Genomic DNA, 113,180 nt, shown 5'->3' with positions numbered 1-113,180 from the left:
GTCGGTCGGCGAGGGCGTCACCGACGTCGCCCCCGGCGACTTCGTCATCCTCAACTGGCGGGCCGTCTGCGGCCAGTGCCGCGCCTGTCTGCGCGGACGCCCCTGGTACTGCTTCAACACCCACAACGCCAAGCAGAAGATGACGCTGCTCGACGGCACCGAGCTCTCCCCGGCGCTGGGCATCGGCGCGTTCGCCGAGAAGACCCTGGTGGCCTCCGGCCAGTGCACCAAGGTCGACCCCGAGGTGTCCCCGGCCGTCGCCGGCCTCCTCGGCTGCGGCGTCATGGCGGGCATCGGCGCCGCCATCAACACCGGTGAGGTCGGCCGGGGCGACTCCGTCGCGGTCATCGGCTGCGGCGGCGTCGGCGACGCGGCCGTCATGGGCGCACGGCTCGCGGGCGCGGCGAAGATCATCGCCGTGGACATCGACGACCGCAAGCTGGAGACCGCGAAGAAGATGGGTGCCACGCACACCGTCAACTCCCGCGACAACGACCCGGTCGAGGCGATCCGCGCCCTCACCGACGGCAACGGCGCCGACGTCGTCATCGAGGCCGTCGGCCGCCCCGAGACGTACCAGCAGGCGTTCTACGCCCGCGACCTGGCCGGAACCGTCGTCCTGGTCGGCGTCCCCACCCCCGAGATGCGCCTCGAACTCCCCCTCCTCGACGTGTTCGGCCGCGGCGGCTCGCTGAAGTCCTCCTGGTACGGCGACTGCCTGCCGTCCCGCGACTTCCCGATGCTCGTCGACCTGCACCAGCAGGGCCGGATCGACCTCTCCGCGTTCGTCACCGAGACCATCGGCATCGGCGACGTCGAGCGCGCCTTCGAGCGGATGCACGACGGCGACGTGCTGCGTTCGGTGGTGGTCTTCTGATGGCCGCCCGCATCGACCACCTGGTCACCTCCGGCACCTTCGCGCTCGACGGCGGCGAGTGGGACGTCGACAACAACGTCTGGATCGTCGGTGACGACCACGAGGCGATCGTCGTCGACGCCGCCCACGACGCCGACGCCATCCTGGCCGCCCTCGGCGGACGCACGCTGCGCGCCATCGTCTCCACCCACGCGCACAACGACCACATCGACGCCGCCCCGGCCCTCGCCGAGGCCACCGGCGCCCCGGTGCTGCTCCACCCGGACGACCTGCCGCTGTGGAAGCAGACCCACCCCGACCGCACGCCCGACGGCGAACTCGCGGACGGCCAGGAACTGGAGGTCGCCGGTACCCGGCTGACCGTCCTGCACACCCCGGGCCACGCCCCGGGAGCCGTCTGCCTGTACGCCCCCGAGCTGGCCACGGTCTTCACCGGGGACACCCTCTTCCAGGGCGGTCCCGGCGCCACCGGCCGGTCGTTCTCGCACTTCCCGACGATCGTCGACTCCATCCGGGACCGGCTGCTCTCCCTCCCGGCGGACACCACCGTCCGCACCGGACACGGCGACTCCACCACCATCGGCGCGGAGGCCCCGCACCTGGAGGAGTGGATCGCACGCGGTCACTGACCGCCGCGATCAGTCCCGCTCACCGGTCCGGCCACGCGGAGAGCCGAAGCCCGCTCCTGAAGCGGCGCGGCTCACCCGTGACCGGATCGGTGAACTCCAGCACCCGCGCGAGCAGTTGCAGCGGACGCGACCAGTCGTCCGGGGCGCCTTCCGGCTCCACCACCGGATAGAGCGGGTCATTGACCAGCGGCAGCCCCAACGTGGCCATGTGCAAACGCAGTTGATGGGTCCGCCCGGTGGCGGGCAGCAGCCGGTAACGGCCGAGCCCACCCCGGTGCTCCAGCAGCTCGACCCGGCTCTCGCTGTTCGGCTCGCCCGGCACCTCACGCGCGGCCACCACCCCGTGCTCCTTCACGATCCGGCTCCGTACGGTCCGGGGAAGCGCGAGCTCCGGGTCGTACCCGGCGACCGCCTCGTACTCCTTGCGCACCAGCCGGTCCCGGAACAGCGTCTGGTACGCGCCCCGGTCCTCGGGGCGCACGACGAAGAGCACCAGGCCCGCGGTCAGCCGGTCCAGCCGGTGCGCGGGCTGCAGGCCCGGCAGCCCCAGCTCGTGCCGGAGCCGCGCCACCGCCGTCTGCGTCACGTGCCGCCCGCGCGGGGTGGTGGCGAGGAAGTGCGGCTTGTCGGCGATCACCACGTGCTCGTCGCGGTGGACCACCCCCACCGGGAACGGCACCGGCTCCTCGGGCGCGAACTCCCGGTGGAACCAGATCCCGAGCCCGCTCTCGTACGGCCGCGTACCCAGGACCGGCCGCCCGTCCGCCCCGACGAACAGCCCCTCCGCCAGCATGGCCTCCACCCGTGCCGCCCCGACCGCGGCACCGAACCGCTCCCGCAGATGGTCGCCCACGGTCGCCCACGCCCCTTCGGGGTCCACGGGCAGCCGCACCCGCACGGGATCGACGCCCTCGCGCTGCGGGAGCGGCGAGGCGGTGGGCCTCCGGCGCCCCCTCACCGGGCCCCCTCCCGGAGCCGTACGGCACGGAGCCGGGCCCCGGGCAGGGACGACGGGCGGACGGACGCGGGGCGGGGCATGGGGACGGCCTCTGCGGTGACGGGTGACGGACGACGGGTGACAGTGGCAAGCGGTGACGAGCGACGGCCGACGGGTGACGGGTGACGGGGGAGCGGATACGACCGGAAAAGCAGAAGGACCCCAGATCGACTGGGGTCCTTCGTTGGTGTCCGAGGGGGGACTTGAACCCCCACGCCCGATAAAGGGCACTAGCACCTCAAGCTAGCGCGTCTGCCATTCCGCCACCCGGACAAGGTGTCTGTCGTTCTCGGGGCCGTTGTTCCTGTCCCGTTCCGACGTGGAAAACAATACCAAACATTCGGGGGTCCTCGATCACCCCCCGGATCCACCCCTCCGGCCCACCCCTCGGCCGCCGCCGCGCGGCCCCCGCTCCCGCCCGCGGGACGGGCCCGTGTGACGGGCGTATGTCGTCGGGGGGACGGCCTTGGGCCCGGCGGGGCGGGCGCGCGAGGATGAGGGGGAGCACCACCGTGACAGTGGAAGGAATCAGTGTGAGCGAGAGCAGCGCCTCCCAGGCAGGTCCGTCCGGGAAGACCGGCAACGCCGAGAACGAGGTCGTGGACCTCTGTCGTGAGCTGATCCGGATCGACACCAGCAACTACGGGGACCACTCCGGCCCCGGCGAGCGGCTCGCCGCCGAGTACGTCGCGGAGAAGCTCGCCGAGGTCGGGCTGGAACCGCAGATCTTCGAATCGCACAAGGGCCGCGCGTCGACCGTGGCCCGGATCGAGGGCGAGGACCCCTCCCGGCCCGCGCTTCTCATCCACGGGCACACGGACGTCGTCCCGGCCAACGCGGCCGACTGGACCCACGACCCGTTCTCCGGCGAGATCGCGGACGGCTGCGTCTGGGGACGCGGCGCGGTCGACATGAAGGACATGGACGCGATGACGCTCGCGGTCGTCCGTGAGCGGATGCGCAGTGGCCGCAAGCCCCCGCGCGACATCGTGCTGGCGTTCCTCGCGGACGAGGAGGCCGGCGGCACCTACGGCGCCCGCTACCTCGTCGACAACCACCCCGGGCTCTTCGAGGGCGTCACCGAGGCCATCAGCGAGGTCGGAGGTTTCTCGCTGACGGTCAACGAGCAGCTGCGCCTCTACCTGGTGGAGACGGCCCAGAAGGGCATGCACTGGATGAAGCTGACCGTGGACGGCACCGCCGGGCACGGTTCGATGATCCACAAGGACAACGCCATCACCGAGCTGTCCGAGGCGGTCGGCCGGCTCGGGCGCCACCAGTTCCCGGTCCGGGTCACCAAGACCCTGCGCCACTTCCTGGACGAGCTCTCGGACGCCCTGGGCACCGAACTGGACCCGGAGAACATGGAGGAGACCCTCGCCAAGCTGGGCAGCGTCGCCAAGCTCATCGGCGCCTCCCTGCGCAACACCGCCAACCCGACGCAGCTCGGCGCCGGCTACAAGGTCAACGTCATCCCCGGCCAGGCGACCGCCCACGTGGACGCCCGCTTCCTGCCGGGGTACGAGGAAGAATTCCTCGCCGACATCGACCGGATCCTCGGCCCGAACGTACGGCGCGAGGACGTGCACGCGGACAAGGCGCTGGAGACGACCTTCGACGGCGCCCTCGTGGACGCCATGCAGAAGGCCCTGGTGGCCGAGGACCCGATCGCGCGGGCCGTGCCGTACATGCTGTCGGCCGGTACGGACGCCAAGTCCTTCGACGACCTGGGGATCCGGGGATTCGGCTTCGCGCCGCTCAAGCTGCCGCCGGAGCTCGACTTCGCGGGCATGTTCCACGGCGTGGACGAGCGCGTACCGGTGGACGGCCTGCAGTTCGGCGTACGGGTGCTGGACCGCTTCATCGACCACAGCTGAACCGGCCTCCGCACTTCCGCCCCGCACCGGTGACGCAATTCGCCCGCCTGTCCGTACCTCACCGGAAAGAGTGAAAGGGGGGTTGGGCTCGTAGCCCCCCGATTCTCTCCTCGTTACAGGTGTTGCGGTCCGCGGCTGGGACCGCATTTCCAACGAGGAGGAACAATGATCAAGAAGATTGCCGCCGCTGCGGCTGTCACCGGTGGTCTCGTGCTCGCGGGCGCCGGCATGGCCGTTGCCGACGCGGGTGCCCAGGGTGCCGCCATCGGCAGCCCCGGCGTCATCTCGGGCAACACCATTCAGGTCCCCGTCCACGTTCCGGTGAACGTGTGCGGCAACACGATCTCCGTGATCGGGCTCCTGAACCCGGCCTTCGGCAACACCTGCGTCAACGCCTGACGTTGAGCGTCAACCCGTAAGGGTTTGAGCCCGGACGGCCCCGGAGCGCGCGCCATGCGCTCCGGGGCCGACCGGCATTCGGCCCTCGCACGGTCGTGTCCGGGGGTAATTCGGAAGTGCAGAAGGCAGGAAAACACCTATGCGACAGGTCACTCGTAAAGGCCTGATCACCATGGCGGCGGCGGGCGGAGTGCTCGCACTCGGTGGGGGCTACGCGCACGCCGACTCCGGAGCGGCTGCCGCCGCGACGAATTCCCCGGGAGTGGCATCCGGGAACAGCATCCAGATTCCGATCGAGGTCCCGGTCAACGTCTGCGGAAATTCCGTCGACGTCGTCGGTCTGCTCAACCCGGCGTTCGGAAACAGCTGCGCGAACACGTCGCAGGACGGCTCCGTGACCGGCGGCGGAAGCGGCCGGACGTCCGGCTCCCGGCACGCGGGCGCCGGAGACACCTCGGCGCACCAGGGCCAGGACGCCGCCCCGGGGACCGGCAGGCACCGCGCCGCCGACTCCACCAAGGCCGTCGGCGGCGGTGGCGCCACGGCGGAGGGGATCGCGCAGGGCTCGCCCGGCATCCTCTCCGGCAACAACGTCCAGGCACCGATCGACGTCCCCGTCAACGCCTGCGGCAACTCCGTGGACCTCGTGGGCCTGCTCAACCCGGTCTTCGGCAACGACTGCGCGAACGACGCCACGTACGTTCCGCCGCCCGTCGTGCCGGAGGTCCCGGTCACGCCCGAGGAGCCCGTCGCTCCGCCGGCCCACGAGCCGCCCGCCCCCGAGGTCCACACCCCTCCGCAGCTCGCGGAGACCGGTGCCGGTGGCCTCGACATGCTGATCCCGGCCGGAGCGGGCATGCTGCTCGCCGGCGCCGGAGCGGTGTTCTACCGCCGCTCGCGCAGCGCCGCCTGACAGGCGGGACTTTCAGGACACGGCCCAGGGCGTGTGTCGAAAGTAACGCCGTCCGACGGACGGCACTGTCGAAACCCATCCAGACAGGGACGTCCGGGACCAGGACCGGGAGAGGTCACCCGTCCGGGCCGGGCCGGGGCGCGCGAGCCCGCCGCGGTCCGGACGGGACCACCTCGTCCCGGCGCAGGGCATGAGGAAGAGGAGCGGGTCCCGCGAACGCGGGGCCCGCTCCTGGCATCACCAAGTGGCCCTGAGCTGGCGGATGATCCTCCGCCGCAGCCGCACCCTGCGGCTGCCGTCGTGGCGGAGCGTCAGGCGGTCCAACTCCCAGTGCCCGTACTCGGCGTGGTCGGTCAAAAGTCGGGCCGCATCCTTGCGGGAGACCCCGCGCGGCACGTACACGTCGACAAATTCGTATTCCGGCATCGCATCTATTGTGCGGGCAGAGCCCCGGTACGGATAGCGTCTGCCTCATGTCTGATGCTGCGCAGCCCACCGCTGCCGAGGTACGTGCCGCCGCCGAAGCGGTCAAAGCCGCGATCGACCGTCACCTCGACGCGGTCGAACGCCGTAGCGGGGACGAGGACCCCGCCGTCTACGAAGCGTTCAACGCTCTCGCCGCCGCCGCCGAGGTCTACGACGAACTCCTCTACGAACGGCACGACGAAGTCACTCCCTTCGAGATCCCGGGCGCGGACGACTCCCTGCCCCCGTACGCCGGACCGGCCGAGCCGAGCGCGCTCAGCGTGCTGATCCGGCGCGACTACGCGGTGGCGGACCCGCAGCGGCTGCTCGCCCAGGCACAACGCCTCGCGGACGCCGACCCGGACGACCTCGACACCGGCCACGCCGCGGTGGTCGGTACGAGCGTCCACGCCGCCCTCGGTGTGCTGTTCGGCGAGTACGAACCCGACGAGATCGCCTCCCGGCACAAGGAGTTCGGCCTCGCCGAGGGTGACTCCACGCTCTGGGTCGCCGCCGCCGAGGAGACGGCGGAACCGGGCGAGTGGCTCGGGTCGCCCTTCGAGGACGTGGACCCGGAGCTGGTGGTGTGCCGGTTCGACGTCAGCTCCGTCTTCGACGACGACCTGGACGACGACCCCGACGACGACCTGGACGACCTCCCGTCCGGCGCCTGAGCCCGACACGCGGCGGAGTCCGACCGACGGCTCACGGAAGACCGGTGGCCCGGTGCGCGACGCACCGGGCCACCGGCCTGTCCGGGCCGGCGCGGAGGCTTCGGGCTCTCCGGGGGCGGCCCAGGAAGCGCCCGGGACCCCAAGTCCCCCCCCGGGACCTCAAGTCCCTCCAGGACCGGACCCCGGGACCGGACCCCCAGGACCGGACCCCTAGGACGACGCGTCCGGCGTCGGCAGGGCCTCCAGGAGGGCGCGCAGCCGGGTGGTGCGCTCCTGCGCGGGGATCTCCGCCACGGCCCTGGGCAGCGCCCGGTCCACGCCGTGCACCACGGACAGATGGCGCTCGCCCCGGCCGAACGCGGTGTACACCCACGGCCTGCTGAGCCCGCGCGCCGCGTCCCCGGGGAGCACGACGACCGCGGCCGGCCACCGCATCCCCGCCGCCTGGTGGGCGCTGAGCGCCCAGCCGTGCCGGACCGCCGAGGCCACCCGGCCCTGCGGTACGACGACCTCGGTGCCCTCGCAGTCCAGCCGCAGCCCCTCGGCGCCCGCCGACACCACGACTCCGGGCTCGGTCCGGCCGGGCGCGGGCACGTGGACCACCCGGTCGCCCGGGTCGAAGCCGCCGAACCGGCCGGGCCCCGGGTTGAGGCGTTCCTTGAGCGCCGCGTTGAGCGCACGGGTGCCCGCCGAGCCGCCGTGGCCGACGGTGATCACGCGGGTGTCCGTGGCCTCGATGCCGAAGGCGCGCGGTACGGAGTCGGCGACCAGTTGCACGGTGCGGTGCACGGCCTCACCCGCGTCCCGGACCGGCACGATCATCACTTCCCTGCCCGGCGCCTCGACCTGGTTCAGCTCACCGACGCCGACGCCGGAGACCAGCTCGCCGATGGGCCCGGGATCGGGTGTGCGGGAGATCACCTGCGGGCAGGCGCGGGCGGCGAGCACGTCCGCGAAGACGCGGCCCGCACCGGCCGAACCCAGCACCCCGGGGTCGCCGCTCAGCACCAGCCGCGTACCGTCCGCCAGGGCCTCCACGAGCTCCGCGGCGGTCTCCACGTCCAGCTGCGGGGCGTCCAGAACCACCAGCAGGTCGAGCGCGAGCGCCCCCTCCTCGTCCCGGCCGGGACCCTCGGCGCCGGAGAGCAGCCCGGCGAGCGTGACGGCCGCACCGGGGTCCCCGGCCACGGCTGCCAGCCGGCGGCGGCCGTCGGCGCTGTGCGTGGTGCCCAGCGCGCGCAGGCCGAGCCCGCGGGCCGCCACCAGCAGGGCGGCGGGCTCCGCGCGGGCCGCCTCGCCCCCGGAGTGGACGACCAGACCGGCCCCGGCGACCGCACGGATCAGCTCGGCGGCCGAGGCCGAGGGCGCGGCCGAGGCCGCCTCCGTCCAGTCGGCGCCCTTCTCGCACGCGTTGGCCAGGCGGCCCAGTCCGTCCGCGAGGCTCTCCTCGGCGAGGGCGTACCGGTCGAGCCCCAGCAGGGCCGGGCCCGGTGCCGCGGCTTCGGCGGAGTCACCGGCGGCGTCGGCGGTCCCGTCGGACGCGTCCGCGGAGCCGGACTCCTCCCCGCCCGGAGACCCGGCGGACTCCTCGGCCCCGGCCGGGTCCACGCCCTCCTCGAAGAGCAGCGCGACCCCCTCGGCCACCGCGTCGTCCACGGCCGCCTCCGGGTCCGTCACCCCGTGTCCGGCCAGCGCGGCCCGTACCGCGACGACGTCCAGGGCCGTGTGGCCGCGCACGGCGGCCTGCTCCAGCAGCCACCCCACCAGCGCCGCGGTCCGGCGCTCGTCGTCGGGACCGCACTCCGCCCCCAGCAGGGCGCGGGCGAACCCGTCCGCCTGCTCGGGGCGCACCCCGGGGACGGCCAGCAGCTGCCAGGGGTCCTGCCGCAGCACCTCGGCCGCCTGCTCGCCCAGCGTCCGGGCGGCGGCCGGAGCCAGCGCCGCCGGGGCGCCCGCCCCTGCCAGCACGGTGCGTACCGCCTCCACGGCCTCCTCGGGTGCCTCCTGCGGCACCGGGGCGGCGGAGGCGGGCCGGGGGAGGGGTGCGCGGGGGCGGTCCGCGACCGGGGCGGCCGGGCGCGCGGCGGGGGCGGCGGGAGCCTCGTAGAACGCGGAGGCGGTCTTCTCGCCGCTCTCCACCGCCCGGACGGCGGCCAGCAGCTCGGCGGCCGTGCCGCTCAGTCGCGTCCCCGCCTCGATCGGACCGGCCTTCTCGGCCTTCCGCTGCTCGATGCGCTTGCGCAGCTCACGCTGGGCGGCGAGCTCCGCCTGCGCCTCGGACACCGCCGGGGCGTCGCCCGCCTCGCCGTCGGTGGCCCCGGGGGTCTCGCCGGTCGCGGAACCGTCGGGGGAGGAGGCCGACGGATCGTCGTCGGGATCGTCGTCCGGGCCGTCGGGGGACTCGTCCGCGGCGTCCGCGGACAGCCCGGGGGACTCCTTCTCCTCGGGGCCGCCCTCGGGCAGCCCCGAGCGGTCCTCCGTGTCCTCGGTGCCCTCGGCCGAGTGGCCCGAGTGGCCCGGGGTCTCCCCCCGGGGAAGCGCAGTCACAGCGTGCTCCAGTCCTGGTCCGGATAGCGGTGCACGGGCGCCGACACGTCGTCGAGCGCCTGGCAGATCTCGTCAGGAAGCGTAAGGGTCTCCACTGACAAAGCCTCGGTGAGCTGCTGCGCGTTGCGCGCGCCGATCACCGGGGCGGCCACGCCCGGCCGGTCGCGCACCCAGGCGAGCGCCACCTGCAACGGGGTGGTGGCCAGTCCGTCGGCCGCCGTCGCGACCGCCTCGACGATGCGGCTCGCCGCGTCGTCGAGGTAGGGCTCCACGAAGGGCGCCAGCTGCTCGGACGCCCCGCGCGAACCGGACGGGGTGCCCGTGCGGTACTTGCCGGTGAGCACGCCGCGCCCCAGCGGGGACGAGGGCAGCAGCCCCACGCCGAGGTCGAGGGCGGCGGGCAGCACCTCGCGCTCCACACCGCGTTGCAGCAGGGAGTACTCCATCTGCGTGCTCGCCAGCCGGGTCCGCGCGCCGGGCGCCGCGAGCTGCCAGGTCGCCGCCTTGGCCAGCTGCCAGCCGCAGAAGTTGGACACCCCCGCGTACCGCACCCGGCCGGAGGTGACCGCCAGGTCCAGCGCCTGGAGCGTCTCCTCCAGCGGGGTCACCGGATCGAAGGCGTGCACCTGCCAGAGATCGACGTAGTCGGTGCCGAGCCGCTCCAGGGAGGCGTCCAGGGCCGCCAGCAGATGCCCGCGCGAGCCGTTGAACCTGCGGTACGGATCGCGCACGCTGCCCGCCTTCGTGGCCACCACGAGGTCCTCCCGCGGCACCAGCCCGTCCAGGAGCCGTCCGAGGAGGTACTCCGCTTCCCCGCCCCCGTAGGCGTCCGCGGTGTCGACCAGAGTGCCGCCCGCGTCCCAGAAGGCCTTCAACTGGTCCGCGGCGTCGTGCTCGTCCGTGTCCCGGCCCCAGGTGAGCGTGCCGAGCCCGATCCGGGACACACGAAGGCCGGTACGGCCGAGATGCCTCTGCTCCATGGGCGCAGAGATTACTGTCCGGGCCCCCGGAGCGGGGAAGCCTGTGGACAACCATGGCGCGGCCCTGCCCCTGCCGGACGGCGCCCCGTCGCGCTAGAGTCCGGCCCACAGGGACGTTACTGATCAGTAAGGGGAGCGGATATGCGGCTCGGCATCAATCTCGGTTACTGGGGCGCGGGCATGGACGCCGACAACCTCGCCGTCGCGCAGGAGGCGGACCGTCTCGGCTACGACGTCTGCTGGGCGGCGGAGGCGTACGGCTCCGACGCGCCCACCGTGCTCACCTGGGTCGCGGCGCAGACCGAGTCCATCGACGTGGGTTCCGCGATCATGCAGATCCCGGCCCGGCAGCCCGCGATGACCGCCATGACGGCGGCCACCCTCGACTCCCTCTCCGGCGGACGCTTCCGCCTGGGCCTCGGCGTCTCGGGGCCGCAGGTCTCCGAGGGCTGGTACGGCGTGAAGTTCGACAAGCCGCTGGCCCGCACCCGCGAGTACGTCGACATCGTCCGCAAGGCGATGGCCCGCGAGCGCCTGACCTACGAGGGACAGCACTGGACGCTCCCGCTGCCCGGCGGCCCCGGCAAGCCGATCAAGCTGACCGTCCACCCGCAGCGCGAACACATCCCGCTCTACATCGCCGCCATCGGCCCGAAGAACCTGGAGCAGACCGGCGAGATCGCCGACGGCGCCCTGCTGATCTTCCCCTCCGCCGAACACCTGGAGGAGACCGCGCTGCGGCACCTGCGGGCGGGCCGCGAGAAGGCCGGGCTGCCCCTGGCGGGCTTCGACGTCTGCCCGACCGTCCCGCTCGCGGTCGGCGACGACGTGCAGGGCCTCGCGGACATGTTCCGGCCGTACACCGCGCTCTACGTCGGCGGCATGGGCAGCCGGAAGCAGAACTTCTACAACCAGCTCGCCCAGCGCATGGGGTACGAGAAGGAGGCCGCCGAGATCCAGGACAAGTACCTCGCCGGCGACAAGAACGGCGCCGCCGCCGCCGTCCCGCACCGGCTGATCGACCAGACCACCCTGCTCGGCCCGGTCGACCGGATCGCCGACGGGATGCGCGCCTACGCCGAGGCCGGCGTCACCACCCTCACCCTCGCCCCGGCCGGATTCACGCTGGAGGAGCGGATCGCCGCCCTGCGTGCCGGCACGGAGGCCCTGGAGCGCTCCGGCGCCGCCGAGTAACCGCCACCGGCCGGAGCGGGCCCAGGACGTCACCGGGCCCGCTCCGGTTGCCCGGAGCGCCGCGGAGCCTTTGACTTCTTAACTACGGGCCAGCCTTTTGTCTGCGGACACCGGTACGGAGGTGGCAGTCATGCTCTCGGCAAAAAGTCTCTTCCAGGAGATCCTCGACGACGACGAGTCGTTCCGGCTCTTCTGCTCCATTGCCGCCAGCGGTGAGTCGCAGGGGGGCTGGGAGAACGCCCGCATCGCCGCGCTCGTCCCCGGGAGCCAGCGTGCCCTGGCCCCGAAGATCGCCCGGCACGGCGCCGACGAGGACAAGCACGGCCGGATCTTCAACGCGCTGCTGAAGAAGCGCGGGCTGCCCGCCGCCGAGGTCCCCGCCGACACCGACTACACGATGCTCCTGGAGCGCCACGGGATCGGCCTCGCCCATGAGCAGCTCAAGGCCGAGGAACCGCTCACCGAGCGCGACATCGTCACCTACCTGGCCCACAGCCGGGTCACCGAGCAGCGGGCGTCCGAGCAGATGCGCCTGCTGCTCAAGTACTTCGCCGACGACCCCGTCATCGGCCGCGCCGTGCGGATGATCTCGCACGACGAGGACAACCACCTCGCCTACTGCCACGAGGAACTGCTCCGCCTCGCCCGTGCCGGTCACGGCCGTACGATCCAGCGCATCCTGCGCGAGTGCGCGCTCGCCGAGATCAGGGTCTACCGCGACGTCAGCCTCGCCGTCATGGCCCACATGGGCCGCATCCTCGGCTGGCCCCGGCCGAAGGCGGCGGCCCTGGCGGCGGGGATCCACGCGATGTACGCGTACGAGCGGCTGGCCGGCTGGCGCCGGATGGTGAGCCTGGCCGAGCCGGAGCGCCGCGACGCCCTCGGTTCCCCGGCCGCGGCGGGCGCCGAGTTCGCCTGAGGCTCCCGCGAGCGGATCGGAGCACCCCGGTCGGATCGGCCGCGGATCGGAAGGGATCAGTGGGGTGAGGCGGGGTGCGGTCAGAGCCAGCCGCGCCGCTTGAACTGCCGGTACAGACCGAAGACCACCCCGGCCATCAGGACGATCACCGCCGGATAGGACCACACCCAGTGGAGTTCCGGCATGTGGTCGAAGTTCATGCCGTAGATGCCCGCGACCATCGTCGGCACGGCGGCCATCGCCGCCCAGGCCGAGATCTTGCGCATGTCGTCGTTCTGCCGGACCCCCATCTGCGCCAGATGCGCCGAGAGGATGTCGGACAGCAGCCGGTCCAGCCCTTCCACCTGCTCGTTGGCGCGGGTGAGGTGGTCGCCGACGTCCCGGAAGAAGGGCTGCGACTCCGCGTGCACGAACGGCACCCCGGTCCCCGCGAGCCGGGTCATCGGCCCGGCCAGCGGCCCGGCGGCCCGGCGGAACTCCATCACCTGGCGCTTGAAGGTGTAGATGCGGCTCGCGGTGTGCTGGGACTCGGCGTTGCCGCTCGGCGCGAACACCTGGGTCTCCAGCTCCTCCAGGTCGATCTGCAGCTCGCCCGCGACGTCTATGTAGTGGTCCACGACCGAGTCGCTCACGGCGTACAGCACGGCGGTCGGCCCCTGCCGCAGCACCCCGGGCTGTGCCTCCAGCCGGCGCCGCACGTCCGCCAGCGGCGCGCTCTCGCCGTGGCGGACCGTCACCACGAACGAGTCGCCCACGAAGACCATCAGCTCGTCCGCGCTGACCGTGTCGCCGTCCGGTTCGTAGGCGATCGGTTTGAGCACCATGAGCAACGAGTCGTCGTAGATCTCCAGCTTGGGCCGCTGGTGCGCCTTGAGCGCGTCCTCCACGGCGAGGGGGTGCAGTCCGAACTCCTTGGTCACCAGGGAGAACTCCTGCTCGGTGGGCTCGTGCAGCCCGATCCAGAGAAAGGCGTCCCCCGCGGCCCGCGCCTCGTCCAGCGCGTCGGAGAAGTCGTCGGGGCCGTCCGTCCGGCGCCCGTCCCGGTAGATGGCACAGTCGACAATCACGGCGCGCATTCTTCCCTGCCCCGGCCGGAAGCACACCTTCGCCCCACCCGGGGACCCGCGCGCGGGGTCGTTAGGCTGGCCGGTATGCCCACCCTGATCCTCGTACGCCACGGACGCTCCACCGCCAACACCTCCGGGGTGCTCGCGGGCCGTACCCCCGGTGTCCAGCTGGACGAGCGCGGCGCCGCGCAGGCCGCCGGGCTGCCCGGCCGCCTCGCCGGACTGCCGCTCGTGGCCGCCGTCAGCAGCCCCCTCCAGCGCTGCAGGCAGACCCTCCAGCCGCTGCTGGACGCGCGTCCCGGCCTCCCCCTGCACACCGAGGACGGCCTCTCCGAGTGCGACTACGGGGACTGGTCCGGGCGCAAGCTCGCCGAGCTCTCCGACGAGCCGCTGATGTCGGTCGTGCAGCAGCACCCCTCCGCCGCCGCCTTCCCGGGCGGCGAGTCGATGCGCGCGATGCAGAACCGCGCGGTCGACGCCGTACGGGCCTGGAACGCGCGCATCGAGGCCGAGTACGGCGAGGACGCCGTCTACGTGCTGTGCTCGCACGGCGACATCATCAAGGCCGTCGTCGCCGACGCCCTCGGCATGCACCTGGACCTCTTCCAGCGCATCCACGTCGACCCCTGCTCGGTCACCGCCATCCGCTACACGCGGCTGCGCCCCTTCCTGCTGCGCCTCGGCGACACCGGCGACCTGGCGGGACTCGCCCCGCGCGAGCAGGGGCTCGGCGCCGACGCCACCCCCGCCGACGACGCGGACCACGGATCGCACGCCCAGGTGGGGGGCGGCGCTGGGGCGCCGTGATCGCTCCTGGCGATAGGGTGGACGGGCCGTAGGGAGCCCGTCGACGGGTTTCCCGGCACCCGTCCCCGGGCGGTGGGGGTCAGCCCCCGTCCGCCGCCGATTCCCCAAGGGAGAACTGGACGTGTCCCGTCAGGTGTTCCTCTACGACCCGCCGGAACGATTCGTGGCCGGGACGGTCGGGCTGCCTGGACGCCGTACGTTTTTCCTGCAGGCGTCCGCAGGCGGCCGGGTCACCAGCGTCGCCCTGGAGAAGACCCAGGTCGCCGCGCTCGCGGAGCGGATCGACGAACTGCTGGACGAGGTCGTCCGCCGCACCGGCGGCAACTCGCCGGTGCCCGCCGTCGCCCCGATGACCGTCGCCGACACCGCGCCGCTCGACACCCCCGTGGAGGAGGAGTTCCGGGTCGGCACGATGGCGCTGGCCTGGGACGGCGACGAGCAGTGCATGATCGTCGAGGCGCAGGCCCTCGTCGAGATCGACGTCGAGACCGAGGACGACCTCGCGGCGGCGGAGGAAAGGCTTCTCCAGGACGAGGAGAACGGCCCGCCGATGCTCCGGGTGCGCCTCAGCGGCGCCCAGGCCCGGGCCTTCGCCAAGCGCGCCCTGGACGTGGTCTCCGCCGGCCGCCCGCCGTGCCCCCTGTGCAGCCTGCCGCTCGACCCGGAAGGACACGTGTGCCCGCGTCAGAACGGATACCGGCGCGGGGCATGACGACCGCAGCCGAACTGGTCACCCTGCTCACCGAGGGGCGGCTCACCGTCCTCGGCCGCGTGCCCGGAGCCTCCAACGCGGTCCTGCGCTGCACCGTCGCCCACGACGGCGTGGAGCTGCCGTGCGTCTACAAGCCCGTCGCGGGGGAGCAGCCGCTGTGGGACTTCCCCGACGGCACCCTCGCCCAGCGCGAGGTGGCGGCCTGGGAGGTCTCCGAGGCCACCGGCTGGGGACTCGTCCCGCCCACCGTGCTGCGCGAGGGCCCGTACGGCGAGGGCATGTGCCAGCTGTGGATCGACGCCGAGCCGGACGCGGGCCCGATGCTCGCCCTCGTCGAGGGGGAGGAGCCGGAGGACGGCTGGAAGGCCGTGGGCCTCGCCGACGTGGGCGAGGGGAAGACCGCGCTGCTGGTGCACGCGGACGACGCCCGGCTGCGGCGGCTCGCGGTCCTCGACGCGGTGATCAACAACAGCGACCGCAAGGGCGGCCACCTCCTGCCCGCACCCGGCGGCCTGCTCTACGGCATCGACCACGGCGTCACCTTCCACTCCGACGACAAGCTGCGCACCCTGCTCTGGGGCTGGGCGGGCGAGCCGCTGACCGCCGAGGCGGTGGAGGTGCTGGACCGGCTCGCCGGCGAGCTGGCGCCCGAGGCACCGCTGGCCGCACGGCTGGGCGGGCTCATCACCCCGGCGGAGCTGGACGCCGTACGCGAACGGGTCGCCGCACTCCGCGAGACCGGGCTGCACCCGGTGCCGAGCGGGCAGTGGCCCGCCATCCCGTGGCCGCCGGTCTGACGGACCCGTGGACAGGACCGTGGGGCGGACCCGTGGACAGGACCCGCGGAAAGGACCCGAGGGGCACGCGGCATCTTCCGCACCACGCTTTAACCGGGCCGGACGGTTCCGTCAAGAATGCGTCTTCGGACACGATTCGCCATCCGGTTCGTATCCGGAACCTCCGTCCGGTTACGCTCATGACATGCATGCCTGGCCCGCTTCTGAGGTCCCCGCCCTGCCTGGCAAGGGCCGCGACCTTCGGATCCACGACACCGCGACCGGCGGACGGATCACCCTTGACCCCGGTCCCGTCGCCCGCATCTACGTCTGCGGCATCACGCCGTACGACGCGACCCACATGGGTCATGCGGCGACCTACAACGCGTTCGACCTCGTTCAGCGCGTGTGGCTCGACACCAAGCGGCAGGTTCACTACGTCCAGAACGTGACCGACGTGGACGACCCGCTGCTGGAGCGGGCCGTGCGCGACGGAGAGGACTGGACCGCACTCGCGGAGCGCGAGACCGCCCTGTTCCGCGAGGACATGACCGCGCTGCGGATGCTCCCGCCGAAGCACTACATCGGCGCGGTCGAAGCCATACCGGGCATCGTGCCCCTCGTCGAGCGCCTGCGGGACGCGGGTGCGGCGTACGAGCTGGAGGGCGACGTCTACTTCTCCGTCGAGGCCGACCCGCACTTCGGCGAGGTCTCCGGTCTCGACGCGGAGGCCATGCGGCTGCTCTCCGCCGAGCGCGGCGGCGACCCCGAGCGCCCCGGCAAGAAGAACCCCCTCGACCCGATGCTCTGGATGGCCGCCCGTGAGGGCGAGCCCAGCTGGGACGGCGGCAGCCTCGGAGCCGGACGGCCCGGCTGGCACATCGAGTGCGTCGCCATCGCCCTGGACCACCTCGGCATGGGCTTCGACGTGCAGGGCGGCGGCTCCGACCTCGCGTTCCCGCACCACGAGATGGGCGCCTCGCACGCGCAGGCCCTGACCGGCGAGCACCCGTTCGCGCGGGCGTACGTGCACGCCGGCATGGTCGGCCTGGACGGCGAGAAGATGTCCAAGTCGCGCGGCAACCTGGTCTTCGTCTCCACCCTGCGCCGCGAGGGCGTGGACCCGGCGGCGATCCGCCTCGCCCTGCTCTCGCACCACTACCGGAGCGACTGGGAGTGGACCGACCAGGTCCTCGCCGACGCCGTCGCCCGGCTCGGACGGTGGCGGGCCGCGGTCTCCCGCCCGGACGGCCCGTCCGCGGACGCCCTGGTCGAAGAGGTCCGCGAAGCCCTCGCCGACGACCTGGACGCCGCGACCGCGCTGGCCGCCGTGGACCGCTGGGCCGAGCGCCAGCACTCCGAGGGCGGTACGGACGAGGGCGCACCCGGCCTCGTCTCCCGTACCGTCGACGCGCTCCTGGGCGTCGCGCTGTAGAACGGCGTCGCGCCGCAGAACGGTTTCGGCCCCGGACCTCTCCGAGAAGAAGAGGTCCGGGGCCGTTGGCGTACGCGGGGGCGGGCGTCAGCTCTCCGGCTTGTCCCCGTCGGGAGAACCGGAGGCCGAGCCGGAGCCCGAGTCGGAGTCCGTACCCGAGTCGGAGTCCGTACCCGAGCCGGGGCCGTCGTCGTCCGACGGCTTCTTCTCCTCGGACCCCTCACCGGCCGTGCCTAGGTCGCCGCCCTGAACGCCGCCCGGTCCGCCCGCCGGACCGGACTCCGCAGGACGCTGCGGCTTGGGCGGACGGGTGCGACCGCTCGCCGGGTCCCGCAGATACGGCACGTCACCGCTCTCCGTGGCGTGCCCGCCGGGTGCCTGGCCCGGACCCGGGCCGGGGTCGCGGCGCCGCAGATAGCGCTCGAACTCGCGGGCGATGGCCTCCCCGGAAGCCTCGGGAAGCTCGGCGGTGTCCCGGGCCTCCTCCAGTGTCTGGACGTACTCGGCGACCTCGCTGTCCTCCGCGGCCAACTGGTCCACGCCGATCTGCCAGGCGCGCGCGTCCTCGGGCAGCTCGCCCAGTGGGATGCGCAGTCCGAGCAGGTCCTCCAGCCGGTTCAGCAGGGCCAGCGTCGCCTTCGGGTTCGGCGGCTGCGAGACGTAGTGCGGCACGGCGGCCCACAGGCTCACCGCCGGAACGCCCGCGTGGGTGCACGCCTCCTGGAGGATGCCGACGATGCCGGTCGGGCCCTCGTACCGCGTCTCCTCCAGGTCCATGGTCACGGCCAGGTCCGGGTCGGAGGTGACCCCGCTGACCGGCACCGGCCGGGTGTGCGGGGTGTCGCCGAGCAGCGCGCCCAGGATGACCACCATCTCGACGCCCAGCTCATGGGCGAAGCCCAGCAGTTCGTTGCAGAACGAGCGCCACCGCATGGACGGTTCGATGCCCCGGACCAGCACCAGGTCACGGGGCTTGTCGCCACCGACGCGGACCACCGAGAGTCGCGTCGTCGGCCAGGTGATCTTGCGGACACCGCCGTCCAGCCACACCGTGGGGCGGTTGACCTGGAAGTCGTAGTAGTCCTCGGCGTCCAGCGCCGCGAACACCTCGCCCTTCCATTCCCGGTCCAGATGCCCGACCGCGGTGGAGGCGGCGTCACCGGCGTCGTTCCAGCCCTCGAACGCGGCCACCATGACCGGGTCGATCAGCTCGGGTACACCCTCGAGCTCGATCACCCAGGCCTCCTTCCGAAGTTCCCTTGCGTATGCGTACGCACCAACCTTACGGGTTGGAGCATTCCCATCCGAAGCCCCTTTGCACGGGCGGGTGAACCTAGATCGCCGAAGTGCGGCAGCGGGCGAGTCGGGGCATCCGAGACCGGATTCATCCGAGCTGTGCACCCCCGAATTTCTCCCGGAGCTGGACGAAGAGGCTCGTATGGCGCTATACATCGGATGTTCGCTGTAGAGATCCGATGTTATTGCCCTGGGGGCGCGCATGAGTCAGACCGTCACGGACGTCGAGGTCCACGACATCCGCTTCCCGACGTCCCGAGAACTGGACGGCTCGGACGCGATGAACCCCGACCCCGACTACTCCGCCGCCTACGTCGTGCTCCGCACCGACGCCCCCGGCACCGGTGACGACGGCCCCCTCGAAGGCCACGGCTTCTGCTTCACCATCGGGCGCGGCAACGACGTCATGGCCGCCGCGATCGAGACCCTCAAGCCGTACCTGCTGGGCCGGCCCGTGCCGCGCACCGCGGCCGACCTCGGCGACCTGTACCGCGAGCTGACGCACGACTCGCAACTGCGCTGGCTCGGCCCGGAGAAGGGGGTCGCGCACATGGCGGCCGGGGCCGTCGTCAACGCCGCCTGGGACCTCGCGGCGAAGGCGGCCGGGCTGCCCGTGTGGCAGTTCCTCGCCACGATGACCCCCGAGGAGCTCGTCTCCCTGGTGGACTTCCGCTACCTCACCGACGCCCTCACCCCCGAGGACGCGCTGGAGATCCTGCGCGCCGCCGAACCGGGCCGCGCCGAGCGGACCGCGCAGCTGCTGGCCCAGGGCTACCCCGCGTACACCACCTCGCCCGGCTGGCTCGGCTACGACGACGAGAAACTGGTCCGCCTCGCCAAGGAGGCCGTCGCCGACGGCTTCACCCAGATCAAGCTGAAGGTCGGCGGGGACCGCGACGACGACGTACGGCGCCTGAAGCTCGCCCGCGAGGCGGTCGGCCCCGGCATCCGGATCGCCGTGGACGCCAACCAGCGCTGGGACGTGGCCGAGGCGGTGGAGTGGATGAGCGCCCTCGCCCCGTACGACCCGCACTGGATCGAGGAGCCCACCAGCCCCGACGACATCCTCGCGCACGCCGCCATCCGCGCCGGACAGCCCGTCAAGGTCGCCACCGGCGAACACGGCGCGAACCGGGTCGTGTTCAAGCAGCTGCTCCAGGCCGGGGCCGTGGACTTCGTCCAGATCGACTCGGCCCGGGTCGCCGGGGTCAACGAGAACCTCGCCATCCTCCTGCTCGCGGCGAAGTTCCAGGTGCCGGTCTGCCCGCACGCGGGCGGCGTCGGGCTCTGCGAACTGGTCCAGCACCTCTCCATGTTCGACTTCGTGGCCGTCTCCGGCACCTGGGAGGACCGGGTCATCGAGTACGTCGACCACCTGCACGAGCACTTCACCGAGCCCGCCGTCGTGACCGGCGGACGGTACGTCACCCCGCGCACCCCCGGCTTCTCGGCCCGGATGCTCCCCGCGTCGATCGCCGAACACCGCTACCCGGAGGGCCCCGTCTGGGCGGCCCTCCCCGACCACGAGGAGGCCGGCCGATGACCGGTACGAAGGACTTCGACGGACTGTCCGCCCTGGTGACCGGAGGCGCTTCCGGCATCGGCGCCGCCGTCGCCACGCTGCTGCTGGAACGCGGCGCCCGGGTCGCGGTGCTCGACCGGGACACCACCGGAGCGCCCGAGGGGACCTTCGCCGTCCAGGCCGACGTGACCGACGACGCCCAGGTCCGCGCGGCCGTCGACCGTGCCGCCGCCGAGTTCGGCGGACTGCACACCCTGGTCTCCAACGCCGGCATCGGCTCCATCGGCACCGTCGAGGACAACGCCGACGAGGAGTGGACCCGGGTCCTGGACATCAACGTCCTCGGCATGGTCCGCACCGCCCGGCACGCCCTGCCGCACCTGCGGGCCGCGGCCCAGGAGCGGCCCGGCGCGGTCTCGATCACCCAGACCTGCTCCATCGCGGCCACCGCCGGACTGCCGCAGCGGGCCCTCTACAGCGCGAGCAAGGGCGCGGTCCTCTCCCTCACCCTCGCCATGGCCGCCGACCACGTCCGCGAGGGCGTCCGCGTCAACTGCGTCAACCCCGGTACCGCGGACACCCCGTGGATCGGACGGCTGCTCGGCCAGGCCGGCGACCCCGAGGCCGAACGGGCCGCGCTCAACGCCCGCCAGCCGCTCGGCCGCCTGGTCTCGGCCGACGAGGTCGCCGCCGCGATCGTCTACCTGGCGAGCCCCGCCGCCGCCTCCGTCACCGGCACCGCCCTCGCCGTCGACGGCGGCATGCAGGGCCTGCGGCTGCGCCCCGCCGAGGACTGACCGGCCCCGGCTGCCGGTCACCGCACCGGCAGCCGGTCCGTGCGTTCAGAGCGTGGAGCGCAGCCACTGCTCCACGCTCGCCACGTGCACCGTCGCCCACGCCCGCGCCGCCTCCGGGTCCCGGTCGCGCAGCGCGGCCAGGATGGCGCGGTGCTCCTGGAGGGTGCGGCTGAGCGCGTCCTCCTGCGTCAGCCCGCGCCAGACCCGCGCCCGGGTGGTCGGCCCCGACAGGCCGTCCAGCAGCGAGCAGAGCACCGTGTTGCCGGAGGCCTGGACGATTCCCCGGTGGAAGCGGAGGTCGGCGGCGACGAGTTCCTCCACCGAGGGCCCGTCGCCCAGCGCGTCGAGCTCCGCCGCGAGCGCGTCGAGCTCCGCGTCCCCGATCCGCGAGGCGGCCATGGCCGTGGCCGCCGGTTCCAGGATGCGGCGGACCGCGAGGAACTCCAGCACCGTGTCGTCGCGGTGGAAGTCCACCACGAAGCTCAGTGCCTCCAGCAGGAGCTGGGGGTCCAGACTGGTGACGTAGGTACCGTCGCCCTGCCGTACGTCGAGGATGCGGATCAGCGACAGTGCCCGCACCGCCTCGCGCAGGGAGTTGCGGGACAACCCCAGGTCCGCGGCGAGTTCGCTCTCCTTCGGCAGCCGGTCGCCGGGGCGGAGCGCGCCCGAGACGATCATGCCCTTGATCTTTTCGATCGCCTCGTCGGTGACAGCCATGACGGACCTCCTGGGTGCGGACGGGTTCAGACATCCGATGTCTCACCCCATTATGGGGTCCGACCCGCCCGCCCCCCGTCGCCCAGAGCTGGGATCACTCCCACAGGCTCGTCGGGGCTTCCCGGCGGACCACCGGAGCGATCTCCTCCGCGAACCGCTGCAGGGTCTCCAGCTGCTCGGGACGGCTCAGACCGAGTCCGTCCACGGTGATCGACTGGAGATCGTGGTGGTACTCCTCGTAATAGCCGAGGATCTTGTCGATGATCTGCTGAGGGCTGCCGATCAGCTGCGGGCCGCCCGCGATGGCGTCCTCGATCGTCCGGAACGGTGTGTTGTACCCGGCCTTCCCCTCCAGATGCGGCCGGAAGGACTGCCGCACCCGCGCCTCGTACAGATCCTTGTACCGCTCCACCGCCTGCTGCGAGCTGTCCGCGATCAGCAGCCCGCCGGAACCGGCCGCCACCCGGGCGTCCGCCGGATCGTGCCCGTACGCCTCGAACCGCTCGCGGTAGTGCGCGATCAGCTTCGCGTAGGCGGCCTTCGGCTGGACGGCGTTGGCGGTGAAGAGCGGGTCGCCGTGCTTGGCGGCCAGCTCGGTGGAGTGCAGGCTGGTCGCCGAGCCGTGCCAGACGCGCGGAGCGCCGTCGTACGGACGCGGCACGGTGGTCGTGTTCTTCAGCGGCGGGCGGAACTCGCCCTCCCAGTCGACCCCCTCCTCGGTCCACAGCCGGCGCAGCAGCTCGTACTTCTCCTGCTGGAGGTCCCACTGCCGGTCCTCGTCGAGCCCGAAGAGCGCGAAGTGACCGGCCTCGGCGCCCTTCCCGACGACCAGTTCGAGCCGCCCGCGCGCTATCTGGTCGAGGGTGGCGTAGTCCTCGGCGACCCGGACCGGATCCAGGATCGCGACGACGGTGACGCCCGTCAGCAGCCGGATGGAGGTCGTCCGCGCGGCCACCGCCCCCAGCACCACGGTCGGGCTCGACGAGAGGAAGGGGCCGGCGTGCCGTTCACCGACGGCGTACGCGTCGAAGCCGAGCCGCTCGGCGTCCGACGCGGTCTCGACCACCTCGGCGAAACGGTCGGCGGGGGAGAGGAGTTCGCCGGTCAGCGGGTGCGGGGCATGCCCGATCAGGGAGAGTACGGAGAATCTCATGCCCTCCACTGTTCCCGCGTTCCGTTGCGGCGGTGTGGCGGCGACATGGCAGGGCCGCCGCCACACGCTCGGTCCGACAAGACCTCAGTCGCGCCCTGCCAGCACCGACTCGACCCCGGCCCGCACCTCGTCGGTTGCCAGCCCCCGGATCGTCAGCGTCGTCCGCCGCCGCAGCACGTCGTCGGCGGTCCGGGCCCACTCGTGGTCGCGCGCGTACGCCACCTGCGCCCATATCTCCGGAGCGTCCGGGTGGACACGGCGGGCGAGGGCCGGGTCCTCCTCCGCGAGCCGGGCGATGTCGAAGGCGAGCGAACCGTAGTGCGTGGCCAGATGGCGCGCGGTGTCCGCCGCCAGCCGGGGACCGGACCCGGCACCGTCCGCCAGCAGCCGGTGCGTCACCGCCTCGGGACTGGCGATCCCGGGCAGCGGCAGCCGCCTCGGCAGCCGGTCCACGGGCTCCATCGCGTCGCCCAGTGGACGCCCCGGCAGCGCGGCCAGCTTGGCCGTCACGGTGCGGCCGATGTGCCGGAACGTCGTCCACTTGCCGCCCGCCACCGACAGCATCCCGCCGCGCCCCTCCGTCACGACCGTCTCCCGCTTGGCCTTCGAGGTGTCGCCCGGACCGCCCGGAAGCACCCGCAGCCCGGCGAAGGAGTACGTGATCAGGTCGCGCGAGAGCTGCTGGTCCCGGACGGAGAACGCCGCCTCGTCCAGGATCTGCGCGGTGTCCTGCTCCGTCACCGCCAGGTCCTCGGGCTCGCCCTCGTACACCTCGTCCGTGGTGCCGAGCAGCAGCATGTCCTCCCACGGCAGGGCGAAGGTGATCCGGTACTTGTCGATCGGCGTCGCCAGCGCCGCCCGCCAGGGGGCGGTGCGCCGCAGCACCAGGTGCGCGCCCTTCGAGAGCCGCACGGAGGGGGCGGCGCCCGGGTCCTCCATCCTCCGCAGCCGGTCCACCCACGGGCCGGTGGCGTTCAGCACCAGGCGGGCGTCCACCCCGAACTCCGTACCGTCGGCCCGGTCGGCCAGCTCCGCGCCGGTGACCCGGCCCCGGGTGAACCGGAGCCCGGTCACCGCCGCGTGGTTGAGCACGTCCGCACCGGCCACGACCGCCGCGCGCACGGTCATCAGGGCCATCCGCGCGTCGTTCATCTGGTCGTCGCCGTAGACCGCGACCGCCTTCAGCCCGTCCGTACGCAGCTCGGGCACCTCCCGCCGGGCCCGCTGCGGGCTGATCACATGGCCGACGCCGTCGCCGAAGGCGGAGAGCGCCGAGTAGGCGAAGACGCCCGCGCCGAGCTTGGCCGCCGCGTGCGGGCCGCCCTTGTAGACCGGCAGGTAGAAGGTGAGCGGATTGGCGAGGTGCGGGGCGACCTGCCGGGAGACCGCCCGCCGCTCGAAGTGGTTCTCCGCGACCAGCCGCACCGCGCCGGTCTGGAGGTAGCGCAGCCCCCCGTGGAGCAGCTTCGACGAGGCGGAGGAGGTGGCGCCCGCGAAGTCGCCGGCGTCCACCAGGGCCACCCGCAGCCCGGACTGCGCGGCATGCCAGGCGGTGGAGATGCCCAGGATGCCGCCGCCGATCACCAGGAGGTCGTACGTCGTGCGGGAGAGCCGCTCCCTGGTCTCGGCGCGGCCCGGGAGGGAGCCGGCGGCCGGGCGCGTCCCGGGTGCGGGGACGCTCTGCGGGATGGTCATGTCTGCTACTCCTCGGTGTCGTCGAGCCAGCCCATGGAGCGCTGCACCGCTTTGAGCCAGCTCTTGTACTCGCGGTCACGGGTGGCCGCGTCCATACGGGGTGTCCACTCGGCGGCCCGGCGCCAGTTGGCGCGCAGCGCGTCGGTGTCCGGCCAGAAGCCGACGGCGAGCCCGGCGGCGTAGGCGGCGCCGAGACAGGTGGTCTCGGCGACCATCGGGCGCACCACGGGCGCGTCCAGGCAGTCGGAGAGCATCTGCATCAGCAGGTTGTTGGAGGTCATGCCGCCGTCGACCTTGAGCGCGGTCAGCTCGACGCCGGAGTCCTTCGTCATGGCGTCGCTGATCTCGCGGGTCTGCCACGCGGTCGCCTCCAGCACGGCCCGGGCGATGTGCGCCTTGGTGACGTACCGCGTGAGCCCGGCGATGACGCCCCGCGCGTCGGGGCGCCAGTAGGGGGCGAACAGGCCGGAGAAGGCGGGCACGAAGTACGCGCCGCCGTTGTCGTCCACCGAGGAGGCCAGGGTCTCGATCTCGGCGGCCGAGTTGATGAGCCCCATCTGGTCGCGCATCCACTGCACCAGCGAACCGGTGACGGCGATCGACCCCTCCAGCGCGTACACGGCCGGCTGGTCGCCGATCCGGTAGCCCACGGTGGTCAGCAGCCCGTTGTAGGAGTTGACCGGGGTGGAGCCGGTGTTGATGAGCATGAAGGTGCCGGTGCCGTACGTGGACTTGGCCTCGCCCTCCGAGAAGCAGGTCTGGCCGAAGAGCGCCGCCTGCTGGTCGCCGAGCGCGGAGGCCACCGGGACCCCGGCGAGCACCCCGTCGGAGGCGAGCCCGTACACCTCCGCGGAGGAGCGGATCTCCGGCAGTACGGCGGCCGGGATGTCCATGGACCGCAGGATGCGCTCGTCCCACGTCAGGTCGTGCAGGTTCATCAGCAGGGTGCGCGAGGCGTTGGTGACGTCCGTGACGTGGACGCCGCCGTCGGTGCCGCCGGTGAGGTTCCAGATGACCCAGGAGTCCATCGTGCCGAAGAGGATGTCCCCGCGTTCGGCCCGCTCGCGCAGCCCCTCGACGTTGTCGAGCAGCCAGCGGATCTTGGGGCCGGCGAAGTAGGAGGCGAGCGGCAGACCGGTCTCGCGGCGGAAGCGGTCCTGGCCGACGTTGCGGCCGAGTTCCTTGCAGAGCGCGTCGGTACGGGTGTCCTGCCAGACGAGGGCGTTGTGGACGGGCTCTCCGGTGTGCCGGTCCCACAGCAGGGTGGTCTCGCGCTGGTTGGTGATGCCGATGGCCTTCACGTCGTCGGCAGTGACACCCGCCTTGACGACCGCTCCGGCCACCACCTCCTGCACGTTCTCCCAGATCTCGGTGGCGTCGTGCTCGACCCAGCCGGGCTTCGGGAAGATCTGCTCGTGCTCCTTCTGCTCGACCGAGACGATCCGGCCGTCCTTGTCGAAGACGATGCAGCGGGTGGACGTGGTGCCCTGGTCGATGGCCGCGATGAACGGGCCGGCGGTGTGTGCGTCGTTCACGGTGTGCTCCCCGGGGTCTGTGGTGGTGTGGGTGGAGGCGTCTGCCGGGCTCTCGCGCATCAGGCGAAGGCGACGTTGTAGAGGAGGCCGGCCAGGGCGCCGCCGACGAGCGGTCCCACGACGGGTACCCACGCGTAGCCCCAGTCCGAGCCGCCCTTGTTCGGCAGCGGCAGCAGTGCGTGCACGATACGCGGGCCGAGGTCGCGGACCGGGTTGATCGCGTAGCCGGTCGGGCCGCCCAGGGAGAACCCGATGCCGACCACGACCAAAGCGGTGACGAGCGCCCCCAGCGAGCCGAGCCCGTTGCCGTCGTCGTTGAGGCCCTGGGTCAGGATGGCCAGCACCAGCACGAGGGTGGCGATGATCTCGGTGACCAGGTTCTGCGCGGCGTTGCGGATCTCGGGGCTGGTGCAGAAGACCCCGAGCACCGGTCCCGCGTACGGGTCGCTGGTCTGGTCGACCATGCCCTCGGCGGGGTTCTCGGCGCCGGTGATCTCCGGGTCGGTCAGGTGGGCCCGGAACTGCCCGTAGTACACGGCCCACACCAGTACCGCTCCGATGGCGGCACCGAGCAGCTGCGATCCGACGTAGAGGGGCACCTGGCTCCACGGCGTACCGCCCTGGATCGCGAGGCCGATGGTGACGGCCGGGTTGAGGTGGGCCCCGGACACACCGCCCGCCAGATAGGCGCCGGTGAGCACGGCGAAGCCCCAGCCGAAGGCGATGGCGACCCAGCCCGCGCCCTTCGCCTTGGAGCGCTTGAGGGTGACGGCGGCACAGACACCACCGCCCAGCAGGATGAGCACGGCGGTACCGATGGTCTCGCCGATGAAGATGTCGGAGCTGGACACCGCGACTCCTTTGTCCTTCGTCCAGAGGAATGCGCACCACCGGGTCCCTCCGGGGGTACACGCCCCAGACGACGCCCCCGTCGAGGGGGATGCGCCGCCTGCAGGGGCTTGACCGGCCCTCGGCATTGCCACACCTTAACGCCTATGGTCGTGAAGCGTTCGGCAATGCCGACCGGTGAACGGCAGTGTTTCGCTCGGCCGAGGCGGGCGTCAAGGGGGTGTGGCATACGACTCGGACCGGGTGGTGCGCTCCGGCGGAGAACGACCGGGCGGCCGGGGAGCGCCCGGCGGGGGCGACCGGTGGCGGTGTCGGACGAGGGTGACCGGCGGGGGTGCTCGGTCGCCGGGGAGTGACGGACGCGGGGCTCGCGCGTGCGAGAGCCCGCCCGGTCGGGGGAGACGGGCGGGCTCGGAGGCGCCGAATACGACCCGGGTACGGGATCGGGCGGGCCGGGCCCGTACCCCGCCCGGCTCAGAAGCGGCCGGCCCCCAGGTCGCGGGAGACCGCACGGGCGCAGTCGCGCACCGCCGCGATCAGCTCGGGGCGCAGCTCGCCCGCCGGGCGCAGCCGCTCCACCGCGCCGGTCACCGCGACCGCGCCGACCGGCATCCGGCGGCCGTCGTGGATGGGGGCCGCCACGGCCGCCACCCCCTCCCAGGTCTCCTCCGCGTCGTCCGCCCAGCCGCGCGCCCGGGTCAGCGCGAGCGTCTCCTCGAAGGCGTCCTGCGCGGTGACCGTACGGGCGGTGAAGGGGCGCCGCTCGCCGTCGAGCGCCTCGCTGTGGGCCACCGGGTCGAACGCGGCGAGCACCTTGCCGAGGGCCGTGGAGTGCAGCGGCTGCATCGCGCCGACCTCCAGCACCTGGCGGCTGTCGTCCGGCCGGAAGACGTGGTGCACGATCAGGACCCCGTGCTGGTGCAGCACCCCGAGGTGGACGCTCTCGCCGCTCGACCGGGCCAGGTCGTCGGTCCAGACGAGGGCCCGGGCGCGCAGTTCGTGGACGTCCAGATAGCTGTTGCCCAGGCGCAGCAGCTCCGCGCCCAGCTGGTAGCGGCCGGACGCGGGGTCCTGCTCGACGAAGCCCTCCAGCTGGAGGGTGCGCAGGATGCCGTGGGCCGTCCCCTTGGCGAGGCCCAGGGACGAGGCGATGTCGGAGAGGCCGAGCCGGCGCTCGCCGCCCGCCAGCAGGCGCAGCATCGCCGCCGCCCGCTCCAGCGACTGGATGTTCTTGGCCATCGCGCCGTACTCCTCCACTCATCCGCTCGGTTCGACAATGCTGAACACTATCGGTCCATGTCGACCTCCGCGCGGGGCAAGGGGCAGTGTTCCGTCGCTTCCCCGCCACACCATTTCCGCCACAGCATGCAGTCCGGTCGGTGGGACGCCCGCACAGGGGTCACCGGTAGCGGGCTACGCTGGCCGGGTGCGCCTTCTGCCGGAAGTGCGCAAAGCCGACAGCCGTCGCATCCCTGGGAGATCATCCATGGCCTCGTTGCCGACCCCTTCCGCCGCCAGCCCGAGCAGGGCCGACGCACTCCGCGAAGCACTCGCCACCCGTGTGGTCGTGGCCGACGGCGCCATGGGCACCATGCTCCAGGCCCAGGACCCCACGCTCGCGGACTTCCAGGACCTCGAAGGCTGCAACGAGATCCTCAACGTCACCCGCCCCGACATCGTGCGCTCCGTGCACGAGGAGTACTTCGGGGTCGGCGTCGACTGTGTCGAAACCAATACGTTCGGCGCGAACCTCGCAGCTCTCGGCGAGTACGACATTCCCGAACGGGTCTTCGAGCTCTCCGAGTCCGGCGCGCGGATCGCCCGCGAGGTCGCCGACGCGTTCACCACCTCCACCGGACAGCAGCGCTGGGTGCTCGGATCCATGGGCCCCGGCACCAAGCTGCCGACCCTGGGGCACGCCCCGTACGACAAGCTCCGCGACGCCTACCAGCAGAACGCCGAGGGCCTGATCGCCGGCGGCGCCGACGCCCTCCTCGTGGAGACCACCCAGGACCTGCTGCAGACCAAGGCGTCGGTCATCGGCGCCCGTCGCGCGCTGGAGGCCACCGGCGCGAACCTTCCGGTGATCTGCTCCGTCACCGTCGAGACGACCGGCACCATGCTGCTCGGCTCCGAGATCGGCGCGGCGCTCACCGCCCTGGAACCCCTCGGCATCGACCTGATCGGCCTGAACTGCGCCACGGGCCCCGCCGAGATGAGCGAGCACCTGCGCTATCTCGCACGCCACTCGCGCATCCCGCTCTCCTGCATGCCGAACGCCGGCCTCCCCGTCCTCGGCAAGGACGGCGCGCACTACCCCCTGTCCCCGGGCGAACTCGCCGACGCGCAGGAGACGTTCGTCCGCGAGTACGGCCTCTCCCTGGTCGGGGGCTGCTGCGGTACGACCCCGGAGCACCTGCGCCAGGTCGTCGAGCGCGTCCGCGGCACCGTGCCCACCGTCCGCGACCCGCACCCCGAGCCCGGCGCCGCCTCGCTCTACCAGACCGTGCCGTTCCGCCAGGACACCTCGTACCTCGCCATCGGTGAGCGTACGAACGCCAACGGGTCCAAGAAGTTCCGCGAGGCCATGCTGGAGGCCCGCTGGGACGACTGCGTGGAAATGGCCCGCGACCAGATCCGCGAGGGCGCGCACATGCTCGACCTCTGCGTCGACTACGTCGGCCGCGACGGGGTCGCCGACATGGCGGAGCTGGCCGGGCGCTTCGCCACCGCGTCCACCCTGCCGATCGTGCTGGACTCCACCGAGGTGCCCGTCCTCCGGGCCGGCCTGGAGAAGCTCGGCGGCCGTGCCGTCCTGAACTCCGTCAACTACGAGGACGGCGACGGACCCGAGTCGCGGTTCGCCAAGGTCACCCGGCTCGCGGCCGAACACGGCGCCGCGCTGATCGCCCTCACCATCGACGAGGAGGGCCAGGCCCGCACCGTCGAGCACAAGGTCGCCATCGCCGAACGGCTCATCGCGGACCTCACCGGCAACTGGGGCATCCGCGAGTCGGACATCCTCATCGACGCCCTGACCTTCACCATCTGCACCGGTCAGGAGGAGTCCCGCAAGGACGGCATCGCCACCATCGGCGCCATCCGCGAGCTGAAGAAGCGGCACCCCGACGTCCAGACCACGCTGGGCCTCTCCAACATCTCCTTCGGCCTCAACCCGGCCGCCCGGGTCGTGCTGAACTCCGTCTTCCTCGACGAGTGCGTCAAGGCCGGTCTCGACTCCGCCATCGTGCACGCCTCGAAGATCCTGCCGATCGCCCGCCTGGAGGAGGAGCAGGTCAAGGTCGCCCTCGACCTGATCCACGACCGGCGCGCCGAAGGCTACGACCCGCTGCAGCGGCTCATGGAGCTGTTCGAGGGCGTCAACATGAAGTCGATGAAGGCGGGCAAGGCCGAGGAACTCCTCGCGCTGCCGCTCGACGAGCGCCTCCAGCGCCGCATCATCGACGGCGAGAAGAACGGCCTGGAGGGCGACCTCGACGAGGCCCTGGAGACCCGCCCGGCCCTCGACATCGTCAACGACACCCTGCTCGAAGGCATGAAGGTGGTCGGCGAGCTCTTCGGCTCGGGCCAGATGCAGCTGCCGTTCGTGCTCCAGTCCGCCGAGGTCATGAAGACCGCGGTCGCCTACCTCGAACCGCACATGGAGAAGTCCGACGCGGAGGGCAAGGGCACCATCGTGCTGGCCACCGTCCGCGGCGACGTCCACGACATCGGCAAGAACCTCGTCGACATCATCCTCTCCAACAACGGCTACAACGTCGTCAACATCGGCATCAAGCAGCCGGTCTCGGCGATCCTGGAAGCCGCCGAGGAGCACAAGGCCGACGTCATCGGCATGTCCGGCCTCCTGGTGAAGTCCACCGTGATCATGAAGGAGAACCTGGAGGAGCTGAACCAGCGCAAGCTGGCCGCCCGTTTCCCGGTGATCCTCGGCGGCGCGGCCCTCACCCGCGCCTACGTCGAGCAGGACCTGCACGAGATCTACGAGGGCGAGGTCCGCTACGCCCGCGACGCGTTCGAGGGCCTGCGCCTGATGGACGCCCTCATCGCGGTCAAGCGCGGCGTCCCCGGAGCCGTGCTCCCCGAGCTCAAGCAGCGCCGGGTGCCCAAGCGCGACACCGCCGTCCTGGAGGTCACCGAACCGGAGACCGGCGTCCGCTCCGACGTCGCCACCGACAACCCGGTGCCCACCCCGCCGTTCTGGGGCACCCGCGTCGTCAAGGGCATCCAGCTCAAGGAGTACGCCTCCTGGCTCGACGAGGGCGCGCTCTTCAAGGGCCAGTGGGGCCTCAAGCAGGCCCGCGCCGGTGACGGACCGACGTACGAGGAGCTGGTGGAGACCGAGGGCCGCCCGCACCTGCGCGGCTGGCTCGACAAGCTCCAGAGCGAGAACCTGCTGGAAGCCGCCGTGGTGTACGGCTACTTCCCCTGCGTCTCCAAGGGCGACGACCTCATCCTGCTGAACGAGGACGGCTCGGAGCGCACCCGCTTCACCTTCCCCCGCCAGCGCCGGGGCCGCCGCCTCTGCCTCGCCGACTTCTTCCGCCCGGAGGAGTCCGGCGAGAAGGACGTCGTCGGCCTCCAGGTCGTCACCGTGGGCTCCAAGATCGGCGCCGAGACCGCCAAGCTCTTCGAGGCCAACGCCTACCGCGACTACCTGGAGCTGCACGGCCTCTCCGTCCAGCTCGCCGAGGCCCTCGCCGAGTACTGGCACGCCCGGGTCCGCTCCGAGCTCGGCTACTCCGGCGAGGACCCGGCCCACGTCGAGGACATGTTCGCGCTGAAGTACCGCGGCGCGCGCTTCTCCCTCGGCTACGGCGCCTGCCCCGACCTGGAGGACCGCGCGAAGATCGCCGAACTGCTCCGGCCCGAGCGCATCGGCGTCCACCTCTCCGAGGAGTTCCAGCTCCACCCGGAGCAGTCCACGGACGCGATCGTCATCCACCACCCCGAGGCGAAGTACTTCAACGCGCGCTGACGCGCCGCGCACGGCCGCCGGCCGCCACCCTCCCGACGTACTCCCGCCGGGAAAACACCGGAGACCGTTCACGCGCGGACGCCGGACGAGTCGTAGACTGGTCGGTCCAGTGAGGCCGGTCGCCCTTCCCCGGAAGGGTGGCCGGCCTTCTCGTCCCTCACGGAAGGTGTGCCGCATGACCAGTACGGTCCCCGCGTCCCTGACCCGCACGGCCGACGGTGCCACCCTGCAGGCCGTCCTTCTCGACATGGACGGCACCCTGGTGGACACGGAGGGCTTCTGGTGGGACACCGAGGCCGAGGTGTTCGCCGACCTCGGCCACCGGCTCGACGAGTCCTGGCGCGAGGTGGTCGTCGGCGGGCCGATGGCCCGCAGCGCCGGCTACCTCATCGACGTGACCGGTGCGGACATCGCGGTGGAGGAGCTCACCGTCCTGCTGAACGACCGCTTCGAGAAGCGCATCGGGCGGGGCGTCCCCCTCATGCCCGGCGCTGCCCGGCTGCTCGCCGAGCTCTCCGCCCACTCCGTGCCGACCGCACTCGTCTCCGCCTCGCACCGCCGGATCATCGACCGGGTCCTCGACTCGGTGGGACACCACCACTTCGCGCTGACCATCGCGGGGGACGAGGTCGCCCGCACCAAGCCGCACCCCGACCCCTACCTCGCGGCAGCCGCCGGATTCGGCGCCGACCCCGCCCGCTGCGCCGTCATCGAGGACACCGCCACCGGCGTCGCCTCGGCGGAAGCCGCCGGATGCCGGGTCGTGGCCGTGCCCTCCGTCGCGCCCATCGCACCGGCGGCCGGACGCGCGGTCGTCGGCTCGCTGGAAGAGGTCGACCTGGCCTTCCTCCAGAAGCTGGTCCTGGACCGGGGATGACCCCGGCCGGGTGACCCCCGGCACCGCACCCCGGCCGGCCACCGCGTCCGCGCGGGACCAGGGCGGCGTCCGCTACTGCGCCCCCGGCCGCACCAGACCGCTCTCGTACGCGTACACCGCCGCCTGCACCCGGTCGCGCAGCTGGAGCTTGGTCAGCACATGGCCGACATGTGTCTTCACCGTCGTCTCGCTGACGAAGAGGTCCGCCGCGATCTCCGCGTTCGACAGACCGCGCGCCACCAGCTTCAGCACCTCGACCTCGCGGTCGGTCAGCCGGTGCAGGGCGTCCGGGACCGGCTCCTCGCCGGACGGGAGGTGGTCGGCGTACTTGTCGAGCAGCCGCCGGGTGACGCTCGGGGCGAGCATCGCCTCGCCCGCGGCCACCACCCGGATCGCCTGGACCAGCTCGTGGGCCGGGGCGTCCTTGAGCAGGAAGCCGCTGGCGCCCGCGCGCAGCGCCTCCACGACGTACTCGTCCAGATCGAACGTCGTGAGCACCAGCACCTTCGCCGGGCCGTTCCGGTCCGGGCCGGTGATCTGGCGGGTCGCCTCCACACCGTCCATCCGCGGCATCCGGATGTCCATCAGCACCACGTCCGGCTGGAGCGCCCGGACTTGGTCGATGGCCTGGAGGCCGTCACCGGCCTCGCCGACCACCGCGAGATCGCCCTCGGCCTCCAGGATCATCCGGAAGCCGGTGCGCAGCAGTGGCTGGTCGTCGACCAGCAGGACGCGGATTGCCACGGAGAACTCCTCAGGAACCGTCTGGGGACGCGGGCCGACCGGCGCCGGCCCCGACCGGTCCCATTCTGCCCGTCCCATCCTCACGGGACTCCGGCAGCACCACGGGGAGCGGATAGACCGGGGGAGTCCCGCCGAATTCCGGACAGAACGCCTGGTGGTCGCACCAGCCGCAGAGCTTGGTCGGCCTCGGCCGCCACTCACCGGTCTCCGTCGCCTGCCGGATCGCCTCCCAGAGCGCGTGCAGCTTCCGCTCCACCCGCTCCAGGTCCGCGACCACCGGGTCGTACGTCAGGACGTCGCCGCTGCCGAGGTAGACCAGCTGGAGCCGGCGCGGCACCACGCCCTTGAGGCGCCAGACCACCAGCGCGTAGAACTTCATCTGGAAGAGGGCGCCCTCCGCGTACTCCGGACGCGGCGCCTTCCCCGTCTTGTAGTCGACGATCCGCACCTCGCCCGTCGGCGCGATGTCGACGCGGTCGATCACCCCGCGCAGCCGCAGCCCGGACTCCAGCTCCGTCTCCACGAACATCTCGCGCTCGACCGGCTCGAGGCGCGTCGGATCCTCCAGCGAGAACCACCGCTCCACCAGCCGCTCCGCCTCGCCCAGCCACCCCGCGAGCCGCTCACCCCCGGTGTCCTCGGCGAAGAGCTCCGTCAATTCCGGCTTCGACTCCAGCAGCCGGTCCCACTGCCCGGGCACCAGGGCCCGCGCCCTCGGCGCCGTACGCTCCGCGGCGGGCGCGTCGAAGAGCCGCTCCAGCACCGCGTGCACCAGGGTGCCGCGGGTGGCCGCCTCGCTCGGCTTCTCCGGCAGTTTGTCGATGACCCGGAAGCGGTAGAGCAAAGGGCACTGCATGAAGTCGTTCGCCCGCGACGGCGACAGGGAGGACGGCGGCGCGGGGGGCCGGGGTGCGGAACTCATGCCCCAGACCCTACGACCCGCCACTGACAGCGGGCGGCATACCATCGACGGCAGAGCCTCGGGCCCTGCATGACCGACTCAGACGCCCCGGACGGAAGGACCCAGTGGACGAGAGCGACGAGAGCGGCGACAACCGGCGCCCGCAGCCCGGCGCGGGGGGAACGGACCCCGGGCCGGGCAAGGAACGCCCCCGCCGCCCCGCCGGACCCGGCGGCGGCCTGCTCATGGGCCGCCCGTTCGGTGTGCCCGTGTACGTGGCCCCCAGCTGGTTCGTCGTCGCGGCGCTCATCACCTGGGTCTTCGGAGGACAGCTCGACCGCGTCCTGCCCGAGCTCGGCGGCGCCCGCTACCTCGTCGCCCTCTTCTTCGCCATCGCCTTCTACGCCTCCGTGCTCGTCCACGAACTCGCGCACACCGTCGCGGCCCTCCGGTACAAGCTGCCGGTGCGCCGCATCCAGCTCCAGTTCTTCGGCGGCGTCTCCGAGATCGAGAAGGAGACCGAGACCCCCGGGCGCGAGTTCGTCCTCGCCTTCGTGGGGCCGCTCCTCTCCCTCGTCCTGGCCGGAGTGTTCTATCTCTCCATGCAGTTCGTGGAGCCCGGCACCGTCCCCGGCGTCCTGCTCGCCGGACTGATGATCTCCAACCTCATCGTCGCCGTCTTCAACCTGCTGCCCGGGCTCCCGCTCGACGGCGGGCGCATGCTGCGCGCGGTCGTCTGGAAGATCACCGGCAAGCCCATGAGCGGCACCGTCGTCGCCGCCTGGGTCGGACGGGGCCTCGCCGTCGCCGTACTCATCGGCCTGCCGCTGCTCACGCACACCGGCGGCTCGGCCGACGAGATCGGCGGCATGGAGACGGTCACCGACGCCCTGCTCGCCGCCATCCTCGCCGGGATCATCTGGACCGGCGCGGGCAACAGCCTGCGCATGGCACGGCTGCGCGAACACCTCCCCGAGCTCCGGGCCCGCACCCTCACCCGCCGCGCGGTACCCGTCGAGTCCGCCACCCCGCTCTCCGAAGCGCTGCGCCGGGCCAACGAGGCGGGGGCCCGCGCCCTCGTCGTCGTCGACCCGGAAGGCACCCCGAAGGGCGTCGTCCGGGAGTCCGCCATCGGCGGGGTCCCCGAGCACCGCCGTCCCTGGGTCGCCGTCGGCGGCCTCGCCCAGGACCTCAACGAGGGCATGCGCGTCCCCGCCGAGCTCGCGGGCGAGGAACTGCTCGACCGGCTGCGGGCCACCCCCGCGACCGAGTACCTCGTCGTGGAGGAGTCCGGCGCGGTCTACGGCGTCCTCTCCACGACCGACGTGGAGCGCGCCTTCCTCGCCGCCATGACGCGCCCCGGGGCCTGAGGCCCGCTCCGGCGGGTGCCCGCCGCCGCCCACCGGCGGAAGGAGGCCCCGGAAACACCGGTACGCTGGTCACATGTCTGAACCGACCGGTGCCGCCCGCCGCCGTGGGCCCTTCAAGGTCGGGGACCAAGTACAGCTCACCGACCCCAAGGGACGCCACCACACCTTCACGCTCGAAGCCGGAAAGAACTTCCACACCCACAAGGGTTCTTTCCCGCACGACGAGCTGATCGGTGCTCCCGAGGGCAGTGTTGTCCGTACCACGGGAAACGTCGCCTATCTCGCGCTGCGCCCCCTGCTCCCCGACTACGTCCTCTCCATGCCCCGCGGCGCCGCCGTGGTCTACCCCAAGGACGCGGGCCAGATCCTGGCCTTCGCCGACATCTTCCCCGGCGCCCGCGTCGTGGAGGCGGGCGTCGGATCGGGCGCGCTCTCCACCTTCCTGCTGCGCGCCATCGGCGAGCAGGGCATGCTGCACTCCTACGAGCGCCGCGAGGACTTCGCCGAGATCGCCCAGCAGAACGTGGAGCGCTACTTCGGCAGCCCGCACCCGGCCTGGCAGCTCACCATCGGCGACCTCCAGGACAACCTCTCGGACACCGAGGTGGACCGGGTCGTCCTGGACATGCTCGCCCCGTGGGAGTGCCTGGAGGCCGTATCCAAGGCGCTGGTGCCCGGTGGCATCGTCTGCGCGTACGTCGCCACCACCACCCAGCTGTCGCGGACGGTCGAGTCCATCCGCGAGATCGGCTGCTTCGCCGAGCCGCAGCCCTGGGAATCCATGATCCGCAACTGGCACGTCGAGGGCCTCGCCGTCCGCCCGGACCACCGGATGATCGGCCACACCGGCTTCCTGGTGACCGCCCGCCGCCTGGCGGACGGGGTCGAGCCCCCGATGCGCCGCCGCCGTCCCTCCAAGGGCGCCTACGGCGAGGACTACGACGGCCCCGGCGGCCGGAGCGGTTCCGCCGACCGGAGCGGTTCCGCCGACCGCGACTGACGGACGCGACCGCTCGACCACCGGCCGATCGCGCGACCCACGCAGGTCGCGCGGCACCGACGACCGCGACCCGACCGTGGTGACCGACCACCACGACCGGCTCGCGGTGCAGTGATGGGCGCCGCCGCCCCGCCCTCCCGGACCGACCCGGGCAGGCGGGGCGACGGCGCCCTTCGCATGCCCCCGGCCCGTGCCGGCCCCTCCGCTTCCCCGCTTCCGCCCTCCGGTTCCCGGCGGAAGCCCTCGCGCACCCCGCTGTTCCCCGCCCGTGTGAGGTGTGGCACGATGCTGGCCACCCCCTGCCGCCGATGCCCGGCAGGGACGTTCCACATGCTCCCCGGAAACATCAGGAGACAGACCGCGTGCAGCCTTCCGTACTCCCGGATCTCGCGCACAACGACTCCAGGGCGATGCACTGGCTCGCCACCGCCGCGGCGGTGTTCGCGACCGTCGCGGTGGCCGGCCTGCTGCAGCCCGGCGACGGCGCGGCGTCCGCGTCCGCCGCGACCGCGGCTCCGGCCGGTACCGCGGCTCCCCGGGTCAGTACCGCCGAAGCCCCCGACCCCACCGGTGTGGTCTTCCCCCTCACCTGCGGGAGCGTGGGCCAGGCCGTCGGACGGCAGGCCCGGGGCGACCTGGACGGCGACGGCAGGCCCGAGACCGTGGTGGCCGTCCACTGCGCCGCCGGCTCCGGCACCCCGCCGGACGGCGTCTACGTCCTGACACACGGAAGCGGGGCCGCACCCCGGGTCGTGGCGACCCTGGTGGACCCCGCTCTGCGGCTGACGGTCGGTGAACTCGCCGTGGAGAACGCCGTCGTCTCCGCGACCACGCTCGGCTACTCCTCGGACCAGGTGCCCAGCTGCTGCCCCGACCAGCGCGAGGAGACCACCTGGCACTGGACGGGCGGAGCCTTCGTCCGGTCCGCCGCGCGGCCCGACGCCGGCGTCTGACCGGACCCGGGCCCCGCCTACGCCGCGTCCGGTCCGTAGACCTCGACGCTGTCCGAAACTCGACGTACGTGGATGCAGTCGCCGGGGCACTCCTTGGCCGAATCCACCACGTCCGTCAGCAGCGGCAGCGGAACCCGCGTGGTGGCGCCCGGCTCCTGGAGCAGCTCGTCGTCGGCGCTCTTCACATAGGCCAGCCCGTCGATGTCCAGCTCGAACACTTCGGGGGCGTACTGGACGCAGATCCCGTCGCCCGTGCACAGGTCCTGGTCGATCCAGACCTCCAGATCCTCGGTGTCGCTCGCGCCGGGCGAGTCATGCTGCACGGTCATATGTCCTGCCGATCCCTGCGTATCTCAACCAATTGAAGCCAGCCCTGACGGGTGTTGAACGGTTCGACGATACAACTGGCTGCTTTCGCGTGCCCAAGGGTGGGTATTCCCTTGGCACGAGGGGGAGAGCAAGGGTGAAGATCGGACACACCCCGCAGTCTTTGTGATCTAGGGGTTTCAATCACCACCCACGCAGGTAGGGTCAGGAAGCGTCCAGCTCCCCTTGGAGGAGGTGAGGACCGTGGCAGCCCACGACGACGACATCAACCGCGGCATCCGGCCCGGGCGGGGGTCAGAAGACCCGTCGGGCCAGGTCGCCTATCTTGAGCAGGAAATCGCCGTCCTGCGACGTAAGCTCGCCGACTCTCCGCGCCATTCGAGAATTCTCGAAGAGCGGGTCGTCGAGTTGCAGACCAGTCTGTCCGGTGTGACCGCACAGAACGAACGGCTCGCCCATACGCTCCGCGAGGCCCGCGACCAGATCGTGGCCCTCAAGGAGGAGGTCGACAGGCTCGCGCAGCCGCCTGCCGGTTTCGGCGTGTTCCTGCAGGCCAATGAGGACGGTACCTGCGACATCTTCACCGGGGGCCGCAAGCTCCGGGTGAACGTCAGCCCCAGCGTTGAGCTCGAAGGTCTCCGTCGAGGCCAGGAAGTCATGCTCAACGAAGCGCTCAACGTGGTCGAGGCCATGGAATTCGAGCGGGCCGGGGACATCGTCACCCTCAAGGAGATCCTTGAGGACGGCGAGCGCGCCCTGGTGATCGGGCACACCGACGAGGAACGGGTGGTGCGGCTCGCCGAGCCGCTGCTCGACATCACCATCCGCCCCGGCGACGCGCTCCTGCTGGAACCCAGGTCCGGTTACGTCTACGAAGTGGTGCCCAAGAGCGAGGTCGAGGAACTCGTCCTCGAAGAGGTCCCGGACATCGACTACGACAAGATCGGCGGTCTGGGCGACCAGATCGAGCTGATCCGCGACGCGGTCGAGCTCCCGTACCTCCACCCCGATCTCTTCAAGGAACACGAACTCCGTCCGCCGAAGGGCATCCTGCTCTACGGTCCCCCCGGCTGCGGCAAGACGCTCATCGCCAAGGCCGTCGCCAACTCGCTCGCCAAGAAGGTCGCCGAGGTGACCGGCCAGCCCGCGGGGAAGAGCTACTTCCTCAACATCAAGGGCCCCGAGCTCCTCAACAAGTACGTCGGTGAGACCGAGCGGCACATCCGCCTCGTCTTCCAGCGTGCCCGGGAGAAGGCGAGCGAGGGCACCCCCGTCATCGTCTTCTTCGACGAGATGGAATCCCTTTTCCGTACCCGCGGCAGCGGCGTCAGCTCGGACGTGGAGAACACCATCGTCCCGCAGCTGCTCGCCGAGATCGACGGGGTGGAAGGGCTGGAGAACGTCATCGTCATCGGCGCCTCCAACCGCGAGGACATGATCGACCCGGCCATCCTCCGGCCCGGCCGCCTCGATGTGAAGATCAAGATCGAGCGTCCGGACGCGGAGGCCGCGAAGGACATCTTCGCGAAGTACCTGACCTCCTCGCTCCCGCTGCACTCGGACGATCTGGCCGAGCACGCCGGCTCCAAGCCGGCCGCCGCCCACGCCATGATCCAGTCCGTGGTGGAGCGGATGTACACGGAATCCGAGGAGAACCGGTTCCTCGAAGTCACCTACGCCAACGGTGACAAGGAAGTCCTCTATTTCAAGGACTTCAACTCCGGCGCGATGATCCAGAACATCGTCGACCGGGCGAAGAAGATGGCCATCAAGGCATTCCTCGAAGAAGGCCAGAAGGGCATTCGCGTCTCCCATCTCCTCCAGGCGTGCGTGGACGAGTTCAAGGAGAACGAGGACCTGCCCAACACGACCAACCCGGACGACTGGGCCAGGATCTCCGGAAAGAAGGGCGAGCGGATCGTCTTCATCCGCACGCTCGTCACCGGAAAGCAGGGCGCGGACACCGGCCGGTCCATCGACACGGTCGCGAACACCGGTCAGTACCTGTAACGAGCGGTCCGGCTGCGGCTGCCCCACCGGGCAACCGCAGCCGGCTGTTTTCCCCGGAGTTCCAGCCGTATTCGCGCCGCATCCGAACAATGACGTAATGGATCTCCCCACCGGGGCAGAGGCGCTCTAGGCTCTGACGTACCGCCGACCGCGCAGTGCGGGGCCGGACGACCGCGCACGCAACCGGACAAGCAGCGGTACTTGAGCGCCGTTTCCCCAGGGGACGACGCCGGGCAAGGAGGGCCGCATGACCGTACGGCGAGTAATGGGCATCGAGACGGAGTACGGAATCTCCGTCCCCGGCCACCCCAACGCCAATGCCATGCTCACCTCGTCCCAGATCGTCAACGCGTACGCGGCGGCGATGCACCGGGCGCGCCGCGCCCGCTGGGACTTCGAGGAGGAGAATCCGCTGCGGGACGCGCGAGGCTTCGACCTCGCCCGCGAGACCGCCGACTCCAGCCAGCTCACCGACGAGGACATCGGTCTGGCCAACGTCATCCTGACCAACGGCGCCCGCCTCTACGTCGACCACGCGCACCCCGAGTACAGCTCCCCGGAGATCACCAACCCCCGGGACGCGGTCCTCTGGGACAAGGCCGGCGAGCGCGTCATGGCCGAGGCCGCCGAACTGGCCGCCGCCATCCCCGGCGCCCAGCCGATCCACCTCTACAAGAACAACACCGACAACAAGGGCGCCTCCTACGGCACGCACGAGAACTACCTGATGAGACGGGACACCCCCTTCTCGGACATCGTGCGCCACCTGACCCCGTTCTTCGTCAGCCGCCAGGTCGTCACCGGGGCGGGCCGGGTCGGGATCGGGCAGGACGGCCGCGACCACGGATTCCAGCTCAGCCAGCGCGCCGACTACTTCGAGGTGGAGGTGGGGCTGGAGACGACGCTCAAGCGCCCCATCATCAACACCCGGGACGAGCCGCACTCCGACGCGGAGAAGTACCGCAGGCTGCACGTCATCATCGGTGACGCCAACCTCTCCGAGATCTCGACCTATCTGAAGCTCGGCACCACCGCCCTGGTCCTCTCGATGATCGAGGACGGGTTCATCAACGTGGACCTCGCCGTCGACCAGCCCGTACGCACCCTCCACCAGGTCTCGCACGACCCGTCCCTCCAGCATCTGATCACGCTCCGCAGCGGTCGCACACTCACCGCGGTGCAGCTCCAGATGGAGTACTTCGAGCTTGCCCGCAAGTACGTCGAGGAGCGGTACGGCGCCGACGCCGACGAGCAGACCCGGGACGTCCTGCTGCGCTGGGAGGACACCCTCAACCGCCTGGAGAACGACCCGATGAGCCTGTCCGGGGAGCTGGACTGGGTGGCCAAGCGGGCTCTCATGGACGGCTACCGGCGCCGGGACGGCCTGGAGTGGGACGCCCCGCGCCTGCACCTGGTGGACCTCCAGTACGCGGACGTACGGGCCGACAAGGGCCTCTACAACCGCCTCGTGGCCGGTGGGCGGATGAAACGCCTGCTGGCGGAGGACGAGGTCGCCAGGGCGCGTACGAAGCCCCCGGAGGACACCCGGGCCTATTTCCGGGGCCGCTGCCTCGACCAGTACGCGGACGACGTGGCCGCCGCCTCCTGGGACTCGGTCATCTTCGACCTGCCGGGCCACGACTCCCTGCAGCGGGTGCCCACCATGGAGCCGCTGCGCGGGACGCGGGAGCACGTCAAGAACCTCCTGGACCGCTGCCGCACGGCGGAGGAGCTGGTCCGGGTGCTGTCCGGCGGCTGAACGGGCCGCCGGAGGGGAATGATCGGACCAGGGCCCGGACGTTGGAAAAGTACCGGGCCGATGTCGGACCCCGTGGGTAGGGTCTGATCAAGAGCTTCGAATGCTTCGAACCGAGCGGGGTGAGCTAGATGGCGACCAAGGACACCGGCGGCGGACAGCAGAAGGCGACGCGCTCCACCGAGGAGACCGAGGAGCAGGCGCAGGAGGCGCAGGCTTCGGAGGACCTCAAGGAACGCCAGGAGAAGCTGAGCGACGACGTCGACTCGGTCCTGGACGAGATCGACGACGTCCTGGAGGAGAACGCCGAGGACTTCGTGCGGAGCTTCGTGCAGAAGGGCGGGGAGTAGTCCGCGCGGACACCTGTTCCGCGCGCCGGTCACCGGCGGTGAGCGGGCGCCCGGCGCCCTGAACCCCCGGACCGGCTCCTCGGACGCGCGCCGCCGCTGACCGGGAGGTCACCGGCGGTCGCGGGGCCGCCGCGAGGGAAGCGGCCGGGACGACGGACAGCTCCGCCGGCCGCTTCCCCCGTACAGGTGGATCACCGCCACCGGGCGGGTAGGGTCCGTGACGTACGGTGCTTCAACCGCACACCGGCCATCGGCGCATCGGGCGTCCGTCCCGACCCCGGCGGGCCGTCGCATGCATACCTGGAGGGAAACGCGTGGAAGCCAACACTCGTCACACCGGGCGTCTACCAGCTGCGTTCCTGACGCCGGGTTCGTCCTCGTTCATGGACTTCCTGTCCGACCACGCACCCGCGATGCTCCCGGGCAACCGGAGCCTCCCGCCGCTCAAGGGGGCCGTCGAGGCACCGCACGGGACGACCATCGTCGCGGCCTCGTTCCCCGGCGGCGTGGTGCTCGCCGGTGACCGGCGGGCGACCATGGGCAACATGATCGCCCAGCGAGACATCGAGAAGGTGTTCCCCGCCGACGAGTACTCCGCCGTCGGCATCGCGGGCACCGCGGGTCTCGCGGTGGAGATGGTCAAGCTGTTCCAGCTGGAGCTGGAGCACTTCGAGAAGGTCGAGGGCGCGCAGCTCTCCCTGGAGGGCAAGGCCAACCGCCTCTCCACGATGATCCGCGGCAACCTGGCGATGGCCATGCAGGGACTCGCGGTCGTCCCCCTCTTCGCCGGCTACGACGTCGACAAGGGCCGGGGCAGGATCTTCTCCTACGACGTCACCGGAGGCCGCTCCGAGGAGCACGCCGGATACGCCTCCACCGGCTCGGGCTCGCTCTTCGCCCGGGGCTCCATGAAGAAGCTCTATCGCGAGGACCTGACGGAGTCCCAGGCGCTCACCCTGGTCGTGCAGGCCCTGTACGACGCCGCGGACGACGACTCCGCGACCGGCGGCCCCGACGTGGCGCGCCGCATCTACCCGATCGTCACCGTCATCACCGACGAGGGCTTCCGCCGGCTGTCGGACGGGGAGTCCTCCGCGATCGCCCGCGAGATCCTGGAGCGCCGCCTCGAACACCCCGACGGCCCGCGCGCGGCTCTGCTCTGATCCGGCCCGGAGTTCCGGGGACTTCGAGATGCACTCGTCACTGACAGAAAGGGACGGATAGCCGGTGTCGACGCCGTTCTATGTCTCACCCCAGCAGGCCATGGCCGACCGGGCGGAATACGCCCGCAAAGGCATCGCCCGCGGTCGCAGCCTGGTTGTGCTGCAGTACGCCGACGGCATTGTGTTCGTCGGCGAGAACCCGTCCCGCGCGCTGCACAAGTTCAGCGAGATCTACGACCGGATCGGCTTCGCCGCCGCCGGCAAGTACAACGAGTACGAGAACCTCCGCATCGGCGGGGTCCGCTACGCGGATCTGCGCGGATACACCTACGACCGCGACGACGTGACGGCCCGTGGGCTGGCCAACGTCTACGCCCAGACGCTCGGCACCATCTTCTCCAGCGCGGCGGAGAAGCCGTACGAGGTGGAACTGGTGGTCGCCGAGGTCGGCGCCGAGCCCGAGGGCGACCAGATCTACCGGCTGCCGCACGACGGCTCGATCGTGGACGAGCACGGTTCGGTCGCGGTCGGCGGGAACGCCGAACAGATCAGCACCTTCCTCGACCAGCGGCACCGTGACGGCATGACGCTCGCCGAGGCGCTCAAGCTCGCCGTGCAGGCGCTCTCCCGCGACCCCAACGGCAGCGAGCGGGAGATCCCCGCGGAGCGGCTGGAGGTCGCGGTGCTCGACCGGACCCGGCCCCAGCAGCGCAAGTTCAAGCGGATCGTCGGACGGCAGCTCGCGCGGCTGCTGGAGGCCGACGGCGCCGCCGCGACCACACCCACGGACGCGCCGTCCGACACGGAGGAGTCCGAGGGGACGAACGGCACCGCCGAGGAGTAGTCCCGGGCGGCCGTACCGACGACCGCGTGCCCCGGGTCCCGTCCGACGGAGGGGACCCGGGGCACCGCCGTGTCAGCCGTGCGACGGCGGCGGGGCGGTGGAGCCCCGCACCACCAGCTCCACCGGCAGGCTTCCGGCGCGTACGGGGCGGCCGTCCAGCACCGCGAGCAGGGCCGTCATGCCCCGCTCGCCCACCTGCTCGGCGGGGAGCGCCACCGAGGTCAGCTCGGGCTCCACCGCGGTGGCCAGCGCCAGGTCGTCGAAGCCCGACACCGACAGGTCGTCGGGCACCCGCAGGCCCAGGCGCCGTGCCGCCTTGCAGGCGCCCGCCGCCAGCACGTCCCCGTCGCAGACCAGAGCGGTGGGCCGGGGCCCCGGCGCGGTCAGCGCCGCCTCGGACGCCCGCAGCCCGCCGGACACCTCCAGCGGCGAGGCGACCGTACGCAGCGAGGTGCCGGGCACGCCGGCGAGCGCCTCGCGCAGGGCGCGGGCGCGCACCGCGAAGGTCCACGAGTCGACGGCGGCGGCCACGTGCGTGAAGCGGCGGTGGCCGAGGGCGAGCAGATGCTCCGCGACCTGGCGCATCCCGTCCGCGATGTCGAGGTTCACCTGCGCCGCCGCGCCCGCGCCGGACGGGTCGCTGTCCAGCATCACCAGCGGCAGCTCCGTACCGCCCAGCGCCCCGAGGGCTTCGGTCGCCATGGACGAGGCGATCACCCCGTCGAGCGCCGCGCGGGCGCTGGCGAAGGGGTCCTTGGCCGGTCCGGTGCCGTCCGGCGACGGGTAGAGCACGACGCCGAAGTCGTGGTCCGCGGCGACCGAGGCGGCACCCGTGTAGACCCGGGCGAAGAACTCGTGGGTGAGGGCGGGCACCACCAGCAGCGCGGTCCTGGTGCGGCCCAGGCGCAGGCTGCGGGCGGCGAGGTTGGGCCGGTAGCCGAGTGCCCGAGCGCCGGCCCGGACCCGCTCGGCGGTGGCCTCCGACACCCGGCCGGGCCACTTGCCGCCCAGCACCAGGGAGACCGTCGCCTGCGACACCCCCGCGACCCGCGCCACGTCCCGGCTGGTGGGGCGGGCCGGAGCCGGCTGGGACGGGCTGCTCACTGGGGCCTCCGTGCGGGTGGTGGTGCTGTCGACCGGTTCCGGCCAGGCGGGCCGGTGCCGCGCGGTGGACCGGCCCACTGCGCACATGGTACGTATGAACTCGACGTTATACGTAAAACCTCGGGCGGGCGCGGGCCCGTACCGGGGGAGAGGGGCGGGAATGGCCGCGGGATATCTGGACATCCTCCGGGAGCGGCACGCGGCCCGGCTGCTCACCGGCACCCTGGTGGGGCGGCTGCCGAACGGCATCGCCCCGATCGCGATCGTGCTCTTCACCCGGGCCGAGGGCGGCAGCTACTCGCTGGCCGGCGGGCTCGCCGCCGCGTACGGCCTCGCCACGGCGGTCGGGCAGCCGCTCCTCGGCCGGGCGGTGGACCTGTACGGCCAGCCGCGCGTGCAGTTCCCCGCGTCGGTCGTCTCCGCCCTCGGCATGGTGCTGCTGGCCCTCGCGGGCCTGGACCCGCTGCCGCTCGCCTACGCGGCGGTCATCGTCGCCGGGGTCACCACCCCGCCGCTGGAGGGCGGACTGCGCGCCCTCTGGCCGTCCGTCCTCGGGCAGCGGGAGGAACGGGTGCACCGCGCCTACGCCCTGGACGCGGTCGCCCAGGAGGTCATGTTCACCGCGGGGCCGCTGCTGGTGACCCTGCTGGTGTCGCTCTGGTCGCCCGCCGCGGCGCTCCTCGTCGTCAACGCCGCCGGGGTCCTCGGGGCGCTCTCGGTGGTCCTCTCCGAGCCCTCCCGCACCTGGCGGTCCGCCCCCCGGGAGGCCCACTGGCTCGGCGCCCTGCGCTCGCCCGGACTCCTCGCCCTCCTCGGTGCGCTCTTCTTCGTCGGGATCGCGCTCGGCTCGATCACCGTGGCGGGCGTCGCCTACGCCGACGACCAGGGCCGTGAGTCCGTGTACGGCTGGCTGATGGCGGCGCTCGGCCTCGGCGCGCTGATCGGCGGCGCGGTCTACGGGGCCCGGCAGTGGGCCGGTGCGCCCGAGCGGCGGCTCCGCGTCCTCGTCGCCCTGCTCGCCCTCGGCTACCTGCCGCTGGTGCTGACGCCCGGCGTGGTCGCGATGACGGCCCTCGCCGCGCTCGCCGGGGTGTTCCTCGCGCCGGCCATCGCCTGCTCGTTCATCGTGGTCGACCGGCACGCGCCCCGGGGCACCGTGACCGAGGCGTTCTCCTGGCTCGTGACGACCATCGGCGTGGGCGCGGCGGCCGGTACGGCGGTGGCCGGGCCCGCCGTCGAGCTGGGCGGGACGGCCTGGAGTTTCGCCGTCGCGGGAGCGGGCGGAGTCGCCGCGCTCGTCGTCCTGCTGGCCACCGGAAAGGTCCTCGCAGTTCCCGCACGCGGGCGCACCGTTGTGGCCGGATCGGAAAATGATCGAAACGGAGCTGTCGAACCCGGTTTCAGGTCACGCCGTAAGGCGTAATGTTCAGTCATGGACCGCCGCATTTTCGGGCTGGAGAACGAGTACGGCGTCACGTGCACGTTCAGGGGACAGCGCCGACTGTCACCTGACGAAGTGGCGCGCTACCTCTTCCGCCGTGTCGTGTCATGGGGCCGCAGCAGCAATGTCTTTCTGCGGAACGGCGCCCGCCTCTACCTCGACGTGGGTTCGCATCCGGAATACGCAACTCCCGAATGCGACAACCTCACTGAGCTTGTCACTCACGACAAGGCAGGCGAACGCATTCTGGAAGGTCTGCTCGTCGACGCCGAACGCCGCCTGCACGAGGAAGGAATCGCGGGCGACGTCTATCTCTTCAAGAACAACACCGACTCAGCGGGCAACTCCTACGGCTGCCACGAGAACTACCTCGTGGCCCGGCACGGGGAATTCTCCCGGCTCGCGGACATCCTCATTCCGTTCCTCGTCACGAGGCAGCTGATCTGCGGCGCGGGCAAGGTCCTGCAGACCCCGCGCGGAGCGGTCTACTGCGTGAGCCAGCGTGCCGAGCACATCTGGGAGGGCGTCAGCTCCGCCACCACGCGCTCCCGGCCGATCATCAACACCCGCGACGAACCGCACGCGGACGCCGAGCGCTACCGCCGCCTGCACGTCATCGTCGGCGACTCGAACATGTCCGAGACCACCATGCTGCTCAAGGTCGGCGCCACCGACCTCGTGCTCCGCATGATCGAGGCGGGCACGGTGATGCGCGACCTGACGCTGGAGAACCCGATCCGGGCGATCCGCGAGGTCAGTCACGACACGACCGGTCGGCGCAAGGTGCGCCTGGCCAGCGGCCGTGAGGCGTCGGCCATCGAGATCCAGCGCGAGTACTACGACAAGGCGGTCGACTTCGTCGAGCGCCGGGGCATCCGCACCGGCACCGTCGACCAGGTCCTCGAACTCTGGGGCCGCACCCTGGACGCGATCGAGGCGGAGGACCTCGACAAGATCGCCACCGAGATCGACTGGGTCATGAAGTACAAGCTCATCGAGCGGTACCGGGCCAAGCACAACATGACCATGTCGCACCCGAGGGTCGCTCAGATAGACCTCGCCTACCACGACATCCACCGGCGCCGGGGTCTCTACTACCTCCTGGAGCGCAAGGGCCAGGCCACCCGCATCTGCAACGACCTGAAGATCTTCGAGGGCAAGTCGGTGCCCCCGCAGACCACCCGGGCGCGGCTGCGCGGGGACTTCATCAAGCGGGCCCAGGAGCAGCGGCGGGACTTCACCGTCGACTGGGTCCACCTCAAGCTCAACGACCAGGCGCAGCGCACGGTGCTGTGCAAGGACCCGTTCCGGTCCGTCGACGACCGGGTGGAGAAGCTGATCGCGGGCATGTGAGGCCCCGCGCCCACCGCCCTCCCGCGGCGGCGCGCGCAGTGGGCGTCACCGCTGAATGTCACCGCGCCACCGGGCGCGGCCGGACAGGCCCCGGAACACCCGTTCCGGGGCCTGTCCGTGCGTTCGTGCCCCTGCGGTGCCGGTGCGTTCGAACACCACGCCGTACGGAGCCCGTGACGCTCGCACGCACGGGGGAGACGGCCGGCCGGGCCGCGGCGTGGGGCGTCACGAACCGGCTCCGCGCCACGGGAAGGCCGTAAGGTGTCCGGGACCCATGACTGTGTCGTCTGAGATCTGAGGAACCTGTGCGCCGACTTGCCGGCCTTCTCGTCGTCCCCCTCCTGCTGCTCTCCGCAGCGGCCTGCGGCAGCGACGACAAGGCCTCCGACTCCGCATCGTCCGAGACCGGCGTGCCCGCGATCACCGCGGGTGCCAAGTTCGGTGAGAAACCCACCCTCGCCAAGGGCGTGGGCGACCCGCCCAAGGAGCTGAAGACCAAGGTCATCAGCGAGGGCGACGGCGCCACGCTGAAGAACGGCGACGCGGTCCAGGTCAACTACCTCGGCCAGGCCTGGGACTCCACGAAGCCCTTCGACAACAGCTTCGACCGCAAGAGCCCGTTCGACCTGACCCTGGGCGCCGGCATGGTCATCCAGGGCTGGGACAAGGGGCTCGTCGGCCAGAAGGTCGGCAGCCGCGTCCAGCTCGTCATCCCGCCGGACCTCGCCTACGGCGCACAGGGGCAGGGCGACATCAAGCCCAACGCGACCCTCGTCTTCGTCGTCGACGTCGTCAAGGCCACCCAGATCCCGACGTCCGCCGAGGGCACCAAGGTCGCCCAGAACGACGCCGCGCTGCCGAAGGTCGGCACCAACACCGACGGCAAGGCGCCGAGCGTCACCGTCCCGAAGAGCGACCCGCCCACCAAGCTCTCCTCCACCTACGTGCTGGAGTCCGACGGTGAGGTCGTCAAGGACACCGACAGCGTCGTGGTGAACTACGTGGGGCTGCTGTGGAAGGACGGAAAGACGTTCGACAGCACCTACGAACAGGGGAAGACGCAGACCTTCCCGCTGGAGCAGGTGACCCTCAAGGGCCTGAAGAACGGTCTGGTGGGCAAGAAGATCGGCAGCCGGGTCCTTCTGGTCATCCCGCCGGACCAGGCCTTCGGCGACACCGCGCAGCAGTCGATTCCCGCCAAGTCGACCCTGGTGTTCGCGGTGGACCTCCTGACGAAGATGTAAGACTGTCCCGGTTGTGCAGTTCATCTTTTCTGAGGAGCAGTTTCAGTGAGCATCGAGAAGCCCGAGGTCGACTTCCCGGGTGGCGAGGCGCCGAAGGACCTTGAGATCAAGGAGATCTGGGAGGGTGACGGCGCCGTCGCCAAGGATGGCGACAACGTCTCCGTCCACTACGTGGGCGTGGCCTTCTCCACCGGCGAAGAGTTCGACTCCTCGTGGAACCGCGGCACCCCGCTCCAGTTCCAGCTCGGCTCCGGCATGGTCATCAAGGGCTGGGACCAGGGCGTCAAGGGCATGAAGGTCGGCGGCCGTCGCCAGCTGATCATCCCGGCGCACCTCGCCTACGGTGACCGCGGCGCCGGCCGCGCCATCGCGCCGGGCGAGACGCTGATCTTCGTCTGCGACCTCGTCGCCGTCTGATCGTCCGATCGTCCGATGGCCGGATTGTCCGGCCACCCGATTCCGGCCGGATCGCGACCCTGTCGCCGTCCGCCGGGATCACGCCTCCCCCGCGGAGGTCCGGGAGGGCCCGTGCCGTACGGCACGGGCCCTCCCGCCGTCCGTCCGGGGCACGCGTGTTTTTGCCGGGACCCCCGGGGGCGGTACGGTCGAGCGTCGTAGCGCATGGAGAGAAAGGGCGTCGATGGCGATTGCCAAGGCCGAGCGGCTGATGAACCTCGCGCTGTGCCTGCTGGGCACCCGGCGTCCGCTCAGCAAGCGCGAGCTGCGGGGCTCCATCGAGGCGTACCTCGAAGCCGGTTCCGACGACTCCTTCAACCGCATGTTCGAGCGCGACAAGGACGACCTGCGCGAACTCGGCCTCGTCATCGAGACCGTCGAAGGACTCGACGGCGACATCGGCTACCTCGCCCGCCGGGACAGCAACCGGCTCCCCCCGATCACCCTCAGCGCGGAGGAGGCGGCGGCCCTGGAGATCGCCGCTAAGGTCTGGCAGCAGGCCCGCCTCGCCGGAGCGGCCAGCGGCGCGCTGCAGAAGCTCCGCGCCGCCGGAATGCCCGAGGCCGAGGACACCTACGAGGTGCCCAGCGCCCTGGAGCCGCGCATCCCCGTGCACGAGGCCGCCTTCGAACCGCTGATGCTCGCCTGCCGCGACCGACGCCCGGTCACCTTCGACTACCGCAAGGGCAACTCCGCCCACGCCGAGCAGCGCCAGGTCGAGCCCTGGGGGCTGGAGTGCTGGCGCGGTCACTGGTACCTGGCGGGCTGGGACCGCGAGCGGGGCGCCGAGCGCGTGTTCCGCCTCTCGCGCATCACCGGCAGGGTCCGCTCCCGCGCCGGGGTCTTCACCGCCGCCATCCCCGACGTGGTCACCGTCCGGGAGACCGTGGAGAGCTGGGCCGGCGAGACCGCCACCCGCACCGCCCGGATCAGACTGCGTACCGGCGCCGGCTTCCCGCTGCGCTCCCGCGCGGTCTCGACGCGGGACCTCGGTGACGGCTGGGACGAACTGGAGATCCCGTACGGGCACGGTCTCGACGCCTGGCTCGTCGAGTTCGGGCCCGACGTCGTCGTGCTCGAACCCGCCGATCTGCGGGCCGATGTGGTCGACCGGCTGCGCGCCGTGGCCAAGGACTGAAGGACTGAGGGGGACGGCACCATGGCCACGAACGCGATCGACCAGACCCGGCGGATGCTCTCCCTGGTGACCTACCTGCGGGAGCGCCCCGGCGCCCACGTGCAGGACGTCGCCCGGGCCTTCGGCATCACCGAGGACGAGCTCATCTCCGACCTCGACGTGCTGCCCATGTGCGGCACCAGCTTCCGCGGCGGCGACCTGCTCGACATCGACACCGACGGCGACCGGATCTGGTGGCACAACCCGGACGACGTCGCCGAGCCGTTGCGGCTCGCCGCCGACGAGGCCACCGCGCTCCTCGTCGCCGCGCGAGCCGTCGCCACCCTGCCCGGACTGCGCGAGAGCGACCGGCTCGCGCTGGTCCGCGCCACCGCCAAACTGGAGACCGCCGCCGGGGAGACCGGTGCGGCCAGCTCCCGGCTCTCGGTGACCTTCGAGTCCGAGGGCGGCGTCTTCGCCGAGGTCGACCGGGCCATCTCCGAGCGCAGACGGCTCTGGCTCCGCTACTACTCGCCCGCCCGCGACCGGCTCACCGAACGCGAGGTGGACCCGATCCGGCTCTTCGCCGTGGGCCACACCTACCTGGAGGCCTGGTGCCGGCTCTCCGAGGACCGGCGCACCTTCCGCCTCGACCGGGTCGCGGAGATCAAGCTGCTCGACGCCCCGGCGGCACCCCCGGAGCTGGAGCTCCGGGACCTCTCGGAGGGGCTCGTGCAGCCGGCCGCCGAGGACCCGGAGGTGGTGGTCGAGGTCGGCGCGGGCGGTCGCTGGGTCGCCGAGTACTACCCGCACGACCGTGCCGAGGAGCGCCCCGACGGCGGTCTGCGGATCACCCTGCGCACCCCGGACCCGGCCTCCCTGCGGAGGCTGGCGCTCCGCCTCGGTGGTGAGGGCCGCATCGTCTCGCCCCCCGAGCTCGCCGACAGCGCCCGCCGGGCCGCCGCCGAAGCGCTCGCCGCCTACGACGGCGTGGTCTGACGATGACGGGAACACAGGACGGCACCAAGTCCCGGAGGCCACGCGTGACGGGAGCCGCGGAAGCGGGCCGGCTCGCGGCGGGCCACGCCGTACGGTTCCGGGCGGGCTGCCCCGACTGCCGTACGCGCTTCGAACTCGGCGCCGAGGCGTTGCGCCTGGCGATCGGGGCGGGCCCCCGCACCACCTTCTACTCCTTCACCTGTCCCGAGTGCGGCTCGGCCGTGCGCAAGCCCGCCGGGGAGCGCATCGTCGAGCTCCTCACCTGCGGCGGCGTACGGACCCTGCGGCTGCACACCGCTCCCTGAACACCGTCCCGCTCCTCCCGAAAGAGGCTCCGCCGCATGCTCTGGCCCATGCTCGCCATCGCCCTGGGGTTCCTGGGGATCGCCGTGCTCGGCGTTCTCGCCGTCCGGGTCTTCCTGGAAGTCCGGCGGCTGGGCCGCCAGGTGGCGACCACCTCGGAGCGGATCAACCGGGCCGCCCAGGACCTGGAGCGGGCCGCGACCCGGCTGGCCTCCACGGCCGACGTGCTGCGGTGAAGGCCGTCCCCGGCCCTTTCGCGGCGCCTGGCGGATCGGGGCCGTGCACGACCTGGTCGGAACCGCGCCCTCTGGAAATCCCGGACCGCGCGGTACTCTGCTGAGGTCGGTCCAGGCAGGAGGCGTGGTCCGGAACCGCGCGTATACGCAGGCATTGCCTCGCGTTTACTCCTGCGGGTTACGATCGCTGCCAGCTGACGGCTCGGACACCTGTCCGACTGATCGGGTAGTGAGCCCGCTCCTCCAGTCACCCCAGTGAGAAGGAAGTCGCACACATGATCGGCAATCTGAAGCCCCTAGAGATCGTTCTGATCATCGCTGTCATCCTGCTGCTCTTCGGTGCCAAGAAGCTTCCGGACATGGCGCGTTCGCTCGGCAAGTCCGCCCGCATCCTCAAGAGCGAGGCCAAGGCGATGAAGCGCGACGACGCCGAGCCCGCCACCCCGGCCGCCGAGACGGCCGCGGACCCCGCCCCGCAGGCCGCCGCCACCCGTACCATCCAGGCCGCCCCGGGCGATGTCACCAGCTCCCGCCCGGTCGCCGAGCCCAAGCCCACCACCCAGAGCTGACAGCTGACCCGTTCCACCGACAGCTGCCGCACGAGACGAGGGAAGTGGGTTGCTCAAGTCTGCCCGCAAGCAGGAGAAGAACGACGAGGGGCGGATGCCCCTCCTCGATCACCTGCGTGAGCTGCGTAACCGGCTTCTGAAGGCCGTTCTGGCCATTGTCGTGGTGACGATCGTCGCCGCCTTCTTCCAGAAGGACATCTACGACTTCCTTCTGCGGCCGATCCTCTCGTCGGTCGGCTGCAAGGACGGCGTGGTCACCGCGATCAACGGCAAGCCGTGCGCGTTGCTGAAGACCGACACCCTGATGGCGCCGTTCACCAACGCCCTCAAGGTCGCTCTGATGTCCGGCGTGCTTCTCGCCACGCCGGTCTGGCTCTACCAGCTCTGGGCCTTCGTGGCCCCGGGTCTGCACAAGAACGAGAAGCGGTACGCCTACGGCTTCGCCGTGCTCGGCGCCCCGCTCTTCCTGGCCGGCGGCTACCTCGCCTACCTGATTCTGCCGCAGACCGCGCAGATCATGCTCGGCTTCAGCCCGGACAGCGTGCAGAACCAGATCGGGCTCGACAGCTACCTCGACCTGCTGACCCGCATGATCGTGGTCTTCGGCCTGGCCTTCGAGCTTCCTCTGCTGCTCGTCGCGCTGAACCTCACCGGGATCGTCACCGGTAAGCGGATGCTCGGCTGGTGGCGCGGGATGATCGTCGGCCTCACCGCCTTCGCCGCCATCGCCACTCCCGGCGGTGAGCCGCTGTCGATGCTGCTGCTGGCCGGCCCGCTGGCCGTCCTGTACTTCTTCGCGACCGGCTTCTCGCTCCTGAACGACAAGCGCCGCAACCGCGGCAACCCCGATGCCGACCTCGACGACGACGAGGCCTCGGAGCTCGACCTCACTCCCGAGCGCATCGACACCGTGGAGAGCGTGTCCGCCGGCCGGGCCACCCTCCCCGGACAGGCGTCGGGCGAGCAGGACGGTGCCGGATCGCACCGTCTCAACGGTTACGACGACATCACCTGACCTTGTAGGGTCCGGCGGGTGACCAGCGAGATCACCCTCTTCGTCAATCCCACCGCGGGCAGCGGCCGGGGCGCGCACGCCGCGCAGCCGGCCGCTTCCGCGTTGCGGGACGCCGGATTCTCCGTACGGACCGTGCTCGGCGAGGACGCGTCCGACGCCCTGGGCCGGGCGCGCGAGGCGGTGGCCTCGGGCACCGGTGCGCTGATCGCGGTGGGCGGCGACGGCATGGTCTCGCTCGCGCTCCAGGCGGTGGCCGGTACCGGGACCCCGCTCGGGGTGGTCGCCGTGGGCACCGGCAACGACTTCGCCCGGACCCTCGGGCTTCCGGTGCGCGATCCGCTGGCTGCCGGACGGCTGGCCGCCGACGCCCTGAAACGGGACCGCGTACGCACCCTCGACCTCGGACGGGCCGGCGACCGGTGGTTCGGCACCGTGCTGGCGTCCGGCTTCGACTCCCGGGTCAACGACCGGGGCAACCGGATGCGCCTGGTCCCCGGCCGCTTCAAGTACGACCTGGCGATCCTCGCCGAGCTGGCCTCCTTCAGGCCGGTGCCGTACCGGATACGGCTGGACGGCGGGGCCGTCCAGGAGGTCGAGGCGACCCTCGTCGCCGTCGGTAACGGGACCTCGTACGGCGGCGGCATGCGGATCTGCGCGGACGCCGCCATGGACGACGGGCTCTTCGACGTGACCGTCGTCGGCGACTGCAGCCGCACCACCCTGCTGAAGGTCTTTCCGCGGGTCTACCGGGGCACCCACCTCACCCACCCCGTGGTCACCGTCCACCGCGCCGCCTCCGTCGAGCTGGCCGCCGCCTCCACCACCGCCTACGCCGACGGCGAACCCCTGGGAGCGCTCCCGGTGACGGCGGTGTGCGTCCCGGGCGCCGTGCGGGTCCTCACCGGCTGAGCGCACACCCGGGCCGGGGCGGGCACCCGGAAAAAGGGCGCATGGACTGTCGGAGGTGGCGGGTAGGCTCGTCAACAAGATGACAGAGGACCTCTCACCAGCCGAGCGCTACCACGCCTCCCGCCTCCGCCAGGCCGAGATGGCCACGGCGCTGTGGCCCTTCCGCGAGATGTACGAGTTCGAACTCGACCCCTTCCAGATCGAGGCCTGCAAGGCACTGGAAGCGGGCAAGGGCGTGCTGGTCGCCGCCCCGACCGGTTCGGGCAAGACGATCGTCGGCGAGTTCGCGGTGCACCTCGCCCTGGAGCAGGGGCGCAAGTGCTTCTACACCACGCCGATCAAGGCGCTCTCCAACCAGAAGTTCGCCGACCTGGTCAAGCGCTACGGCGCCGACAAGGTCGGCCTGCTGACCGGTGACAACAGCGTCAACTCCGAGGCGCCGGTGGTCGTGATGACCACCGAGGTCCTGCGGAACATGCTGTACGCGGGCTCCCAGTCCCTGGCCGGCCTCGGATACGTCGTGATGGACGAGGTGCACTACCTCTCCGACCGCTTCCGGGGCGCGGTCTGGGAGGAAGTGATCATCCACCTGCCCGACTCCGTGACCCTGGTCTCGCTCTCCGCGACCGTCTCCAACGCCGAGGAGTTCGGCGACTGGCTGGACACCGTGCGCGGGGACACCGAGGTCATCGTCTCCGAGGAGCGGCCGGTTCCGCTCTGGCAGCACGTACTGGCCGGGCGCCGGATGTACGACCTCTTCGAGGAGGAGACCGACCACGGAGGCCGGGGCTCCGCCCGCCGTGAGACCAACCCCGACCTGATCCGGCTCGCCCGCATGGAGAGCCAGGGCGGGTACAACCCGCGCGACCGCCGGCGCGGCAAGATGGTGCGCGAGGCGGACCGCGAGCGCGAGCGCCGTCAGCGCAGCCGGATCTGGACGCCCTCGCGCCCCGAGGTGATCGACCGGCTGGACGCCGAGGGGCTGCTGCCCGCCATCACCTTCATCTTCAGCCGGGCCGGCTGCGAGGCGGCCGTGCAGCAGTGCCTCGCCGCCGGGCTGCGGCTCAACGACGAGGACAAGCGCCGCCTGGTGCGGGAGATCGTCGAGGAGCGGACCGCCTCCATCCCCGCCGAGGACCTGCACGTCCTCGGGTACTACGAATGGCTCGAAGGCCTGGAGCGGGGCATCGCCGCGCACCACGCGGGCATGCTGCCGACCTTCAAGGAGGTCGTGGAGGAGCTCTTCGTCCGCGGTCTCGTCAAGGCCGTCTTCGCCACCGAGACCCTCGCGCTCGGCATCAACATGCCGGCGCGTTCGGTGGTGCTGGAGAAGCTCGTCAAGTGGAACGGCGAGCAGCACGCGGACATCACGCCCGGCGAGTACACGCAGCTCACCGGGCGCGCGGGACGCCGCGGCATCGATGTCGAGGGCCACGCCGTGGTGCTCTGGCAGCGGGGCATGGACCCGGGCGCGCTGGCCGGGCTCGCGGGCACGCGCACGTACCCGCTCCGCTCCAGCTTCCGACCCTCGTACAACATGGCGGTCAACCTGGTGCAGCAGTTCGGGCGGCACCGCTCGCGCGAGCTGCTGGAGACCTCCTTCGCGCAGTTCCAGGCGGACCGCTCGGTCGTCGGGATCTCCCGCCAGGTCCAGCGGAACGAAGAGGGCCTGGAGGGGTACCGCGAGGGCATGACCTGCCACCTCGGGGACTTCGAGGAGTACGCCCGCCTGCGGCGGGACCTCAAGGACCGCGAGACCGACCTCGCCAAGCAGGGTGCCTCGCAGCGCCGTGCCGCCGCCGCCTCCTCCCTGGAGAAGCTCAAGCCGGGCGACATCATCCACGTGCCGACCGGCAAGTTCGCCGGCCTCGCCCTGGTGCTGGACCCCGGACTGCCCGCAGGGCGGGCCAACGGCCACCGCGGCTTCGACCAGCACGACGGTCCGCGCCCGCTGGTGCTCACCGCCGAGCGCCAGGTGAAACGGCTGGCGTCGATGGACTTCCCGGTGCCCGTGGAGGCCGTGGAGCGGATGCGGGTACCCAAGACGTTCAACCCCCGCTCGCCCCAGTCCCGCCGCGACCTCGCCTCCGCCCTGCGGACCAAGGCGGGGCACATCGTGCCCGACCGCCACCGCAAGGGACGCGCCGCCGCGGCCGACGACCGGGAGATCGCGCGCCTGCGCACCGAGCTGCGGGCCCACCCGTGCCACGGCTGCGACGAGCGCGAGGACCACGCGCGGTGGGCGGAGCGGTACCACCGCCTCAAGCGGGACACCCGGCAATTGGAGAACCGCATCGAGGGACGGACGAACACCATCGCCCGCACCTTCGACCGGATCGTGGCCCTGCTGACCGAGCTGGACTACCTGCGCGCCAACGAGGTCACCGAGCACGGCCGGCGGCTGGCCCGGCTCTACGGCGAACTCGACCTGCTGGCGAGCGAATGCCTGCGGGACGGCGTCTGGGAAGGGCTCAACCCGGCCGAACTCGCGGCCTGCGTCTCGGCGCTGGTCTACGAGGCGCGGCAGGCGGACGACGCGGTGGCCCCCAAGCTGCCGTCCGGCCCGGCGAAGACCGCCATGGCCGAGATGGTCCGCATCTGGGGACGGCTCGACGCCCTGGAGGAGGACTTCAAGATCAACCAGACCGAGGGGGTCGGCCAGCGCGAGCCCGACCTCGGCTTCGCCTGGGCGGTCTACATGTGGGCCTCCGGCCGCACCCTGGACGAGGTGCTGCGCGAGGCCGAGATGCCCGCCGGCGACTTCGTCCGCTGGTGCAAGCAGGTCATCGACGTGCTCGGCCAGGTGGCCGCCGCGGCCCCGCGCGAGGGCAGCACGGTGGCGAAGAACGCCCGCAAGGCCGTCGACGGAGTGCTGCGCGGCGTGGTGGCGTACAGCTCGGTCGGCTGAGACGCGGCCGGGTGAGACGCGGCGCGTACGGAGAGCGGGCCCGGGAGCGTGATGCTCCCGGGCCCGCTCCGGTGTACTGCGCCCAGGCCGTGTGGTGAAAGTCCCGCCCGCTGGGCGGACGGCGCTGCTCTCACACCACGGCCGAGCCGCCGTCCGGGGTCAGCGGACGGTGGTGGTCCGCTTCTCCAGCCGGGCCGCGCAGTTGGAGTCCTGCACCGACACCCAGACGTTGTCGATGTTGCCGCCCCAGCTCACGCAGTGGCCCTTGCCGTAGGCGCGAGCCGGGCCCGCGTACGAGGTGTAGTTCCCGTAGTCCTCGGCGTAGGCGTCGGTGTCCGACACGTAGAGGTACGCGGACATGGCCTTCACCGTGCCCGGGGTGCTGCGGATGGTCGCGACGCAGTTGTTGCCGTTCGCGGAGTTGTAGGTGAGGTAGACGGTCCCCAGCGAACCGACGGGCGCCGAGTTCACCGTCTTGTAGCCACTGCCGCAGACCCCCTGCGGAGTGACGTTGGGCGCGGCCTCGGCGGTGGCGGCGAGCGCCACCGTGCTGCCCGCCAGGAGCGCGGTCAACGCTCCGGCAGCCGCGACCATGCGCGTGAATCCCATAATTTCCCCCTTGTGACACTGAGAGCGTTTGCTCCCACTTGATGTGACCCTCCAAGGGCACGGATGGTTGCACGCGGATTTCGCGGAGTCACCGGGAAGTCGAACGGTCCCGGCGGAGGGACGGCGCGGGACGGCCGGGGGGTTTCGGGACCACCCAGGGGGATGCGCTCAGGACGGTCAGGGACGCTCAGGTCGGTCGTACGGGGCTGGGGGTCCGGTACGGGGCGCCCGAGGGGCGGGCGCACACGGGTGACGGCGGCTCGGCGGGCCGCCCGCCTTGCGGGCCTTGATCCGGTCGAGCGTCCGGTGCGCCTTCTCCCAGGCCAGCTCCTCCGTCGGGGCGATGATCGGGCGGAACGCCACCTGGATCCTCGGCACGTCGGTACGCCCCGCCGCCTTCGCCGCCGCCTTGACCGAGGCGATCTGCTCGGCGGTCTCGGCCAGCGGCTCGCCCCAGAGGCAGAAGATGTCGGCCTCGACGCCCCCGGCCGCGTACGCCGCCGGGGACGAACCGCCGAACGAGACCTGCGGGTGCGGCTGCTGGACGGGGATCGGTCCTGCCTGCTTCCCCACCCCATGGGGGCACCCTACGGTCCGCGCCCGGGCTGGTCTCAGACCCGGGAACCCGGTGTTCCTCGTCCGCCGGTGGCCTTCAACCCGGCCCGGCCGCCCGTCGACCCTCCGCTCTTCATGGAGGCGGCTGCGCAGATCAGTCCGAGGACCACGGCGAGTCCGCCGATGATGACGTTGTTCAGGATGACCCCGAGGTCGGGGCCGCTGCCCACGATCCAGGGCGCGACGATCATCCAGGCGCCCATCGCGCAGATCGCCCAGCTCAGGCCGTACATCCGGGACGGGGACGCGGTGATGCCGAGGCCGAGCACCGCGAGGGCGATACCGATGATCAGGTTGTGCTGCACCAGTGCGGGCTGGCTCGACGTGAAGTGGAGCACCCAGGGCGACACCGCGCAGTACAGGCCGAGGAGGAACACCGGCGCGTCCACGAGGGCGACGTCGCGCCCGCCGAGCGTGCGGTTGTACCGCTCGCGCATCTCCGGGAGGTCCGGGTGGTCCGCCATGTCGGCATGCGCGTCCGCACGGGTGTCGGCACGGGTGTGTGAGAGGTCGGACATGAGTCGTCTCCTTTACGGTCCCGTGGGCCCGCCCGCCGCCGACCTGATCCGGGCCGGGAAGCCCGGGCGCGAGCGGTACCTCTTTCCCCATGGTGCGCTTATCTCCCATTTACGCTCCGGGGCCGGGGGCGGCCGACTGCGCATATCGCGGTGCGTGGCCGCGGGCGGCCAACCGGACCCGCGCGCAGGGGGTTTGACGTACGCCGGTGAACCCCCTGCGCGCTCCGGCCCGCACCGGCCGGCCGGTGCCTACTGCGGCGGCATCAGGACCGAGTCGACGATGTAGACCGTGGCGTTGGCCGTCCGGACGTTGCCGCAGACGATCTTCGCGCTGTCGTTCACCGTGTACGTCATGTCCGAGCCGGACGTCGTCAGCTTGCCCTTCTCCAGGGTGGTGAAGGAGCCGTCCGGCAGCTGCTTCGGGGCGATCTTCTCGCCGACCACGTGGTAGGTGAGGACCTTGGTCAGCTCCTCCTTGTTCGCGAGCAGCTTCGCCAGGTCGGCCTTCGGGACCTTGGCGAACGCCTCGTTGGTCGGCGCGAACACCGTGATGTTCTCGGCGCTGTTGAGCGTGTCCACCAGCCCCGCCGCCTTGACGGCGGTGACCAGGGTGGCGAGCTCCGGGTTGTTCGAGGCGGCGGTGGCGACCGGGTCCTGCGCCATGCCGTCGAAGGAACCCGCGCCGTTCTTCGGTACGGACGCACAGGCCGGGCCGAAGGGCTCGTCCGCCGGCATCGCATCGCTCGCCGGCGCACTGGCCGAGGACGCCTTGTCGGCGCCGGCGCCCGCGGCGGAGTCCTTGGTGTCCGAGGGCGAGCAGGCGGTCAGGGCCAGCGGCAGCATGGCGGCGGCCGAGACGGCGACGGCGATACGACGGAAGTGCAGGGCGTTCATGGTGTTCTCCTGGTTCGGATGGTGGTGCTGGTCCGGTGCGGTCGATCGGTCGAGCGGCCCGGACGGCGGGTACCGGGCGGTCGAGCGGCCCGGACGGTTCGGTGGGGAAAATGAGGTGCTGAGCGGTGGTGTTGACGGGTGATCAGTCCACGTCGACCACCACCGAATGCCAGCCGGTCGCACCGTCGGGGACGGTGCCGGCCCGGTCGGCCGTCTGGGTGGCGCCGGTGCCGTCCGTCGCGCGGACTTCGAGGGTGTGGTGGCCGGAGGTGGCCGGCCACTCCCACACCCACTGGCGCCAGGTGTCCCGGCCGTCCGCCGCACCCAGCCGGGCGGTGTGCCAGTCACCGCCGTCCACCCGGACCTCGACCCGGGAGATGCCCCGGTGCTGGGCCCAGGCGACACCGCCGACCGGCACGGTGCCGGCCTTCGGCGAGGCGAAGGGGCGCGGGGTGTCGATCCGCGACTGCGTCTTCACGGGCGCCTGCCGGGCCCAGTCGCGCTTGACCCAGTAGGCGTCGTACGCGTCGAAGGTGGTGAGCTCGATGTCCTCGATCCACTTGCAGGCCGACACGTAGCCGTACAGACCCGGTACGAGCATCCGCACCGGGAAGCCGTGCTCGAACGGCAGCGGTTCGCCGTTCATCCCGAGGGCGAGCATCGCGTCACGGCCGTCCAGGACGGTCTCGACGGGGGTGCCGATGGTCATCCCGTCCACCGAGCGCGAGACGAGCTGGTCGGCCGGACCGCCCTGCGACGGGGCCTTCACCCCGGCCTCGCGGAGCAGGTCCGCCAGCCGCACCCCGATCCACCGGGCGTTGCCGATGTACGGACCGCCGACCTCGTTGGAGACGCAGGCCAGGGTGATGTCCCGCTCGACGACCGTCCGCCGCAGCAGGTCCTGGTAGCCGAGGGTCAACGGCCGGGCGACGCCCTTGCCGTGGACGCGCAGCCGCCAGCTGTCGGCGTCCACGCGGGGTACCACCAGGGCGGTGTCCACCCGGTAGAAGCTCTTGTTCGGGGTGACGAACGAGCTGATGCCCCGGACCCCCAGGTCCGCGCCCTCGGGCACGGCGGGGGCGGCGGAGTCGGGGACCGGCAGGGTGATGTCCGCGCGCGAGGCGGAGGCACCCGCCTGGACGGAGGCGGTGAGACGGCGCCCCACGTACCCGGCGCCCGCCGAGGCCGCCGCGGCGGCGGTGGCGGCGATCACGAAACCGCGCCGGTCGAAGGTGGACGCGGGGCCGGCACCCGGGGCGGGTGCGGGTCCGGTCTCCGTCTCTCCAGCCGCGGGAGACGGAGACCGGACCGCGGCCGGTGCGGGGGCCGGAGTCAGTCGTCCGATCAGGAGATACAGCACTCCCGCCGCGACGACCGCACCGATCACCGAGGGAAGAGCGTCCGAAGGAACGCCCTCGGGCCGCCCCACCGCGGCCACCGCCCCGACCAGACCGAAGACCAGAACGGCGGCCGTGCCCACCAGCCGGTGCCGCAGCGCCAGGACTCCCACCGCCATGGCGAAGAGCGCCAGGAGTACCAGGATGCCCAGTTGCAGCACCAGCTTGTCGTCCGTGCCGAAGTTCCTTACGGCGAAGTCCTTCACCGCCGGGGGAGTGCGGTCGATGACCGCTCCGCCCACGGCCGTGACCGGGCCCGCCTCCGGGCGTACGACCGCTGCGGCCAACTCCGCGACGCACAGGGCGCAGAACCCGGCGATCAGGCCGCTGAGAGCGGCCGGCGCGGTGCGTGCCCAGCGGGAGCGCCGGGACCCGGAGGGCCCCTGCGGTCGCGGATCGTTCCGGTCTGTTGTCACAGCAGGGATTCGGCGCCGGGCCGCCGGCGGATTGGTCGTTCACCCGAATGGATCACACCCGGGTTCCGGCCAATCCGCGTGGCCGTCGGCGACGAACAACACCGTGAGGCGCCTCGTCGGCAGGTGCCCGGCACCTCCCGTCCCCGCGTGGGGCGGCAGTGGCGAGCAACCAACCCCCATGAGGAGCAGGGATGACAGCGGTACGGCGGCGCACGGCCGTGGTCGGGAGCGGGGTGGCGGGGCTGACCGCCGCCCACGTGCTCACGAAGACCGATGACGTCACGCTCTACGAGGCGGACGACCGCCCCGGCGGACACGCACACACGCACGAGCTGGCCTCGTCGGACGGGCGGGTGCACCGCGTCGACTCCGGCTTCATCGTCCACAACCGCCGGACCTATCCGCACCTGCTGCGGCTCTTCGACGAACTCGGCGTCCGCACGCAGGAATCGGAGATGTCGATGTCCGTCCGGTGCGAGGGGTGCGGACTCGAATACGCGGGCGCCCGCGGGGCGGCCGGGCTCCTCGCCCAGCCGCGCGCCGCTCTGCGCGGTGCCTATCTGCGGATGCTCACCGAGGTTCCCCGCTTCCACCGGGCCGCCCGCGTGCTGCTCGCGGACGCGGAGAGCGCGAGCGGAGAAGCCGCCCTCACACTCGGCGAGTTCGCCGAGCGCCACCGCTTCTCCCCTTACTTCCGGGCCCACTTCCTCACCCCGGTGGTCTCCGCCGTCTGGTCCTGCGACCCGGTCACCGCGCTGCGCTATCCGGCCCGCTACCTGTTCCGCTTCCTCGCCCACCACGGCATGCTCTCGCTCGGCGGCTCGCCGGTCTGGCGCACCGTCACGGGCGGCTCCCGGTCCTACGTCGACCTGGTGGTGAAAAGGCTCTCGGCGGTGCACACGGCCACCCCGGTCCGGGCCCTGCGCCGGCACGACGACGGGGTCGAACTGGTCACCGAGGACGGGGTCGCAAAAGAGTACGACCGCGTGGTCGTCGCCACCCATCCCGACCAGGCCCTTCGGCTGCTCGCCGACCCCACCGACGCGGAGAGCCGTGTCCTCGGGGCGTTCCGGTACTCCCGCAACACCGCCCTCCTCCACACCGACACCGCGCTGCTGCCGCACGCCGCACGGGCCCGCGCCTCCTGGAACTACCTGATGCCCTCGTGCGCGGCCGACGCCCGCCAGGTGACGGTCAGCTACGACATGACGCGGCTCCAACGGCTCGACGCTCCCGAGACCTTCGTCGTCACACTCAACGACGGCGGACGGGTGGACCCGGAGAGCGTCAGGGCCCGGACGGTCTACGAACACCCCGTCTTCACGCCGGAGTCGGTCGCCGCCCAGGAACTGCTGCCCGCGCTCTCCGGCCCGGTGACCGCCTTCGCCGGGGCGTACCACGGCTGGGGCTTCCACGAGGACGGCTGCCGCTCGGGCGCCGAGGCGGCCCACGTCCTGGGGGTGACCTGGTGACCGACGCCCCCGGCGGCGCGGTGCTCTACCCGTGCACCATCACCCATGTACGGACGCGGCCCGGCCGGTACGCCTTCCGCCACCGCACCTACCTCTGGTTCGTCGACCCCGACCGTCCTCCGCGCCTGCCCCGCCCCCTGCGCCCCCTCGCCCGGTTCGACGCCAGGGACCACTTCGGCGGTACGGCCCCCGGTATCCGCGCCGGGCTCACCCGGTTCCTTGAGGCCCACGGCGTCGAGCTGGGCGACGGATCGGTGCGGATGCTCACCCAGGCAAGGGTGTTCGGCCATCTCTTCAACCCCCTCACCGTGTACTGGTGCCACCGCGCGGACGGTTCCCCGCTCTGCGTCGTCGCCGAGGTGCACAACACGTACGGGGAACGCCACGCCTACCTCCTGCGCCCCGACGCGGACGGCCGGGCCTCGGCCGAGAAGGACTTCTACGTCTCGCCGTTCTTCCCCGTCGACGGCTCCTACCGGATGCGGCTGCCGGAACCGGGAGCCCGGCTCTCGCTGACCATCCATCTGGAGCGCGACGGTCAGCGGCCCTTCACCGCCACCGTCCGCGGCACCGGGCGTTCTGCCGGAGCGTTCCCGCTGCTGCGGCTGGCCGCACGCCACCCCTGGTCCACCGCGGTGGTCTCCGCCGCGATCCGCTTCCACGGCATCCGTCTCCTCCTGCGCGGGCTGCCGGTCGTCCCGCGCCCTCGCCGCCGTACCCAGAAAGGCATGTGGTGAAGGTGTCCACCTCCCCCTGCTCCCCGTCCGTTCTCACGTCCCCGGATCCGGACCGCTGGCCCGACATCGTCAGCCCCCGCCGTGCGTCCCGGCCGAGGACCGCGGTCGCCGAACGTGTCGTCCGGCACGCCCTGGGCCGGCTCCCCCTGCGCGTCCGGCTCGCGGGCGGCGAAAGTCTCGGCCGAGGCGGCCCGCTGCTGGAGATCCACCGCCCCGAGGCGTTCTTCCGCCGCATCGGCGTCAACGGCCTCATCGGCTTCGGCGAGTCCTACATGGCGGCGGAGTGGGACGCTCCCGACCCCGTCGCCGTACTCTCCGTACTGGCCGGACACGTCGCCGAGCTCGTCCCCGCACCACTCCAGCGGCTGCGCCCGCTCTGGGCGCCCCGGCAGCCCGCCACGCGGGCCAACACCCCGGACGGCGCACGGAACAACATCAGCCACCACTACGACCTCTCGAACGAGCTCTTCGCGCTGTTCCTCGACGAGACCATGAGCTACTCCGCCGCCCTCTTCCGCGGATTCCCGGCCGAACCGTCCCTGCTCCCGGCCGCCCAGCGCCGCAAGATCGACCGGCTGCTCGACCTCACCGAAGCGGGCCCCGGCACCCGGCTGCTGGAGATCGGCACCGGCTGGGGCGAACTGGCGCTGCGCGCCGCGGCCAGGGGCGCCCGGGTCACCACCGTCACGCTCTCCGCCGAACAGCGCGACCTCGCCCGCCGTCGCATCCGGGAAGCCGGGCTGGAGGACCGGGTCGAGGTGTGTCTCCGCGACTACCGGCAGGTCACCGGGGAGTACGACGCGGTCGTCAGTGTCGAGATGGTCGAGGCCGTCGGCGAGGAGTACTGGCCCGTCTACTTCCGCACCCTGGAAGAACGGCTCGCCCCCGGAGGCCGGATCGCGCTCCAGGCGATCACCATGCCGGACGACCGGATGCGAGCGGCGAGCGCCACCCATACCTGGATCCAGAAGTACATCTTCCCCGGCGGCTTGATCCCGTCCAGCCGGGCACTGGAGGAGAACGCCGCCCGCGCCGGACTGCGCACCGACCGCCGCGCCCGGTTCGGCACCCACTACGCCGAGACCCTGCGCCTGTGGCGGGAACGTTTCCACGACCGGGCCGACGAGGTCGAAGCCCTCGGCTTCGACGCGACCTTCCGGCGGATGTGGACCTTCTACCTCGCCTACTCCGAAGCCGGATTCCGCTCGGGATACCTCAACGTCGAACAGGTTCTGCTCGTCCGCCCGGAGTCCCGGTGACCCCCGCCGCCGTCCAGCCCGCACACCCTTCGCCCCACCCGAGGAGCGCACCGTGAACCCCCCGCAGGACCCTTCAGAGGCCCCCGGCACCGCGACCCCCACCACCGTGCCGCATCCCCGGAGCACGGCGGGCGGCCCCGCCCGCGGCAACGCGCCGTACGGCGCCGCCCAGCGCATCGAACCCCTGGTCGAGCGGTTCCTCGGCGGCCCGCCCCCGGTGCGCCTACGCATGTGGGACGGCAGCGAGACCGGCCCGGCGGACGCGCCGACCGTGCACGTGCGCTCCCGCCGCGCGCTGCGCCGGCTGCTCTGGCAACCCGGCGAACTCGGCCTCGCCGAGGCGTACATCACCGGCGACATCGACCTCGCGGACGACCTCGCCGACGGACTGCGCGCCATGCGCGCAGCCGCCCGGGAGAGGGGACTGCACCCGCCCGCGCCCCGGCTCGGCGACCGGATCAGCGCGGCCGTCACCGCCGTGCGGCTCGGGGCGGTCGGCCCCCGACCGCCGGTGCCCGCCTCCCGGGCGGGGCTGCGCGGTGCCCTCCACAGCAGGGCGCGGGACCGGGCCGCCATCAGCCACCACTACGACCTGTCCAACGCCTTCTACACGCTCCTGCTGGACGAGACGATGGCGTACTCCTGCGGCTACTGGACTGCTCAGGGAGCTCCCGGCTACGGCCCGGCCGACGCCCAGCGCGACAAACTCGAACTGATCTGCCGGAAACTCGGACTCGGGCCGGGCGGGCGGCTGCTGGACATCGGCTGCGGCTGGGGCTCGCTCAGCCTGTACGCGGCCCGCCACCACGGCGTCCGGGTCACCGCCGTCACCCTGGCCGCCGAACAGGCCGCCCACGTGACCCGGAGGGCCGCCGAACTCGGCCTCGAGGACCGCGTGGAGGTGCTCCACCGCGACTACCGCGACATCCGCGTCCCGCAGGGCTCCCGGCGCGGCTACGACGCGGTGTCCACCGTCGAGATGGGCGAGCACGTGGGCGACGCCGAGTACCCCGCGTTCACCGCGCTGCTGCACGACGTGCTGCGCCCCGGGGGCCGGGCGTTCGTCCAGCAGATGTCCCGCGGCACCACCGCCCCCGGGGGCGGCGCCTTCATCGAGTCCTACATCGCCCCCGACATGCACATGAGGCCGCTCGGCGAGACGGTCGGGCTGCTCGAGAGCGCCGGACTCGAAGTGCGCGACGTCGAGTCGCTGCGCGAGCACTACGTCCTGACGGTCGAGGCGTGGCGGCGCACCCTGGAGGAACGCTGGCCGGAGTTCGTGACGCTGATGGGCGAGGAGACCGCCCGGGTGTGGCGGCTCTACCTGGTGGGCGGTGCCCTCGCCTTCGAGGAGCGGCGGATGGGCGTCGACCAGATCCTCTGCGTGCGCCCGCACGCCTCGGGCGCCGCGGCGATGCCCACGACCCGGCACGGCTGGTACGAGGGACTGGGCGCGGGCAGGTGACCGGCTTCGGGTGGGCCGCGTTCGCCCAGGGGCTCGCCCCCGCGGCGGGCGCCGCCCTCGCGGTCATGCTCGTCACCTTCACGGTGGCCCTGCGCATGGGGGTGCACCGGGTGGTGGACGTCGCCTGGGGGATCGGGTTCGCGGCCGTCGCCCTCGTCTCGTACCGGATGTCGGCCGGCGACGGCGACGGCGTGCGGCGGCTCCTGGTGACCGCCCTGACGGTGGTCTGGGGTCTCCGGCTCGCCCTGCACATCGCGCGCCGGGGACGCGGCCACGGAGAGGACCCTCGCTACGAAGCCATGCTGGCCAGGGCTCCCGGACACGCCGATCTCTACGCGCTGCGCAAGGTGTACCTGCTCCAGGGTGCCCTGGTCTGGCTGGTCTCCGCCCCCGTACAGGCCGCGCAGTACGTCGAGGGCCCGCCCACCGGGTGGGTCTGGGCCGGGTGCGCGCTGTGGTCGGTGGGGCTGTTCTTCGAGGCGGTGGGGGACCGTCAGCTGGCGCGGTTCAAGGCCGATCCCGCGCACCGCGGGCTGATCATGGACAAGGGGCTGTGGGCCTGGACCCGGCACCCCAACTACTTCGGCGACTTCTGCGTCTGGTGGGGGCTGTTCCTGTTCGTCGTGGACAGTCCGGCCGCGGCGGCGGCTACCGCCGTCGCGCCCGCACTCATGAGTTACCTGCTCGTGGGCGGAAGCGGCAAGGCCCTGCTGGAACGTCACATGGCCGACAGACCGGGCTGGGCCGCCTACCGTGCGCGCACCAGCGGCTTCGTGCCGCTGCCGCCCCGGAGAGGGTGAGCCGGGCGCACCTTCCGGGGTGCGCACGGCGCGGCCCGGGACCTCCCGAGGAGTGTCCCGGGCCGTCCTCCCGACGACGCCCCCGATCAGGCCGTCGGGAAGTTCATCAGCGCGAGGGGCGCAGAGGTGGGCCGCGGCGAACCACCCGCGGGCTCGACGGTGAGGCCCATGCCCGTCGCACCGTCCACCGAACCGGCCATGAGCACCGCGTCGTTCGTCCCGTCCGGGTCCATCAGTCCGGCCGGACGCATCGTGCCGCCGTCCGCGAACCAGAGCTGGTACACCTTGCCGGCGGGCGGGCGCCCCAGTCCCGAGGAGAGGAAAACGGCCCGGTTCTCGCCGGAGGACACCACGACCGTGCCGCGTGCCCCCGCGGCGAACTCCGCCGAGGCCGTCTTCGCGTCGGGTGCGGAAAGAACGCGCGCCAGCAGTTCGTTCTGCCGGTGGGCGGCGTCCGCCTCCTGCTGGGCGTCCCGCGCCTCCTGGCTCTGCCACACCGCGACCCCGCCGAGCGAGGCGGCGGCGGCCAGACAGGCGGCCAGGGCGTACCTGGTCCAACGGCCGGACCGCCCCGGAGCCGGGGCCGGACGGCCGGGAGCTCCGTGCCCCGGCGCCTCCTGGCGGACCGTCGTGATCCGGAGCAGCACCTCTTCGCGCATGCCGCGCGGGGGCGCCGCGGCCACCGCGAGACCGAGCCGGGAGGCGGTGGCCGAGAGCTCCGTGACCTCCTGCCGGCAGGCGCCGCAATCGGCCAAGTGCCGTTCGAAGGCGAGGCGTTCGTCCTCCGGGAGGGCGTGCAGCGCGTACGCGCCGGTCAGCGTGTGCAGTTCGGCCGCGACGCTCATGCGTTCACCCCCAGGCAGTCGCGCATCCGGATCAGACCGTCGCGCAGTCGCGTCTTGATGGTTCCGAGCGGTGCGCCGAGGAGTTCGGCCACCTCGCTGTAGGTCAGACCCCGGTAGTAGGCCAGGGTCACCGACTCGCGCTGCAGCTCCGACAGGGTCCGCAGACAGCGGCGGACCTGTTCGCGCTCCAGCCGGGTCTCGACCTGCTCGGTGACCTCGTCGTACGCCGGTGTGCGGTCCAGCAGGGCCGCCCGGTGCTCCCGCGCCGCGGACGCCTCCACCGAACGGACCCGGTCCACGGCCCGGTGATGGGCGAGCGTCAGCACCCAGTTCATGGCACTGCCGCGGGACGGCTGGTAACGGGGCGCGGTCCGCCACACCTCCACCAGCACCTCCTGGGCGACCTCCTCGGACTGGGCGGGGTCGCGCAGGACGGTCCGGATCAGACCGAGGACCGGCCCGCAGACGGTGTCGTAGACCTGGGCGAAGGCGTCCTGGTCCCCCCGCGCGACCTGGACCAGGAGATCCTGCAGATCGGGTCCGGCCGAGGGCACGGGTCCGATGTACACGGCTTCTTTCAACGCGGCTTCCTCCCAGGAGGCTGATGTCTTCTCCGATGGTTCGGAGCCGCGCGCCGTTCGGATTGGTCGCCCGTGCGAAGGGTCGGCCCTTCGGGTGATCAGCGGGCCGAGGGATCGCGGAACCGGTGGGGAAACCCTTCCACGGCCGGGACGTGGGAGGCCCCGGCACGCCGGAGCCCGGCGACCTCCCGGGGTACGGGACAGGTGACCGGGGCTCGGGGGGCTCGGCGTTCGGCCGGGGCGGCCGGTGTCAGGCGGAGGCGGTGCCGCTCTCCTGCTCGCGCTCGACCTGCTCGTTCCACTCGCGCTTGACGGCGCGCCAGGCGTCGTCGTTCTGGCCGAGGCGCCAGTACCCCGAGATCGACAGCTGCTCCAGCGGGATCCCGCGCTCGACCCGCAGGTACCGCCGGATCTCCTTGACGAAGCCCGCCTCGCCGTGGACGAAGGCCTGCACCTCGCCCTCCGGGAAGTCCAGCCCCAGCACGGCGGCGGTGGCGAGCTCGCCGACCGGACGCCCGCCCCGGTGCAGCCAGGTGACCGACACCCCGGCGGGGACGGACACCTTCTGCTCCTCGGCGGCGTCGGACACCTCGACGAACACGTGCCCCCGGGCGTCGGCGGGCATCTGCTCCAGCGCCACCGCGATGGCGGGCAGCGCGCTCTCGTCGCCCACCAGCAGATGCCAGTCGGCAGACTCCTGCGGGGCGTAGCCGCCGCCCGGTCCGAGGAGCGTCATCGGGTCGCCGGGGGAGGCCTGCGCGGCCCACGGACCGGCCAGCCCCTCGTCGCCGTGCACGACGAAGTCGATCGCGAGCTCGCGGACGGCCGGGTCCCAGGAGCGCACGGTGTACGTCCGCGTGGTCGGCCACAGTTCGCGCGGGTACGACTCGCGGATCGCCGCCATGTCGAAGGGGTGGGCGTAGTCGGCGCCCTCGGGTGCGAAGCAGAGCTTCACGTAGTGGTCGGCGAAGCCCTCGGTCGCGAAGGAGGCGAGGCCCTCGCCCCCCAGGACCACCCGCACCATGTGGGGGGTGATCTGTTCGGTGCGCACGACCTGCGCACCCTTGCCCTTGGGCGGTTGCCGCGTCGGACGTGCCACGTGGATCTCCCTGTGCCGGAACGTGCGGGGACCCGGGGCCGGCGCCCGGGGCCTCGAAACTTAGGTCTGCCTAAGCTAGCACCGGTGGGGCGGTCCGGGCACAGGCGGTCCCGTAAGCAATGGATGCGCGGAACCCCGCGGGGCGGACGCGTGACCGGTGCCCGCAGGGCTCAGGAGTGCTGTCCGCCGGGCTCAGGAGTGCAGCGCCGACAGGAGCCGCTGCAGCGCGCCGCGCAGCCCCCACCGCTCGGCCAGCTCCGAGAGGGCCACCGGATCGCGTGCCTCGCGGGGCAGCACCGGGTCGAACGCGGGGAGCGGTACGTCCCCGGCGACCCGCACCACCTTCGGCGCGACCGCGACGTACTCCCGGGCCTCGTCCAGTCGCCTGCGCTGCGAGGGGGTCAGCTTCGCCGCCGGGTCGTCCACCGCGGCCATGATCCCGGCGAGGTCCCCGAAGGCGTCGAGCAGCTTCGCGGCGGTCTTCTCACCGATCCCGGGAACGCCGGGGAGGCCGTCGCTCGGGTCGCCGCGGAGCAGGGCCAGGTCGACGTACCCGCGACCGTCCACGCCGTACTTCTCGCGCAGCACCGTCTCGTCGGTCACCTGGAGCGTGCCGACGCCCTTGAGGGGATAGAGCACCCGCACGCCGCGCGCGTCGTCCACCAGCTGGTAGAGGTCCCGGTCGCCGGTGACGATGTCCACCGGGCCGGTCGCCCGGCCGGTGAGCGTACCGATGACGTCGTCCGCCTCGTACGGGGCGACGCCCACGCGGGCGATGCCCACCGCGTCCAGCACCGCCTCGATCACCGGGACCTGCGGGGCCAGGGTGTCCGGTGTCTCCTCCTCGTCGGCCTGGCCCGCCGGGGTCTCCACCGCCACCCGGTGCGCCTTGTAGGTGGGGATCAGCTCGACCCGCCAGGCCGGCCGCCAGTCCGCGTCCATGCAGGCGACCAGGTCGTCGGGGTGGTGGTCCTGGACCAGCCGGCCGATGAAGTCCAGCAGCCCGCGCACGGCGTTGACCGGGGTGCCGTCCGGCGCGCGCACCGAGTCCGGTACGCCGAAGTAGGCGCGGTAGTACAGGGAGGCGGTGTCGAGGAGCATCAGGCGTCGCGTCACCCCCCGATCATGCCCCACGGCACCGACAGCGGCCCGGGGCGGCGTGTCCGTACGAGGGCCGCGGGCCGGGCGGCGAAAGGTGACCTGGGTCACAGAAGTGTTTGCTCCGGATAAGCGGGGGCAGGCGCGGCACCGGAGCGGAGCACGTCCAAATTTCAACTTGTGTACGTGCCATGCGGGCAGATTCCGTGCCGCTCCACGGTCCGCCGACGCGGGGGTGTGGCGGACCGTTTCCGGTTCAACCCGCGAGGTGTATGTGTCAAGGCTGCAGGCCGAACACCTGTACAAGGTATTCGGCAGACGACCCGATCAGGCCGTGGAAAAACTCGAAGCCGGCGCGAGCCGTGACGAGCTGCGCGCCGACGGAACGACCGCAGCGGTGATCGACGCGTCGTTCACCGTGGAACCGGGGCAGATCTTCGTCGTGATGGGTCTCTCGGGCTCGGGCAAGTCCACGCTTCTGCGGATGCTCAACGGACTCCTGGACCCCACAGCCGGAAGCGTGCTGTTCGACGGCCAGGACCTGACGTCGCTGAGCCCCCGCGAGCTCCGTCACGTCCGCTCGTCCAGGATCAGCATGGTCTTCCAGCACTTCGCGCTCTTCCCGCACCGCAGTGTGCTGGAGAACGCCGCGTACGGCCTGGAAGTGCAGGGCGTCGCCAAGGCCGAGCGCGAGAAGCGCGCCGCCGAGGCGCTGGAGCTGACCGGGCTCGGCGGCTGGGAGAAGTCCTGGCCCGACGAGCTGTCGGGCGGTATGCAGCAGCGCGTCGGACTGGCCCGCGCGCTGGCCACCGACGCCGACCTGCTGCTGATGGACGAGTCCTTCAGCGCGCTGGACCCGCTGATCCGCCGCGACATGCAGGACCAGCTCCTGGAACTCCAGAAGCGTCTGAAGAAGACCATCGTCTTCATCACCCACGACCTCAACGAGGCCATGCGCCTCGGCGACAGCATCGCGGTGATGCGGAACGGCGAGATCGTCCAGCTCGGCTCCGCCGAGGACATCCTCGTCACCCCGGCCAACGACTACGTCGCCTCCTTCACCCAGGACGTCGACCGCGCCCGGGTGCTGACCGCCGGCGCCATCATGGCCGAACCGCACACCGTCATGGGCTCCACCACCGAGGACGGCACCGAACTGCGCACCCCGCAGGACGTGCTGGACGCGGCCCCCGCCACGGTCGCCGAGTCCACCCCGATCATCGAGCTCTTCACCCCCTGCGCGTCGAGCGGCACCCCGGTCGCCGTGACCGACGAGCGGGGCGGGCTCACCGGGGTCGTCCCGCGCGAACGGCTCCTCGCCGTGCTCGGCGAGCCGATGAAGCCCACCGCGCCGATGCCCGCCGCCGAGGACACCGCGCAGGCCGCGAAGTCCGCCGCGGCGGACGGCGCCGGTGCCGCCGGACCGGACGACGCCGACGCCGAGGACCTCACCGCGAAGAAGGTGGCCCGTGTTTAGGCTTCCTCTCGGGGAATGGGTCAACTCCGCGGTCGACTGGCTGCAGACCCACCTCGCCTGGCTCTTCGACGCGATCAGCTCGATCGTCAGCGGCATGTTCGACGGCATAGCGGCGGTCCTCTCCGCCCCCGCCCCGCTGCTCTTCGCGGGCATCGTCGCCGTCATCGCCTGGTGGCTGCGCGGACTGCCCGCCGGTCTCCTCGCGTTCGTGGGATTCGCCCTCATCGACTCCGTCGAGCTGTGGGACGAGGCGATGGACACCCTCACCCTGGTGCTCGTCGCCACCATCGTCACGCTGGTCCTCGCGGTCCCGCTCGGCATCTGGGCCTCCCGGTCCAAGAGCGTCAGCGCGGTGACCCGGCCGGTGCTGGACTTCATGCAGACCATGCCCGCCATGGTCTACCTGATCCCCGGCGTGATCTTCTTCGGCGTCGGTGTCGTCCCCGGCATCATCGCCACCATCATCTTCGCGCTGCCCCCGGGCGTCCGGATGACCGAGCTCGGCATCCGCCAGGTCGACGGCGAACTCGTCGAGGCGGCCGAGGCGTTCGGCACCACCTCCCGCAACACCCTGCTGCGCGTGCAGCTTCCGCTCGCGCTGCCGACGATCATGGCGGGCATCAACCAGGTCATCATGCTGGGCCTGTCCATGGTGGTCATCGCCGGCATGGTCGGCGGCGGCGGCCTCGGCGGCTCCGTCTACCGCGCCATCGGCAACGTCGACGTGGGCCTCGGGTTCGAGGCGGGCATCTCCATCGTCATCCTCGCCATGTACCTGGACCGGATGACCGGCGCCCTGGGGCGCGAGGTCTCCCCGCTGGGCCGCCGGGCGCTCGCCAAGGCCCAGGCCCTGGCCGGCGGCCCGAAGTTCTGGAACTACCGGCCGCAGGGTGCCGTCGCGCTCACCGGTGTGGTGATCCTCGCGCTCGTCGCCGGAGGCATGGGCGTCTTCGGCGGCGGCTCCTCCGCCACCGCCGCGTCCTCCTCGTCCGTCGGCGCGGGCAAGAAGATCAGCATGGGCTACATCCCCTGGGACGAGGGCATCGCCTCCACGTACCTGTGGAAGGAGCTGCTGGAGCGGCAGGGCTTCGAGGTCGACGTCAAGCAGTACGAGGCCGGGGCGCTGTACACCGGCATGGCGGGCGGTCAGATCGACTTCGAGACCGACTCCTGGCTGCCCGTCACCCACGCCAGCTACTGGAAGAAGTACCAGGACCGCCTGGACGACCTGGGTTCCTGGTACGGCCCCACCTCGCTGGAGCTGGCCGTCCCCAGCTACGTGAAGGACGTCAAGACCCTCGACGACCTCAAGGGCAAGGGCGCGTCGTTCAAGAACCGGATCGTCGGCATCGAGCCGAGCGCCGGGGAATCCGCCCTCCTGAAGGACAAGATCCTGCCGGGCTACGGCCTGGACGGCGAGTACAAGGTCGTCGACGGCTCCACGCCCTCGATGCTGGCCGAGCTGAAGCGCGCGTACGCCAAGAAGGAACCGATCGTCGTTCCGCTCTGGTCGCCGCACTGGGCCTACGACACCTACGACCTGACGAAGCTGAAGGACACCAAGAACCTCTGGGGCAAGGGTGACGGCGTCCACACGCTGTCCCGCAAGGGCTTCGCCGCCGACAACCCCGAGGTCGCGTCCTGGCTGAAGAACTTCACGATGAGCGAGAAGCAGCTCACCAGCCTGGAGGCCGAGATCCAGAAGGCCGGCACCGGCAAGGAGCAGGAAGCCGTCCGCACCTGGCTGAAGGCCCACCCGGACGCCGCCGCGCAGTGGACCCCGTCGGCGAAGGCGTCCGAGGGCGCCGGCGGCAAGGACGAGCGCGACCGCGCGCTGAACGTCGCATGGTTCCCCTGGGAGGAGGACATCGCCGCCACCTACCTGTGGAAGGCCGTCCTCGAGCAGCGCGGCTACACCATCAACCTCAAGCAGTTCGAGGTCGGCCCCATGTACGCGGCGATGTCGCGCGGCCAGATCGACGTCCAGTTCGACGGCTGGCTGCCGTACACGCAGGCGAACTACTGGAAGAAGTACCGGAAGGACCTGACGGACGTCGGCTCCTGGTACGGACCCACCTCCATCGAGGTCGCGGTGCCCAGCTACGTCAAGGACGTGCACACCCTCGCCGACCTCAAGGGCAAGTCCTCGGAGTTCAAGGGCCGCATCGTCGGCATCGAGCCCGGCACCGCCACCATGGAGAACCTGAAGAACGACGTGCTGCCTGCCTACGGGCTGGACAAGGAGTACGAGGTCGTCGACTCCTCCACCCCCGGCATGCTCGCCGAGCTGAAGCGCGCCTACGCCAAGAAGGAGCCGATCGCCGTCGTGCTCTGGACCCCGCACTGGGCGTACGACCAGTACGACCTCACCAAGCTGCAGGACCCGAAGAAGGGCTTCGGCACCGGTGACCGGCTGCACACGGTCGCGAGCAAGGAGTTCCCCGCGAACTACCCGCAGCTCACGAAGTGGTTCAAGAACTTCAAGCTGAGCGAGGACCAGCTCGCCGGGCTGGAGAACGGCATCGCCAAGGCCGGTACCGGCCACGAGGAGGAAGCCGTGAAGTCCTGGATGGACGCCCATCCGTCCATCGTGGACACGATGGCGCCGCAGTAGTCGCGAAAATCCGCGTACGCGCAGGTCAGGGGTGGTCACCGCCGAGAGGCGGGGGCCACCTTCCGCGCGTTGCCGCACGTTCTCCTCGGTGAGGGAATCGCGCAACCATGTGCGTAAGGTGCTGGCAGCCGGGAGGATGGCCGGACGGGAGGGAGCCGACATGGGCGAGATGGACGAGAAGGAAGCACTGCGGGTGGGCTCCGCCGTGCGCCGACGCCGAAGAACCCTGGGGCTCACGCTGGCCGCCGTGGCCGCGCGGAGCGGCCTCTCGGTGCCCTTCCTCAGCCAGATCGAGAACGAGCGCGCCCGGCCCAGTGCCCAGTCGCTCACCCGGGTCGCCGAAGCGCTTGAGACCACCACCGCCAAGCTCCGCGAGGCCGCCGACTCGGCGCGCGCCGTGGACGTGGTGCGCGGCGGCGACGAGGACGGCGCCCGCCGGGTGGTGCGCGGGCGCCACCAGCTCAGTGCCCTGGAGTTCATCGGGGAGCAGGACCTCGGCCGCGAGTTCCAGCACCGCAACGACGAGCTCATGTACGTCGTCGAGGGCGCCGTCGACGTCGAGGCCGAGGGCCAGGCCTACCGCTTGGACCGCGGCGACACGCTCTTCCTCTCCGGCGGCGTCCGCCACCGCTGGCGGGCCACCCTCCCCGGCACCCGGCTGCTGGTCGTCGCGGTGGCCGAGCACATCGACGCCACGTACGACTCCCGCCGCTGACGGGCCCAGGTGCCCCCGGGCTCAGGCCGTACGCACGGCGGCCGGCCGGACCGGCGCCCCGAGCAGCGTGCCGCCGAGCAGCCCCCGTACGGTACGCGCCCCGGCCACCGCCCACGCGGCCACCAGGCAGACGAACAGCGCCTCGGCCAGCCAGCCGAAGGCGTGCAGCCCGGTGTGGCGGGCCAGGCCCGCCGCCCCGGTGACGCAGGTGCCGAGCGGGAAGGTGAAGCCCCACCACGTCATCGCGAAGCCCATTCCGGCCCGCACGGCGCGCACGGTCAGGGCGGTCGAGAGGGCCAGCCAGAGCAGCGCGAAGCCCATGACCGGAACCCCGTAGAGCACCGCCAGCGCCCCGAGCCCGGTCGCGTACGGGGCTCCGATCGCACCCGGCGCGACGTCGGCCAGCTGGTTCACGGCGGTGGTCGACTGGCCGAGCGGCCCCAGCACCAGGAAGAGCGTCGGTGTCAGCGCGAGGGGGAGCGGCCCGTGGTGCAGCAGCCGCGCCAGGACCAGGGGCAGCACGGCGAGGGTCGCCAGCAGGGTCAGCCCGAACATCGCGTAGCAGCCGAGGAGCAGCGCCTCGCGTCCCTGGCCGGCCGGGAGGTGCCGGATCAACAGCGGGCCGAGCGAGGCGGAGACCAGCGGCGGGACGAGCGGCAGCAGCCACGCGGGGGCGGCGCCGCCGACGTCGATGCGGTGGCGCACCACCATCAGGTACGGCACGGTCACCGCGACGGCCAGCCCCAGCACCGAGCCCGCCGAGTACAGCACCACGTCGACCACGAGCGCGGCCCGCTCGCCCAGCACCGGAGTTCCGGCCACCATCGTGGCCCCGCCCACCGAGAGCAGTGCCATCGGCAGACAGCCGAGGAACGGCGCGACCGCCGGGTCCAGCAGATGGGTGCGGGCCTGGTCACGGTGGTGGAACCAGTGCCCGGCACGGGCGCTGAGCACGGCCACCAGCAGAACGGCGGAGAGCGCCCAGACGACGGTGCACGCGCCCCGCAGCCCGGGGACGTCCACGGGTAGCGCCTCCCCGGCGCTCGCGAGGATCGCGGTGCCCATCACCGTCGCGTACCAGTTCGGGCCGAAGTGGCGCAGCGACGGCATGCGCGGGGCGCCGGACCGCGGGGCGTCGGAGCCCGGGGTGCTGGGACGTGTGATCGGCGGCCGGGTCGGGGTCCGCTCATGGATGGCCATTACACGATTCTCTCCCACGTGCACCGTCCCACCAGACACTTCGTGTCTATGAGGTCATAAGCTGACGTTATGCCCCGCCTCCCCGACGACCCCGCCCGCATACCCCTGTCCCACCGCGTCCCCGACCTCGGGGCGCTGGAACTGTTGTTCTCCGTCGCCCGCCACGGCAGCCTCGGCCGCGCCGCCAAGGACCTCGGCATCAGCCAGCCCGCCGCCTCCAGCCGGGTCCGCACGATGGAACGGCAGCTCGGCGTCGCCCTGCTGGACCGCTCGCCGCGCGGCTCCACCCTGACCGACGCCGGGGCCCTGGTCACCGACTGGGCCCGCAGGATCGTCGAGGCGGCCGAGGCCTTCGACGCGGGCGCCCAGGCGCTGCGCGACCGGCGGGACTCCCGGCTCCGGGTCGCGGCCAGCATGACCATCGCCGAGTACCTCCTGCCGGGCTGGCTGATCGCGCTGCGCGCCGAACGCCCCGGCACCGCCGTCTCGCTGCTCGCCGGAAACACCGAGCAGGTGGCCCGCCGGCTCCTCCTCGGCGAGGCCGACCTCGGATTCGTGGAGGGCCTCACCACTCCGGACGGGCTCGACGGCACCGTCGTCGACCACGACCGCCTGGTGGTCGTCGTCGCCCCCGTCCACCCCTGGGCCCGCCGCCGCACCCTGCTGACCCCGCGGGAACTCGCCGCGACGCCGCTGATCCTCCGCGAGCGCGGCTCGGGCACCCGCCAGGTCCTGGACGCCGCCCTCGCCGTCCACGGCGGACTGGCCCAGCCCCTGCTGGAACTCTCCTCCACCACCGCCGTGAAGAGCGCGGCCGAGAGCGGCGCCGGGCCCTGCGTCCTGAGCGAGCTGGCCCTCGGCGAGGAACTCTCCGCGCGCCGGCTGGTCCCCGTACCGCTCACCGGCGTACGGCTCCGGCGCCAGCTGCGGGCCGTCTGGCCCACCGGCCACCGCCCGGCCGGACCCGCCCGCGACCTGCTCGCGCTGACCGCGCGGACGGGCTGACCCGGACAGCCCTCAGTCCAGCGCCGCCGGACCCCCGGGCTCCTCGCCACCGAGCGCCACCCCCGAGAGCCCGAGCCGCTTAGCCCCCGCGACGAGGGAGGCGATCGTGCGTGCCGCCGCCGGGTAGCCGAGCCCGGCCGGGGGGTGGATGTTGGAGACGCAGTTGCGCTCCGCGTCCCGCCGCCCGGTCCGGGGCCCGTACGTCAGATACACCCCGAGGCTGTCGGCGGCGCTGAGCCCGGGGCGTTCGCCGATCAGGACGAGCACCAGCCGGGCGCCGACCCGTTCCCCGATCTCGTCCCCGAGCGCCACCCGCGCCTGGGAGGCGAGGACCACCGGAACGGCCTCCCGGCCACCGCCACCGTCCCCGCTCCTGCCTCCGCTCCCGTCGAGCAGCGGCACCAGCGCCCCCAGCAGCGGCAGCGCGTGGAGCTGGACCGCCGTGGCGGAGAGCCCGTCCGCGATCACCACCAGCGTGCCGCCGCCGGGCAGCCCCGCCAGGCGCGGCCCGTCGTCCGGGTGCAGCCTCCGGCCCAGATCGGGGCGGCGCAGATAGACCGCCCGGTCCGGGGCGGCGCTGCGCACCTCGGCGACCGGATGGCCCGTCAGCCCCGCACGCAGGGCGGCGAAGTCCACCGCCTGGTGGACCGCGTCCCGCGCCAGGGCGTGCGCCGCCTGGAACTCCAGCAGACGCCGCGACGGCAGCCCCTGGCCCGTCCGCCCGAGCCCCACCCGGGCCGGAGTGTGCCGCCGCAGCGGCTCCCAGGGATCGGGGTTCTCCGCGGCCTTCTCCGGGTCCGTCACGCTTCTCCGATCATCGCGGCGAGACCGGCGGCCAGCGGGCTCTGCGCGACCGGCGCCACCGCCCGGCCCTCGGAGTCGTACATCCCCATCCGCTCCATCCACGCCTCGAACTCCGGCGCCGGACGCAGCCCCAGCACGGACCGTACGTACAGCGCGTCGTGGAAGGAGGTGGACTGGTAGTTCAGCATCACGTCGTCGGAGCCCGGGACGCCCATCACGAAGGTGCAGCCCGCCACCCCGAGCAGCGTCAACAGGCTGTCCATGTCGTCCTGGTCGGCCTCGGCGTGGTTGGTGTAGCAGACGTCGACGCCCATCGGCAGACCGAGCAGCTTGCCGCAGAAGTGGTCCTCCAGGCCCGCCCGGACGATCTGCTTGCCGTCGTAGAGGTACTCCGGGCCGATGAACCCGACCACCGTGTTGACCAGCAGCGGACGGAACCGCCGCGCCACGGCGTAGGCGCGGGCCTCCAGCGTCTGCTGGTCGACGCCGTGGTGCGCGTCGGCGGAGAGCGCGCTGCCCTGGCCGGTCTCGAAGTACATGACGTTGTCCCCGAGTTCGCCCCGCCCCAGCGAGAGCGCCGCGTCGTGGGCCTCCGCGAGCAGGGTCAGATCGATGCCGAACGCGCGGTTGGCGGCCTCGGTCCCGGCGACCGACTGGAAGACCAGATCCACCGGAGCGCCCCGCTCGATCGCCCGGAGCGTCCGCGTGACATGGGCGAGCACACAGGTCTGCGTCGGGATCGCGTAACGCTGCCGGATCTCGTCCGTCAGCCGCAGCAGATCCGTCACCGAGGCCAGGGAGTCGGACGCCGGGTTGATGCCGATGACCGCGTCCCCGCAGCCGTACAGCAGCCCGTCGAGCACGGAGGCCGCGACGCCCCGGGGATCGTCCGTCGGGTGGTTGGGCTGGAGGCGCACCGAGAGCCGCCCCGGCAGTCCGATCGTGTTCCGGAACCGGGTGACGACCGTGCACGCGCGGGCCACCTGGATCAGATCCTGGTTGCGCATCAGCTTGCTCACCGCGGCGGCCATCTCCGGGGTGAGCCCCGGCGCCAGCGCCGCGAGCGCGGCGGGGGTCGCCCGGTGGGAGAGCAGCCAGTCGCGGAACCCGCCGACCGTCAGCCCGGCGACGGGCGCGAACGCACCGGCGTCGTGGGTGTCGACGATCAGCCGGGTGACCTCGTCGTCCTCGTAGGGCACCACCGGATCTTCGAGGAAGGCCCGCAGTTCCACCTCGGCCAGCGCGATCCGGGCCGCCGTACGCTCCGCGTCGCTCCGCGCGGCGACCCCCGCGAGCTCGTCCCCGGAACGCGCCGGACCGGCCCGGCCGAGCAGTTCGCGCAACCCGTCGAACCGGAAACCGACCACCCCGACGGAGGCCGTGTACTGGGGCATCCCCGCACTCCTTCACCCGACAGGCGCTGAGCCCCCGAGCCTGCCACACGGCGCACCCTCTTCGGAGGAGGGGCCGCGCCGCCGCACGGCGCACCGTCCTCAGAGGAACGTCCGTCCCTCGCCCCGGTACGTCGGCACGGTGGCCGTGATCCGGTCGCCCTCGATCAGGTGCAACGCGTCGAACCGCTCGCACAGTTCGCCCGCCTTCGCGTGCCGGAACCACACCTTGTCGCCGATCAGCAGATCGTCGGCGGCCGACCCCAGCAGCGGCGTCTGGACCTCGCCGGGCCCCTCCTGCGGGTCGTAGCGCAGCCCCTGCGGGAGGTACGGGACGGGGAGCCGGTCCGGGCCCGCCGCGCCGGACGCCGGATAGCCGCCGCCCAGCACCGTCACCACGCCCACCCCCGGCCTGCGCACGACGGGCTGCGCGAAGAGCGCCGCCGGACGCCCGGTGAACGACGTGTAGTTGTCGAAGAGCCGGGGGACGTACAGCCCCGATCCGGCCGCGATCTCCGTCACCGCGGACTCCGCCGCGGTGTGCTGCACGCTGCCGGTGCCGCCCCCGTTGACGAACTCCAGGTCCGGCACGACCGCGCGCACCGCACGCACCACCTCGGCCCGGCGCACCACCAGCTCCCGGCGGGCCGTCGCCTGCATCAGCCGGATGGCCCGGGACCGCAGCGGACGCCCGGAGACCGCGTCCCCGACCCCCGCGATGTGCCCCTCGTACGCCATCAGGCCCACCAGGCGGAACCCCGGCCGCCGGGCCACCGACCGTGCCAGTTCGGCCAGTCGGTCGGGGGAACGCAGCGGCGAGCGGAGCGCGCCGACCCTCACCCGGCCGCCCAGCAGGCGCAGCGAGGTGTCCAGCTCCAGCGCGACCCGGATCTCCTCCGCGCCGCCCGCGCGGGACGCGTCGATCAGCTCCAGCTGCGCCGGGTCGTCCACCATCACCGTCACCGAGGCGGCGAGCTTCGGGTCGGCGGCCAGCTCGGCGAAGGCCGAGCGGTCGGCGGACGGGTAGGCGAGCAGCACGTCGTCGAAGCCCGCCCGGGCCAGCCAGAGCGACTCCGCCAGGGTGAAGGACATGATCCCCGCGAACCCCGGCCGGGCGAGCACCCGTTCCAGCAGGGCCCGGCAGCGGACGGACTTGCTCGCCACCCGGATCGGCTTCCCGGCGGCGCGGGCGACGAGGTCGTCGGCGTTGGCGTCGAACGCCTCCAGGTCGACCACCGCGAGCGGTGCGTCGAGATGGGCGGTGGCCCGGTCGTAACGGGCCCGGTCGGTGGCGCGCACAGTCATGGCGGCAGCTTGCCAGAGAGGCGTACCCGCCGGTAAGGGCCCGTGCGGAACAGCCGTTCCACGATCCCGCCCCCCGCCGGACCCGGTACGGGCGCAACCGGCCGGGAACGGAAGGCGCGGAAGCGACGCCCGGACGGACCCGTTCCCCGCGGCCCGCCCGCAGCCCGTAGAGTGACCGGCACGCGGCGACCAACGGGCTTGCCCGGGTGCGTGTTCCGCGAGCGGCAGCGGTACGCGAGGTGAATCAGGGGGACGGGATGAGCACCGAGGCGCAGCACGCTCCCGTGCCGCCCCGCCCACCGGTCCCGCCCGGCACCACCACGCCCCCGCCCGGCGCCGCCACCCCCCAGCCGCCCGGAGCTCCCACGCCGGTCCCGGGCGCCGCCGCCCCCGGCGCTCCCGCCCCGACCGCACCCGCCGTGCCCGCGCCGCCCGCCGGGCCTCCGCCTGTTCCCGCCCCGTCCGCACCCGCCTTGCCCGCCCCGTCCGCACCCGCCGTGCCCGCCCCGTCCGCACCCGCCGTGCCCGCGCCGCCCGCCGGGCCTCCGGCCGTTCCTCCCGCGCCCGCCGCCTCCTCCGGCCGGCCCCCCTCCGACTCCGGGCGGATCACCTCCGAGACCACCCGGCGCCTGCGCCCGGGAACCCCGGCCGCGCAGCCCCCCGTACCGCCTCCGGTGCCGCCGTCCGTCCCCGCACCGACCCCGTCCGAGACCACCACCCGGCTGCGGCCCGTCCCGGCCGCCCCCGCGCGCCCCGCACCCCAGGTCCCGGGAGCCCGGCCCCCGTCCGCGCCCGTCCAGCCGCCCGCCCAGCCGCCCGTGCTGCCGTCCGTCCAGCCGTCCGTGCCGCCGCCCGCCGCCCGGCGCAGGCCCGTCGGGGCGGTGGACCTCACCCCGCCGCCCGGCGCCCTGCCCGGCCCGCCGCCGGCCCCGTACGGGACGCGGCCCCCCGGCCCGTACCCCGTACCGCCGCGCTACGGCTTCCCCGAAACGCCGATGGAGCGGACCACCCGGCTGCGGCCGATCAGGCCGGAGCCCCGGCAGCGGGCCAGGACCGTCGCCGCGGCCGTCTGCGTCGTGCTCGGCATCGGCCTGATCGGCGGGGCGGCGGCCGGGGTGTGGCTCACCGACGACGCCTCCGCCTCGTCCGGCGGGAACACCTCCTGGTCCACCGCGCGCAGCGCCTGGCACAGCCTCCCCGTCGACACGCTCTTCCCCCGCACCCTCCAGGGCAGGGGGGCCGGGCCGGGCGGAGCCGACCGGGTGTGGACCCGGCTCGGGGTGGCCGCCGACGGCGACTGCGCCGAGGCCTTGGACCCGTTGCTGGTACGCGCCCTCGGACCGGTCGGCTGCGTACGCGTGGTCCGCGCCACCTACACCGACGCGACGCGCAGCACGGTCACCACCGTCGGCATGGTCTTCACGGAGGCGGACGACGCCGCGATGCGGGCGCTCGCCACCCGGTTCGCCGACCAGAAGCTCGGCGAGCGCAAGGACCTGATGCCCCGTACGTACCCCGTGCCGGGCACCGCTGCCGAGGGGTTCGGGGCCGCCCAGCGTGCCGCCTGGACGACGCACGTCCTGACCGAGCTGCCCGTCCTCGTGTACGCGGTCTCCGGATTCGCGGACGGACGGGCCGTCACCGGTCCGCAGCCCGCCGCCCTGGCCATGGCCAGGGGCGCCACCACGGCCGTCGCCGAGGCGGGCCTAGGCAACGACGCCGAGGGCGTGGCCGACCGGGTGGAACGCGCCCTGCGCACGACGGTCGCCGACCTGACGGAGAAGAAGCCGCGATGAGCACCCGCGTCCCCGCCGCACCCGGCACCGCCCGCGCCACCGCCGCCACCGGGCGGGCGAGGGCCGTGCGGGCCCTCGTCGCCGCCTCTGCCGCCGGGCTGCTCGCGCTGCTGCCCGCCACCCCGGCGCGGGCCGACGCCATCCGCGACCAGCAGTGGGCCCTCGCCTCCCTCCACACCGACCAGGCCTGGCGGACGACCAAGGGCAGGGGCATCACCGTCGCGGTGCTCGACACCGGCGTCGACGACAGCCACCCCGACCTCGCCGGTGGAGTGCTCCCCGGCAAGGACCTCATCGGCTTCGGCGCGGGCCCCGGCGACAAGGCGTGGGCCCTGCACGGCACCGCCATGGCCGGCATCATCGCCGGGCACGGCAACGGTCCCGGCCAGAGCGACGGCGTGCTCGGCGTCGCACCCGAGGCGAAGATCCTGCCGGTCCGGGTGATCCTGGAATCCACCGACGCGGCCCGGTCGAAGGCGCGCAAGTCCCGGGGAACCGCACTCGCCGACGGCATCCGCTGGGCCGCCGACCACGGTGCCGACGTCATCAACCTCTCGCTGGGCGACGACAGCAAGTCCGCCCACGCGGACGCCTCCGAGGACAACGCCATCCAGTACGCCCTCGCGAAGGGCGTCTCCGTCGTCGCCTCGGCGGGCAACAGCGGCGAGAAGGGGGACAGCACCTCCTACCCGGCGGCCTACCCCGGCGTCATCGCCGTCGCCGCCGTCGACAAGTACGGCACCCACGCCTCGTTCTCCACCCGGCACTGGTACGCCACCGTCAGCGCGCCCGGCGTCGACATCGTCGTCGCCAACCCGGACCGGCACTACTACATCGAGTGGGGTACCTCGGCCGCCGCGGCCTTCGTGTCCGGAGCCGTCGCCCTGGTCCGTGCCGCGCACCCCGGCCTCACCCCGGCCGAGATCAAGACGCTCCTCGCGAAGACGGCCCGTGACGCCCCGGCCGGCGGCCGGGACGACACCCACGGCTACGGCATCGTCGATCCGCCGGCGGCCATCGCGGCGGGCGGGGACGCCGCACAGGCGGACGGCAAGGCCGCCGCGGCCGGTTACGGCAAGAAGTACTTCGGCTCCGGCCCCGACCCCGCGACCGACGGCGGCGGACCGGCCGCCTGGACCGCCCCGGCCGCCGGAGTGGCGGGCGTCCTGTTCCTGGCGGTCGCCGTGGTGCTGTGGCGCGGCAGGAACCGCCCGGCCTCCCCCTTCGGCTGACCCGCCGCCCTCTCGGCCCGCCGCGTCGTCAGCCGGCCGCCGCGAGCGCCCCCACCGCCGCCTTCGCCGCCGCCTCGACCAGCGTGATCCCCGCCTGCTGGGTGGCGTGCCCGTCGCTGAGCACGGCCACCAGATACGTCCTGCCGTCCGACTCGACCCGCCCCACGCTGTTGATGTCCCACAGCCCGGTGGTGGTCCGGGGCATCCAGCCGTTCTTCAGGAGCGCGTCGCCGCCCGCCGCGGAGACGCCCCACCGCTGGTCCGCCTCCACCCGGCCCATCAGCTCCTGGACGTAGGCCCGCGACGTCGCCGACAGTGGGGAGTCCGCGGTCCCGGCGGACGGGGCGAACACCGCCTCCAGCAGCCGCACCTGGTCGGCCGCGTCGGTCTGGCTCAACCCCCACGCGTGGGAGGCGGTCGTACCGGTCAGCCCCAGCCGCTCGTTCGCCGCGTCGAGCGCGCTCTCGCCGCCGACCACCTGGAGCAGCCGGGTGGCCGAGGCGTTGTCACTGTTCTCGATCATGGTGGCCGCCGAGGCCCGCTCGCTCGCGGTCAGCTCCCGGCCCTCGTCCTGCGCGGCCAGCAGCAACGCGGCCAGGATGTCCACCTTCACGATGCTGGCCGTGTCGAAGGTCTGCCCGGCGGTGCTCTCGTACGCCCCGCTCGCCCCGCTCTCCGTGTCGAGGACCGCGACCGACAGCCGTGCGTCACCGGCCACCGGCCGGACGGCCGCCGCCACCAGCGCGTCGTACTCCACCGCGGGCTCCTCACCTGTCGCGCTCGACGCCGCGGAGGGTGTACCGCCCCCCGGCGAGGCGGCCCGCGACGAGGCCGAGGCTACCGAGGCCACCGGGTCGGCCGCGCCGTCGGCCGAGCGGCTCGTCAGATACGCGCCGCCGGCCGCCGTACCGGCCAGCACGACCAACGCCGTCACCGAGGCGGACATCACTGACCTGCGTATTCTCCGTCGGGGCATGGCCGCACGCTAGGAACCGCATCTGAGAGGAGCCTGTGGCGAACCTGTCGTCCGGGTGAGAAAAGGGACCCACTACGCTCGTCCCGTGGAGCTCAAGAACATCCCGGACCCCGGTTTCTCCGACGACGACGGCACCGCCGCCCCCGAGCTGACGGCGGCGCTCACCGCGTGGTCGAAGGAGCGGTCGGCCGTCGGGCCGGTGCTCGCCGCCCTCCGTGAGGCCCGGCTCCTGGTACCCGTCGTCGCCGTCCTCGGCGAGGTGGAAGAGGACGAGAACGGGCTGCGCCGCGAGAAGACCAGCGACATGGCCGTCCCCACCCTCAAGGCGGGGAACCGGCGCGCGCTGCCCGCCTTCACCTCCACCGCGTCCCTGGCGCTCTGGGACCCGCAGGCCCGCCCCGTCGCCGTACCCCTCCACCAGGCGCTCCAGGCCGCCGCCCACGAGAAGGCGGACACGATCGTGCTGGACCTCGCCGGGCCCGTCGCCTTCGAGCTCTCCGGCTCCGCGCTGCGCGCCCTCGCCGAGGGACGGACCAGCGCCGACCCGCTGGACGACCCCGCCGTCGTCACGGCCGTACGGGACGTCGTCGCGGCCGAACCCGCCGTGCTCCGAGCCCACCTGGGCCCGGGCAGCGCCGACGGCACCCTCGCGCTCGTCCTCGCCCCGGACGCCGTACCCGCCGAGGCCGCGCGTCGGGTGGCCTCCGCGCTCTCCGCCAGCGAGGTGCTGCGCGCCCGGCTCGTACGCGGCCTCGACCTCGCCGTGCTGCCGGCCGACGCGCCCGCTCCCGGCGAGGCGCTCTTCTCCCGCTGAGCGTCCGGCGCGTTCTTCTCCCGATGGGCGTCCGGCGCGCTCTTCTCCCGAGGGTGTCCGGCCGCCGCGCGAGTCTGCCGGGCGCACGGCTGGTGACGGCCGTCCGCAGGGCGCATGGTCGGCCTCCGGAGCGGTCCCCGCCACCTGAACGGCTCAGCGAGCGCGTCCGTCCCTTTGCCCGGAAACTGGGCGAAGTGAAATAAAGCCGGACGAACTTCGCGAGGTGGTTGTATGCAGACGCGGACAGTTGTCTCAGAGTTCCTGGGGACACTGCTCCTGGTGTTCTTCGCCGTCGGCTCCGCGGTGCTCGCCGTCGACTTCATCGGAACGGTGGGCATCGCCCTCGCGTTCGGGTTCACCCTGCTGGCGCTCGCCTACGCGCTCGGGCCGATCTCCGGCTGCCACGTGAACCCCGCGGTGACCCTCGGCATGCTGATGGCCCGGCGCATCGACCCCCGTACGGCGGTCACCTACTGGGTCGCCCAGTTCGCGGGCGGCATCGCGGGAGCGGCGCTGCTCTTCCTGCTGGCGAAGCAGGTCCCGGGACTCCAGACGCACGGCAAGTTCGGCAGCAACGGCTACGGCGCCCGCTCGGAGGTCCACCTCAGTCAGGGCGGCGCGTTCCTCGCCGAGGTGGTGCTGACGTTCCTGCTGGTCTTCGTCGTCCTGGCGGTGACCCACAAGGTCGCGGTGATCGGCTTCGACGGCCTCCCCATCGGCCTGTCGCTCGCGGTGATCCACCTGGTGGGCATCCCGTTGACCGGTACGTCGGTCAACCCCGCCCGGAGCCTGGGACCCGCCCTCTTCGCCGGCGGCCCCGCCCTCTCCCAGCTCTGGCTCTTCATCGTGGCGCCACTCGTGGGCGGCGTCATCGCCGCGCTCGCCCACCGTCTGACGCACCCGGTCTCCACGGGTGCCGCCGAGGCGGGCGACGTTCCGGCCGACGAGGCGGGGACGGCCTGAACGACGGCATCCGCCGGACAGTACGGAGCCCGCCGTCCCCACAGGGGAGGCGGGCTCCGTACTGTTGTCCGGCGGCGGACAACCCTTAGCCGTAGACCGGACCCGTGTACTTCTCGCCCGGCCCGGTGCCCGGCTCGTCCGGTACGAGCGAGGCCTCGCGGAAGGCGAGCTGGAGCGACTTCAGCCCGTCGCGCAGCGGCGATGCGTGGAAGGTACTGATCTCGGTCGTGCTGGCGTCCAGCAGGCCGGCGAGGGCGTGCACGAGCTTGCGGGCCTCGTCGAGGTCCTTGTGCTCCTCGCCCTCCTCGGTCAGGCCGAGCTTCACGGCGGCTGCGCTCATCAGGTTGACCGCGACGGTCACGATCACCTCGACGGCGGGGACCTCCGCGATGTCGCGGGCCATCGCGTCGAAGCCGGGGTTCTCGGTGCTGGGGGCGTCACTCATGCCCCACACGATACGGCGGATCCCGTACGTCCCCGCGCGCGGGAGCCGGACCGGGCGGCCGGGCGGCCGTGCGGCACACGATTTACGTTTCCGTCCGGCGACTGCTAACCTTGTGTAACGACCGGCCGGACACCTATGTGCTCGGCCCACAAGTGGAGGCTCCGATCTCCCACCTGGTCGCCCTCAGGGCGACGGGTCACCGGTCAGACGGCCACCATCGTTCCGTACGGACGATGGAGCCGTCCGATGCGCCCCGCGGATTGCACGCGGCGGTGTTCCGGTATTTCCAGGAGCCCCGCCTGTGTTCCCGTCCGGGGCATTTTTCATATCCCGGCGCGGTTGGTCTTGTCGAAAACAGACGTTACGAGGCTGTCCGCCAGGCGGTCCCGTGGTGCTACCTAGGAGGATCCATCAGCGCCGAGCCCCGCATCAACGACAGGATTCGCGTTCCCGAGGTGCGACTTGTCGGACCCAGCGGCGAGCAGGTCGGGATTGTTCCGCTTGCCAAGGCCCTGGAGCTCGCACAGGAGTACGACCTCGACCTGGTCGAGGTGGCGGCGACCGCCCGTCCGCCCGTGTGCAAGCTCATGGACTACGGGAAGTTCAAGTACGAGTCGGCCATGAAGGCCCGTGAGGCGCGCAAGAACCAGGCGCACACGGTCATCAAGGAGATGAAGCTCCGGCCGAAGATCGACCCGCACGACTATGACACCAAGAAGGGTCACGTCGTCCGGTTCCTGAAGCAGGGCGACAAGGTCAAGATCACGATCATGTTCCGTGGTCGTGAGCAGTCCCGCCCGGAGCTCGGCTTCCGCCTGCTCCAGCGTCTCGCTTCGGACGTCGAGGAACTCGGCTTCATCGAGTCCAACCCCAAGCAGGACGGCCGGAACATGATCATGGTTCTGGGCCCGCACAAGAAGAAGACCGAAGCCATGGCGGAGGCCCGCGAGGCGCAGGCCGCCCGCAAGGCCGAGCGCCAGGGCGCCACCCAGGACACCGAGTCCGCGGGTGAGTCCCCGGCCCAGGCCGAGGCTCCGGCCGAGGCTTCGGCCGAGACACCTTCCGAGGCATGACCTCGGGGCCGCCATCCAGGTGGCCCCCGGTCCTCCCGGAACCCACAGAGATCTGACGCCCCTGATTGCGCGGTGCCCGCACCGTGAGGGGCGCCACTGACGAGGAGAGAACGGCGCGATGCCGAAGAACAAGACGCACAGCGGTACCAGCAAGCGCTTCAAGATCACCGGCTCCGGCAAGGTGCTCCGCGAGAAGGCGGGCAAGCGCCACCTCCTGGAGCACAAGTCGTCCAAGAAGACCCGCTCGCTGACCGGCACGGTCGTCGTGGCTCCGGCCGACGCCAAGAAGATCAAGAAGCTTCTCGGCAAGTGAGGTCCTGGCCCCCGGTGAATCCGGGCGGCCGACCTCGATCACACCGGGACCAATTCGTTTCCGGGCTGGGTGCGTCGAAGACATGAACACCAGCCCCGCTACAAGGAGTTAAAAGTGGCACGCGTCAAGCGGGCAGTAAACGCCCACAAGAAGCGCCGGGCGATCCTCGAGGCCGCCAGCGGTTACCGCGGTCAGCGTTCGCGCCTGTACCGCAAGGCCAAGGAGCAGGTCACCCACTCCCTGGTCTACAACTACAACGACCGCAAGAAGCGCAAGGGCGACTTCCGCCAGCTCTGGATCCAGCGCATCAACGCCGCTGCCCGCCAGAACGGCATGACCTACAACCGCCTCATCCAGGGTCTGAAGGCCGCCAACATCGAGGTGGACCGCAAGATCCTGGCCGAGCTCGCGGTCAACGACGCCAACGCGTTCGCCGCCCTCATCGAGGTCGCGAAGAAGGCCCTCCCGGCCGACGTGAACGCCCCCAAGGCCGCCTGACCCAGGCGTACTTGAAGGTGCTTGACCCGGACCCGCAGGCGCTCGTCGCCTGCGGGTCCGGTGCGTCACACGCCCTCCCGGTGCGTCACACGCCCTCCCGGTGCGTCACACGCCCTCCCGGTGCGCGTGACCCGATCCGCCGGACACCCCCGAGTCCCGCCGCACGCAGAGAGGCCCGCCGCCGACCATGGGCATCCCCGAACTGATCTCCCCGCGTTCGCCCCGCGTCGCCGCCGCCCGGAGGCTGGCCAAGCGGAACTTCCGCGTCAAGGAGCGCCGGTTCATCGCCGAGGGGCCACAGGCCGTGCGCGAGGCCGCCACGCACCGGGGCGCCGACGGCGAACCCACCCTGATCGAGCTGTTCGCCACCGTGGAAGCCGCCGAGCGGTACACGGAGATCATCGACGCCGCCCACGCGGCCGGTGCCCGGGTGCACCTCGCCGACGCGGACGTCCTCGCCGACGTCTCCCAGACCGTCACCCCCCAGGGCCTGATCGGCGTCTGCCGCTTCCTGGACTCGCCGTTCGAGGACATCCTCGCCGCGAAGCCCCGCCTGGTGGCCGTACTGGCGAACGTACGCGACCCCGGCAACGCCGGTACGGTCCTGCGCTGCGCCGACGCGGCGGGCGCGGACGCCGTGGTCCTCACCGACGCCTCGGTCGACCTGTACAACCCCAAGTCGGTGCGCGCGTCGGTCGGCTCGCACTTCCACCTGCCGGTCGCGATCGGCGTACCGGTCGAGCTGGCCGTGCAGGGGCTGCGGGACGCCGGTGCGCGGGTGCTCGCCGCGGACGGGGCCGGTACCGCCGACCTCGACGACGAACTCGACGCCGGCACCATGGGCGGCCCCACCGCCTGGGTCTTCGGCAACGAGGCCTGGGGCCTCCCCGAGGAGACCCGCGCCCTCGCCGACGCGGTGGTCCGGGTGCCCATCCACGGCAAGGCGGAGAGCCTCAACCTCGCCACCGCCGCCGCCGTCTGCCTCTACGCCTCCGCACGCGCGCAGCGTCCCCGCACGGCTTCCTGACCCGGGCACCGCCGCACGCCCCCGCGGGGTGCCGCCGGTTCACCGACGCCCAGGGCCCGTACGGGGGTTGTCCCGCGGCGCCGCGGGGCCGGGCGCGCTCCTTCTTCCGCGCGACAACCCCGCACAGGCCCTAGTAGGGTGACGGGCTCGGGGCCCACTGCACCGGTTCGAGAGGTGGGGTACGGGAAAATGGCTGTCGGCATGAGCAGGCCACGTCGGACGACGAACACCGTCGTACGCCCCGGGGCGGACGCGTACGGAGCGGACGGCTCCGCTCCCTCGGACACCTTCCTCGGCGTCGAGCCGGACGACCTGCCGGACGGGCTGGTCGTCGCCGACCGGACCGGGCGCATCGTCTGCTTCAACGCCGCCGCCGTCAAGATCACTTCTGTGACGAAGGAAGTCGCCCTCGGGAGCGACCTGGAGCAGGCGCTGCCCCTCGAAGACCTCAAGGGCCGCCGCTGGTGGACCCTGACCGATCCCTACGGAGGCCTCGCCACCCGGGTCGGCCAGCCCGAGCGGAACCTGCTGCTTCCCGGTGGGCGCGAGGTCCTGGTCTCCGCGCGGTACGTCCGCGACCACCCCACCGGACCCGTCCGGCGGGTCGTCGTCCAGCTCCGTTCGACCGAGGCCCGCCGCCGTACCGAGCGCAGCCACTCCGACCTCATCGCCACCGTCGCCCACGAGCTGCGCTCCCCGCTGACCTCGGTCAAGGGGTTCACCGCCACGCTGCTCGCCAAGTGGGAACGTTTCTCCGACGACCAGAAGCGGCTGATGCTGGAGACGGTCGACGCCGACGCCGGCCGCATCACCCGCCTCATCGCCGAGCTGCTGGACATCTCCCGGATCGACTCCGGCCGGCTGGAGCTGCGCCGCCAGCCCGTCGACATCTCCGCCGCCGTCGCCCGCCACGTACAGGCCCTCGTCGCCAGCGGCCAGTCGCCCGACCGCTTCCTCGTCCGAACCGAGCACCCGCTGCCCGATCTCTGGGCCGACCCCGACAAGATCGACCAGGTGCTCGGCAACCTGCTGGAAAACGCGGTGCGCCACGGCGAGGGAACTGTCACCATCGACATCGCACCCGCTCCGGCGGACAACGACGAGACAGGAACGGCGGTCACCGTGAGCGACGAAGGGCCCGGCATCCCCGAGGAGTCGATGGCCCGCGTCTTCACCCGCTTCTGGCGCGGCAGCAAGCGCGGCGGCACCGGCCTGGGCCTCTACATCGTCAAGGGCATCGTCGCCGCCCACGGCGGCACCATCACGGTCGACCGGGCGCCCGGCGGGGGCGCGGAGTTTCGATTTATCCTGCCCGTGAGCACCCCCGCGTACCTGCGCTGATCAGGATCGCGCGGCGGGGCCCGGCGCCTTCGCACCACGTGGTGGAGGGCCTCCGGGCAGCCCACGGGCTTCGTACCGCCCCCACGGCCTTTAGACTCGACCTTTGGCACCTTTGCGTCCTCCTGCCGTCGAGCAGGGCCACGGGGGTCTCGGGGTGTCCCCCGATACGGGCAGTATCAGCCAATCGGAAGCACGGGAAGAGATGTCGGCACCGAACAAGTCGTACGACCCAGTCGAGGTCGAGGCACTGAAACCGGAAGAGATCGAGCGCATGCGGGACGAGGCGTTCGCCGCCTTCGCCGCCGCGGGCGACCTCGACGCGCTCGCCCAGGCGAAGACCGCGCACACCGGGGGTACCTCGCCGCTGTCGCTCGCCAACCGCGAGATCGGAGCCCTGCCGCCGCAGGCCAAGGCCGAGGCGGGCAAGCGCGTGGGCCAGGCCCGCGGCGCCGTCTCCAAGGCCCTGGCCGCGCGCCAGGCCGAGCTGGAGGCCGAGCGGGACGCCCGGGTGCTCGTCGAGGAGGCCGTGGACGTCACGCTGCCCTACGACCGCACCCCGGCCGGCGCCCGCCACCCGCTGACGACCATGATGGAGCGCGTCGCGGACGTCTTCGTGGCCATGGGCTACGAGATCGCGGAGGGCCCCGAGGTCGAGGCGGAGTGGTTCAACTTCGACGCCCTCAACTTCGTGCCCGACCACCCGGCGCGCCAGATGCAGGACACCTTCTTCGTCCGCGGCACGACGGCCGACGGCCGTCCCACCGAGGGCGACGAGTCCGGCGTCGTGCTGCGTACCCACACCTCGCCCGTCCAGGCGCGGTCGCTGCTCACCCGCAAGCCCCCCGTCTACGTGGTCTGCCCCGGCCGGGTCTACCGCACCGACGAGCTCGACGCGACGCACACCCCGGTCTTCCACCAGATCGAGCTGCTCGCGATCGACGAGGGCCTGACCATGGCCGACCTCAAGGGCACCCTGGACCACATGGTGCAGGCGCTCTTCGGCGCGGACATGAAGACCCGGCTGCGGCCGAACTACTTCCCGTTCACCGAGCCGTCCGCCGAGATGGACATGGTCTGCTTCGTCTGCCGCGGCGAGTCCGTCGGCAACCCCGACCGCCCCTGCCGCACCTGCGGCAGCGAGGGCTGGATCGAGCTGGGCGGCTGCGGCATGGTCAACCCGAAGGTGCTCGTCGCCTGCGGTGTCGACCCCGAGAAGTACAGCGGATTCGCCTTCGGGTTCGGCATCGAACGGATGCTGATGTTCCGCCACAACGTCGAAGACATGCGAGACCTGGTCGAGGGTGACATCCGGTTCACCCGACCGTTCGGGATGGAGATCTGATGCGCGTCCCGCTTTCCTGGCTGCGGGAATACGTCGACCTGCCGGCTTCCGAGACCGGCCGTGAGGTACAGGCCAAGCTCGTGGCCGCCGGCTTCGAGGTCGAGACCGTCGAGCAGACCGGCGCCGGCCTCACCGGCCCGCTGGTCGTCGGAGAGGTACTGACCATCGAGGAGCTGGAGGGCTTCAAGAAGCCCATCCGCTTCTGCACCGTCGACGTCGGCACCGCCAACGGCACGGGCGAACCGCAGGAGATCGTCTGCGGCGCCCGCAACTTCGCCGTCGGCGACAAGGTCGTCGTGGTCCTGCCCGGCGCCGTCCTGCCCGGCGACTTCGCGATCGCCGCGCGCAAGACGTACGGCAAGACCTCGCACGGCATGATCTGCTCCACCGACGAACTCGGCATGGGCGACGACGGCACCCACGGCATCATCGTGCTGTCGCCGGAGACCGAGGCGGGCACCGACGCGATCGAGCTGCTTCAGCTCGTCGACGAGGTCCTCGACATCGCCGTCACCCCCGACCGCGGCTACGCCCTGTCGATGCGCGGCATCGCCCGCGAGACCGCCACCGCGTACGGCCTGCCGCTGCGCGACCCGGCGCTGCTCGACGTACCGGCGCCGAACGCGTACGGCTACCCGGTCCGGATCAGCGACCCGTTCGGCTGCCCGCGCTTCACCGCGCGCACCGTCACCGGTCTCGATCCCGAGGCCCGCTCGCCGCTCTGGATGACGCGCCGGCTGCAGAAGGCCGGCATGCGCGCCGTCTCGCTCGCCGTCGACATCACCAACTACGTGATGCTGGAGCTCGGCCAGCCGCTGCACGCCTACGACCGCACCCGCGTCGAAGGCCCCATCGGCGTCCGCCGCGCCCAGCAGGGCGAGAAGCTCACCACCCTCGACGGTGTCGTCCGCGTCCTGGACGCCGAAGACCTCGTCATCACCGACGACCGCGGCCCCATCGGCCTCGCCGGTGTCATGGGCGGCGCCCACACGGAGATCGCCGACGCCGGCACGGAGACCGCCACCACCGAGGTCGTCGTCGAGGCCGCGAACTTCGACGCGCTCTCGATCGCCCGCACCTCGCGCCGGCACAAGCTGTCCACCGAGGCGTCCAAGCGCTTCGAGCGCGGCGTCGACCCGCAGGCCGCCGGCGCTGCCGCGCAGCGCACGGTCGACCTGCTGGTGCTGCTCGCCGGCGGGACCGCCGAGGCGGGCGTCACCGAGATCACCGCCCCCTCCGCGCCCCGCACCATCGCGATGCCCGCGAACCACCCCAGCCGGGTGGCCGGGGTCGACTACGGCCGCGAGATCGTCGTCCGCCGCCTCCAGGAGGTCGGCTGCGACGTCTACGGGCAGGACGAGCTCCTGGTCACCGTGCCGTCCTGGCGCCCCGACCTGAGCGAGCCGAACGACCTCGCCGAAGAGGTCATCCGGCTGGAGGGCTACGAGAACCTCCCGTCGACCCTGCCGACCCCGCCGTCGGGCCGCGGTCTCACCGACCGCCAGCGCCTCGGCCGCCGCATCGGCCGGGCCCTGGCGGGCGCAGGTTACGTCGAGGCGCTGAACTACCCGTTCATCGGGAACGCCGCCCTCGACCAGCTCGGCCTGGACACCGACGACGCGCGGCGCCGCACGGTCCTCCTCGCCAACCCGCTCTCCGACGAGGAGCCGGCGCTGCGCACCACGCTGCTGCCGGGCCTCCTCGGCGCACTGCGGCGCAACGACGGCCGCGGCTCCCACGACCTCGCGCTCTTCGAGACCGGGCTGGTCTTCCGGCCGACCGGTCACGAGACGCAGGCCGTCCGGCTCCCGGTGGACCGGCGCCCCTCGGAAGAGGAGATCGCCGCGCTCAACACCTCGCTGCCGCGTCAGCCGCGCCACGCCGCCGTCGTCCTCGCGGGCGCCCGCGAACAGGCCGGCTGGTGGGGCAAGGGCCGCCCGGCCACCTGGGCGGACTCCGTCGAGGCGGCACGCACCATCGCCCGCGAGGCGGGCGTCGAGGTGACGGTCCGCGCCGACCGGCACGCCCCGTGGCACCCCGGCCGCTGCGCCGCGCTGTACGTCACGGTGAACGGCGAGGAGACCCTCCTCGGACACGCGGGCGAACTCCACCCGCGCGTCGTCAAGGAGCTGCACCTCCCCGAGCGCACCAGCGCGATGGAGATCGAGACCGACGTCCTGGAGCGGGCCGCCGAAGGCGCGCTCCGCGCTCCCCGGATCTCCACCTTCCCGGTGGCGACCCAGGACATCGCGCTCATCGTCCCCGCCGACGTCCCCGCCGCCGAGGTCGAGGCGACGCTCCGCGAGGGCGCGGGCGAACTCCTCGAATCGCTCCGGCTGTTCGACGTGTTCACCGGCGACCAGATCGGTGAGGGCCGCAAGTCGCTCGCGTACGCGCTGCGCTTCCGCGCCCCGGACCGCACGCTGACGGTCGACGAGGCGTCGGCCGCCCGCGACGCCGCCGTGGCGCTCGCCGCCGAGCGCAACGGCGCGGTGCTGCGCGGGGCGTGACGCCCGGCGCGGCGGCCACCGCCGCACGGTGAGCGAGGGGCGCGTCCGGTCACCGGACGCGCCCCTCCTCCGTCTCGCCGTCCGCGGGGGACCGCACCCGGGCCCGGAGTCGGGACCGGAAGCGTTTCGGCCCCGGCCTCCGTCCCGTGGCCACCCCTCCTGTTCGTTCGGGCAGTGGGACCGTGCGGTCCCGCACCGCCCGCCCCGCCGTGGTGTGTCGGGCAGGCCGGCAGGGCGGGCGGTGCGGACGAGGGCCGTCGGAGCTTTACGAGGGGGAGCCGCGACGACCCGGCCGCGATCCGGCGAGACGCCCAGTCAACCCACGCCCGCCCCCGCGCGGGAGGGCGCACAGGGGGACGGTTCGGGCATTCCGTTCACACCCCGTGTGAATCGGTGCTTGGCTGGAACCTCGCGGCGTACGCGTCCGGCACAGACCCGACCCACCTGTCCCGGCCCGGCGCGGGAAGGGGGACGCGTGGAGCGCGACCGTACGGAGCCCAACATCCTGCTGGAGTCCCTCGTGGAGGAAGCGGGGATGTCGCGGGCGGGGCTCGCCGGCCACGTGAACCGGGCCGGCCAGGCCCGGGGACTGCGGCTGCGGTACGAACACACCGCCGTGTCCCGTTGGTTGAAGGGCCAGCGCCCGCGCGGCGAGGTGCCCGACCTGATCTGCGAGGTCCTCGCACGGCGTCTCGGGCGGCCCGTCACCCTCGACGACATCGGCATGGGCGCGCCGGGCGCACCGGCCGCACCGTCCCCCGGCACCCCGCTCGCCGGGTTCGTCGAACGGGCCACCGCGCTCTGGCGCGCGGACGGGCAGCACAACCCGCGGCTGACGGGCGTCCCCGCCGTCACCGGGACCGCGGCCGTCATGCCCGTCTGGGAGTGGGAGAACCCGCCCGAGGACAGGGACGTCTCCCGCCCGGGCCCCTCCCGCATCGGCCCCGCCGACCTGGAGATCCTGCGCGCCGCCCGCAACCACTACGAGCACCTCTACCGCAAGGCCGGAGGCATCGCCACGAGAGGCCGGGTGGTGGGCTTCCTCAACGCCGGGGCGGCTCCGCTGCTGCACGCCGGGCACGACGACGCCACGGGCCGCCGCCTGCACCGCGCGACCGCCGGACTCGTCGCCCTCGCGGGCATCTGCGCCTACGACTCCGACGCCCACGGACTCGCCCAGCGCTACTTCCACCAGGCCCTGCGCCTCGCCAAGTCGAGCGGTGACCGGGCGCTCGGCGGCTACGTCATCGCCCTGCTGGTCAACCAGTCCCTGCACCTGGGGGAGTTCAGTCGCGCGGTCGCCTTCGCAGAGGCGGCGATACGGGCCGCCGGACACCGCATCACCCCGGCGCTCGCCGCGGACCTCCACGCCATGCAGGCCAAGGCGTACGCCCGGCTCGGGGACGACCGGTCCGCCCGCGAGCGCATCGGCCGCGCCGAGGCGCACGCGGCTCGCATTCTTCCCGGCGCGGAGCCGGAGGAGACCGCGTACGTCCAGCCCGGCCTGGTGGACGTACAGGTCGCCGAGGCCCTGCTCGGCCTGGGCGACCTGAAGGCCGCGAGGGAGCACGCGGCGCTGGCCGTACGCGCCCCGGCGCACGACCGGGGGCGCGTGCACCGGCTCGCGATGCTGACCCAGGTGGAGCTGCGCCTCGGGGAGCCCGACCGGGCGGCGCGCACGGCCACGGAGATGGCGGAGGGCGCGCGCGGGGTCGAGTCCCGCAGACTGCGCGAGCGGATGGGCGCGGTCCGCGACGACCTCGCGGCCAGCGGAAGCGCGGAGGCCGTGCGGGCCGCCGAGGTGATCGGGGGAGCGCTGCGCGTGCCCCTGTGAGCCCCGGCGCATTCGAAAGCGCACGTTCCCTGACCCCGTTGCCCCTGCTGCGATGTTGCCACCGAACGAACGAAAGGTGGCAGAACTGTGCAATGGGCGAACCTGAACGAACAATCCGTCTATGAGAACCGCTGGTTCCGGGTGAACCTCGCGGACGTCCGACTCCCCGACGGCAGGCACCTCGACCACTACGTCATCCGGCTGCGCCCCGTCGCCGCCGCCACCGTCGTCAACGACGCCGACGAGGTCCTGCTGCTCTGGCGGCACCGCTTCATCACCGACAGCTGGGGCTGGGAACTCGCCGCCGGAGTCGTGGAGGACGGCGAGGACATCGCCCGCGCCGCCGCCCGGGAGATGGAGGAGGAGACCGGCTGGCGCCCCGGCCCGCTGCGCCCGCTCATGACGGTGGAGCCCTCCAACGGACTCACCGACGCCCGCCACCACCTCTACTGGGCCGAGGAAGCCCACTGGACCGGCCCGCCCACCGACGGATTCGAGTCCTCGCGCCGGGAGTGGGTGCCCCTCAAGTCCGTACCCGACCTCATCGCCCGGGGCCGGATCCCCGCGGCCAACATGGCGGCCGGGCTGCTGATGCTGCACCACATCCGGCTGGGGTGACGGGCGCCGGACACGACGGAGGGGCGGCCGGGGAACCGGAACCGGGCGCCCCGCCGGGGGAGTCCTGGGCCCGTGCGGGTTCGGGCTCGGCGGGCGCACTGGCCCAGGAGGAGTGCCGGCTCAGGAGGAGTGCCGGCTCAGCGCGGCCCTCTCAGCGGAGTCCCGCGAAGACCACGGCGGCGGCCGTACCGCCCAGCACGGCCCCCACGACGACCTGTCCCGTCGTGTGGTCCCGCAGCGAGACCCGGGACCACCCGACGGCCGCGACGCCGAGGTGGAGCAGCACGGCCCACCACCCGTACGCCACGGTGATCACGACGGCCACGCCCGAGGCGACCGCGGTGTGGACGCTGACCTTCCACCAGACGGTGACGGCCATGGTCAGCAGCAAACCGGCGATCATGGCGGCCACCAGGGCCACGACCTCGCGCGGCGCGTCCAACGCCAGCAGCAGGCCGGTGCCGGCGAGGACGGATCCCAGGGTGACGAACAGCGGGATCCACCGCTGCGCGCGGATCCTGAGGTGCTTGTCGGACCACCGACCCCGGCGGACACCGGCGACGACGTGGACGATGGGCAGGCCACCGCAGAAGACTCCGGCGAGCAGACCCCAGCCGGCGCCCGCGAGGGAGCCGGTGGAGTGCGTGCCGATGACGATCAGCACGAGCACGACGAGATGGGGCGGGGCCAGGGCCTCGGTGACGAGGCGTGCGGAGCGCCGCTCGGCAGGCGCTGCCGCGGCGGGCGGCGGCTGAGCGGTGGTGGCGGACATGCCGGTATCTCCTCGGACGGAGGTGGGCGGACCTGTGAGCCCCGTCGGCGGGGGCGCGTACGGCCCGGGCAGGGCTGTGGGCCCGGAGCCGAACTCACGGCTCCGGGCCCACAGTTGCACGCTCAGGCGTACGGGTAGAACCCCGCCCCCGTCTTACGGCCGAGCCGCCCCGCGTCCACCATGCGCTGGAGCAGCGGGGGTGCGGCGTACAGGGGCTCCTTGTACTCCGCGTACATCGAGTCGGCGACGGACGCCACCGTGTCCAGGCCGATCAGGTCGGCCAGCTTCAGCGGCCCCATCGGGTGGGCGCAGCCCATTTCCATGCCGTTGTCGATGTCCTCGCGGCTGGCGATGCCCGACTCGAACATCCGGATCGCGGAGAGCAGGTACGGGATCAGCAGCGCGTTCACCACGAACCCGGACCGGTCCTGCGCCCGGATGGGGTGCTTGTCCAGCACGTCGCGTACGAGCGCCTCGGCCCGCAGCACGGTCCCCTCGCCCGTCGTCAGGGCGGGAATCAGTTCGACGAGCTTCTGCACCGGCGCCGGGTTGAAGAAGTGGATTCCGATGACCTGGTCCGGCCGGGACGTCGCCACCGCCAGCTTCACCAGCGGGATGGACGAGGTGTTGGACGCCAGGATCGCGTCCGGCCGGGTCACCACCTGGTCGAGCACCCGGAAGATCTCCGTCTTGACCTGCTCGTTCTCCACGACGGCCTCGATGACCAGGTCGCGGTCGGCGAACTCGCCGAGGTCGGTGGTGAAGCTGAGGCGGCCCAGGGCCTCGTCCCGCTCCTCCTCGGTGATCTTGCCGCGCTCGGCGGCCTTCGACAGGGAGTTGTGCAACCGGGTACGCCCTATCTCCAGGGCCTCACCGGTGGTCTCCGCGACCATCACGTCCAGGCCGCTGCGCGCGCACACCTCCGCGATACCTGCGCCCATCTGGCCACAGCCGACCACTCCGACGCGTGCAATGTCGGCCATAGTGTCCGTCACCTCGTGCCTCTCCCTGATCTCCGTATCGCGGGACCCGTGGGTGGCGGTACCCGCTTCGACCTCCAGACGGTACCCGGCGACGCGGCCCAAGTTACCTGCGGGTCATCAACGGTCCGAGAAGGCATGATCTGCGTCACGCAGCCGACCGGAGCGGTCCGGCGGGGCGCGAGAGGAAGGCGGAGAGCATGCGGCGCATGGGCCGGAGGGCATTCGTGCTGGGCGCGGCCGGAGTGGTGGCCGCCCTGGCGGCACCGGGACCGGCGGGGGCGGCGGGGCCCGCGTCCCGTGACCGACGTCACCGCGCGGCGACCGGGCTGCGCGGGATGTGGATCGCCACGGTCGCCAACGTCGACTGGCCGTCGGCCACCGGGCTGACGGCCGCCACCCAGCGTGGCGAGCTCGTCGCCCATCTGGACCGGGCCGTCCGGTTCGGCCTCAACGCGGTCGTCCTCCAGGTGCGGCCCAGCGCCGACGCCCTCTGGCCCTCGCCCCACGAGCCCTGGTCGCAGTACCTGACCGGCGTCCAGGGCAAGGACCCCGGCTGGGACCCGCTGGGCACGGCGGTGACCGAGGCGCACGACCGCGGCCTCGAACTGCACGCCTGGTTCAACCCGTACCGCGTCTCCAACCAGACCGACCCGAAGAAGCTCGTCGCCACCCACCCCGCCCGGGTCCACCCGGAGTGGGTCGTCCCGTACGGCGGGAAGCTGTACTACGACCCCGGGCTGCCCGAGGTCCGCGCGTTCGTCCAGGACGCCATGCTGGACGCGGTCAGCCGGTACGACATCGACGCGGTCCACTGGGACGACTACTTCTACCCGTACCCCGTCTCCGGCCAGACCTTCGACGACGCCGACACCTACGCCGAACACGGCGCCGGCTTCAGCAGCAAGGCGGCCTGGCGCCGCGACAACATCGACCGGCTGGTGAAGGAGACGGCCGACCGGACCAAGGCGGTCAAGCCGCACGTCCGCTTCGGCATCAGCCCCTTCGGCGTCTGGCGCAACAAGACGACCGACCCGCTCGGCTCGCCGACCGCAGCCGGGGTGCAGACGTACGACGACCTGTACGCGGACACCCGCAAGTGGATCAAGCAGGGGTGGATCGACTACATCTGCCCCCAGCTGTACTGGACCATCGGCCAGTCGGGCGCCGACTACGCTCAGCTCGTCCCCTGGTGGGCCGAGGCGGTCGAAGGCACCGACGTCGATCTGTACATCGGTGAGGCGCTGTACAAGGCGGGCGACCCCGCCCAGAACTCCGCCTGGCAGAACTCCGCCGAACTCTCCCGCCACCTCACCCTCGCCGAGGACTACCCGGCCGTGGGCGGACACGTCTTCTTCTCCGCGAACAGCGTGAAGGCGGACCGGATCGGCGCCATGGCCCGGGTGGCGGCGGACCACTACGGGGTGGGGTGAGGATCCTCGACGGGATGCGGGGACGGGGGTGGGACCGGGAGACGGGGGCGAGGGAGGCGCGTCGTCAGGAGACGCGTCTGCCACGGACGAGCAGGCGCAGCCCCCGTCCCGTTCGCACCGCGTGGACCGCCTCGGAGATCCGTCCTGCCTGGTGGGCCAGGACGTACTCGCGAAGCCTTTGCGGGGGAACCCACGTGACAGCCACCAACGCGGCGGGCGCGTCGTCGGGCAGGGCGACCTTCGCGGCCTCGTCCGCCGTCAGGGTGCCCGCGTCGCACACCAGGGTGAAGCTCGCCGTCGTGTCGTCGCCGAAGGTGTGATCGACCGCCAGGACGTGCCTGAGGCGCCGAGTGAGCCCGGTCTCCTGACGGAGCCCGCGCTCGGCCGCCTCGGCGACGGATTCTCCCGCGCGGACCCACGCACCGGGGAGCGTCCAGCCCCGCTTGTCGGCGGCGACCATCAGGACGGCCCCCTCCACGTCCCGGACCAGGGCCACGGCCTCGACCTGGGGAGAGGGGCCGGTGGGGAAGACGTTCCGGGTCACGAGGGTGCCGCCCTTCGGTGGTGTCGTACGGGTGCAAGACACGGCCTGGATCGGCCGGGCCCTCACATGGCCCGGTGACGGGGGCAGTGGCACCGGGACCAGGCCGACGTGACCTCCGGCACCTTGAGGGGCTTCACCGGGCGCACGGGGCGGATCACCTGGCGGCTGCCCTCACGCCCCACCCGGTACACCCCGATCCTTGTCGTCAAGGGCGTTCCCCGGTCACGCGCACCGCGTCCCTGCCGTGCCGCCCGGCTTCCCGGTTCCTTCCGGCCCACACCCGGAGCAGGCGCCGGGTGATGTCGGCCGCCTCCCGCACGTGGGCGTATGCGCGGAAGCACGGCGTCTCCCGCGTGGGAGCCTTCGCGGCCAGCAGGACGTACGCCTTGCCGATCAGGTTCCGTACGGCCGGGTCGTGGCCCGCGCCCAGGTCCTCGCGGACGAGCAGGTCGAGGAACCCGTGTACCGCTGCGGCGTGAGCGAGGATGTCCTCGCGCGTCGCCGTGGTGAGGCACAGGCCGAGCACCCGGCCCGTGATCTCCGAGATGGTTTCCACGTCCACGGGCGCGGTGTCGTGGCCCGCAGTCACGTCATTCTCGGTTCCGCTCGTCGGCACGGCTTTCTCCTTCTGTTGATCTCTCACGACATACGTAACCGCGTGGTCACGCACAGCGGTACCGTGAAGATGGCGCGAGAACTTGAAAGCCTTGAATGCAAAGGTGGTTGACAGTGCCTCAGAAAAGGTCGAACGAGGGAATGGCGCGCCTTCTGCGCGAGACCGGCTGGACTTACAGCAGCTTCGCCATGGCGGTGAACAGGGCGGGTACGGAGACCGGGCGGCCCACCCGCTACGACGAATCCGCGGTGAAGCACTGGCTTGACGGCACCATGCCGCGCAGGGAGGCCAGGACCCTGATCCTCGAAGTCCTTTCCCGACGGTTGTCCCGCCCGGTTACGCATGAGGAGTTGGGCTTTTCTCGGCTTCAGGGAGAGGGGACCCTACTCGATACGGTGGAAGGGCTCATTGATCTGGGGAGGCAGGACATGGACCCTTCACGTCGTTCCGTACTGGGTGCGGCGCTGTTCTCCGTGGCGCTCACCATCCCGGACTGGGCGGATGTGGTCGGCCGTGCCGAAGCGTTCGCGGCGGGGCGGGTGACCCGTATCGGACGCGGGGAAGTCGAGATGGTCACGCAGATGACCGAACGCGTCTCCGAGTTGGACGACCAGTTCGGAGGCAGGCATGCCAGGCCGATGGCGGCGGCGTTCCTGGTGAACACCGTCGCCGGGTATCTGCACGCGCAAGCCCCGGACCCGGTGCGGAAGGAGATGATGTCCGCCGCTGCGGACCTCTGCTACCTCACTGGCTACATGGCGGTGGACGAGGGACTTCACGGACTGGCCCAGCGCTACTACCTCAAGGCGCTGGAACTGGCTGGTGCCGCCGACGACCACCTGACCTACTGCACGACGCTGCGGGGTATGTCCGTCCAGGCTGTGGACCTCGGACACGGACGGCACGCGCTTCGTCTGGCTGACGCTGCCGCAGCTGCTTCACCGCACGCCGGCCCCCGCATGCGGGCCTTCCTGGCAGGCCAGCAGGCGCACGCCGCAGCGCAACTCGGTGAGCGCGACAGTGCGCTTCTCCGTATGAAGGAAGCAGAAAAGGCAATGGACGTGGCTGAATCGCAGGCGAAAGCCTTCGGTTCCTACGATCCTTCCTCGCTGATGTATCACGTGGCCCAGGTGCGGCATGAACTCGGTGATGCTGCCGGAGCAGTTGAGTCCATGCAGGAGTCGAACAGGCTTCGCCACAGTCTCTACCGGCGAGCCAAGGTGAGGCATCTCGGGCTGACCGCTGAGCGTCAGCTCGCCATGGGGCATCTTGAAGCAGCCGTGGGCACCTGGAACGAGGCTCTGGACGATTACCCGATGGTGCAGTCCGGCAGGTGCGACGATCGCATGCGCGAGATGGTGGCCGTGCTCTTCCCCTACTCTTCGAATCGGCAGGCGAGAGCACTTCTGGAGCGGGCGACCGCTGTCGGCGTCCCCGTGGCTGCCTGACCCTCTCGGTGTCCGGTGCCGAGCGGGGAGCCTGCAGCCGCGTTCTGCGGCTGACCCGGCTCCCGATCCGCTCACCTCGGCTCCGGCTTCTCCGCTCCGCCCCCGTGCTGCACGACGCTGTCCGGCCCCGGGTACGTCAGCGACTCGTGGCCGTCCGCGTAGCGCAGTCGGTACGGCGGGGTGCCCTGCGGGCCCCGTATCTCGATGATCTCCGCGACCCGGTCGGGTTGGCCGACGGTCCTGCCGTGGGTCAGCAACCGGTCGCCGGTGTGGGCCTCCATCGGGAACGACCTCCTCGTGGACGGCGTGGACGGCGGTCCCTGTATCGACAAGTCTATGACCGTGGTGCGTGGGGTTCGCGCGGGCGACGGGTGCTCGCCCGCTGGGTCACCGCGATGCAGACGAGTACGGCCACCGCCGCGAGCGGAGCCGCCGCCGACAGTTCCTCGCCGAGCAGCAGGAACGACCAGACCAACGTCAGCAGCGGCTGGGCCAGCTGCAGCTGGCTGGCGCGCGGGACACCGATCTCCGCCATGCCCCGGTACCAGACGTACAGCCCGACGAAAGTGGATCCGGCCGCCAGCCAGACCAGGCCGGCGATCCCGTGCCCGGTCAGCGTGACCGGCTCGTACGCCAGCGCCACCACGCTGCCCGCCACGGTGACCGGGAGCGAGAGGACCAGCGCCCAGCCGATCACCTGCCAGCCGGGCATCGACCGTGCCAGCCTGCCGCCCTCGGCGTACCCGGCCGCGCACACCACCAGCGAACCGAACAGGTACAGGTCGCCGGCGGAGACCGCGCCGCCGCTCTGGGCGACCGTGAACGCGAGCACCACGGCGGCCCCCGCGAGCGCCGCGATCCAGAAGGCGCGGGGCGGGCGGGTGCCCGTACGCAGGGAGGAGAACACCGCCGTGGTCAGCGGCAGCAGCCCCACCACCACGGCCGAGTGCGAGGAGGTCGTCGTCCTCAGTGCGAGCGTGGTCAGCAGCGGGAAACCCGCCACCACCCCGCCCGCCACGACCAGCAGCCCGCCCAGGTGACGGCGGCCCGGCCACGGGACGCGGGCCACCAGCAGGACCGTGCCCGCGATCGACGCGGCGAGCACGCTGCGCAGCGCCACCAGAGACCACGGGCCGAAGCCCTCCAGCCCCCACACGGTGGCGGGGAAGGTCAGGGAGAAGGCGACGACGCCGAGGGAGGCGAGGACGAAGCCGGTCCGCTCGGAGGCCGGAGCCGGAGCCGGAGCAGGGGCTGAGGCTGGGGCCAGGGCCGCGGGCGTCCCCGGGGAAGCGGCGGGAGGGGTGGCGGGAGGAGTGGCAGTGCGGGTGAGCGCTATCGTCGCGGAGGGGGTAGCGCTATCGTGATCTCTCATGGAAGAGCGTAGCAGTGTAAGGGAGTTGGCGAAATCTCTGCGTCAAGAGTTGAACCGCTACTCACCCGGCGGAAAGCTGCCGTCGAGCCGCGCCCTCGTCGAGCGCTTCCGGGTCAGCCCGGTCACCGTCACCCGGGCTCTCGCCCAACTGGCCGCCGAGGGGCTGGTCGTCACCCGGCCCGGTGCCGGTGCCTTCCGTGCACAGCCGCGTACGACTGCCCCGGTCCCGGGCGACACGTCCTGGCAGGAGGTCTCGCTCAGCAGTGACGGCGGGCCCGAGATGGTGCCCCGTACCGTCGACGCCTCCGGGGTCCTCGTCACCCTCGCCGCGCCCCCGCCGGGTGTCATCGAGTTCAACGGCGGCTACCTCCATCCCACCCTCCAGCCCGAACGGGCCCTGGCCGCGGCTCTCGCGCGGGCCGGCCGCCGCCCCGGCGCCTGGGACCGGCCCCCCGTCGACGGGCTGTCCGATCTGCGCGCCTGGTTCGCCCGCGAGATCGGACCGGGGGTCGGCGCCGCCGACGTCCTGATCACGGCGGGCGGCCAGAGCGCGCTGGCCACCGCGCTGCGCGCGCTCGCCCCGCCCGGGGCTCCCGTGCTCGTCGAGTCGCCGACCTACCCCGGCATGCTGGCCGTCGCCCGCGCCGCCGGACTGCGGCCCGTCCCCGTGCCGGTGGACGCGGACGGAGTGCGCCCCGAACTGCTGGACGCGGCGTTCCGCGCCACCGGGGCCCGGGTCTTCGTCTGCCAGCCGCTCTTCCAGAACCCCACGGGCGCGGTGCTCGCCCCCGCGCGCAGGGCCGAGACACTGCGGATCGCGCGGGCCGCGGGCGCGTTCGTGGTGGAGGACGACTTCGCCCGCCGCCTCGCCCACGAGGACGCCGGTCCGCTGCCACCGCCACTGGCCGCAGACGATCCGGACGGGGTGGTCGTCCATGTCTGTTCCCTCACCAAGGTCACCTCGCCCAGCCTGCGCGTCGGAGCGCTCGCCGCGCGCGGCCCGGTGCTGGAGCGGCTGCGCGCGATCCAGGTCGTGGACAGCTTCTTCGTGCCCAGGCCACTCCAGGAAGCCGCTCTGGAACTGGTCGGATCTCCGTCCTGGGGCACCCATCTACGAGCGGTGGCAGGCGAGTTGGCCCGGCGTCGCACCCTGCTCGCCGGTGAGCTCCGCCGCTCCCTGCCCGAGCTCGACCTGCCGTACGTGCCGTCCGGTGGCGGCAGCCTCTGGCTGCGCGTCCCCGGCGGAGGCGGCAGTGGCGCGGACGAGGCCGCGTTCGTCACCGGCGCCCTGCGGGCCGGGGTCGCCGTCGCGCCCGGACGCCCGTACTTCTGTGCCGAACCGCCCTCCGCGCAGGTCCGGATCAGCTTCGCGGCGGCCTCCGGCGCGGGCGAGATCGCTGAGGGGGTCAGGCGGCTGCGCATCGCGTACGACAACCAGTGAGGGGCATCGCGGCTCCCGGTGTGCGAAAGGGATCGCGCCCGCGCCGGGAAAACGGCTGGGCCGGTGCACGGCTCCGTTCTAGCCTGCGCGCATGAACGAAAAGATCACGCAGGACTACGACATCTCGACCGACCCCGCCCGGCTCGACCCGGCCCGTATCCACCACTGGCTCTCCACCGACGCCTACTGGGCACTCGGGCGCAGTCGCGCCAAGCAGGACGCGGCCATCGCGTCCTCGCTCAACTTCGGTGTGTACGAACGGAGTTCGGGAAGCCAGGTCGGGTACGCGCGAGTGGTCACCGACCACGTCTTCTTCGCCTGGCTCTGTGACGTCTACGTCGACCCGTCGGTCCGAGGCCAGGGGCTCGGTGTGCGGCTGGCCGAAGCGGTCCGGGACCACCTCGCCCCGGCCGGTGTCCGCAGGATCCTGCTCGCCACGGGCGACGCCCACGGGGTGTACGCGAAGGTGGGCTTCCAAGCCCTGGACGAGCCCGGCAACTGGATGGCTCTGATCAACCGTTAGATCCAACAACTCCCTTTGTTGCATGCCCTCTTGACCCGGAGATTCGGCGGCCTCACGATCGCGGCCATGAGTGTTCGGGTTTCCCTCGTGGCGGCAGCGCGGAGCTCGTCCCTGCTCGCCGAGCGCTTCGACGACGACCGTCCGCTCGACCACGCCGGATGGCACGAGGTGCAACTCGTCGCCCACGCGCTGGTCCCGCTCGGCGCGGCCGACCTCCGCTACTGTGCGCCGACCCCGCGGAGCCGGGCCACCGGCGCCGCCCTCGGGTACGCGCCCATGGCCCAACCCGACCTGCGCGACTGCGACATGGGGCGCTGGCGGGGCATGACCCTGGCCGAGGTCGCGGCCCGCGAGCCCGCCGCCGTCGACGCGTGGCTGGCCGATCCCCGGTCCGCGCCGCACGGCGGCGAGCCGCTGCTCGGCTTCATCACACGCATCGGCCACTGGCTCGACACCCGCCCGTTCGACGGCGGTTCCATCGTCGCGGTGGCCGAGCCGGCGGTGGTCCGCGCGATCCTCGTCTACGCGTTGAAGGCCCCGCCGTCGGCGTACTGGAACATCGACGTGCGCCCCCTCTCCGCCGTCACCCTCGCCGGGCAGCCCGGCCGTTGGAGCCTCTGCCTGGAACCGCCGGGCCGCTGACGTGCCCCGCGCCACCTGCTCCGTACCTCGTTCCCCTGCCTCGTGCGCCTGCTCCCTCCTGGCTCCTGCCGCACGTCGCGACCGGCGAACGTTTCAGCAGCACGGGAAGGGTGAAACTCCTGCGACGGAGGGTGTACATCGGCCACAATCCCGGACATGCAACGGTTTGCGGAGATGTTCACCGATCCCGGAAGTGACCCACGGGCAGAGGTCCCGACGCTGAGCGACGAGCGGACCATGCTCACCGCGTCCCTGCGTCGCCAGCGGGAGACCCTGGTCCTGAAGTGCTCCGGACTCGACGCCGAAGCCATGGCCCTGCGGTCCGTGGACTTCTCCGGCCTGTCCCTGCTGGGGCTCGTCCGGCACCTCGCCGACGTCGAACACCGTTGGTTCAGGGTGCGGTTGGCCGGCCAGGAGGGCCCGGCACCCTTCTCCACGGTGGACGAGCCGGACAGCGCCTTCGACCGCGCCGTGCCCGACGCCGCCCGTACGGAGGAAGCCTGGCGGGCCTGGCGCGAGGAGGTCGACTTCGCGGAACGGTTCGTCGCCGAAGCCGCGGATCTCGACGTCTCCGCCACCGACCCCTGGCAAGGACGGGTCTCGCTCCGGTGGGTGATGCTGCACATGGTGGAGGAGTACGCGCGCCACAACGGCCACGCCGACCTGCTGCGCCAAGGGGTCGACGGCGCCGTGGGGCTGTAGCGGGGGAACAGGTCCGGGGTCGTTCCGGAAGTCCGGGTGCCCGAAGCCCGGGAGTCGTCGAGGAGGCCGGTCGGACGCCGGGCCGGTGCGGCGGCACCCCTTCCCGTCGGTCCGACCCATCGGTATGTTGCCCCGGGGACGCCCGAGGATGCCCGAGGACGCCCAGGGCGAGGAGGCCACCGTGACGCAGATCCACGGCCACTGCGACGAACGGTTCGCCCGCGTGCGTACCGCGTTCGAAGCGAACTTCGCCGCACGGGACGAGCTGGGCGCGGCCGTCACGGTCCTGGTGGACGGCGAGCCGGTCGTCGACCTCTGGGGCGGATGGGCGGACGGCGCGCGGACCCGCCCCTGGGAGCGGGACACCCTCGTCAACGTCTGGTCCACCACCAAGGGCCCCACCGCGCTCTGCGCCCACATCCTCGCGGACCGGGGCCTGCTCGACCTCGACGCTCCGGTTGGCGCGTACTGGCCCGAGTTCGCCGCCGCCGGCAAGGAGAACGTCCGGGTACGCGATCTCCTCTCGCACCGGGCCGGTCTCGCCGGGCTGCGCGAGCCGCACTCGCTCGCCGACCTCTACGACTGGGAGCTCACCACGTCCCGGCTCGCCGCGACCGAGCCCTGGTGGGAACCCGGCACACGCTCCGGCTACCACGCGCTGACGTACGGATTCCTGGTCGGCGAGGTCGTCCGGCGGATCAGCGGCGACCTGCCCGGGGAGTTCCTGCGGCGCGAGGTCACCGGCCCCCTCGGCATCGACTTCACCGTGGGACTGCCCGAGAAGGAAGCGGGCCGGGTCGCCGAACTCGTCACGACGAAGGCGACGCCCGAACAGATGGCGTTCTTCGCGCGTCTGCCTCCGGTGGCCGCCGCCTCCTTCCTCAACCCCGGTACGGGACCCGCCGCGGCCAACACCGCCGCGTGGCGGGCCGCCGAGATCCCAGCGGCGAACGGCCACGCCACCGCCCGCGCGGTCGCCTCGCTCTACGGAATCCTCGCCGGCCGGGGCACCCTCCCGGGCCACCGCGTCCTCTCCGAGGAAGCGGCCGAGCGCGTACGGGAAGGCCAGGGGAGCTGCCGCGACCTGGTGCTGGGCGCCGGATTCGCGCACGAGACGGAGATCGCCCTCGGCGTCTGGCTGAGCGGCCCGAACGCCTCCTACGGCCCCAACCCGCGAGCATTCGGCCACGACGGGGCGGGCGGCTCCTGCGGCCTCGCCGACCCGGAGTCCGGGGTGGCGCTCGGCTACGTCATGAACCGGATGGGCGTGGGGCTCGCCGACGACCCGCGCAAGATGGCCCTGGTCGACGCCGTGTACGCGTCCCTCTGACCACGCGCCCCGGGCCACGCACCCCGGCCAGGCGCCCCGGGCACGCTCCGCGACCAGGCTCCCCGGGCACGCTCCGGACGCGGAGAACGAAAGACGCGCGGGCCGACGGTCTCCCGTCCACCCGCGCGTCTTTCGAAACGGACTCCTCGAACAGGACTCCTCGAACAGGACTCCTCGAACAGGACTCCTCGAACAGGACTCCTCGAACAGGACTCCTCGGAACGGAGCCCTCGAAACCCAATCCCTGGACGGAATCCTTAGAGGACGCCGCTCTCCGCGATCGTGATCTTCGCCGAGGTACGACCGCTCTGCGAGCCGAGGGACTCGATCTTCTTGACCAGCTTCATGCTGTCCTCGTCCGCGACCTCACCGAAGACGACGTGCTTGCCGTCGAGCCACGGGGTCAGGATGGTCGTGATGAAGAACTGCGAGCCGTTGGTGTTCCGGCCGGCGTTGGCCATCGAGAGCAGGCCCGCCTTGTTGTGCGTGAGCTTGAAGTTCTCGTCCGCGAACTTCTCGCCGTAGATGCTCTTGCCGCCCGTGCCGTCGCCACGGGTGAAGTCGCCGCCCTGGAGCATGAAGTCCGGGATGACGCGGTGGAAGGAGGAGCCCGCGTAGCCGAAGCCCTTCTCGCCGGTGGCGAGGGCGCGGAAGTTCTCCACGGTCTTCGGGACGACGTCCTCGAAGAGGTTGAACGTGATCCGCCCGGCGGGCTCGTCGTTGATGGTGATGTCGAAGTAAGCCTTGATGGTCATACAACCATCCTGACACTTCTCGGGCTGGGTCTCGTGCAGAGGGGTCCCCACCGCTGCTCCAAGGCCCCGCCGCTCGCGGAACCGGCCGCCTCGCCGCGCGCCTCGGCGCCTGCCCGGACGCCCGCGCCGCGGCCGGGCTCGCCCGAGGCCGAAGGGGCCCCGACCACGGGCATACGGCACCGCGCGCGACCCGCGCGCTTCGGCTACCGGCCGCGCGGCTTTCCGCGCTTGGCCCCCTTGGCCCCGCCGGTGCTCTTCGCGCCCTTCGCGCCCTTGGCCCCGCCGCTCGCCCCGCCTCGCGGGTTGCGGGACGACGTCTTGCCCGCGGCGGAACCACGGCGCTGACCGCCCGATGCCGGCCGCTTCTCCTGCTTCGGCTGCGGGGGAGTGGGGGTGCGCCCGCGCGAGCTGTTCACCGTGCGGCCCCGGACGATGCCGATGAAGTCCTCGACCCTCTCGGTCGTCTTCTCCTCCGGCCACGAGAGCGCCACACGCGACTCCGGGACGTCCGTCATCGGCCGGTAGGTGAGGTCCTTGCGGTGGTGGAGCCGGGCGAGCGACTGCGGGACGACCAGCAGACCGATCCCCGCCGCGACCAGCGCCACCGCGTCCTCCGTCGTCTCCGGCCGCTCGAACGCGGGCAGCCCCGGCGGGCGCTCCCAGCCGAGCGAGTCGTCGAGCGGATGGAGCACGATGTCCTCCGCCAGGTCCTCGGTGGACACCTCCTCCGCTGCCGCCAGCAGGTGGTCCTTCGGGATCACCACCACCGTGGTCTCGGTGTACAGCGGGATCGCGCTGAGCTCTTCGCGCCCGACCGGCATCCGTACGAAGCCGGCGTCGGCGCCACCGTCCATCAGCAGCGCGGGGGCCTCGCCGGACGGTACGGAGACCAGCTCCAGCGGGATGAGGGGGAAGCGCTCTTTCCAGATGCGCACCCACTTGGAAGGCGTCACGCCCGGTACGTAGGCAAGGCGGAACGAGGGGGGTGCGTCGGAGCCAGTCACCCCGCCAGGTTACCGGCCCCGTGCCAGGGCCTCTCGCCCGGATCTCGGCTCCGGGCACCGCCGCCCCCGCCCTCGGCGACCGCTGTGGTCGGCGGCCCCGCGCACGCTCGCTACTCTTGACACATGACCTCGCACCAGACACCCCAGACGATGAAGCCCGCCACCGCGGCGAAGAAGCTGGGTGTGTACCTCGAAGCCACCCCCGCCGAGTTCCAGGAGGGTGTGGTCTCGCGCAGCGAGTTCAACGCGCTGCAGGCCGACCCGCCGGCCTGGCTGGAAGAGTTGCGCCGCAACGGCCCGCACCCCCGCCCGGTCGTCGCCGCCAAGCTGGGCGTCTCCATCTCCGGTCTGGCCCGCGGAGGCGTGACCGAGCCGCTCACCACCGAGCAGATCGACGCTCTCAAGAACGAGATGCCGGAGTGGCTGAGCGCCGAGCGCGCCACCCAGGCGGAGGTCCGCAAGGAGGCCGTCCGCATCAAGGAGCGGAACGCCGAGCGCGCCGCGCGCGCCGAGAAGGCCGGCTCCTGACCCGGGACTCCTGACCCGGGACTCCTGGCCCAGGACTCCTGACCCGGGACTTCTGACCGGGAACGCGTGACCCGAGCTTCACCTCCGCCCGGCGGCCCAGGGCCGGGGGGGGCCGGGGGGGGGGGGAGAGTCCCCGGTACCACGGGGGGGGCCCGGCCCCCGGCCCCCGGGGGGTGTTACCAAAATGACCGTGCCCCCGCTGTGTGGGGGGT

104 protein-coding genes, 1 tRNA gene and 1 pseudogene (1 of these 106 running past the window's edge) are annotated in these 113,180 nt (G+C 72.3%); 66 read left to right on the top strand and 40 right to left on the bottom strand.

Annotated elements, in window-relative coordinates:
• Positions 1-877, top strand: partial view of an S-(hydroxymethyl)mycothiol dehydrogenase gene (locus tag ACFWEE_RS14165; RefSeq protein ID WP_386888989.1) — the 3' portion only. It extends 209 nt beyond the left edge of the window; only the last 877 of its 1,086 coding nucleotides appear in the window; the start codon falls outside the window, past its left edge; its stop codon occupies positions 875-877.
• On the top strand, positions 877-1,506 hold the full coding sequence (locus tag ACFWEE_RS14160) for an MBL fold metallo-hydrolase (RefSeq protein WP_386888987.1): 630 nt from the start codon (positions 877-879) through the stop codon (positions 1,504-1,506). The genes ACFWEE_RS14165 and ACFWEE_RS14160 overlap by 1 nt, the downstream gene beginning before the upstream one ends.
• 19 nt (positions 1,507-1,525) lie before the next feature.
• On the opposite strand, the gene ACFWEE_RS14155 is transcribed toward ACFWEE_RS14160, so the two are convergent.
• On the bottom strand, positions 1,526-2,464 hold the full coding sequence (locus ACFWEE_RS14155; RefSeq protein WP_386888985.1) for an RluA family pseudouridine synthase: 939 nt from the start codon (positions 2,462-2,464) through the stop codon (positions 1,526-1,528).
• Positions 2,465-2,688: 224 nt separating this feature from the next.
• Positions 2,689-2,776, bottom strand: a tRNA-Leu gene (locus ACFWEE_RS14150).
• Between the two features lie 260 nt (positions 2,777-3,036).
• Here ACFWEE_RS14150 and ACFWEE_RS14145 point away from each other — a divergent pair.
• From ACFWEE_RS14145 to ACFWEE_RS14135, 3 genes are all read left to right on the top strand, one after another.
• Positions 3,037-4,380, top strand: coding sequence for a M20/M25/M40 family metallo-hydrolase (locus ACFWEE_RS14145; RefSeq protein WP_386888984.1), 1,344 nt, complete (start codon positions 3,037-3,039; stop codon positions 4,378-4,380).
• A 165-nt stretch (positions 4,381-4,545) separates the two neighbouring features.
• A complete protein-coding gene (locus ACFWEE_RS14140; protein ID WP_386888983.1) occupies positions 4,546-4,779 on the top strand; it encodes a chaplin in 234 nt (77 codons plus the stop codon).
• 139 nt (positions 4,780-4,918) lie between these two features.
• Positions 4,919-5,692 carry a chaplin gene (locus ACFWEE_RS14135; RefSeq protein ID WP_386888982.1) on the top strand — a complete coding sequence of 258 codons (774 nt, stop codon included), beginning with the start codon at positions 4,919-4,921 and terminating at the stop codon, positions 5,690-5,692.
• 237 nt (positions 5,693-5,929) lie between these two features.
• Here ACFWEE_RS14135 and ACFWEE_RS14130 read toward each other — a convergent pair whose 3' ends face one another.
• A complete protein-coding gene (locus ACFWEE_RS14130; protein ID WP_266702672.1) occupies positions 5,930-6,118 on the bottom strand; it encodes a DUF5703 family protein in 189 nt (62 codons plus the stop codon).
• Between the two features lie 47 nt (positions 6,119-6,165).
• Between ACFWEE_RS14130 and ACFWEE_RS14125 the strand changes: the two genes are divergently transcribed.
• A complete protein-coding gene (locus ACFWEE_RS14125; protein WP_386888980.1) occupies positions 6,166-6,831 on the top strand; it encodes a hypothetical protein in 666 nt (221 codons plus the stop codon).
• A gap of 210 nt (positions 6,832-7,041) precedes the next feature.
• Here the strand turns inward: ACFWEE_RS14125 and ACFWEE_RS14120 are convergent, their stop codons facing one another.
• The gene (locus ACFWEE_RS14120) at positions 7,042-9,378 is read right to left on the bottom strand and encodes a helix-hairpin-helix domain-containing protein (protein WP_386888978.1); all 2,337 of its coding nucleotides are present in this window, start codon (positions 9,376-9,378) and stop codon (positions 7,042-7,044) included.
• Positions 9,375-10,358, bottom strand: coding sequence for an aldo/keto reductase (locus ACFWEE_RS14115; protein WP_386888976.1), 984 nt, complete (start codon positions 10,356-10,358; stop codon positions 9,375-9,377). The genes ACFWEE_RS14120 and ACFWEE_RS14115 overlap by 4 nt, the downstream gene beginning before the upstream one ends.
• Before the next feature lie 141 nt (positions 10,359-10,499).
• On the opposite strand from ACFWEE_RS14115, the gene ACFWEE_RS14110 reads away from it, so the two are divergent.
• On the top strand, positions 10,500-11,552 hold the full coding sequence (locus tag ACFWEE_RS14110; RefSeq protein ID WP_327174869.1) for an LLM class F420-dependent oxidoreductase: 1,053 nt from the start codon (positions 10,500-10,502) through the stop codon (positions 11,550-11,552).
• A 130-nt stretch (positions 11,553-11,682) separates the two neighbouring features.
• Positions 11,683-12,471 carry a ferritin-like domain-containing protein gene (locus ACFWEE_RS14105; protein WP_386888975.1) on the top strand — a complete coding sequence of 263 codons (789 nt, stop codon included), beginning with the start codon at positions 11,683-11,685 and terminating at the stop codon, positions 12,469-12,471.
• An 80-nt stretch (positions 12,472-12,551) separates the two neighbouring features.
• Here ACFWEE_RS14105 and ACFWEE_RS14100 read toward each other — a convergent pair whose 3' ends face one another.
• Positions 12,552-13,547 (bottom strand): magnesium and cobalt transport protein CorA, encoded by a 996-nt coding sequence (locus ACFWEE_RS14100; protein WP_386888973.1) that lies wholly within the window; start codon positions 13,545-13,547, stop codon positions 12,552-12,554.
• A gap of 75 nt (positions 13,548-13,622) precedes the next feature.
• Between ACFWEE_RS14100 and ACFWEE_RS14095 the strand changes: the two genes are divergently transcribed.
• The 4 genes from ACFWEE_RS14095 to mshC all read left to right on the top strand — a co-directional run bounded on the left by ACFWEE_RS14095 (position 13,623) and on the right by mshC (position 17,268).
• On the top strand, positions 13,623-14,345 hold the full coding sequence (locus ACFWEE_RS14095) for a histidine phosphatase family protein (protein ID WP_386888972.1): 723 nt from the start codon (positions 13,623-13,625) through the stop codon (positions 14,343-14,345).
• A gap of 121 nt (positions 14,346-14,466) precedes the next feature.
• Positions 14,467-15,057 (top strand): DUF3090 domain-containing protein, encoded by a 591-nt coding sequence (locus tag ACFWEE_RS14090; protein WP_386888971.1) that lies wholly within the window; start codon positions 14,467-14,469, stop codon positions 15,055-15,057.
• On the top strand, positions 15,021-15,854 hold the full coding sequence (locus ACFWEE_RS14085; RefSeq protein WP_386888970.1) for an SCO1664 family protein: 834 nt from the start codon (positions 15,021-15,023) through the stop codon (positions 15,852-15,854). The genes ACFWEE_RS14090 and ACFWEE_RS14085 overlap by 37 nt, the downstream gene beginning before the upstream one ends.
• Positions 15,855-16,038: 184 nt before the next feature.
• Positions 16,039-17,268 carry a cysteine--1-D-myo-inosityl 2-amino-2-deoxy-alpha-D-glucopyranoside ligase gene (mshC, locus tag ACFWEE_RS14080; protein ID WP_386888968.1) on the top strand — a complete coding sequence of 410 codons (1,230 nt, stop codon included), beginning with the start codon at positions 16,039-16,041 and terminating at the stop codon, positions 17,266-17,268.
• 87 nt (positions 17,269-17,355) lie between these two features.
• Here the strand turns inward: mshC and ACFWEE_RS14075 are convergent, their stop codons facing one another.
• Positions 17,356-18,504 carry a PAC2 family protein gene (locus ACFWEE_RS14075; protein ID WP_386888967.1) on the bottom strand — a complete coding sequence of 383 codons (1,149 nt, stop codon included), beginning with the start codon at positions 18,502-18,504 and terminating at the stop codon, positions 17,356-17,358.
• Positions 18,505-18,766: 262 nt separating this feature from the next.
• On the opposite strand from ACFWEE_RS14075, the gene ACFWEE_RS14070 reads away from it, so the two are divergent.
• Both ACFWEE_RS14070 and ACFWEE_RS14065 read left to right on the top strand, forming a co-directional pair.
• A complete protein-coding gene (locus ACFWEE_RS14070) occupies positions 18,767-20,107 on the top strand; it encodes an enolase C-terminal domain-like protein (protein ID WP_386888965.1) in 1,341 nt (446 codons plus the stop codon).
• Positions 20,104-20,883: an SDR family NAD(P)-dependent oxidoreductase gene (locus ACFWEE_RS14065; RefSeq protein WP_386888963.1), complete on the top strand. Its 780-nt coding sequence runs from the start codon at positions 20,104-20,106 to the stop codon at positions 20,881-20,883. Before ACFWEE_RS14070 ends, ACFWEE_RS14065 begins: the two co-directional genes overlap by 4 nt.
• Positions 20,884-20,928: 45 nt before the next feature.
• On the opposite strand, the gene ACFWEE_RS14060 is transcribed toward ACFWEE_RS14065, so the two are convergent.
• From ACFWEE_RS14060 to ACFWEE_RS14035, 6 genes are all read right to left on the bottom strand, one after another.
• Positions 20,929-21,600 carry a FadR/GntR family transcriptional regulator gene (locus tag ACFWEE_RS14060; RefSeq protein WP_386888961.1) on the bottom strand — a complete coding sequence of 224 codons (672 nt, stop codon included), beginning with the start codon at positions 21,598-21,600 and terminating at the stop codon, positions 20,929-20,931.
• Positions 21,601-21,694: 94 nt separating this feature from the next.
• Positions 21,695-22,753: an LLM class flavin-dependent oxidoreductase gene (locus ACFWEE_RS14055; protein ID WP_386888959.1), complete on the bottom strand. Its 1,059-nt coding sequence runs from the start codon at positions 22,751-22,753 to the stop codon at positions 21,695-21,697.
• 84 nt (positions 22,754-22,837) lie between these two features.
• Entirely contained in the window at positions 22,838-24,448 is a 1,611-nt protein-coding gene (locus ACFWEE_RS14050) for an FAD-dependent oxidoreductase (protein WP_386888958.1), read from the bottom strand.
• Between the two features lie 5 nt (positions 24,449-24,453).
• A complete protein-coding gene (gene glpK, locus ACFWEE_RS14045) occupies positions 24,454-25,983 on the bottom strand; it encodes a glycerol kinase GlpK (RefSeq protein WP_386888957.1) in 1,530 nt (509 codons plus the stop codon).
• A gap of 59 nt (positions 25,984-26,042) precedes the next feature.
• The gene (locus tag ACFWEE_RS14040) at positions 26,043-26,834 is read right to left on the bottom strand and encodes an MIP/aquaporin family protein (protein WP_386888956.1); all 792 of its coding nucleotides are present in this window, start codon (positions 26,832-26,834) and stop codon (positions 26,043-26,045) included.
• 472 nt (positions 26,835-27,306) lie between these two features.
• Positions 27,307-28,071: an IclR family transcriptional regulator gene (locus tag ACFWEE_RS14035; RefSeq protein WP_386888954.1), complete on the bottom strand. Its 765-nt coding sequence runs from the start codon at positions 28,069-28,071 to the stop codon at positions 27,307-27,309.
• Between the two features lie 247 nt (positions 28,072-28,318).
• On the opposite strand from ACFWEE_RS14035, the gene metH reads away from it, so the two are divergent.
• A complete protein-coding gene (gene metH / locus ACFWEE_RS14030; RefSeq protein WP_386888953.1) occupies positions 28,319-31,831 on the top strand; it encodes a methionine synthase in 3,513 nt (1,170 codons plus the stop codon).
• Positions 31,832-32,006: 175 nt separating this feature from the next.
• Positions 32,007-32,708 carry an HAD family hydrolase gene (locus tag ACFWEE_RS14025; protein WP_386888952.1) on the top strand — a complete coding sequence of 234 codons (702 nt, stop codon included), beginning with the start codon at positions 32,007-32,009 and terminating at the stop codon, positions 32,706-32,708.
• Between the two features lie 72 nt (positions 32,709-32,780).
• On the opposite strand, the gene ACFWEE_RS14020 is transcribed toward ACFWEE_RS14025, so the two are convergent.
• Positions 32,781-33,452, bottom strand: coding sequence for a response regulator (locus ACFWEE_RS14020; RefSeq protein WP_386888950.1), 672 nt, complete (start codon positions 33,450-33,452; stop codon positions 32,781-32,783).
• Positions 33,453-33,462: 10 nt separating this feature from the next.
• Positions 33,463-34,374, bottom strand: coding sequence for a RecB family exonuclease (locus ACFWEE_RS14015; RefSeq protein WP_386888949.1), 912 nt, complete (start codon positions 34,372-34,374; stop codon positions 33,463-33,465).
• A gap of 104 nt (positions 34,375-34,478) precedes the next feature.
• On the opposite strand from ACFWEE_RS14015, the gene ACFWEE_RS14010 reads away from it, so the two are divergent.
• From ACFWEE_RS14010 to ACFWEE_RS14000, 3 genes are all read left to right on the top strand, one after another.
• Positions 34,479-35,723 (top strand): site-2 protease family protein, encoded by a 1,245-nt coding sequence (locus tag ACFWEE_RS14010; RefSeq protein ID WP_386888947.1) that lies wholly within the window; start codon positions 34,479-34,481, stop codon positions 35,721-35,723.
• Positions 35,724-35,796: 73 nt separating this feature from the next.
• Positions 35,797-36,723 (top strand): tRNA (adenine-N1)-methyltransferase, encoded by a 927-nt coding sequence (locus tag ACFWEE_RS14005; RefSeq protein WP_386888946.1) that lies wholly within the window; start codon positions 35,797-35,799, stop codon positions 36,721-36,723.
• Between the two features lie 362 nt (positions 36,724-37,085).
• Positions 37,086-37,676, top strand: coding sequence for a hypothetical protein (locus ACFWEE_RS14000; protein WP_386888945.1), 591 nt, complete (start codon positions 37,086-37,088; stop codon positions 37,674-37,676).
• Between the two features lie 17 nt (positions 37,677-37,693).
• Here ACFWEE_RS14000 and ACFWEE_RS13995 read toward each other — a convergent pair whose 3' ends face one another.
• Positions 37,694-38,005, bottom strand: a complete 312-nt coding sequence (locus tag ACFWEE_RS13995) for a ferredoxin (protein ID WP_386888943.1) — start codon at positions 38,003-38,005, stop codon at positions 37,694-37,696.
• 241 nt (positions 38,006-38,246) lie between these two features.
• Between ACFWEE_RS13995 and arc the strand changes: the two genes are divergently transcribed.
• The 5 genes from arc (at position 38,247) to prcA (ending at position 44,126) form a co-directional block, all read left to right on the top strand.
• Positions 38,247-40,013, top strand: coding sequence for a proteasome ATPase (gene arc / locus ACFWEE_RS13990; RefSeq protein WP_386888941.1), 1,767 nt, complete (start codon positions 38,247-38,249; stop codon positions 40,011-40,013).
• A 247-nt stretch (positions 40,014-40,260) separates the two neighbouring features.
• Positions 40,261-41,772 (top strand): depupylase/deamidase Dop, encoded by a 1,512-nt coding sequence (dop, locus tag ACFWEE_RS13985; protein ID WP_386888940.1) that lies wholly within the window; start codon positions 40,261-40,263, stop codon positions 41,770-41,772.
• Between the two features lie 128 nt (positions 41,773-41,900).
• Positions 41,901-42,119: a ubiquitin-like protein Pup gene (locus ACFWEE_RS13980; protein WP_266702617.1), complete on the top strand. Its 219-nt coding sequence runs from the start codon at positions 41,901-41,903 to the stop codon at positions 42,117-42,119.
• Positions 42,120-42,433: 314 nt separating this feature from the next.
• Complete coding sequence (gene prcB / locus ACFWEE_RS13975) at positions 42,434-43,282, top strand: proteasome subunit beta (protein ID WP_386888938.1); 849 nt, start codon at positions 42,434-42,436, stop codon at positions 43,280-43,282.
• A 64-nt stretch (positions 43,283-43,346) separates the two neighbouring features.
• Entirely contained in the window at positions 43,347-44,126 is a 780-nt protein-coding gene (gene prcA / locus ACFWEE_RS13970) for a proteasome subunit alpha (protein ID WP_386888936.1), read from the top strand.
• Positions 44,127-44,198: 72 nt separating this feature from the next.
• Here the strand turns inward: prcA and ACFWEE_RS13965 are convergent, their stop codons facing one another.
• Positions 44,199-45,230: a LacI family DNA-binding transcriptional regulator gene (locus tag ACFWEE_RS13965; RefSeq protein WP_386888934.1), complete on the bottom strand. Its 1,032-nt coding sequence runs from the start codon at positions 45,228-45,230 to the stop codon at positions 44,199-44,201.
• Positions 45,231-45,390: 160 nt separating this feature from the next.
• Between ACFWEE_RS13965 and ACFWEE_RS13960 the strand changes: the two genes are divergently transcribed.
• The 12 genes from ACFWEE_RS13960 (at position 45,391) to ACFWEE_RS13905 (ending at position 57,780) form a co-directional block, all read left to right on the top strand.
• Entirely contained in the window at positions 45,391-46,653 is a 1,263-nt protein-coding gene (locus tag ACFWEE_RS13960) for an MFS transporter (RefSeq protein WP_386888932.1), read from the top strand.
• A gap of 9 nt (positions 46,654-46,662) precedes the next feature.
• Positions 46,663-48,024 carry a Pup--protein ligase gene (gene pafA, locus ACFWEE_RS13955; protein WP_266702607.1) on the top strand — a complete coding sequence of 454 codons (1,362 nt, stop codon included), beginning with the start codon at positions 46,663-46,665 and terminating at the stop codon, positions 48,022-48,024.
• A 305-nt stretch (positions 48,025-48,329) separates the two neighbouring features.
• Positions 48,330-49,268 (top strand): FKBP-type peptidyl-prolyl cis-trans isomerase, encoded by a 939-nt coding sequence (locus ACFWEE_RS13950; protein WP_386888930.1) that lies wholly within the window; start codon positions 48,330-48,332, stop codon positions 49,266-49,268.
• A gap of 45 nt (positions 49,269-49,313) precedes the next feature.
• Positions 49,314-49,685 carry an FKBP-type peptidyl-prolyl cis-trans isomerase gene (locus ACFWEE_RS13945; RefSeq protein ID WP_386888928.1) on the top strand — a complete coding sequence of 124 codons (372 nt, stop codon included), beginning with the start codon at positions 49,314-49,316 and terminating at the stop codon, positions 49,683-49,685.
• 223 nt (positions 49,686-49,908) lie between these two features.
• Positions 49,909-50,862 (top strand): WYL domain-containing protein, encoded by a 954-nt coding sequence (locus tag ACFWEE_RS13940; protein ID WP_327174836.1) that lies wholly within the window; start codon positions 49,909-49,911, stop codon positions 50,860-50,862.
• Positions 50,863-50,883: 21 nt separating this feature from the next.
• Positions 50,884-51,840: a helix-turn-helix transcriptional regulator gene (locus ACFWEE_RS13935; RefSeq protein ID WP_386888926.1), complete on the top strand. Its 957-nt coding sequence runs from the start codon at positions 50,884-50,886 to the stop codon at positions 51,838-51,840.
• A 2-nt stretch (positions 51,841-51,842) separates the two neighbouring features.
• Entirely contained in the window at positions 51,843-52,145 is a 303-nt protein-coding gene (locus tag ACFWEE_RS13930) for a hypothetical protein (protein WP_386888924.1), read from the top strand.
• A gap of 36 nt (positions 52,146-52,181) precedes the next feature.
• Positions 52,182-52,379: a hypothetical protein gene (locus ACFWEE_RS13925; RefSeq protein WP_386888922.1), complete on the top strand. Its 198-nt coding sequence runs from the start codon at positions 52,182-52,184 to the stop codon at positions 52,377-52,379.
• Between the two features lie 275 nt (positions 52,380-52,654).
• Positions 52,655-52,948 carry a Sec-independent protein translocase subunit TatA gene (gene tatA / locus ACFWEE_RS13920; protein ID WP_386888920.1) on the top strand — a complete coding sequence of 98 codons (294 nt, stop codon included), beginning with the start codon at positions 52,655-52,657 and terminating at the stop codon, positions 52,946-52,948.
• A gap of 49 nt (positions 52,949-52,997) precedes the next feature.
• On the top strand, positions 52,998-53,963 hold the full coding sequence (gene tatC, locus ACFWEE_RS13915) for a twin-arginine translocase subunit TatC (RefSeq protein WP_386888918.1): 966 nt from the start codon (positions 52,998-53,000) through the stop codon (positions 53,961-53,963).
• An 18-nt stretch (positions 53,964-53,981) separates the two neighbouring features.
• Positions 53,982-54,872, top strand: a complete 891-nt coding sequence (locus tag ACFWEE_RS13910; RefSeq protein ID WP_386888917.1) for a diacylglycerol kinase — start codon at positions 53,982-53,984, stop codon at positions 54,870-54,872.
• A 79-nt stretch (positions 54,873-54,951) separates the two neighbouring features.
• Positions 54,952-57,780, top strand: coding sequence for a DEAD/DEAH box helicase (locus tag ACFWEE_RS13905; protein WP_386888916.1), 2,829 nt, complete (start codon positions 54,952-54,954; stop codon positions 57,778-57,780).
• A 159-nt stretch (positions 57,781-57,939) separates the two neighbouring features.
• On the opposite strand, the gene ACFWEE_RS13900 is transcribed toward ACFWEE_RS13905, so the two are convergent.
• From ACFWEE_RS13900 to ACFWEE_RS13880, 5 genes and pseudogenes are all read right to left on the bottom strand, one after another.
• Complete coding sequence (locus tag ACFWEE_RS13900; RefSeq protein WP_386888914.1) at positions 57,940-58,389, bottom strand: spore-associated protein; 450 nt, start codon at positions 58,387-58,389, stop codon at positions 57,940-57,942.
• A gap of 246 nt (positions 58,390-58,635) precedes the next feature.
• Positions 58,636-58,938: pseudogene (locus ACFWEE_RS13895) on the bottom strand (LLM class flavin-dependent oxidoreductase); the annotation flags it as partial.
• A 62-nt stretch (positions 58,939-59,000) separates the two neighbouring features.
• Positions 59,001-59,522 (bottom strand): SPW repeat protein, encoded by a 522-nt coding sequence (locus tag ACFWEE_RS13890; RefSeq protein WP_386888913.1) that lies wholly within the window; start codon positions 59,520-59,522, stop codon positions 59,001-59,003.
• 249 nt (positions 59,523-59,771) lie between these two features.
• Complete coding sequence (locus ACFWEE_RS13885; protein ID WP_386888912.1) at positions 59,772-60,416, bottom strand: fasciclin domain-containing protein; 645 nt, start codon at positions 60,414-60,416, stop codon at positions 59,772-59,774.
• 142 nt (positions 60,417-60,558) lie between these two features.
• Positions 60,559-62,229 carry a molybdopterin-dependent oxidoreductase gene (locus tag ACFWEE_RS13880; RefSeq protein ID WP_386888910.1) on the bottom strand — a complete coding sequence of 557 codons (1,671 nt, stop codon included), beginning with the start codon at positions 62,227-62,229 and terminating at the stop codon, positions 60,559-60,561.
• Between the two features lie 191 nt (positions 62,230-62,420).
• On the opposite strand from ACFWEE_RS13880, the gene ACFWEE_RS13875 reads away from it, so the two are divergent.
• The 5 genes from ACFWEE_RS13875 (at position 62,421) to ACFWEE_RS13855 (ending at position 67,962) form a co-directional block, all read left to right on the top strand.
• On the top strand, positions 62,421-63,701 hold the full coding sequence (locus tag ACFWEE_RS13875; RefSeq protein ID WP_386888908.1) for an NAD(P)/FAD-dependent oxidoreductase: 1,281 nt from the start codon (positions 62,421-62,423) through the stop codon (positions 63,699-63,701).
• Entirely contained in the window at positions 63,698-64,438 is a 741-nt protein-coding gene (locus ACFWEE_RS13870; RefSeq protein ID WP_386888906.1) for a DUF1365 domain-containing protein, read from the top strand. The genes ACFWEE_RS13875 and ACFWEE_RS13870 overlap by 4 nt, the downstream gene beginning before the upstream one ends.
• Positions 64,435-65,697, top strand: coding sequence for a class I SAM-dependent methyltransferase (locus tag ACFWEE_RS13865; protein ID WP_386889045.1), 1,263 nt, complete (start codon positions 64,435-64,437; stop codon positions 65,695-65,697). The genes ACFWEE_RS13870 and ACFWEE_RS13865 overlap by 4 nt, the downstream gene beginning before the upstream one ends.
• Positions 65,698-65,803: 106 nt before the next feature.
• Entirely contained in the window at positions 65,804-67,162 is a 1,359-nt protein-coding gene (locus tag ACFWEE_RS13860; protein WP_386889043.1) for a class I SAM-dependent methyltransferase, read from the top strand.
• Positions 67,159-67,962 carry a DUF1295 domain-containing protein gene (locus ACFWEE_RS13855; RefSeq protein ID WP_386888904.1) on the top strand — a complete coding sequence of 268 codons (804 nt, stop codon included), beginning with the start codon at positions 67,159-67,161 and terminating at the stop codon, positions 67,960-67,962. Before ACFWEE_RS13860 ends, ACFWEE_RS13855 begins: the two co-directional genes overlap by 4 nt.
• A gap of 86 nt (positions 67,963-68,048) precedes the next feature.
• Here the strand turns inward: ACFWEE_RS13855 and ACFWEE_RS13850 are convergent, their stop codons facing one another.
• The 4 genes from ACFWEE_RS13850 to ACFWEE_RS13835 form a co-directional block, all read right to left on the bottom strand.
• A complete protein-coding gene (locus ACFWEE_RS13850) occupies positions 68,049-68,807 on the bottom strand; it encodes an anti-sigma factor domain-containing protein (protein ID WP_386888902.1) in 759 nt (252 codons plus the stop codon).
• The gene (locus ACFWEE_RS13845; protein ID WP_386888900.1) at positions 68,804-69,388 is read right to left on the bottom strand and encodes a sigma-70 family RNA polymerase sigma factor; all 585 of its coding nucleotides are present in this window, start codon (positions 69,386-69,388) and stop codon (positions 68,804-68,806) included. Before ACFWEE_RS13845 ends, ACFWEE_RS13850 begins: the two co-directional genes overlap by 4 nt.
• 250 nt (positions 69,389-69,638) lie before the next feature.
• The gene (locus tag ACFWEE_RS13840; protein WP_386888898.1) at positions 69,639-70,487 is read right to left on the bottom strand and encodes a siderophore-interacting protein; all 849 of its coding nucleotides are present in this window, start codon (positions 70,485-70,487) and stop codon (positions 69,639-69,641) included.
• A gap of 192 nt (positions 70,488-70,679) precedes the next feature.
• A complete protein-coding gene (locus tag ACFWEE_RS13835; protein WP_386889041.1) occupies positions 70,680-71,588 on the bottom strand; it encodes a 5'-3' exonuclease H3TH domain-containing protein in 909 nt (302 codons plus the stop codon).
• A gap of 271 nt (positions 71,589-71,859) precedes the next feature.
• Here ACFWEE_RS13835 and ACFWEE_RS13830 point away from each other — a divergent pair, with 271 nt between their 5' ends.
• The 3 genes from ACFWEE_RS13830 to ACFWEE_RS13820 all read left to right on the top strand — a co-directional run bounded on the left by ACFWEE_RS13830 (position 71,860) and on the right by ACFWEE_RS13820 (position 76,391).
• A complete protein-coding gene (locus ACFWEE_RS13830; RefSeq protein ID WP_386888896.1) occupies positions 71,860-73,062 on the top strand; it encodes a glycine betaine/L-proline ABC transporter ATP-binding protein in 1,203 nt (400 codons plus the stop codon).
• Positions 73,055-75,676 (top strand): ABC transporter permease/substrate binding protein, encoded by a 2,622-nt coding sequence (locus tag ACFWEE_RS13825; protein WP_386888894.1) that lies wholly within the window; start codon positions 73,055-73,057, stop codon positions 75,674-75,676. The genes ACFWEE_RS13830 and ACFWEE_RS13825 overlap by 8 nt, the downstream gene beginning before the upstream one ends.
• A 169-nt stretch (positions 75,677-75,845) precedes the next feature.
• A complete protein-coding gene (locus ACFWEE_RS13820; protein WP_386889039.1) occupies positions 75,846-76,391 on the top strand; it encodes a helix-turn-helix domain-containing protein in 546 nt (181 codons plus the stop codon).
• A gap of 21 nt (positions 76,392-76,412) precedes the next feature.
• Here ACFWEE_RS13820 and ACFWEE_RS13815 read toward each other — a convergent pair whose 3' ends face one another.
• Entirely contained in the window at positions 76,413-77,591 is a 1,179-nt protein-coding gene (locus ACFWEE_RS13815; protein ID WP_386888892.1) for a TDT family transporter, read from the bottom strand.
• Between the two features lie 69 nt (positions 77,592-77,660).
• Between ACFWEE_RS13815 and ACFWEE_RS13810 the strand changes: the two genes are divergently transcribed.
• Positions 77,661-78,596 carry a LysR family transcriptional regulator gene (locus tag ACFWEE_RS13810; RefSeq protein ID WP_386888890.1) on the top strand — a complete coding sequence of 312 codons (936 nt, stop codon included), beginning with the start codon at positions 77,661-77,663 and terminating at the stop codon, positions 78,594-78,596.
• A gap of 12 nt (positions 78,597-78,608) precedes the next feature.
• Here ACFWEE_RS13810 and eutC read toward each other — a convergent pair whose 3' ends face one another.
• The 3 genes from eutC to ACFWEE_RS13795 all read right to left on the bottom strand — a co-directional run bounded on the left by eutC (position 78,609) and on the right by ACFWEE_RS13795 (position 82,096).
• Positions 78,609-79,400 carry an ethanolamine ammonia-lyase subunit EutC gene (gene eutC, locus ACFWEE_RS13805; protein WP_386888889.1) on the bottom strand — a complete coding sequence of 264 codons (792 nt, stop codon included), beginning with the start codon at positions 79,398-79,400 and terminating at the stop codon, positions 78,609-78,611.
• A complete protein-coding gene (locus ACFWEE_RS13800) occupies positions 79,397-80,794 on the bottom strand; it encodes an ethanolamine ammonia-lyase subunit EutB (RefSeq protein WP_386888887.1) in 1,398 nt (465 codons plus the stop codon). The genes eutC and ACFWEE_RS13800 overlap by 4 nt, the downstream gene beginning before the upstream one ends.
• A 99-nt stretch (positions 80,795-80,893) precedes the next feature.
• Positions 80,894-82,096 (bottom strand): amino acid deaminase/aldolase, encoded by a 1,203-nt coding sequence (locus tag ACFWEE_RS13795; protein ID WP_386888886.1) that lies wholly within the window; start codon positions 82,094-82,096, stop codon positions 80,894-80,896.
• Positions 82,097-82,353: 257 nt separating this feature from the next.
• On the opposite strand from ACFWEE_RS13795, the gene ACFWEE_RS13790 reads away from it, so the two are divergent.
• Positions 82,354-83,892, top strand: a complete 1,539-nt coding sequence (locus ACFWEE_RS13790) for a hypothetical protein (protein WP_386888884.1) — start codon at positions 82,354-82,356, stop codon at positions 83,890-83,892.
• Positions 83,889-85,124, top strand: coding sequence for a type VII secretion-associated serine protease mycosin (gene mycP / locus ACFWEE_RS13785; protein WP_386888882.1), 1,236 nt, complete (start codon positions 83,889-83,891; stop codon positions 85,122-85,124). Before ACFWEE_RS13790 ends, mycP begins: the two co-directional genes overlap by 4 nt.
• 28 nt (positions 85,125-85,152) lie before the next feature.
• Here mycP and ACFWEE_RS13780 read toward each other — a convergent pair whose 3' ends face one another.
• Entirely contained in the window at positions 85,153-86,100 is a 948-nt protein-coding gene (locus ACFWEE_RS13780; RefSeq protein ID WP_386888880.1) for a serine hydrolase, read from the bottom strand.
• 85 nt (positions 86,101-86,185) lie between these two features.
• Here ACFWEE_RS13780 and ACFWEE_RS13775 point away from each other — a divergent pair, with 85 nt between their 5' ends.
• The gene (locus tag ACFWEE_RS13775; protein WP_386888878.1) at positions 86,186-86,914 is read left to right on the top strand and encodes an SseB family protein; all 729 of its coding nucleotides are present in this window, start codon (positions 86,186-86,188) and stop codon (positions 86,912-86,914) included.
• A gap of 231 nt (positions 86,915-87,145) precedes the next feature.
• The gene (locus ACFWEE_RS13770; protein ID WP_386888876.1) at positions 87,146-87,877 is read left to right on the top strand and encodes an MIP family channel protein; all 732 of its coding nucleotides are present in this window, start codon (positions 87,146-87,148) and stop codon (positions 87,875-87,877) included.
• 85 nt (positions 87,878-87,962) lie between these two features.
• Here ACFWEE_RS13770 and ACFWEE_RS13765 read toward each other — a convergent pair whose 3' ends face one another.
• Entirely contained in the window at positions 87,963-88,322 is a 360-nt protein-coding gene (locus ACFWEE_RS13765) for a DUF1844 domain-containing protein (protein WP_386888874.1), read from the bottom strand.
• 410 nt (positions 88,323-88,732) lie between these two features.
• On the opposite strand from ACFWEE_RS13765, the gene infC reads away from it, so the two are divergent.
• The 9 genes from infC (at position 88,733) to ACFWEE_RS13720 (ending at position 98,878) form a co-directional block, all read left to right on the top strand.
• A complete protein-coding gene (infC, locus tag ACFWEE_RS13760) occupies positions 88,733-89,395 on the top strand; it encodes a translation initiation factor IF-3 (RefSeq protein ID WP_386889037.1) in 663 nt (220 codons plus the stop codon).
• Positions 89,396-89,513: 118 nt separating this feature from the next.
• Positions 89,514-89,708: a 50S ribosomal protein L35 gene (gene rpmI / locus ACFWEE_RS13755; RefSeq protein ID WP_266702544.1), complete on the top strand. Its 195-nt coding sequence runs from the start codon at positions 89,514-89,516 to the stop codon at positions 89,706-89,708.
• A gap of 114 nt (positions 89,709-89,822) precedes the next feature.
• Complete coding sequence (rplT, locus tag ACFWEE_RS13750; RefSeq protein WP_275495100.1) at positions 89,823-90,206, top strand: 50S ribosomal protein L20; 384 nt, start codon at positions 89,823-89,825, stop codon at positions 90,204-90,206.
• Positions 90,207-90,393: 187 nt separating this feature from the next.
• Positions 90,394-91,233: a TrmH family RNA methyltransferase gene (locus tag ACFWEE_RS13745; RefSeq protein WP_386888872.1), complete on the top strand. Its 840-nt coding sequence runs from the start codon at positions 90,394-90,396 to the stop codon at positions 91,231-91,233.
• Positions 91,234-91,434: 201 nt separating this feature from the next.
• Positions 91,435-92,574, top strand: a complete 1,140-nt coding sequence (locus ACFWEE_RS13740) for an ATP-binding protein (RefSeq protein WP_386888870.1) — start codon at positions 91,435-91,437, stop codon at positions 92,572-92,574.
• A gap of 202 nt (positions 92,575-92,776) precedes the next feature.
• Positions 92,777-93,916, top strand: a complete 1,140-nt coding sequence (gene pheS / locus ACFWEE_RS13735; RefSeq protein ID WP_386888868.1) for a phenylalanine--tRNA ligase subunit alpha — start codon at positions 92,777-92,779, stop codon at positions 93,914-93,916.
• Positions 93,916-96,426 (top strand): phenylalanine--tRNA ligase subunit beta, encoded by a 2,511-nt coding sequence (pheT, locus tag ACFWEE_RS13730; RefSeq protein WP_386888867.1) that lies wholly within the window; start codon positions 93,916-93,918, stop codon positions 96,424-96,426. Before pheS ends, pheT begins: the two co-directional genes overlap by 1 nt.
• A 535-nt stretch (positions 96,427-96,961) precedes the next feature.
• Entirely contained in the window at positions 96,962-98,260 is a 1,299-nt protein-coding gene (locus ACFWEE_RS13725) for a transcriptional regulator (protein WP_386889035.1), read from the top strand.
• An 87-nt stretch (positions 98,261-98,347) separates the two neighbouring features.
• On the top strand, positions 98,348-98,878 hold the full coding sequence (locus ACFWEE_RS13720; RefSeq protein ID WP_386888865.1) for an NUDIX hydrolase: 531 nt from the start codon (positions 98,348-98,350) through the stop codon (positions 98,876-98,878).
• 151 nt (positions 98,879-99,029) lie between these two features.
• On the opposite strand, the gene ACFWEE_RS13715 is transcribed toward ACFWEE_RS13720, so the two are convergent.
• Both ACFWEE_RS13715 and ACFWEE_RS13710 read right to left on the bottom strand, forming a co-directional pair.
• On the bottom strand, positions 99,030-99,650 hold the full coding sequence (locus ACFWEE_RS13715) for a hypothetical protein (RefSeq protein ID WP_386888863.1): 621 nt from the start codon (positions 99,648-99,650) through the stop codon (positions 99,030-99,032).
• Positions 99,651-99,772: 122 nt separating this feature from the next.
• Complete coding sequence (locus ACFWEE_RS13710) at positions 99,773-100,633, bottom strand: 3-hydroxybutyryl-CoA dehydrogenase (RefSeq protein WP_386888861.1); 861 nt, start codon at positions 100,631-100,633, stop codon at positions 99,773-99,775.
• A gap of 197 nt (positions 100,634-100,830) precedes the next feature.
• Between ACFWEE_RS13710 and ACFWEE_RS13705 the strand changes: the two genes are divergently transcribed.
• Positions 100,831-102,063: a glycoside hydrolase family 10 protein gene (locus ACFWEE_RS13705; RefSeq protein ID WP_386888859.1), complete on the top strand. Its 1,233-nt coding sequence runs from the start codon at positions 100,831-100,833 to the stop codon at positions 102,061-102,063.
• A 64-nt stretch (positions 102,064-102,127) separates the two neighbouring features.
• On the opposite strand, the gene ACFWEE_RS13700 is transcribed toward ACFWEE_RS13705, so the two are convergent.
• Both ACFWEE_RS13700 and ACFWEE_RS13695 read right to left on the bottom strand, forming a co-directional pair.
• Complete coding sequence (locus ACFWEE_RS13700) at positions 102,128-102,607, bottom strand: NUDIX domain-containing protein (RefSeq protein ID WP_386888857.1); 480 nt, start codon at positions 102,605-102,607, stop codon at positions 102,128-102,130.
• Between the two features lie 205 nt (positions 102,608-102,812).
• Positions 102,813-103,223 (bottom strand): hypothetical protein, encoded by a 411-nt coding sequence (locus tag ACFWEE_RS13695; protein WP_386888855.1) that lies wholly within the window; start codon positions 103,221-103,223, stop codon positions 102,813-102,815.
• 140 nt (positions 103,224-103,363) lie between these two features.
• On the opposite strand from ACFWEE_RS13695, the gene ACFWEE_RS13690 reads away from it, so the two are divergent.
• Positions 103,364-104,671 (top strand): tetratricopeptide repeat protein, encoded by a 1,308-nt coding sequence (locus ACFWEE_RS13690; RefSeq protein ID WP_386888854.1) that lies wholly within the window; start codon positions 103,364-103,366, stop codon positions 104,669-104,671.
• 71 nt (positions 104,672-104,742) lie between these two features.
• On the opposite strand, the gene ACFWEE_RS13685 is transcribed toward ACFWEE_RS13690, so the two are convergent.
• Together ACFWEE_RS13685 and ACFWEE_RS13680 are read right to left on the bottom strand one after the other, a co-directional pair.
• The gene (locus ACFWEE_RS13685; protein WP_386888852.1) at positions 104,743-104,952 is read right to left on the bottom strand and encodes a DUF1918 domain-containing protein; all 210 of its coding nucleotides are present in this window, start codon (positions 104,950-104,952) and stop codon (positions 104,743-104,745) included.
• Between the two features lie 53 nt (positions 104,953-105,005).
• Positions 105,006-106,043 carry a DMT family transporter gene (locus tag ACFWEE_RS13680; protein WP_386888850.1) on the bottom strand — a complete coding sequence of 346 codons (1,038 nt, stop codon included), beginning with the start codon at positions 106,041-106,043 and terminating at the stop codon, positions 105,006-105,008.
• Between ACFWEE_RS13680 and ACFWEE_RS13675 the strand changes: the two genes are divergently transcribed.
• The 5 genes from ACFWEE_RS13675 to ACFWEE_RS13655 all read left to right on the top strand — a co-directional run bounded on the left by ACFWEE_RS13675 (position 106,042) and on the right by ACFWEE_RS13655 (position 110,681).
• On the top strand, positions 106,042-107,484 hold the full coding sequence (locus ACFWEE_RS13675) for a PLP-dependent aminotransferase family protein (RefSeq protein WP_386888848.1): 1,443 nt from the start codon (positions 106,042-106,044) through the stop codon (positions 107,482-107,484). The two genes, ACFWEE_RS13680 and ACFWEE_RS13675, sit on opposite strands and share 2 nt — an antisense overlap.
• A gap of 91 nt (positions 107,485-107,575) precedes the next feature.
• Positions 107,576-108,007 (top strand): GNAT family N-acetyltransferase, encoded by a 432-nt coding sequence (locus tag ACFWEE_RS13670; RefSeq protein WP_386888847.1) that lies wholly within the window; start codon positions 107,576-107,578, stop codon positions 108,005-108,007.
• 66 nt (positions 108,008-108,073) lie between these two features.
• Positions 108,074-108,649, top strand: a complete 576-nt coding sequence (locus tag ACFWEE_RS13665; RefSeq protein ID WP_386888845.1) for a histidine phosphatase family protein — start codon at positions 108,074-108,076, stop codon at positions 108,647-108,649.
• Between the two features lie 156 nt (positions 108,650-108,805).
• A complete protein-coding gene (locus ACFWEE_RS13660) occupies positions 108,806-109,351 on the top strand; it encodes a DinB family protein (protein WP_386888843.1) in 546 nt (181 codons plus the stop codon).
• Positions 109,352-109,499: 148 nt separating this feature from the next.
• A complete protein-coding gene (locus tag ACFWEE_RS13655; RefSeq protein WP_386888841.1) occupies positions 109,500-110,681 on the top strand; it encodes a serine hydrolase domain-containing protein in 1,182 nt (393 codons plus the stop codon).
• A 257-nt stretch (positions 110,682-110,938) separates the two neighbouring features.
• Here ACFWEE_RS13655 and ACFWEE_RS13650 read toward each other — a convergent pair whose 3' ends face one another.
• Together ACFWEE_RS13650 and ACFWEE_RS13645 are read right to left on the bottom strand one after the other, a co-directional pair.
• Positions 110,939-111,436 (bottom strand): peptidylprolyl isomerase, encoded by a 498-nt coding sequence (locus tag ACFWEE_RS13650; protein WP_386888839.1) that lies wholly within the window; start codon positions 111,434-111,436, stop codon positions 110,939-110,941.
• 203 nt (positions 111,437-111,639) lie between these two features.
• Positions 111,640-112,440, bottom strand: coding sequence for a LysR family substrate-binding domain-containing protein (locus ACFWEE_RS13645; protein ID WP_386888838.1), 801 nt, complete (start codon positions 112,438-112,440; stop codon positions 111,640-111,642).
• A gap of 123 nt (positions 112,441-112,563) precedes the next feature.
• On the opposite strand from ACFWEE_RS13645, the gene ACFWEE_RS13640 reads away from it, so the two are divergent.
• Positions 112,564-112,968 (top strand): DUF5997 family protein, encoded by a 405-nt coding sequence (locus ACFWEE_RS13640; RefSeq protein ID WP_386888837.1) that lies wholly within the window; start codon positions 112,564-112,566, stop codon positions 112,966-112,968.
• Positions 112,969-113,180: the final 212 nt, after the last annotated feature.

The organism is Streptomyces sp. NPDC060184 (genome assembly GCF_042728795.1).
Lineage (GTDB): Bacteria > Actinomycetota > Actinomycetes > Streptomycetales > Streptomycetaceae > Streptomyces.
The sequence above is the reverse complement of the archived record's forward strand: the minus strand, read 5'-3'. Positions and strand labels throughout refer to the sequence as shown.

Excerpts from the sequence above, each read along its gene's own strand:
- ACFWEE_RS14160 (WP_386888987.1), top strand. The coding sequence starts at position 877 with ATGGCCGCCCGCATCGACCACCTGGTCACCTCCGGCACCTTCGCGCTC.
- ACFWEE_RS14140 (WP_386888983.1), top strand. The coding sequence starts at position 4,546 with ATGATCAAGAAGATTGCCGCCGCTGCGGCTGTCACCGGTGGTCTCGTG.
- ACFWEE_RS14135 (WP_386888982.1), top strand. The coding sequence starts at position 4,919 with ATGCGACAGGTCACTCGTAAAGGCCTGATCACCATGGCGGCGGCGGGC.
- ACFWEE_RS14130 (WP_266702672.1), bottom strand. The coding sequence starts at position 6,118 with ATGCCGGAATACGAATTTGTCGACGTGTACGTGCCGCGCGGGGTCTCC.
- ACFWEE_RS14125 (WP_386888980.1), top strand. The coding sequence starts at position 6,166 with ATGTCTGATGCTGCGCAGCCCACCGCTGCCGAGGTACGTGCCGCCGCC.
- ACFWEE_RS14115 (WP_386888976.1), bottom strand. The coding sequence starts at position 10,358 with ATGGAGCAGAGGCATCTCGGCCGTACCGGCCTTCGTGTGTCCCGGATC.
- ACFWEE_RS14110 (WP_327174869.1), top strand. The coding sequence starts at position 10,500 with ATGCGGCTCGGCATCAATCTCGGTTACTGGGGCGCGGGCATGGACGCC.
- ACFWEE_RS14105 (WP_386888975.1), top strand. The coding sequence starts at position 11,683 with ATGCTCTCGGCAAAAAGTCTCTTCCAGGAGATCCTCGACGACGACGAG.
- ACFWEE_RS14100 (WP_386888973.1), bottom strand. The coding sequence starts at position 13,547 with ATGCGCGCCGTGATTGTCGACTGTGCCATCTACCGGGACGGGCGCCGG.
- ACFWEE_RS14095 (WP_386888972.1), top strand. The coding sequence starts at position 13,623 with ATGCCCACCCTGATCCTCGTACGCCACGGACGCTCCACCGCCAACACC.
- mshC (WP_386888968.1), top strand. The coding sequence starts at position 16,039 with ATGCATGCCTGGCCCGCTTCTGAGGTCCCCGCCCTGCCTGGCAAGGGC.
- ACFWEE_RS14070 (WP_386888965.1), top strand. The coding sequence starts at position 18,767 with ATGAGTCAGACCGTCACGGACGTCGAGGTCCACGACATCCGCTTCCCG.
- ACFWEE_RS14065 (WP_386888963.1), top strand. The coding sequence starts at position 20,104 with ATGACCGGTACGAAGGACTTCGACGGACTGTCCGCCCTGGTGACCGGA.
- ACFWEE_RS14060 (WP_386888961.1), bottom strand. The coding sequence starts at position 21,600 with ATGGCTGTCACCGACGAGGCGATCGAAAAGATCAAGGGCATGATCGTC.
- ACFWEE_RS14055 (WP_386888959.1), bottom strand. The coding sequence starts at position 22,753 with ATGAGATTCTCCGTACTCTCCCTGATCGGGCATGCCCCGCACCCGCTG.
- ACFWEE_RS14050 (WP_386888958.1), bottom strand. The coding sequence starts at position 24,448 with ATGACCATCCCGCAGAGCGTCCCCGCACCCGGGACGCGCCCGGCCGCC.
- ACFWEE_RS14035 (WP_386888954.1), bottom strand. The coding sequence starts at position 28,071 with ATGGCCAAGAACATCCAGTCGCTGGAGCGGGCGGCGGCGATGCTGCGC.
- metH (WP_386888953.1), top strand. The coding sequence starts at position 28,319 with ATGGCCTCGTTGCCGACCCCTTCCGCCGCCAGCCCGAGCAGGGCCGAC.
- ACFWEE_RS14025 (WP_386888952.1), top strand. The coding sequence starts at position 32,007 with ATGACCAGTACGGTCCCCGCGTCCCTGACCCGCACGGCCGACGGTGCC.
- ACFWEE_RS14015 (WP_386888949.1), bottom strand. The coding sequence starts at position 34,374 with ATGAGTTCCGCACCCCGGCCCCCCGCGCCGCCGTCCTCCCTGTCGCCG.
- ACFWEE_RS14005 (WP_386888946.1), top strand. The coding sequence starts at position 35,797 with ATGTCTGAACCGACCGGTGCCGCCCGCCGCCGTGGGCCCTTCAAGGTC.
- ACFWEE_RS13995 (WP_386888943.1), bottom strand. The coding sequence starts at position 38,005 with ATGACCGTGCAGCATGACTCGCCCGGCGCGAGCGACACCGAGGATCTG.
- dop (WP_386888940.1), top strand. The coding sequence starts at position 40,261 with ATGACCGTACGGCGAGTAATGGGCATCGAGACGGAGTACGGAATCTCC.
- ACFWEE_RS13980 (WP_266702617.1), top strand. The coding sequence starts at position 41,901 with ATGGCGACCAAGGACACCGGCGGCGGACAGCAGAAGGCGACGCGCTCC.
- ACFWEE_RS13960 (WP_386888932.1), top strand. The coding sequence starts at position 45,391 with ATGGCCGCGGGATATCTGGACATCCTCCGGGAGCGGCACGCGGCCCGG.
- pafA (WP_266702607.1), top strand. The coding sequence starts at position 46,663 with ATGGACCGCCGCATTTTCGGGCTGGAGAACGAGTACGGCGTCACGTGC.
- ACFWEE_RS13940 (WP_327174836.1), top strand. The coding sequence starts at position 49,909 with ATGGCGATTGCCAAGGCCGAGCGGCTGATGAACCTCGCGCTGTGCCTG.
- ACFWEE_RS13935 (WP_386888926.1), top strand. The coding sequence starts at position 50,884 with ATGGCCACGAACGCGATCGACCAGACCCGGCGGATGCTCTCCCTGGTG.
- ACFWEE_RS13930 (WP_386888924.1), top strand. The coding sequence starts at position 51,843 with ATGACGGGAACACAGGACGGCACCAAGTCCCGGAGGCCACGCGTGACG.
- ACFWEE_RS13925 (WP_386888922.1), top strand. The coding sequence starts at position 52,182 with ATGCTCTGGCCCATGCTCGCCATCGCCCTGGGGTTCCTGGGGATCGCC.
- tatA (WP_386888920.1), top strand. The coding sequence starts at position 52,655 with ATGATCGGCAATCTGAAGCCCCTAGAGATCGTTCTGATCATCGCTGTC.
- ACFWEE_RS13905 (WP_386888916.1), top strand. The coding sequence starts at position 54,952 with ATGACAGAGGACCTCTCACCAGCCGAGCGCTACCACGCCTCCCGCCTC.
- ACFWEE_RS13900 (WP_386888914.1), bottom strand. The coding sequence starts at position 58,389 with ATGGGATTCACGCGCATGGTCGCGGCTGCCGGAGCGTTGACCGCGCTC.
- ACFWEE_RS13890 (WP_386888913.1), bottom strand. The coding sequence starts at position 59,522 with ATGTCCGACCTCTCACACACCCGTGCCGACACCCGTGCGGACGCGCAT.
- ACFWEE_RS13885 (WP_386888912.1), bottom strand. The coding sequence starts at position 60,416 with ATGAACGCCCTGCACTTCCGTCGTATCGCCGTCGCCGTCTCGGCCGCC.
- ACFWEE_RS13875 (WP_386888908.1), top strand. The coding sequence starts at position 62,421 with ATGACAGCGGTACGGCGGCGCACGGCCGTGGTCGGGAGCGGGGTGGCG.
- ACFWEE_RS13850 (WP_386888902.1), bottom strand. The coding sequence starts at position 68,807 with ATGAGCGTCGCGGCCGAACTGCACACGCTGACCGGCGCGTACGCGCTG.
- ACFWEE_RS13835 (WP_386889041.1), bottom strand. The coding sequence starts at position 71,588 with ATGCTCCTCGACACCGCCTCCCTGTACTACCGCGCCTACTTCGGCGTA.
- ACFWEE_RS13820 (WP_386889039.1), top strand. The coding sequence starts at position 75,846 with ATGGACGAGAAGGAAGCACTGCGGGTGGGCTCCGCCGTGCGCCGACGC.
- ACFWEE_RS13815 (WP_386888892.1), bottom strand. The coding sequence starts at position 77,591 with ATGGCCATCCATGAGCGGACCCCGACCCGGCCGCCGATCACACGTCCC.
- ACFWEE_RS13810 (WP_386888890.1), top strand. The coding sequence starts at position 77,661 with ATGCCCCGCCTCCCCGACGACCCCGCCCGCATACCCCTGTCCCACCGC.
- ACFWEE_RS13800 (WP_386888887.1), bottom strand. The coding sequence starts at position 80,794 with ATGCCCCAGTACACGGCCTCCGTCGGGGTGGTCGGTTTCCGGTTCGAC.
- ACFWEE_RS13795 (WP_386888886.1), bottom strand. The coding sequence starts at position 82,096 with ATGACTGTGCGCGCCACCGACCGGGCCCGTTACGACCGGGCCACCGCC.
- ACFWEE_RS13790 (WP_386888884.1), top strand. The coding sequence starts at position 82,354 with ATGAGCACCGAGGCGCAGCACGCTCCCGTGCCGCCCCGCCCACCGGTC.
- mycP (WP_386888882.1), top strand. The coding sequence starts at position 83,889 with ATGAGCACCCGCGTCCCCGCCGCACCCGGCACCGCCCGCGCCACCGCC.
- ACFWEE_RS13780 (WP_386888880.1), bottom strand. The coding sequence starts at position 86,100 with ATGCCCCGACGGAGAATACGCAGGTCAGTGATGTCCGCCTCGGTGACG.
- ACFWEE_RS13770 (WP_386888876.1), top strand. The coding sequence starts at position 87,146 with ATGCAGACGCGGACAGTTGTCTCAGAGTTCCTGGGGACACTGCTCCTG.
- ACFWEE_RS13765 (WP_386888874.1), bottom strand. The coding sequence starts at position 88,322 with ATGAGTGACGCCCCCAGCACCGAGAACCCCGGCTTCGACGCGATGGCC.
- rpmI (WP_266702544.1), top strand. The coding sequence starts at position 89,514 with ATGCCGAAGAACAAGACGCACAGCGGTACCAGCAAGCGCTTCAAGATC.
- ACFWEE_RS13745 (WP_386888872.1), top strand. The coding sequence starts at position 90,394 with ATGGGCATCCCCGAACTGATCTCCCCGCGTTCGCCCCGCGTCGCCGCC.
- ACFWEE_RS13740 (WP_386888870.1), top strand. The coding sequence starts at position 91,435 with ATGAGCAGGCCACGTCGGACGACGAACACCGTCGTACGCCCCGGGGCG.
- pheS (WP_386888868.1), top strand. The coding sequence starts at position 92,777 with ATGTCGGCACCGAACAAGTCGTACGACCCAGTCGAGGTCGAGGCACTG.
- pheT (WP_386888867.1), top strand. The coding sequence starts at position 93,916 with ATGCGCGTCCCGCTTTCCTGGCTGCGGGAATACGTCGACCTGCCGGCT.
- ACFWEE_RS13725 (WP_386889035.1), top strand. The coding sequence starts at position 96,962 with ATGTCGCGGGCGGGGCTCGCCGGCCACGTGAACCGGGCCGGCCAGGCC.
- ACFWEE_RS13715 (WP_386888863.1), bottom strand. The coding sequence starts at position 99,650 with ATGTCCGCCACCACCGCTCAGCCGCCGCCCGCCGCGGCAGCGCCTGCC.
- ACFWEE_RS13710 (WP_386888861.1), bottom strand. The coding sequence starts at position 100,633 with ATGGCCGACATTGCACGCGTCGGAGTGGTCGGCTGTGGCCAGATGGGC.
- ACFWEE_RS13705 (WP_386888859.1), top strand. The coding sequence starts at position 100,831 with ATGCGGCGCATGGGCCGGAGGGCATTCGTGCTGGGCGCGGCCGGAGTG.
- ACFWEE_RS13690 (WP_386888854.1), top strand. The coding sequence starts at position 103,364 with ATGGCGCGCCTTCTGCGCGAGACCGGCTGGACTTACAGCAGCTTCGCC.
- ACFWEE_RS13685 (WP_386888852.1), bottom strand. The coding sequence starts at position 104,952 with ATGGAGGCCCACACCGGCGACCGGTTGCTGACCCACGGCAGGACCGTC.
- ACFWEE_RS13675 (WP_386888848.1), top strand. The coding sequence starts at position 106,042 with ATGGAAGAGCGTAGCAGTGTAAGGGAGTTGGCGAAATCTCTGCGTCAA.
- ACFWEE_RS13680 (WP_386888850.1), bottom strand. The coding sequence starts at position 106,043 with ATGAGAGATCACGATAGCGCTACCCCCTCCGCGACGATAGCGCTCACC.
- ACFWEE_RS13670 (WP_386888847.1), top strand. The coding sequence starts at position 107,576 with ATGAACGAAAAGATCACGCAGGACTACGACATCTCGACCGACCCCGCC.
- ACFWEE_RS13665 (WP_386888845.1), top strand. The coding sequence starts at position 108,074 with ATGAGTGTTCGGGTTTCCCTCGTGGCGGCAGCGCGGAGCTCGTCCCTG.
- ACFWEE_RS13660 (WP_386888843.1), top strand. The coding sequence starts at position 108,806 with ATGCAACGGTTTGCGGAGATGTTCACCGATCCCGGAAGTGACCCACGG.
- ACFWEE_RS13655 (WP_386888841.1), top strand. The coding sequence starts at position 109,500 with ATGCCCGAGGACGCCCAGGGCGAGGAGGCCACCGTGACGCAGATCCAC.
- ACFWEE_RS13650 (WP_386888839.1), bottom strand. The coding sequence starts at position 111,436 with ATGACCATCAAGGCTTACTTCGACATCACCATCAACGACGAGCCCGCC.
- ACFWEE_RS13640 (WP_386888837.1), top strand. The coding sequence starts at position 112,564 with ATGACCTCGCACCAGACACCCCAGACGATGAAGCCCGCCACCGCGGCG.